Raw genomic sequence first — 111,503 nt, forward strand, 5'->3', positions numbered from 1 at the left:
ACCGCGCCCGCCAAGCCGCCTGCAACCAACGACAACGTCAACGTCCCAAGCACCAAGCCTGTACGTCGGTTACCGGGTGGACCCGTCACCCCGGCCTGAGGTGCCGCCGCCACCAGAGAGGGGGGAGCCAGTGGCGCGGCGGAGGCCGGGGTGACGGAGAAGGTGGGCGGAGCAGGTGCTGCGACAGGTGGCGGTGCCACCGGCGGAGGCCCGGGAATGTAGTCCGGGCCGCGGAAGGGCTTTCCTAGGTGTGGAGACATGTCGGGCTCCTACTACGGGAGGCGGGAGAACCAGAGGAGAGAGGCCAGTGCGGCCAGGAGCGCCGCGGCCAGGGCGATACCGGCGACGAGGTTGGTGATCTCGCGCGGTTCGGTGGTCCACCCGATCGAGGACTGCAGATCGGAGTAGACGTCTCGGAGTTGCTCGTCGGACTCGGCCGCGTAGGACGAGCCGTTGGTCGACTCGGCCAGCGTCTGCAGCGCCTGCGTGTCCGCCGGAACCGGAACCTCGCGTCCATCCAGGTTGACCGTGCCCTCCGGCGTACCGTAGGCGATCGTCGACACCGGAACACCAGCCTGTACGGCGGCCTGCGCGGCCTCGTCGATCGGGCTGCCCGAGGTGTTGCCACCGTCGGAGAGCAGCACGATCCGGCTCGGCGGCGGATCATCCGGGTCGATCGTCCGGATCGCTTGCAGGCTGGTCAGTACGGCGTCCCCGATCGCGGTGCTGTCCCGCAACTGCAGACCGTTGATCGCGTCGACCGTGGCCTGGTGGTTGGTGCTCGGAGCCGCCGCCACCGTCGCGGTCCGGGCGAACGCGACCAGGCCGACGTTGAACTTCTCCGGCAGGTTCTGCACGAACTCGATCGCCGCCTGCTTGGCGACCTCGAACCGGTTCGGCGCCACATCGGTCGCGGCCATCGAGTTCGACACGTCCATCGCGACCACGACCGTGGCTCGCTCCCGCGGAACGCGGATGTCGGCCACCGGCCGGGCGATCGCGATCGTCAACACTGTCAGGGCTGCGAGGAAGGCCGCGGCCGGCGCGTGCCGGCGCCAGCCGGGCCGATGGGGGGCGACCTTCTCCAGCATCGGCAGGGTCGCGAATCGGACGGCGTACTTGCTCCGTCGGCGCTGGGCGATCAGATATGCCGCGACCAGGGCCGCGACGAGCACCAGCAGCCAGAGCCACAGGGGTTGCTCGAATCTCATCGGACACCGGTCCTCGAAGTCGGGGACCGCCGGACGCTGGCCCGACGGCGGGAGGTGGCGAAGGCGGCGACGTCGCGGACCCAGTCGTTGTCGGTCCGCAACACCAGATGCGCGGCACCGGCACCACGGATCGCCTGAGTGGTCCGCTCCCGGTGCGCGGCCATCGCTTCGGCGTACCGGCGTCGTAGTCGCTTGCTGCTCGTCTGTACTTCGCGACGGCGACCGGTCTCGGGATCGACCAGCGTGAGCAGGCCGACCTCGGGCAGTTCGAGCTCCCGCGGATCGAGGACCTCGATCGCCAGCACCTCGTGCCGCGCGGAGAGCCGGCGCAACGCATCGGCCCAGCCGAGCGCGCCCTCACCGTCACCTGAACGCCCGGCGGCGGCTCGCCCGATGGATCCACCGGCGACGATTCTTGGCGTGAACGGATCGTCGTGGAAGTCGGAGACGACCACGCGGAGCCCCGGCCGCGGATGTTCGCGGTTCAGCCGCGAGATCGCGCGCGCAAGGTCGGTCGATGGGTACTCACCTGGCGTTGCCCTGGGCAACGAAAGCAGTGTGCGCAGGGACCGCCGAAGCTGGGCCGGACCACCGGCTGCGGGTACGCGTCGTACCTCGTCGCCGATCGCGATCCGGACACCGAGCCGGTTCCCGGGGCCGCTCGCCAGCAGGCCGAGCGCGCCGACGATCGCGATCGCCAGATCACGCTTCTCGCTGAGCGCGGTCCCGAAATCCATGCTGGCGGACGCATCCAGCAGCGCCCAGGTCTCCAGCTCCCGCTCGGCAAGCGGGGCCCGGACGTGCGGGTCGAGCGACCGCGCGGTCACGTTCCAGTCCATCCGGCGGACGTCGTCCTGACCGGCTTGGTACGGCCGCGCCTCGTTCGGCTCGCTGCCCGGACCACTGCGCAGCCCGGTGATGTCGCCGTGCAGAAACCCTTCCAGCTTCCGCTTCACCGTCAGCTCGAGCGCCCGCAACGCGCGTTCACGACCCGCAAGGAGATCCGGGCCCCTCATCAGGCGGCTTCTGAATCTGACGGTACGACGTGGGGCTGCTCGATGGTGTGCAGGATCCGCGCGACGATCGACCGCGGATCGACCCCGTCCGCGAGTGCGTCGAACGTGAGCACCAAGCGATGCGACATCACGTCGAGAGCGACGTCGTACACATCAGCCGGCAGTACGTAGTCCCGACCGCGCAGCAGCGCCAGCGCCCGACCTGCCGCGACCAGACCGAGGGTCGCCCGTGGGCTCGCCCCGAACTCCAGTACGCCGGCCAGATCCGCCAGCCCGTATTGCTGCGGAGCACGAGTCGCGTGCACCAGGCGGACGACGTACTCGGCCACGGCGTTGTGGACGAACACCTCTTCCGTTGCCTGCTGCAACTGATGGACCTGCTCCGGAGTCAGTACGGCGTTCGCGTGGGGGCGCCGGGCGCTCATCCGCTGCAGGATCGTCAGCTCCTCGATCGGGCTCGGGTAATCGACGGTGATCTTGAGCAGGAACCGGTCCCGCTGTGCCTCGGGAAGCGCGTAGACGCCATCGGACTCGATCGGGTTCTGGGTGGCGAGCACGAGGAACGGGTCGGGCAGCCGGTAGCTGGTGCCACCGATGCTGACCTGGTTCTCGGCCATCGCCTCCAGCAACGCCGACTGCACCTTGGCCGGGGCCCGGTTGATCTCGTCGGCGAGGACAAGGTTGGCGAAGATCGGTCCGAGCTCGGTGTCGAAGCCCTCGGTCGACGGTCGCCAGATCCGGGTACCCATGATGTCGCCGGGAACAAGGTCAGGGGTGAACTGAAGCCGGGCGAACCGACCACCGATCACTTCGGCCAGGGTTCGGACCGCGAGCGTCTTGGCGACTCCAGGCACACCCTCCAACAGACAGTGGCCTCGGGCAAGCAATCCGACCAGCATCCGCTCGACCAGCTGGTCCTGGCCGACGACGACCCGCTTCACCTCGAACAACGCGTGCTCAAGGGCGGCCGCCGTCACACCGGGACGCGCAACATGTGTCTCGGTCATGCGTCGCCGGCCGGGTTCTGCTCAGGCTGGGTCTGGCCCTTGCCGACATTCTCGTTCGGGCAGTCGCCGTGGTCCGCCGCACTCTGGTCATAGGTCACGTAGCCCTGCTCCGGCGCCGGGTCGTCGCCTCCCACCGCGTAGGCGACCCCACCGGTCCCCAGGGCCGCCACGGCAACCGCCGCACCGAGGACGAGCCGCTTGCCTGGGATGTTCATCGAGAAGCTCCTTCGGTTGGATTGCTCCCCACCTCATCAAGGGGGTGCGAAAACGACCGGAAAGGAGAACGAAAGCCGAGCGAAAGAGCTGACCGGCGGACTCGGCCAACACCGCTACCTTGGTCTGGTGCGACTACTGGTGGTGGAGGACGAGGAAGGCCTGGTCAGCGCGCTGCGCTCCGGACTCGGTCGGGCCGGTTATGCCGTGGACACGGCACTGACCGGGGCCGAGGCGGTGGAGAAGCTGGCGACCACGGCGTACGACCTGGCGATCCTGGACATCACACTGCCGGACACCAGCGGGCTCGACCTGTGCCGGGCGGTCCGCCGCGGTGAGATCGAGGTCGCCTCCGGACGGGAACTGCGGGTGCTGATGCTGACCGCGCGGGCCTCGCTGGCCGATCGGGTCCGCGGTCTGGACGAAGGCGCCGACGACTATTTAACGAAGCCGTTCGCGCTGGTCGAGCTGCTGGCCCGGATCCGCGCGCTGCTGCGCCGCGACGTAACGAACGGCAGCACCCAACTGCACGTCGGCGACCTCGTCCTCGATTCAGCCCGCCACCTGGCCACCCGGAACGGTCGCGAACTCGCGTTGACCCTCAAGGAGTTCGGCGTACTGCGGTATCTGATGTCGCGGCCCGGTCATGTCGTGTCGGCCGAGGAACTGCTCGAACATGTCTGGGACGAGAACGCGGACCCGTTCACCCAGAGCGTCCGGGTGACGGTCGGGACGTTGCGTCGCAAGCTCACCCAGGACGGGGAAGAAGCAGTGCTCGAGACAGTGATCGGCCGCGGCTACCGCCTCCGAGGTGACGACACATGAACCTCCCACCGTTCACCCAGACGATCCGCTTCCGGCTGACGCTGACCTACTCCGCCGTCCTGATCGCCCTGTCGGCGCTGATGCTGGCCGGGGTCTACTTCGCCCTTCGGGCCTACCTGAATCCGCAGCCGCTGAATCCGATCACAGTGAACAAGACCTACAAGGACCACGAAGGGCACTGGCAGATCAAGGACGGCTACCGGATCGAGGCCGCTGAGCTCTCCAGCGTGCAGTCCGCAGTCAACTACCAGACCCTCGAAACACTGCGGACGTATTCCGCGGCCGGCATGGGTGCGCTCTTCCTGGTGAGCCTCGGAACCGGCTGGTGGTTGTCGGGGCGCGCACTACGACCGGTACGGCGGATCACCGAGACCGCGCAGGAGATCTCCGCGACCGACCTCTCCCGGCGAATCGCTCTCGAAGGTCCACGCGATGAGCTGCGCAACCTTGGTGACACCGTGGACGACATGCTCGAGCGACTCGAGTCCGCGTTCGTCGCACAACGCCAACTGGTCGACGACGCTTCCCACGAACTGCGCAATCCGCTCGCGGTCATCCAGGCGAACGTCGACGCCGTACTGGCGCATGACGACACTCCGTCCGAGGAACGCGCGCAGGCGACCGCGATGGTGAGCCGCGCGATCCAGCGGATGACCCGGCTGGTCGAGGATCTGCTCGCTTCGGCCCGGCGGTCGTCACCTGCGTTCGTGGACGCCGACGTCGACCTCGCGACGATCGCGAGCGAGGCGGCCGAGGAGTACGACCTGCTCACCGCGGATCGCGAACTCCACGTCGTACGACGTCTGTCGCCCGGACCGATCGCCGCCGGCGACGCGACCGCGTTGCGCCGCGCGGTCGACAACCTGCTCTCGAACGCGGTCCGGCTCGCCCGTGGCGGCAGTCAGCTCATCCTGGCCGTCGGCAGTCAGAACGGCTGGGCGTGGATCGCCGTCCGTGACGAAGGCCCTGGCATCTCCGCCGACGACGCCGACCGCGTTTTCGATCGCTTCTACCGGGCCGGCCGCCCGCAACCGCCGGCCACCGTTCCCTCCACGGGCCAACGCCGCGCGGGCCTCGGTCTCGCGATCGTCCGCCAGATCGCCGAGTCCCACAGCGGCACCGTCGCCCTGCACTCCGAGCTGGGCGTCGGCAGCACCTTCATCATCTGGCTCCCCGACCGCTCCCTCACCGACGATGTCCGCCGTACCCCCACCCCTCCCACGGAGGATCCGCTCGGCCCGAGGGTCTGACGTTTCGGCTGGAGTCGAAGGGGTTCTCCACCTGTAGGACACTGCGGCACCGTCAACACATGCGCAAAGTGCTTGCGGGGTTGGTCGTGATTTTCCTGGCTGTGTGCCTGCCGATGCCGGCCCAGGCTGTGCCGATCGGTGGCGGGACGCCGATGGCAGCCGGCTACGCCTTCTATCCAAGGGTGATCCGGCTCGAGCATCAGGCGCAGGGCAACGGGACGCTGGTCGCTGCCCTGGTCACGAACAACGGCAAGGACTGGGTCGGCGCGATCCACCACAGCACCGACAACGGGCTGACCTTCACCAAGCTGGGCGAGGCCAACGATCCGGACAACAAGTACGGCATGTGCTGCCATACGCTCTACGAACTGCCGCAGGCCGTCGGCGCGATGCCTGCCGGAACCCTGCTGTGGGCGGCGTCGATGGGCGCTGACGCCGGAGCCGGTCGGCGGATGAGCGAACACGTGTGGAAGTCGGCGGACCAAGGCCGGACGTGGACGTTCCTGGCCGAGGTGGACAAGTCGCCGAGCGCGGCCGGCACTTGGGAGCCCGAGTTCACGGTCGCGACCGATGGGCGGCTGGTGATGTTCTACTCCGACGAGACCGACGGCCTACACAGCCAGAAGCTGGTCGAGCATGCGTCGGCCGACGGCGTGACGTGGACGGGACCGCGGGACGTGGTGGCGTTGGCCGATACGACGGCCCGGCCGGGGATGGCCGTCGTACGGAAGGTTCCGGACGGTAGTTATCTGATGAGCTACGAGATCTGCGGTGGCTCGCACGTCTGCGAGGCCTACGTCCGCTGGTCGACCGACGGGTGGAACTGGGGTACGGCGACCGATGCCGGTACCCGGGTGCGGACGGCGGACGGGCGATACCCAGCCAGTACGCCGACGATCACGGTGAGCGGGAATACCGTCGTACTGAACTCGATGCGGGTCCGGAACGCCGACGGGAGCTTCGCGGCCGGCGACGGGAAGATGTTCTTCGGGAACGCGGCGAGCGGGCACGGGGACTGGTTCGAGGTGACCGCGCCGGTGCAGATTCCGGATCCGGGGAACGGGGTTTGTCCGACCTGGAGTAATCCGCTGCTCGGCTCGGCGGACGGGAAGTCCGTGTTCCAGATCGCGACCGACTATGACGCGGGTGGGACGTGTCGCGCCTGGCCGGGTGCGGGAGCCGCCGTACCGGTGGGGAGTCGGTCAGCGGTCGAGGCAGGGCAGGTCTTCCTGACGCAGTACCAGCAGCATCTCTTCGCGACGAGCTCGACCGGCACGTTGCGGCACTGGTTCTGGGACAGCCGCGACGGGATGCACAACGACAGCTGGGGTACGGCGGTCGCCGGGCAACCGGTCTCCCTCCTGTACGGCGCGCAGCAGCACGTGTTCTGGCGATCGACGAGTGGTGCATTGGAGCACTCGTTCTGGGACCCGGCGAGCGGCAGCTACCACGACACCTGGGGAACCGGATTGGCCGGCGACCCGGCCGCACTGGTGAACGGGAACGCTCAACACACCTGGGCAGTCGATGTCTCCGGCAACCTTCAGCACTGGTGGTGGGCACCCGGACAAGCCGTCCAGCGCAACACCTGGGGCGACGGGCTCGCCGGACGGCCGAGTGCGCTCCTGGTTGCAGATGCCGAGCATGTCGTCGTACGAACCACTGATGGTCGCATCCGGCACATCTGGTGGACGGGACCCCAGGGATTCCGGAGCGAGACGATCGGCAGCGACGTCACCGGGGACCCGGTCACCGCGCAGATCGGCGACGCCCAGCACATCTGGGCAACCACCTCGAACGGCGACCTCCGGCACTGGTGGTGGAACGCCCGCGAAGGCTGGCGAACCGACGTCTGGTCCACAGGCGGCGCAGTCGGCCGTCCCGCCTTCCTCCAAGTCGGCGACGCCCAGCACCTCTGGCACCGCACCACAGCAGGAGAGTTGGTCCACGTCTCCTGGTCCCCCAGCACCGGCCTCGTCCGCGAAACCATCGGCACCGGCATCACCGGTGACCCGACCGCCACATCCGTAGGCTCCTCCCAACACGTCTGGTCCCTGGACGCCACCAACGCCGCCCAGCACTGGTGGACCGAAGGAACCACCCTCCGCCACGACACCTGGAGCTAGTCGATACGGGTCAGCTCCCGTTGTACGGCGCGGACAGTAGGGGGCGGGTGTTGGTGAGGACCTGGGCGTAGTTGGCGCGGATCTGGTCGGCGTCGAGGGTGATCGCCGGTTCGGGCTTGCCGAGGGGGACCGGCCAAGTGGGCAGGGTGCCGGTGAGCGCCCAGGCGGCTTGCCGGGCAGCACCGAGGGCGACGTACTCGGCTGGTTCGGGGAGGACGACCTCAGCACCGAGCAGAGCCGGAGCAAGAGCCTGTACGGCGCGGGAGCGGGCGCCGCCGCCGAGCAGGAGCAGGCGGTTGACGGGGATGCCTTGCGCGCGGAGGGCGTCGACCGCGTCGGCCAGGCCGCAGAGCAGGCCCTCGACCGCGGCGCGAGCCATGGTGGCCGGCTGCATCGTGGCGCGGGTGAGGCCGTAGACGAGGCCGGTGGAGTGCGGGAGGTCGGGCGTGCGCTCGCCGTCGAGGAAGGGCAGGAGGACGAGCCCTTGGCTGCCGGGTGACGAGAGGACGGCTTCGTCGAACTCGGGCAGCGTCATGCCGAGCAACTGCGCGGTCGCCGACATCACGCGGGCCGCGTTCAGCGTGCAGACGAGCGGCAGGTATTCACCGGTCGCGTCGGCGAACCCGGCGACGAAGCCACTCGAGTCCGCGGTCGAGTGCGCGGACCGGGCGAACGCCGTACCGCTGGTTCCGAGCGAGATCGCGACATCGCCGACCTGCAGGTCGAGACCGAGTGCGGCCGCAGCGTTGTCCCCGGTCCCTGCGGCCAGGGCGGCGCCGGACGCCGTACGGCCGACGATCTCCGCCGGACCGGCGACGCGGGGAAGCCTGAGCGAGCGCCCGAAGGCACGCTCCACCAGATCCTCGCGGTAGCTGTTCGTGGCAGGCGACCACCAGCCGGTCCCGGACGCGTCGCCACGATCCGTGGTGATCCCGTCGATGCCACTGCGATCAGCGGCCAGCTGATGAGTCATCCAGTCGTGTGGCAGTACGACGGCCGCGGCCCGCGCGACCGCGTCCCGGCGTACCGGGTCGGTGGCGGCGGTGTCGCGGATCCAGCGCAGCTTGGTGACGGTGAAGGACGGCACCGGCATCGAGCCGACCGCCTCGGCCCACGCCTCCGGGCCACCGAGCTCCGCGATCAGTTCAGCGGTCGCATCCGCGGAGCTGGTGTCGTTCCACAACACGGCCGGGTGGACGACCTCGCCGGCCTCGTCGAGAAGGACCATGCCGTGCTGCTGCCCACCGATGGCGATCGCCTCGACCCCATCGAGCAGGCCGTCCGACGCGATCTCCCACGCCTTCCACCACTCCTGTGGGTCGACCTGCGTCCCGTCCGGATGCGGCGCCCGGCCCTCCCGCAGTACCGCGCCGGTCTCGGCATCGCACACGACCACCTTGGTCGCCTGGGTGGAACAGTCCACCCCGGCCACCAGTCTCGGCTCAGGCATTCGGGCTCCTTCTCGCGAACGGACGGGCGGACCGCCCCCACTCATCAACCTCCGCCGAGCCACCGCACCCACGCTCAGCTGAGACGGCTGCGGGGTCCTCGGGACGACTTGGTGAGTGTTGGCGGTCCGGGTCTCACCCTAAAGCGACTCGACCGTTCGCCGCGCGCCGATCTCGTGGAGCGACTGCAACGCCGCCTGGTACTGCGCGACGAAGCGGTCGTCCGACGCGAGGTCCCCGAACAGATCCGGGTCCGAGATGAACACGAGCGAGTCCTCGCGGTTGTGTTGCGCCCGCTCGACGAGCTTGTCGCGCAGCCGGTCAACCACCTCGATCGGCTCACCCTGCTCATCCACGCCCTCGGCGTACCGGGCCCACGACGCGACGACGAGCGCGGACCGCTTGATCTCGCGGCCGGCCGCGAGCTGCTCCCGGATCACCGGGACCAGCCACTTCGGGATCCGGTCCGAGCTCTCCGCGCACAACCGCGCGAGCGTGTCCTTGACCTCCGGGTTGGCGAACCGCTCGATCAGCTGATGGCGGTACCGATCCAGGTCGACCCCAGGCACCGGCGGCAGCGTCGGCGTCCCTTCCTCGGTCATGTAGCCGAGCAGGAAGTCGATGAACAGCTTGTCCTGGCAGACCTCGTGCGCATACCGGTAGCCGGACAGATACCCGAGGTAGCACAGTGCCTGGTGAGACGCGTTCAGCAGCCGCAGCTTCATCAACTCGTACGGCTCGACGTCGTCGACGATCTGAACGCCGACCTCCTCGTACGCCGGTCGCTCACCCCCGAAGTCGTCCTCGAGCACCCACTGGGTGAACGGCTCGCACACCACCGGCCAGCCGTCCTCGATCCCGAACCGCTCGGACAACGCCGAACGGTCCGCATCGGTGGTCACCGGCGTGATCCGGTCCACCATGCAGTTCGGGAACCGGACCTCGTTCTCCAGGTGATCCGCGAGCTCGGGATCCTTCAACCGCGCGAAGGCGGCGAGCATCTTGCGAGCCACCTGCCCGTTCCCCGGGATGTTGTCGCACGACATCACCGTGAACGGCGGCACCCCGGCCGCCCGTCGCCGGGCCAGCGCCTCGACCACGAACCCGAACGCGCTCCCCGGCGTCGCACCCGGTTCGAGGTCGGCGGCCAGCCCGGCGTCGGACGTGTCCAGCTCCCCCGTCACCTGGTTCACGTGGTACCCGCCCTCGGTGATCGTCAGCGAGACGATCCGCGTGGACGGATCCACGAGCCGATCCAGTACGGCGTCGGCGTCGTCCGGCGCGAACAGGTAGTCCACGATCGACCCGATCACGCGCGGCTCGAGCGTCCCGTCCGGGTGTTTGATCACCAGGGTGTACAGGTGATCCTGCGCGGACAGGACGTCGTACATGCGCTTGTCCTGGGGCAGCACGCCGACGCCGACGATGCCCCAGTCGAGCGCCTTGCCGTCGTTCATCAACGCGTCGAGGTACATCGCCTGGTGGGCCCGGTGGAACCCGCCGACCCCGAAGTGCACGATGCCCGGGCTGACCGTCGTACGGTCATAAGCCGGTACGGCGATCTCCTTGCCGAGCGCACCCACTGCGGCCGTGTTCAGCTGGGTCACTTGACCGCCCCCAGCGACAGACCCTGGACGAGCTTGTCCTGGGCCGCGAAGCCGGCGATCAACACGGGCAGCGAGACCACGATCGACGCGGCACACACCTTGGCGAGGAACAATCCTTGGCTGGTCACGAACCCAGTCAAGAACACCGGCGCCGTCTGCGCCACCGTACCGGTCAGCACCCGGGCGAAGAGCAGCTCGTTCCAGCTGAAGATGAAGCAGATCAGCGCCGCCGAGGCGATCCCCGGGGTCACGACCGGCGCGACCACGGACCGGAGCGTCCTGGTCAGCGACGCGCCGTCGACCGAGGCCGCCTCGAGGATCTCCACCGGTACCTCGGACAGGAAGCTGCGCAGCATCCAGACCGCGATCGGCAGGTTCATCGAGGTGTAGAGAATGATCAACAGCCAGATGTTGTCCAGGAACCCCACCGACTGCGCGAACAGATAGATCGGCAGCAGACCGGCCACCACCGGCAGCATCTTCGTGGACAGGAAGAAGAACAGGACATCGGTCCACTTGCGAACCGGCCGGATCGACAGCGCGTACGCGGCCGGGAACGCCAGCAGGAGCACGAGCAGCGTGGACAGCACACTCGCCGTCAACGAGTTCGCCAGCGACGGCCAGGGTCCGGTGTCGAAGAACGCCTTGTAACCGCCGAGGCTCAACGGAGCCGCGATGTCCGGCGGGTTCTTGGCCGCGTCCTCCTCGGAGTGGAACGAGGTCAGCAGCATCCACAGCACCGGCATCACGAACAGCAGGCCGACGACCCACGCGAGCCCACTGAGGACGAACCCACCGCCCCGGTTCTTCTTGCCGGTAACGATCGTCACGCCGCCACTCATCGGCCCGTCTCCTCTCGGAACAGTGTCGACACCGACCGCAGGGCGAACGTCGCGATCGCGATCGTGCCGATCACCACGATGACGCCGGCCGCGGAGGCGCGTCCGTAGTCGTGAGCGGTGTAGAAGGTCTGGTAGATCGTGTACGGCAGGTTCGCCGTACCGAGGCCGCCCGACGTGATCGTGAAGACCGCGTCGAAGTTCTGCACCACGTAGATCGAGCCGAGCAGCGCGGACAGCTCCAGGTACTGCCGCAGGTGCGGCAGCGTCATGTAGCGGAAGATCTCCCACTGGTTCGCGCCGTCGATCCCGGCCGCCTCGATCACGTCCAGCGGCCGGCTCTGCAGCCCGGCCAGCAGGATCAGCATCATGAACGGCGTCCACTGCCAGACCAGCGCGAAGATGATCGACCACAACGGCTGGTTGCTGATCCAGTCCGGCTGCGGCGCGTTGTCCCCGAAGATCCCCTTCAGCAAACCGTTGAAGAGCCCGTACGACGGGTTGTACAGCGCGTGCTTCCAGAGCAGCGCGGCCGCCACCGGTACGACGAGGAACGGCGTGATCATCATCGTCCGGACCGCACCGCGACCGCGGAACTTCCGGTCGAGCAGCAGCGCGATCCCGAGCCCCAGCAGCAGGCTGATCAGTACGACGCCCGCCGTGAGCAGGATCGTCACCCAGATCGCGTGCCGGGTGTTCGCGTCGGTGAGCACCCGGCGGAAGTTGTCGATCCCGGCGAACCCGCGCTCGTCGGGGTAGTAGGCGTTCCAGTCCATGAAGGAGGTGATCAGCGTGACCACGAACGGCAACTGGGTGACGACGATCATGAAGATCAGTGCCGGCATCAACGGCGCCCGCCGGGCCCAGTCGCCGGTCTGACGCATCAAACTGCCCTTGGGTACGGCGGAGTGCTTCGACTCCGGCCGCGTCTTCGTGTCAGCAGACATAGCTCACTCCCCTCACTTCGCCGCGCGCGAGCGATACCGCTCGGCGACGTCGTCGGCGAGCACTTGCCCGCGTTTCAGCGCTTCGTCCACACTCATCCGCCCGGCGATCGCCGAGCTCACGTCCTGGCTGACCTGGGTGCCGAGATCCGGGAACTCCGGGATGTCGACGAACTGGATCCCGAGGGCCGGCCGCGGCTGCGTGCCCGGGTTCTTCGGGTCGGCGGTCTCGATCGCCGCCTTGGTCGGGGCCGCGAAGGCCTCGGCCTCCTTCAGGTACGCCGGGTTCTCGTACGTCGAGGCGCGCTTACCGGCCGGGACCCGGGACCACCCGAGCTTGTCGCCGACGAGCTGCTCGTACTCCTTGCTGGACGCCCACGAGATGAACTTCCACGCGTTGTCCTGCTTCTTGCTGGCCTGCTGGATGCTCCACGACCACGCGTACAGCCAGCCGGAACTGTCGGTCTCCTTGACCGGGGCCGGGGCGTAGCCGATCTTCCCCTTCACCGGTGAGTTCGGCGCCTCGAGCGATCCGGCGGCCGAGGTCGCGTCGTACCACATCGCGACGTTGCCCTGGATCAGGTTGTTCAGGCACTCGGTGAAGCCGGCCTGCGGTGCGCCCGCCTCGCCGTGGCTGCGGACCAGGTCGACGTAGAACTTGGTCGCCGCGGTGAACTGCGGCGAGTTCACCTGCGCCTGCCAGTCCTGCGTGAACCAGGTGCCACCGAAGGTGTTCACGACCGTGGTGAGCGGGGCGAAGATCTGGCCCCAGCCGGGCTGGCCACGCAGGCAGATCCCGCGCATGTTGGCCTGCGCCTTGTCGACCTTGGCGGCGATGTCCGCGACCTCGTCCCAGGTCGGCTTGGCGGGCATCGTGACGCCCTTCGCCGCCAGCACGTCCTTGCGGTACATCAGGAACGACGACTCGCCGTAGAAGGGTTCGCCGTACACCTTGCCGTCCTCACCGGACAGCGACTGCGTCATCGGCTTCAGGATGTCGTCCTGGTCGAACTTCGGGTCCGCCGCGATGTGGTCCGACAGCGGGGCGATCCACTTGCTCTTCGCATAGATCGGGATCTCGAAGTTGCTCAGGGTCGCGACGTCGTACTGACCGGCCTGGCTGGAGAACTCCTGGCTGATCTTGTCCCGGACGTCGTTCTCCGGCAGCACCGTGAAGTTCACGTGGATGCCGGTCTCTTTGGTGAAGTTGTCCGCGGTCAGCTGCTGCAGGTCGACCATCTGCGGGTTGTTCACCATCAGCACGTTGATGCTGTCCGCGCCGCCACCGCCGGCGCCACCACCCCAGCCGGCACAACCGCTGACCGCACTCACCACAAGTGCGACACCGATCGCCCCGACGCGTTTGCGCTGTCCCAGCACAAGCCACTCCTTCGCTGGTCTGCTCATTTGAGCACGCCTCTGCTCACTGCCCCGAGTGAATCGGAACGGGGGTTGACCTGTCAAGAGTCTGTGCAACACTGGTGCACAGCTTCGCTCATATGAGCGGCTTGTCTCGGGAGGTGTGATGGAGCCCATCGCGGGGGGACCGGCCCAGCTGGTGCTGACGGCGTCGATCGCGCGCCGGTACTACGTCGACGGCCGGTCCAAGGTGGAGATCGCCGACGAGTTCCGGCTCAGCCGGTTCAAGGTCGCGCGGCTGCTCGACCAGGCCCGCAGCAGCGGTCTGGTGCGGATCGAGATCAGCCACCCGGGCAACGTCGATCTCGACCTGTCCGCCCGCCTCCAGGAGGCCTTCGGGCTGCGCCGCGCGATCGTCGTGGACACCCCCGAGGACGATCCGGCCGCGTTGCGTCTCCAGCTGGGCAAGGCCGCTGCGGAACTGCTCACCGAGATCGTCACGGCGGACGACGTACTGGGGCTTGCGTGGGCGCGCGCCGTCACGGCGATGACGGATCAGCTCACCTCACTCGCCCCGGTCCCCGTCGTACAGCTGACTGGTGCGTTGACGCGTCCTGATGTCGAGGCGAACTCGGTGGAACTGGTGCGGCACACCGCGCGGTTGTCCGGAGGACCGGCGTACCTGTTCTATGCCCCGCTGGTGGTTCCGGACGCGACCACGGCGCGCGCCTTGCGGCAGCAGCCCGAGGTCGCCGAGGCGATCGGGCACTTCGACGCGGTCACCAAAGCCGTTGTGGGGTTGGGTTCCTGGGCTCCCGGCCAGTCCACCCTGTACGACGCGATGGACGAGAACGCCTGTGAGCAACTGCAGAAGCGCGGTGTGGTGGCGGACATCTCCGGGGTGTTCGTCGACGCGAAGGGTGTGCCCGTCCAGAGCAAGGTGACCGACCGGGTGATCGCGATCAACGCCGAGCAGATGAACGCGATCGACGAGGTGATCGCGATTCCGTACGGTCTGGGCAAGGTCGAGGCGGTGCGCGCCGCGGTCCGCAGCGGCCTGGTGAACGGCATCGTCACCCACAGTCCACTGGCCCGGGCTTTGCTGGACGCAGCAGACTGACCACAATGAGCGAGGTGGAAACTCCTCTGCTCGGCGGAACGGCCAACCGCGGGCTCGTCGTACGGGTTCGAGACACGGTACGACGGCCGCTGCGCGCGAGCAGTCCCGCTGTTCACGCCGTACTGCGGTATCTCGCGGAGGTGGGGTTCGAGGGCGCACCGCGGTTCCTGGATGTCGATGCGCAGGGGCGTGAGGTGCTGACCTACCTACCGGGCGAGACGGTCACTCCGCCGTACCCGGCCTGGGCGATGACGGACTCCGCGCTGGACAGCGTGGCCGTGCTGCTGCGGGAGTACCACGCGGCGATCGCCGGGTTTCCGGCCGCGGACTTCGAATGGGCCGAGGCGGTGCCGGCGGCGTACGTGGACGGAACGGTCAGCCACAACGACCCGAACCTGGACAACATCGTGTTCCGGGACGGCGTCGCGGTCGCCCTGATCGACTTCGATCTGGCCGGACCAGGGTCGGCCTTGTGGGACGTGGCCGCGGCCATCCGGCTGTGGGCGCCCTTACGGCCGGAGGGCGACATTCACGACGTACGGCGGGGTCACGTGCTCAGTCGGCTGCGTCGCTTCGCGGACACCTACGGACTGGACGAGGCTGATCGCCGGCGGCTCGTCGCGGCAACGGCCGACAATCACGTCTGGTGTATGGACTACGTCCGCCGCGGCTCCGAGACCGGGCATCCCTGGTTCCACCAACGCTGGACCACCGGCGAAGCCGCTCTGACCGCACGCACCGACGCATGGTTCACTCGCCAGGCCCAGGCACTACAGGACGCTCTCCTGCGCTAGACGCTTTCAGCTGCCGCACACCTGGTTATCGGTGGGTGGGCTCGGGCGTTACCGGGCGGTGGCGGAGAATGGGGCGGGTGAGTGCGCGTGTGGTGTTGCTGGCCGGGCCGTCGGGGGCCGGGAAGTCGCGGTTGGCGGAGCTGACCGGGCTACCCGTCGTACGCCTGGACGACTTCTACCGTGACGGTGACGACGAGGCGATGCCCCGGTCGCCGCTCGGCATCGTCGACTGGGACGACCCCGCCTCGTGGGACGGCGACCGGGCCGTCGCCGCTCTCGAGCAGCTCTGCAAGGCCGGTCAGGCGGATCTGCCGATCTACGAGATCTCCGCCGACGGGACCGTCGGTCACCGTGAGTTCAGCACCCAGGGCTCGCCGTTGATCATTGCCGAGGGCATCTTTGCCGACCAGATCACCAGTGCCCTGAAGGATCGCGGCCTGCTGGCCGCCGCCATCTGCGTCCGGCATCACCGTGTGGTCACGTTCGTCCGCCGCTTCCAGCGCGACCTTCGCGAGCACCGCAAACCCCCGTTCACGCTGCTCCGCCGCGGCCTCCTGCTCCTGCGCGACGACCCGCAGGTCGTCCGCCGCTGCGTCGAAGCAGGCTGCGAACCCATGATTCCCAAGGCGGCGCGCCGACGGATCGCTGCTCTGTTGGCCGAATCACAGACATAGTTCGGTCTTTGTTCACTTGCGCCTGCTCGGATGGGCCTTGTGAACCGCTCGGCTCCTGGTATGGCCGCCGTCGTGACCGCCCTGCTGCTCGGTATGACCGCCTGTGGCAGTGACGCGGGCGCCGCGGTGCGCCCTGCCGACGCGCCCGCTCCCAGCACAGCTGTCGACCAGACCGCCAAGAGCGCCCTGGCCGGCTTGATCGTCCTCCCGACCGGTTTCGTCCCCGACCCGCAGAACACAACGGGCCCCTTCAGCTCCGAGACCTACCTCGAGAACTACTCCGCCGCACCCGCGCTGGACCGAGCCCTCCTCCTCAACGCCGGCTTCGCCGAGGGCTACCGTGCCACCCGGCTGAGCCCCGACAAGAAGAAGCGCTACGTCGTCCAGCTCTTCAAGGCGGAATCCCCAGCCAAGGCAAAGATCCTGCAAGCAGGCTTCTGGCGCCAGGAGACTCGCAACCACCCGTTCCGCGCCCCCGGCGCGCTCAGCAACGCTCACGCCGCCTACGACTCCAGCACCGAGAAGAACGAGGCCATCGCCGAGGCCAGCGTGGTGGCCGGCTCCCTGGTAGCCCTCCTGACCGTGCGCCAATCGGCCCCGCTCGGTACCACGATCCACCCGGACACCGCCCTGATCACCACCCTGGCCGCGCAGCAAAAGGCCCGCCTCACCAGCAAGTCCAGCTAGCCGTAGTCGCGTCTGAGCTACCTGGAGTGGGGCTCTCGGGGTAGTTCTTCCAGGCGATGCGGTCCGTAGCGTCGGAGTGGTGAAGCGGATTGGGGTTCTGAGCGGGGCTATTGGATGGTTCGTCGGTGTGGTGCAGTTCTTCCTGGTGATGGTGCTGGTGCAGCTCGCCTGGACGACGCCGTACAGCTGGACGAACAACAACATCAGCGATCTCGGTAACGAACTGTGCGGCACGTTCAGCGGTCGTTACGTCTGCTCGCCGCTGCACACCCTCATGAACGTCTCGTTCACGACCGGCGGCGTACTGATTATCCTCGGCACGGTCCTCACTCACGCCGCCTGGCCGCACACCCTGCCTGCCCGCGTGATCAGATCATTGCTGGTGGCAACAGGTGCCGGCTGGATGGTGGCCGGGCTGTTCCCCGCCGACGTCAACGAGAACCTGCATGTCGTCGGCGGTGCCTTCGCCATCTTCACCTGCGGCAACCTGGCCCTGCTCATGACGGCGTTCCTCACCACTGGCCCGCTGAGCAAGCTCCGCCGGTGGGGCTTCGCATTCGGCGTACTCGGTATCGCCGCGATGCTGCTGCACTTCAGCGGCACCGGCCTGGGCCTTGGCGTCGGCGGGATGGAGCGCGTGACCGCCTACGGCGTGCCGATCTGGCTCGCCGTAGCCGGTTTCCGCCTGTTCCTAACCGATCCGGTCGATCACCAGCGGCCCAGCCTCGTACGACGCTGAGACCTCGACCGCGTCGGCCAACGACTCCAACGCACGCTCAAAGCGGCTCGAGTCATCAGCGTGCAACGTCAGCAACGGCTGCCCCGCTGTGACCGTGTCACCCGGCTTCGCGTGCATGACCACACCGGCAACCGCCGACACCGGGTCCTCCTTGCGCGCCCGCCCGGCCCCGAGACGCCAGGCCGCCACGCCGACCGCCAGCGCGTCCAGCTTGGACAGCACCCCAGAAGCAGGAGCCGGTACGACGTGCTGCTCCGGAGCGACCGGCAGTACGGCGTCCGGGTCACCACCCTGAGCCGAGATCATCGCGCGCCACGCGTCCATCGCCGTACCGTCACGGAGTTTTTCCGCCGGGTCGACATCGGTCACGCCGGCAGCCGCGAGCATCTCCACCGCGAGCGCGATCGTCAGCTCGACGACATCCGCAGGTCCACCACCCGCCAGCACCTCGACGGATTCGCGAACCTCCAAAGCGTTTCCGGCGGTCAGTCCGAGCGGCACCGACATCTCGGTGAGCAGGGCAACGGTCTTCACGCCGGCATCGGTGCCGAGAGCAACCATCGTCTCGGCCAGCTCGCGCGCATCGGCCAGGTCCTTCATGAACGCACCGGAGCCGACCTTCACGTCCAGCACCAGCGCGCCGGTACCCTCCGCGATCTTCTTGCTCATGATCGAGCTGGCGATCAGCGGAATCGCCTCGACGGTGCCGGTGACGTCGCGCAGCGCGTACAGCTTCTTGTCGGCCGGCGCGAGCCCGTCACCAGCCGCACAGATGACCGCCCCGACGTCCTCGAGCTGCCGCATCATCTCGTCGTTCGACAGCGCCGCCCGCCAGCCCGGGATCGACTCGAGCTTGTCCAGCGTGCCGCCGGTGTGGCCGAGGCCGCGACCGGACAGCTGCGGTACGGCGACGCCGCAGGCCGCGACCAGAGGCGCCAACGGCAGCGTGATCTTGTCACCGACTCCGCCGGTGGAGTGCTTGTCGGCGGTCGGGCGGGACAGCTTCGCGAAGTCCATCCGCTCGCCCGAGGCGATCATCGCCGCGGTCCAACGGGCGATCTCGCGGCGGTTCATCCCGTTCAGGAGAATTGCCATCGCCAGCGACGACATCTGCTCGTCGGCGACGTCACCGCGCGTGTAGGCGTCGATCACCCAGTCGATCTGCCCATCGCTCAGCTCACCGCGATCCCGCTTGGTACGGATCACGTCGACCGCGTCGAAGCTCACTTCTCCTCCAGAAACTCGGGCCCGAAGGCCTCGGGCAACAACTCACGCAACGGCCGGCTCCCGGTCGCCGTCTCGATCTGCAGGTCCGGCCCACCGTGCTCGTGCAGCAACTGCCGGCACCGCCCGCACGGCGTCAGCAACGCCTCGTGCTGATCCACACACGTGAACGCGACCAGGCGCCCACCTCCGGTCCGGTGCAGCTCCGAAACCAGCCCGCACTCGGCGCACAAGGACAACCCGTACGACGCGTTCTCCACGTTGCACCCGGCAACCACCCGGCCGTCCTCCACCAGCCCCGCCGCCCCCACGGCGTACCCGGAGTACGGCGCATAAGCCCGCCGCATAGCCTCCACCGCGGCCTCCCGCAGTACCTTCCAATCCACATCCACCACCCCAGCATCCCATTTGGTGGGTGAACCCACCCAGCAGGAGGTTCCCGTACCGAAATCCCGTGGGGGAACCTCCCGTTTAGTGGGTGAACCCACCAAGTGCGAGGTTCCCGTACCGAAATCCCGTAGGGGAACCTCCCGTTTAGTGGGTGAACCCACCAAGTGCGAGGTTCCCGTACCGAAATCCCGTGGGGGAACCTCCCGTTTAGTGGGTGAACCCACCAAACGGGGTTACTCGGTGACGTAGGGTTCGCCGTCGGCCTTGGGGGCTCGGACTCGGCCTACGAGGCCGGCTACGGCGATGATGGTGGCCAGGTAGGGAGCCATCAGCAGGAGCTCGCCGGGGATCGGGGTCTGGATGATCTGGAGCTGGGACTGCAATTGGGTGGCGAAGCCGAAGAACAGGGCCGCGACCATCGCGCCGATCGGGTGCCAGCGGCCCATGATCAGGGCGGCCAGCGCGATGAAGCCGTTCCCCGCGGTCATCTCCTTCGCGAAGGAACCGGCGTACCCGACGGTGAAGAACGCGCCACCGAGCCCAGCCAGAACGCCGGCCCACAGTACGGCGGAGTACCGCACTCGCTTGACCCGGATACCGACGGTGTCGGCGGCCTTCGGGTGCTCGCCGACCGCGCGGACCCGGAGGCCCCACCGGGTCTGGAAGAGCACGAACGTGACGACCGCGACCGCGATGTAGGTCAGGTAGACCAGCACGGTCTGGTTGAACAGGATCGGCCCGATGAACGGGATGTCACCCAGTCCGGGGATCTTCACCGCCGACAGCACGTCCGGCGTGTTCAGGTGCGCCGCGTCCTCCTGCAGGAACTGGTCGAACAGGAAGCCCGTCACACCGGTCGCGAACACGACCAGGACGACGCCGAGCACCACCTGGTTCACCAGGTACTTGATCGAGAACACCGCGAGCAGAACAGCCATCAGTACGCCGGACACCGCTGCCGCGATCAACGCCGCGACCGGGCTTCCCGTCGTACTGGCGACCACCGCCGCCGTGAACGCGCCGACCAGGAACTGGCCCTCGATCGCGATGTTGATGACACCGGCCCGCTCACACAGCACGCCGGCCAGCGCGCCGAGGATCAGCGGAGTGGCGAAGTTCAGCGTGCCCTGGAACTGGTTGGCCAGCGGGAAGGTCTTGCCCGCCGCGGCCCAGCACAGGAAGGCCCCGATGAAGCTGACACCCAGTACGACGGCCAGCCAGCCGGACCACTTCTGCGGGACCCGGCGCAGTACGTAGGCGACCGCGGCGAGGACGCCGAGGGCACCGAGCAGCAGCGCGACCGGCTTGGCGGGCAGACCGAGCAGGTTGCCGGTCAGATCGCCGGAGACCAGCTGGAACGTCGCCTTGCCGCTCTTGGTGAAGATCGCCAGACCGAGACCGATCAGCGCGAAGACCAGCATCAGACCGCCGACGCGCAACCGGCGAACGCGGTCCGCGGGTGCTTCGATCGCCACCGGAGCGGCGGCCGGCACAGTGTCCTGAACCGTCGAGGAGCTCATCCGTTCCAACCCTTCGCGAGGATGGTCCCGGATCCGCGGTCCTTCGGCAGGAACCGGAAGACCGAGCGGACCAGCGCGGGAGCCGCCACGAACAGCACGATCGTTGCCTGCAGCACCGTTGTCAGTGTCAGCGGGGTCTGCGTGATCAGCTGCATCTGCAGACCGCCCGCGTTCAGTGCGCCGAAGAGCAGACCGGCCAGCACGGTGCCGAGCGGCGTACCGCGGCCGAGCAGCGCGACGGTGATCGCGTCGAACCCGACCGAGGCGGCCACGCCGTCGGTCAGCGGCAGGTCGGTACCGAGGACCTGCTGGGTGCCGGCGAGACCGGCGAGTGCACCGGCGACGACCATCGCGATCACGTAGGCCCGGCCGACCGACATACCGGCCGTCTTCGAGGCGTCCGCGTTCGCACCGACCGCGCGCAGCTCGAAGCCGATCGTCGACTTGTTCAGCAGCCACCAGACGAAGACCGCGGCGACCAGTGCCAGCAGGAAGCCGAGATGCAGCCGGGTGTCACCGAACTGCGGGTACTGCGCGTTGGCGTCGACGACCGGTGAGATCGGGTCGGCCCGGCCGGGACGCTGGAAGGTCGTTGTCGTCAACAACCATTGCAGCAGGTAGATCGCGACATAGTTCAGCATGATCGTGACGATCACTTCGTGAGCGCCGGTGCGAGCCTTCAGCAGGCCGACCACACCGCCCCAGATGGCGCCGCCGATCAGGCCGGCGACGATCGCGACGATCAGGTGCAGGACCGGCGGCAGGTGCCACGCGAAACCGACGTACCCGGCGAGGACCGCGCCCATGATCAGCTGGCCCTGGGCGCCGATGTTGAACAGTCCGGTCCGGAACGCGAGCGAGACCGCGAGACCGCCGCAGATCAGCGGGGTGGCCTGGGTCAGCGACTCGCTGATCGGGTCGATCCCGCCGATCGCGCCGACCGCGAGCGCCTTGTAGGCCTCGCCGACCGCCGAGAGCGCCGCGGAGATCGTGTCCATCGGCGCCGCGCCGAAGTACCCGACCGCTGTCTTCACGTCGTCGTCGCCGACGATGATCAGGATCGCGCCGACCAGCAGCGCCAGCACGATCGCGCTCAGCGAGACGAGGCCCTGGATCGCCCACGACGGCAGCCCGGACCGCTCCGGCGCCTGGGCCGGCCGCTGCACTGGGGCCGGGGCTGTTTCTGTGCTCATCTAGATGGTTCCCAACGTGGTCGGGTGCTCGATCGCGACGTCGTGCGCCTCGGACTTGGAGGCACCGGCCATCATCAGGCCGAGCTCGTCGCGTGGGGTGTCGGCCGGTACGACGCCGACCACCTTGCCGCGGTACATCACCGCGACCCGATCGGCCAGGGCCGCGATCTCGTCCAGCTCGGTGGAGACGATCAGGACCGCCGTACCCTGGTCACGCTCTTGCACGATCCGGTGGTGCAGGAACTCGATCGAGCCGACGTCCACGCCGCGGGTCGGCTGCGAGGCGACCAGCAGCTTCAGCGGCCGGGACAGCTCGCGAGCCAGCACGACCTTCTGCTGGTTGCCGCCGGACAGCGACGACACGGTCAGGCCGATGCCCTGGGTGCGGATGTCGAACTCGTCCACCCGGGCGCGCGCGTTCTCGTCGATCGCGTCGGTGTTCAGCGCGAGCCCGTTGCCGAACGGCGCGTTGCGGAACAGGTCGAGGACCAGGTTCTCGGCGACCGTGAACGAGCCGACGAAACCGTCATGCCCACGGTCCTCCGGGACGTACCCGATGCCGGCGTCGAGGCGGTGCCGGGTCGACTTGCCGGTCAGCTCCTGACCGTCCAGCGTGATGCTGCCGGCGGCGATCGGAGTGAGGCCCAGCAGCGCCTCGGCGAGCTCGGTCTGACCGTTGCCCTGGACACCCGCCACCGCGAGGATCTCGCCGGCCCGGACCTCCAGGTCGATGTTGTCGACGGCGGTGAAGCCACGCTCGTCGATCACGGTCAGACCGCTGACCCGCAGTACGGCGTCCTTCGGCTGCGCCGGCTCCTTGTCGACCACCAGGTCGACCGCACGGCCGACCATCAGCTCGGCCAGCTCCTCCTCGGTCGCGGAGGGCTCGGCCTGGCCAACCACCTTGCCGCGGCGGATCACGGTGATCTTGTCCGCGATCGCCTTGACCTCTTTGAGCTTGTGGGTGATGAAGACGATCGAGGTGCCGTTCTCCTTGAGCTGGCGCATCACCGCGATCAGCTCGTCGATCTCGGCCGGCGTCAGCACCGCGGTCGGCTCGTCCAGGATCAGCACCTTGGCGTCGTTCGTCAGCGCCTTGATGATCTCGACCCGCTGCTGGACACCGACCGGGATGTCCTCGACCAGCGCCTCGGGGTCGACCTCGAACCCGTACCGCTCGGAGAGCTCGGTGACGAGCCGGTTCGCCTTCTTGCGATCCAGTACGCCGCCGGCGTGGGTGTTCTCCCGGCCGAGCATGATGTTCTCGGCGACGGTGAAGACCGGGACCAGCATGAAGTGCTGGTGCACCATGCCGATGCCGTGGTTGATCGCGTCGCTCGGCGAGGTGATCTTGACCTTGTCGCCGTCGATCACGATCTCGCCGGAGTCGGGCTGCAGCAGCCCGTAGAGCATGTTCATCAACGTGCTCTTGCCGGCCCCGTTCTCACCGAGCAGACAGTGGATCTCGCCCGGTTCGATGACCAGGTCGATGTGATCGTTGGCGACCAGCGAGCCGAAGCTCTTCGTCAGGCCGGACAGCTCGAGATGCATGCAGCCCCTCTTCTCAGACCGAGAGCCAGGAAGGCTCGACCTGGTCGGTCTGCCTTCCTGGCTCGCACCGTACTACGGAGGAGATCAGGACGCCTGCGGCTGCGCCTTGGACGTGATGGTGATCTTGCCGCCGATGATGTCGGTCTTGATCTGGTCCAGCTCGGTCTTCAGCTCGGCCGGGACCTTGCTGTCGAACTCGTGGAACGGAGCCAGCCCGGTGCCGCCGTTCTCCAGCGTGCCGATGAACTGCTTGTTGTCGAACTTGTTGTCGACGACCGAGGTGACCGCGTCCTGAACGGCGACGTCCATACCCTTCTTGACGCTGCTGATCAGGACCGAGCAGTACTCGGCGGCGGACTCACAGCCGTCGGTGTCGACCCAGATCGCGTTGACCTTGCCGTTGCTGGCCTTGGCGGCCTGCAGACCACCCAGACCCGACGGGCCGGCCACCGGGAAGATGATGTCCGCGCCCTGGGTGATCAGGTTCTGGGCGTTGTTCTGGCCCTTGGCCTTGTCCTCGAAGTCACCGGTGAACAGGCCCTCCTGCTTGGCCTCGTCCCAGCCGAGCAGGGTGACGTTCTTCGACTTCTGCTTGTTGTAGTACGCCACGCCTTCGGCGAACCCGTCCATGAAGATCGTCACCGGCGGGATCTTGAGGCCGCCGAAGGTCCCGACCTTGCCGGACTTCGACATCGCGGCGGCCAGGTAGCCGGCCTGGAACGATGCCTGCGCGGTGTTGAAGCTGAGCGGCTTCACGTTGGCGATCGGCTTCGCCGGAGCGGAGTCGACGATCGCGAACTTGATGCCGGCGTTCGCGTTCGCGGCCTTGTCGGTGGCGTCCTCGAGCTTGAAGCCGACGGCCACGATCACGTTGCACTTGGCCGCGACCATCGCGGTCATGTTGGTCGGGTAGTCGTTGTCCGACTTCGACTCGGCCTTGACCTCGGTCAGGCCCTTGGCCTTCACCGCGTCCTGCAGACCCTTGTACGACGTCTGGTTGAACGACTTGTCGTCGAAACCACCGGAGTCGGAGACCATGCAGGCCTTGAACGCCTTGTTGTCCGAGCCTCCGCTCGTCCCGCTGTCCGTCGGCTTGCTACCACAAGCGGCAACGGCGAGCGTCAGCACGCCCACGATCGCGGTTCCCCGCACGAACTTCTTCACCGGACGTCTCCTTCGTCGTACCAGACTGTTGGCCCGCACGCCTGCCCCTGCGTGCCATCCGCAGACTATAGGGGCGGCCAGTGTTAGTTAGAACGCCAAGTTGACCTCGATACCGGAAAGTGACCGGCACTTTCGTCACATTTCCGCAACTCCTGCGGTGCGATCACCGAGCGCCCGGCGGCGGTCACGCTGCGCACGCTCCGTGGTTGCGCTCACCGTGTGTCGCGCTAACAGTGGGTGAACGATTCAGGGCTCATGTCACAATCGCGGGCATGAGTCATCAGTTGCTGGTCGCCGACGTCCTCGCGCGGGTCGAGGAGGTGCGCGAGACCACGCTCGACCTGCGGCGTGATCTGCACGCCCACCCCGAACTCGGCTGGCACGAGGTCTGGACCACCGAGGTCCTGGAGCGGATCCTGAAGGACGCCGGCCTCTCGCCGCGCGTGCTGCCGACCGGTACCGGGCTCATCTGCGACATCGGCTCCGGTGACTCGTGCGTCGCGCTGCGCGCCGACATCGACGCGCTGCCGGTACCGGACGGCGTCGAGGCGCCGTGGCGGTCGACGATCGACGGCGTGGCCCACGCCTGCGGTCACGACATCCACACGTCCGGCTTGGTCGGCGCCGCGCTGGTGCTGGCCGGCATGGCTCGCGACGGACAGCTCGATCGGCGAGTCCGGCTGATCTTCCAGCCGGCCGAAGAGGTGATGCCCGGTGGCGCGCTGGGGGTCATCGCGGCGGGCGGACTGGACGGCGTACGGCGGATCTATGGCGTGCACTGCGATCCGCGCCTGCAGGTTGGTCAGGTCGGCCTGCGTGTCGGCGCGCTGACCGCGGCAGCCGACCGCATCCTCGTCCGGTTGAGCGGACCCGGCGGTCACACCTCCCGCCCGCACCTCACCGGCGACCTCGTCTACGCGCTGGCCTCGTTGGTAACCGAACTCCCGGCCGCCTTGTCGCGCCGTGTCGACCCTCGCGCCGGCATGTCGCTCGTCTGGGGCCGCATCACCTCCGGCTCCGCCGCCAACGCCATCCCCTCCCGAGGCGAGGCCGAAGGCACCCTCCGCTGCCTCGACGTCAACGCCTGGCGCCAGGCCGCCGACCTCATCCCCAAGCTCGCCAACCAGTTGGTCGCCCCGTACGGCGTCCAGGTCGACACCGAGGTCACCCACGGCGTCCCGCCCGTCATGAACGACCCCACCGCCATCGACGTCTTCCGCTCCGCCGCCCAGCAAACCCTCGGCGCCGGCGCCATCGCCCCCACCGACCAGTCCCTCGGCGGCGAAGACTTCGCCTGGTACCTCGAGCACGTCCCCGGCGCCATGGCCCGCCTAGGCGTCCGCCCGCCCACCCTCGACACCACCGGCGACCTCCACACCCCCACCTTCGACCCGTCGGAAGAGTCCATCTCCCTAGCCACCACCCTCCTCACCTCAGCCGCCCTCCTCGACTAAAACGACACCGCTCCGCGGCGACTGCCCCTTGCCACTCCGGCGGAGCTCGCACCGCGGTTCCGCGCGAGTCGACGAGCGCTAAGCCCATGCTCATCGCAACTGCATGTCCGGCCGGAGCGCGTCTCGCACCAGCGGAGGAAGATGGCGGCATGGGTGCGAAGCGCGAGTTGTCGGTGACGGTCGACCGGGCTCTGGTCGAGGCTGCCCGCGCCGCCGTGGCTGCTGGACGGGCGGCGAGCGTGAGCGCGTGGGTCAACGCGGCTCCCCGTCGCGAGTTGGGGCGGACGCCAGACACTCACTAAGTCGCGGTCGCCCGCCGGCGCCACGCCTGGCTCGGCTCATCAGGAAGGCGCGTGCGGCACTTGGTGAGTGGCTCAGGTCCGCCGCCGCTCCACCAACCCCAGCCCGGCACCACGCAGCGCTCCCGCCGGAGGCGCAAAAGAGCCGACGCCGGAGCGGTGTCCTTAAAAGGTGTCGGCGGGGACGTAGACGCCCCAGACCTCGCGGAGGGTGTTGCAGACTTCGCCGACGGTGGCTCGGGCTTTGAGGGCCCGCTTCATGGGGTAGAGGCAGTTGTCGGTGCCTTCGGCGGCCTTCTTCAGTTCGGCCAGGGCTTCGTCGACCTCGGCCTGGTCGCGTTCGGCGCGCAGGGTGGCCAGGCGGGCTACCTGCTGGGCTTCGATGGCGGGGTCGACGCGGAGGGGCTCGTAGGGCTCCTCCTCGCTGATCCTGAACTTGTTCATCCCGACCACGACGCGTTCGGCCGAGTCGATCTCGAGCGAGATCTGGTACGCCGACTGCTCGATCTCCTGCTTCTGGAAGCCCTTCTCGATCGCGGCGACCGCACCGCCGTACTCCTCGACCTGCTTCATCAACTCGACGGCCTCGGCCTCGACCTCGTCGGTCAGGGCCTCGACGACATACGAGCCGGCAAACGGATCCACCGTCGCGGTGATGTCCGTTTCGTACGCCAGCACCTGCTGCGTGCGCAGCGCCAGCCGCGCAGCCTTCTCGGTCGGTAGGGCGATCGCCTCGTCGTACGAGTTGGTGTGCAGCGACTGCGTCCCACCCAGTACGGCGGCCAACCCCTGCACGGCGACCCGTACCAGGTTGATCTCGGGCTGCTGGGCGGTCAGCTGCACGCCGGCGGTCTGCGTGTGGAAGCGCAACATCTGCGACTTCGGGTTCTTGGCGCCGAACTCGTCCCGCATCACCCGCGCCCAGATCCGGCGCGCGGCACGGAACTTCGCGACCTCTTCGAGCAGCGTCGTCCGCGCCACGAAGAAGAACGACAACCGTGGTGCGAACTCGTCGACGTCCAGCCCGGACGCGACCGCGGCCCGCACGTACTCGATCCCGTCCGCGAGCGTGAACCCGATCTCCTGCGCGGGCGTCGCGCCCGCCTCGGCCATGTGGTAGCCGGAGATCGAGATCGTGTTCCAGCGCGGCAGTTCCGCCTTGCAGTACGCGAAGATGTCGCTGATCAGCCGCAGCGACTCCTTCGGCGGGTAGATGTAGGTCCCCCGCGCGATGTACTCCTTCAGTACGTCGTTCTGGATCGTCCCCGTGAGCTGCTCACCGGAGACCCCTTGCTCCTCGGCGACGAGTTGGTACAGCAGCAACAGCACCGAGCCCGGCGCGTTGATCGTCATCGAGGTGGACACCTGGTCCAGCGGGATCCGGTCGAACAGGATCCGCATGTCGTCGATCGAGTCGATCGCCACCCCGACCTTGCCGACCTCGCCGGACGCGATCGCGGCGTCGGAGTCGTACCCCATCTGCGTCGGCAGGTCGAAGGCCACCGACAGCCCCATGGTCCCCGCGTCGATCAGCTGGTGGTACCGCTGGTTCGACTCCGCGGCCGTCCCGAACCCGGCGTACTGACGCATCGTCCACGGCCGCTGGGTGTACATGGTCGGGTAGACACCCCGGGTGTACGGGAACTTCCCCGGCTCCCCCAGTTTCGCCGCGGGATCGAACCCGTCCAGCGTGCCCGCGTCGTACACCGGCGCGAACTCGAACCCGGACTCACTGCGATGACTCATCTCCCCACCGTAGGCGCAACCACCCCTCCACTGGTATGCACCACCCCCGTGAGATCGGGCACGCAGCCCGGTTGCGGGGGCGGGGCCCACGCAGCGGTCGCCGGGCACCGCCTGCTGACCAGGGATGCCACCCGCTACGGCACGTACGTTCCCCTCGTCACCTCGAACAGCTGATGCCTTCAGAGCACCAGGAAGCCGAGCTTGGCCGCCACTTCTGCCTGAGCCGAGTCGCGGCTGGCGAATCCGCAGGACTCCGGCGACGCCAGCGGCAACGCGGCCAGCTCGGCCACCGCCAGGTGCAACGCATCCAATGACCTGATCGCGTACTCGCGAACGATCTCGGTCGCCCGCGCCTCGACCGCCACCGCGTCCGGGCGGAGCAGAGTAACCGGGCCATCAACCGCCGTGTCCGCCTCGAACGCCGCCAGGAGGTCATCCAGGTTCGCACGACCACCACGGGCGGCACGCGTCAGAGCGCTGGTGACCTCGACCAGCGTCCAGGTAGACGTCACCAACGCATCCTCGCCGACCAACAGATCGTTTGCGGCCGCGTGCCCGTCTTCGTCCGGCAGGTAAGCGCGTACCAGCACGGACGAGTCGACATAGATGATCATTCAGCGGCCGTCTTCCATGATTTCGTCGACAACCTGTCCCAAACCGCGCGCCGAATCGAGTGCTGCTCGCCGTTCAGCCGGAGACAGCAGCCGGCGCGGCGCGTGCGGTTCCGCCAGCACCCCCAACTGATGGGCCTTGGCTCGCAGCCGTCGTCGTAACGAGGCAGCGTCTTCCTCGATCACGTGGTCGAGTAGTTCAGTCGCCAGCGCATTGACCGACTGCCCCTGTTCCTGGGCGCGAGCCGTCAACCTGGCATGCAGGTCGTCAGGTACACGAAGTAGCAGCTGTCTCATGGGTGCATGATATCAATCCAACTCGAATCGTGCTATCACCTGTTGTTGTCCCCGCCCGTTCGCGTTCTGGCAGCGACATGACGCCAGCATGTCACCGGGCAGACATCAAGCGTCCTTGAACGCGTCGACAGGGAATCCACAACGTGTCACGGACACGTCGCCGAGGGTTCATGCGCGGTGGGGAACCTCCGAAGTGTGCGAATCGTGATGGTTGCCGAGACCTTCCTGCCGCAGATCAATGGCGTGGCGAACACGGCTCGCCATGTCGCCGACCGGCTCCGGGCCCGCGGGCACGAGCTGCTCATCATCGCGCCCGGACCGGGCCCCGACAGTTACGGCGACGTGCAGGTGATCCGGGCGCGGAGCTTCCGGACACCGGGGTACAAGGAGTTCCCGGTCGGGCTGCCGGACCCCTCGATCGAGCGGGCGATGGCCGAGTTCAAGCCCGATCTGGTGCACCTGGCCTCGCCGTTCATCATCGGCGCCTACGGGCTGCGGGCGGCGCGCCGGCTCGGGCTGCCGACGGTCGCGATCTTCCAGACCGATATCGCCGGTTTCGCCCGGCAGTACCCCTGGTTCGCCGCCGCGGACCGCGGGATCTGGCGCTGGGTACGGCGGACGCACTCGCGCGCCGACCGCACCTTGGCCCCGTCGACCGCGTCGGTGGAGGCGCTCGTGCAGGGTGGCGTCCCGCGGGTCTACCACTGGGGCCGCGGCGTGAACCTCGACCTGTTCGACCCGCAGCACCGGGACGAGAGCTGGCGCCGGGAGATCTCCCCGGACGGCAAGCCGATCGTCGGGTACGTCGGCCGGCTGGCCGCGGAGAAGAAGGTGCGGCGGCTGGCCGAGCTGACCGATCTGGACTGCCGGATCGTGATCGTCGGCGACGGTCCGGACCGCGCCTCACTGGAGCACGCGTTGCCGCAGGCAACTTTCCTCGGGATGCGCCGGGGCGCCGACCTGGCCTCGATCTTCGCCGGGCTGGACGTCTTCGTGCACACCGGTGAACACGAGACCTTCTGCCAGACCATCCAAGAGGCGCAGGCCTCCGGGGTCGCCACCGTCGGCCCGGCCGCCGGCGGTCCGCTGGACCTGATCCACCCCGGCGTCAACGGCCTGCTCTTCGAACCGGGCGAGGCCGGTTCACTGCGCACCGCCGTCAAAACCCTGCTCGACCACCCCGAGGCCCGCGGCCGGATGGCCGCCAGCGGCCTCCAGCGAGTCCAGTCCCGCACCTGGCCGGCGGTGGTCGACGACCTGGTCGACCGGCACTACGCCCAGGTCCTCCGCGACGCCGCCGCCGTCCGGCGGGTCGCGTGAGTAGCCTGCGGATCGCGCAGCTCGCGAATTTCGTCGGTCCGACCTCGGGCGGGATGCGGACCGCGATCGAGCACATCGGTCGCGGGTACGTCGATGCCGGCGCGGACCGGATCGTCATCACGCCAGGCGAGCGGGACGAGATCGTCGAGACCGAGTTCGGCACGGTGGTCCGGGTGAAGGCGCCCAAGGTGAGTGGCGGCTACCGGCTGATCACCACGCCGTGGAACGTGATCGACGTACTGAAGAAGTTCCAGCCGACCACGGTCGAGATCTCCGACAAGTCGACGCTGCTCCCGGTGGCACGCTGGGCGCGCAAGAACGACATCGGCACCGTCCTGTTCAGCCACGAGCGCCTGGACGCCATGCTGGCGCTCGGTGCTGCGCGACCCGGCCAGCTCGGCGGGCACGACGTACTGCGTCCCGGCCGGATGCTGGGCGAGGTCACCACCTACACGAGTCGCTGGACCGGCGAGAGCGTCCAGCGGCGAGCAGAGGGCGTGAAGGCCAGCCAGCTGCATGTGGTCGCCACAGTGGCCGCGCTCTACAAGATCCTCAGCCGCACGTACGACGCGGTCGTGGTGACGTCCCGGTACGCCGCAGCCGAGTTCGACGATGTGACCACGCCGCTGGTCCGGATCCCGCTCGGTGTCGACCTGGAGACCTTCCACCCGTCACTCGGCCAGCCGGCAGATGACGGCGTACTGAAGCTCGTACATGCCGGCAGGCTGTCCCGCGAGAAGAGCCCGCACCTCGCGGTCGCCACTGCGGCTGAGCTGCACCGGCGCGGTGTGAAGCTGCAGATGGATGTGTACGGCACCGGCCCACATCTCGACGAACTGCTCGAGATCGCGGGCTCGGCGCCGATCACCTTCCACGGGTACGTCGACGGTCGCCACAAGCTGGCCACCCATCTGGCCGAGGCGGACATCGCCCTGTCGGTCTGCCCAGGCGAGACGTTCGGCCTCGCTGTACTGGAGGCTCTCGCGGCCGGTACGCCGGTCGTCACCGCGAACACCGGTGGCGCCCGCGAGCTGGTCGACGAGACCTGCGGCCGCTGGGGCCAGGCCAACCCGTCCGCCCTGGCCGACGCCGTGCTCCAGCTGGCGCAGGTCCCCGGCCGCCGAGCCGCAGCCCGTCGCCGGGCCGAGCTCTACGACTGGGACACCTGCATCCGCCACATGCTCGCCCTCCACACCCGCCTCGCCCAGTCCCGCATCGCCGCCTGAGCCATCAGGTGAGGTGGTCGTACTCTCCGCTGGTCCAGGCCATGTGTCGGTCAGCAGAACGCCGTACGACGGCCTTGGCGTCGACCGGGATGACCGAGCCGAAGTTGTTGTAGAGCCGGTCGAACTCGTACGGGTCCAACGCCTTCGCCACCCGGTCGACGACCGCACCCGACAGCGGGATGCGGTTCGGGTAGCTGCGCATGAAGCTCACCGAGGTGCGGTCCGGGTTCGCGAAGATGGTGTCTCCGGAGAGCACGACTCCCTTGCCCTCGGCACCATCTGCCCAGTGCACGACCGCGCTCCCGGGGAAATGACCGCCTGGCTGGATGATGGTTACTCCGGGCAACGGCTTCAGTACGCCGGTCCAGGGCGTGATGGCCGCATCCTGCCGGGCCACCCAATGGGCGTCCGGTTCGGAGACGTAGACCGGCACGTTCCCCAGCCGGTGGCTCCACTCGACCTGGACGCCGTACATATGGGGGTGGCTGGCAACGATCCCGACCACGTCGCCGAGCTCCCGGATCCGCCGTACGGCGTCGTCATCCACATAGCCGATCGGGTCCCACAGCAGGTTGCCCTCGGCAGTTGTCACCAGCATCGACTGCTGCCCGATCCCCACCGGCGGCTTGGACGTCACGCCGTACAGGCCCGGCTCGACCTCCTCGACGGCTACCGACGTGCCCGCCGCGGACAGCTCGTCCAGCGTGGTCCAGTGCTGACCGTCGGCCGGTACCCACTGCCGCTCGTCGGCGCAGATCGCACAGACCTCGACCTGCTCGGAGTGCTCGACCGCACAGGTCGCACAGATCCAGAAACTCACCGTAATCTCCCCTCAATTGGTGCTCAGACTCTCGGCCTTCAAGCCCGGTTGAAGTCAAGGACACGACGGGGTCAGCCGTCGAGGGCCACTCGTGACCCAGGTCGCAGGGCCATTGCAGGGGACCCTCCGACACGCGCGAGAGCGATGTCACACCTGTCAGGACAAAAGCGCCAACCCAGCGGGACTACCATCGAACCCGGCCGGGTTTCCACCGGCCGAGCCGATCGCGGCAGCCGCACCGGCTCTCTTTTCCGAGATCCGATCGGAGGATCGGTTTGCCCAGCAAACCAGCCGGCACGCTCTACCGTGGCCGGGAGGGCATGTGGTCATGGGTCGCGCACCGGATCACCGGCGTGGGAATCTTCTTCTTCCTGCTCGTGCATGTGCTCGACACAGCGCTGGTCCGGGTGTCGCCGGAGGCCTACAACGAGGTCATCGGCACCTACAAGAACCCGATCGTCGGCCTGATGGAGGTCGGCCTGGTCGGGGCCATCCTGTTCCACGCGTTCAACGGCATCCGGCTGATCCTGGTCGACTTCTGGGCCAAGGGCCCGCGGAACCAGCGCAAGCTGATGATCGGCGTCGGCGTGATCTGGGTCGTCCTGTTCGTGCCGTTCGTGATCCGGCACCTGACGCACGTCTTCGGAGGCTGAGATGAGCGACCTGTCATCCTCCAACTTGGCGACTCCGCGCTCCAGCACCCGAGCACGCTCCCTCAAGGGCGGCGGCCGGAACCGGTCGGGCCAGACCAACTTCGAGCTGTACAGCTGGCTGTTCATGCGGCTGTCCGGGCTCGCGCTGGTGGTCCTGGTGCTCGGTCACCTGTTCGTGAACCTGATGCTCGGCGGCGGGATCACCGCGCTCGACTTCGGCTTCGTGGCCGGTAAGTGGGCCAACCCGCTGTGGCAGGTCTGGGACCTGCTGATGCTGTGGCTGGCGATGCTGCACGGCAGCAACGGGATGCGCACGATCATCAACGACTACGCGGAGAAGGACCAGACGCGGTTCTGGCTGAAGGCCCTGCTGATCACCGCGGCGATCGTGATCGTCGTCCTCGGCACGCTGGTCATCTTCACCTTCGATCCCTGCCTGGACCCCAGCTCCACGCTGTCGGTCTGCAAGTAAGGAACCTCAAGATATGCAGCGGCATCAGTACGACGTAGTCATCGTTGGCGCGGGTGGGGCCGGCATGCGCGCCGCCCTCGAGTCGAGCAAGCGGACCCGGACCGCGGTGCTCACCAAGCTCTACCCGACCCGGTCGCACACCGGCGCGGCTCAGGGCGGCATGTGCGCCGCGCTGGCCAACGTCGAGGAGGACAACTGGGAGTGGCACACCTTCGACACGGTCAAGGGCGGTGACTTCCTGGTCGACCAGGACGCGGCCGAGGTGATGTGCCGCGAGGCCGTCGACGCGGTCCTCGACCTGGAGAAGATGGGGCTGCCGTTCAACCGGACCGCCGAGGGCAAGATCGACCAGCGGTTCTTCGGTGGTCACACCCGCAACCACGGTGAGGCCGTCGTACGGCGTTCTTGTTTCGCCGCGGACCGGACCGGCCACATGATCCTGCAGACCCTGTATCAGCAGTGCATCAAGCAGAACGTCGAGTTCTTCAACGAGTTCTACGTTCTCGACCTGCTGATGGTCGGCGGCCGGGCGACCGGTGTCGTCGCCTACGAGCTGGCCACCGGTGAGCTGCACATCTTCAGCGCCAAGTCGATCGTGTTCGCCTCGGGCGGCTTCGGCAAGGTCTTCCGGACCACGTCGAACGCCCACACGCTCACCGGCGACGGCATGGGCATCGTGTGGCGCAAGGGCCTGCCGCTGGAGGACATGGAGTTCTTCCAGTTCCACCCGACCGGTCTGGCCGGTCTCGGCGTGCTGCTGTCGGAGGCCGCTCGTGGTGAGGGCGGCATCCTGCGCAACTCGGACAACGAACGCTTCATGGAGCGCTACGCGCCGACCGTGAAGGACCTCGCGCCGCGCGACATGGTGGCGCGCGCGATGGCGAACGAGGTCCGCGAGGGTCGTGGCTGTGGCCCGGACAAGGCCTACGTGATGCTCGACCTCACGCACCTCGAGCCCGCGCACATCGACGCCAAGCTGCCGGACATCACCGAGTTCGCCCGTACCTACCTGGGCGTCGAGCCTTACACCGAGCAGATCCCGGTCTTCCCGACCGCGCACTACGCGATGGGCGGCATCCCGACCAACATCAAGGGCGAGGCGCTGGCCAACAACGACGACGTGATCCCCGGCCTGTACGCCGCGGGTGAGGTCGCCTGCGTCTCGGTCCACGGCGCCAACCGTTTGGGCACGAACTCGCTGCTCGACATCAACGTCTTCGGCCGGCGGGCCGGCATCGCCGCCGCCGAGTACGCCGCGACCGCCGAGTTCGAGGAGCTGCCGGCCGCGCCGGAGACCTTCGTGGTCGACCTGATCGAGGGCATGCGGAACGCTGAGGGCACCGAGCGGGTGGCCGCGATCCGGGCCGACCTGCAGGCAACCATGGACCTGAACGCGCAGGTGTACCGGACCGAGGGTTCGCTGAAGCAGGCGCTGGTCGACATCGAGTCGCTCAAGGAACGCTTCGCCCAGGTTTCCGTCCAGGACAAGGGCAAGCGGTTCAACACCGACCTGCTCGAGGCGGTCGAGCTCGGCTTCCTGATCGACCTGGCCGAGGTGCTGGTCGTCTCCGCCCTTGCCCGCAAGGAGTCCCGCGGCGGTCACTTCCGCGAGGACTACGACAAGCGGGACGACGTGAACTTCATGCGGCACACGATGGCCTACCGCGACATCGATGCCGAAGGCAACGTAAATATCCGGTTGGACTACAAGCCGGTGATCCAGACCCGCTACAAGCCGATGGAGCGGAAGTACTGATGGACGTCAAGGTCAAGATCCTCCGGTACAACCCTGAGGTCGTCGACGAGGCGGAGTGGAAGACGTACTCCGTCACCCTGCAGCCGACCGACCGGGTCCTGGACGCACTGCACAAGATCAAGTGGGAGCAGGACGGCACGCTGACGTTCCGCCGGTCCTGCGCGCACGGCGTCTGCGGTTCGGACGCGATGCGGATCAACGGCCGCAACCGGCTGGCCTGCAAGACGCTGATCAAGGACCTGAACCCGGAGAAGGAGATCACCGTCGAGCCCATCAAGGGCCTGCCGGTGCTCAAGGACCTGGTCGTCGACATGGAGCCGTTCTTCGACGCCTACCGCTCGGTGATGCCGTTCCTGGTCACCAGCGGCCACGAGCCGACCCGCGAGCGGATCCAGTCCCAGGCCGACCGGGACCGCTTCGACGACACCACCAAGTGCATCCTCTGCGCCGCCTGTACGACGTCCTGCCCGGTCTTCTGGTCCGACGGCCAGTACTTCGGCCCGCAGGCCATCGTCGGCGCCCACCGGTTCATCTTCGACAGCCGTGACGAGGGCACCGAACAGCGCCTGGAGATCTTGAACGACAAGGAAGGCGTGTGGCGCTGCCGCACCACCTTCAACTGCACCGACGCCTGCCCCCGCGGCATCGAGGTCACCAAGGCCATCCAAGAGGTCAAGCGAGCCCTGATCTTCCGCCGCGTCTGACCTCGTCTAAGCGAGCTGGTGGGCCCAGGCGAGCTGGAGCAGAGCCGCACCGGCAGCCTGCATCGGTTGGTGGTGGACGAAGTCGTCCACCACCTCGGCCGTAAAGGGTTGGGGTTCCAGGACCCGACCCTCCTCGTTGGTCTCCACCAGCCCACCGAACAGTTCGTCGAAGACGAGTGCGTCGATCGACAGCACCGTGAGCAGGTCGGTCGCGAAGGTCAGCGGGTCGACACCCAGTCCCACGCAGTACGCCCGCACCTCCCCGGCTTCCAGTCCGGCCGCGAGACGTGCGGCGAACGGCCAATCGTCGTACCGGATCGGGGCGTCTCCGTACTCCTCGGATTCGCCGAGGAGCTCCTCGGAGAGTTCGCGGACAACGTTTCGCCAGAGTGAGAAATCGTGCTGCTCGTCCGTGCTCGGCTGGAAGATGCCGACGGGGACGACTTGGTAGAGCCCGCCGGCGTGGCCGACCTTGGCCGGATCACGCCAGTGCAGGAAGAACGTCGGCTCCCGATCGGCGCGGATGGTGAGCGTGCTGATCGCGACATTGGTCGGCCGTCGCGTCACATCCCACGGGTCGCCGATGGCCGTTCTGAGGCGTCCGCGCTGCGCTGCGTACTCGTGGGCGGCGGCCTCACCCGTGTTGATGCTGTCGAAGTAGGTGCCGCGGCCAAAGCGCAGTACCGGATCCGGCCCGGCCAGGTCCGCGAACGTCAGCCGGTACGTCGGCCGATCCTCGAAGACGGCAGGAGGCGCCAGCCCCTTGATCGCCTCCGCATAAGACCCGAACTCCGTCGGCAGCGACTCCCTCGCGAAAGGTTCATGCCCCGTCACCCCGGTGAAGACCGCGCGCGGATCGAACTCAAGCCGAAGGGACGTCAGAGGTATGGGCTCCGCCGGAATCCACGACGCCGGCGCCAGCAGCGGCGTCCCCGCCACGCGACGCTCCGCCGGATAATCACCAGCCGCCACGACGGCCAACTGATACCGGTTCCCCACCAGACGACGCCGTACGTCGAGCCACTCATCAGCCACAAGCATTGAGCCTAGCCAGCCGACGATGTGAGCTGGATCACACTGAGCAACCAACGGCGCCCGCTCGGGAGTCGTGCTGGCAGAGGCTCGGTACCGACTGGGGAGGGGTGGTGGGCGGTGGACGACGTGCGTGAGCTGTACGACGGCTGCTACCGCCGGCTGGTGGCCCAGCTCTTCGTCGTCTGTGGGAACCTCGCCGAGGCCGAGGACGCCGTCCAGGAGGCGTTCATCCGGGCGCTCGAGAAGCCGCGCCGGTTCAGCGCGATCGAGAACCCCGAGGGCTGGCTGCGTACGGTCGCCCTGAACATCGTCCGCAGTCGCTTCCGTCGCGCCGCCACCTTCCAGCGGCTGATGCGCCGTACCGGTCCCACCGCGGACTCGGTCCCCGGTCTCTCACCTGACCACGTGGCGCTGGTCGACGCTCTTCGCCGGCTGCCCTGGGAGCAGCGCGAAGTCATCACGTTGCACCACATCGTCGATCTGCCGGTCCGCGAGGTCGCCGCGCAGCTCGGCGTACCCGAAGGAACCGTCAAGGCCCGCCTCGCCCGCGGCCGCACCCGCCTCGGCCCGCTGGTGCGCGATTTCGTCGAGGAGGTCGACCATGTCTGAGCTGAAGGAACTCGCTTGGGCGGTGCACGACTCCGTCCACGCCCCCGCCTTCCCAAGCCTCACCTACCGGGTACGACGTCGCCGCCGGCGGCGCGTGGCCCTGATGGTCGCGACGGCCGCCGTACTGGCGCTGGTGATCGGGCTGCCGATCAGTCGGCTCGAGAACACTCAGGTCGCCGCGCAATCGTCGTACGTGCCAGGTGACGGTGTCTCGTACTCTCCCGGCTCCGACGCCGTGGGCGAGAGCCTCGTCGCCGATCCCGAGTCCGAGCTCAGCTCTGTCGCGGTGATCGACCCGGACCGCTGGATGTCCGCTTGGTCCAGGTGTCTGCCGTCCTGCAGCTACAGCGCGGTCGTGAAGTGGGACGGGGTCAAGGTGGCGATGCCGGCGCGGTCGATGCCGTACCAGATCCTGCGCCGGGGCGACGAACTCATCCTGCTCGCCCCTCCCGACCGGGGAACCTCCGACGACGCCAGTTGGTCCGACAGCTTCCTGGTTCGCCTCACACCGAACGGACCGGTCCGTACCGCCCTGCGCTACGCCCGGCCGTCCAGGACCTTCGCCCCGAAGTCCGAAGTACTGGTCCCCTCCCTGACACCAGGCAACATCGACGCGGTGAACGTCGAGAAGTCCACCCTGCGGCGGGTTCAGCCACCGGGCATCCAGTTCCCGGTCTCGCCGGTCCGCGACGACGCCGGTCGCTGGTGGATGCTCGACACCACCGACGGCAGCCGGATCCTGCGGACCGAGGACGGCAAGAACTGGCAGCCGACCACACTCGACGAGAGCTCCGGGCCCGCCTTCCTCGCCGTCAGCCGGGACGGCCGGACCATCCTGGCCGGCGCACGACTCAGCGGTTTCCAGCGGGTCACCGCCCTGAAGATGTCGACGAACGGCGGCGCAGACTGGCACCCGATTCCGGTGTCCCAGAAACTCTCCGCGGACTGGCCGGTAGCGTTCAACGACGGCACAGCCTTGCTGATTCAGACCGGCGGCGCGCGGGAGAACCAATATCTGCTCCGCGTCCACGACGGGCAGATCGCACCGGTCCCGGCCGACAAGAGCTGGACCTCCAGCACGTCCTCAGCCCCGCGCTCCGAGCTGCGCGGCGACGAAAACCTCATCTCCGGCATCGTCGAACTCTGGTCTGACCCGGCGGAAGCCCACCCTCGCTTTCCTTGGGCTGTGCTCGTCAGCACCGACCAGGGCACGACTTGGAGTTCCTTTGTACCGCGTTAGCTCGACCGGCTTGCGTGCCTGGGACTGGTGAAGGGCTCAGGTCAGCAGGTGGGTTAGTTGCATGGTGAGGTAGAAGGACTGCAGTAGTGCGGTGGCGGGTGGGCTGGTGAGCTCGGTGGGGTAGGCGGTGAAGCCGATTGCGCGGAGTGCTTGGTGGCGGCGGGTGAGCTCGGCGGTGAAGGCGCCGGCGGAGTGGGCGCCGGTGCCGCGCTCGGCTTGGCGGATGAGCCAGTGGCGGAGGTCGAGGAGTGGGCGCGGTGGTGGCGCGGCTGCGACGGCGGGGGCCGCGGTGGTTGGGGGTGGGCGGAGGGGTTGGGATGGACCGAAGTGGAGGTTGTCGGTTGCGTCGCCTGGTGGCGCGGTGGGGTCGATCAGGCTGAGGGGTTCGGCGGTTGGGCCTTCAGGGGTTCGGGTCAGCCGCGCGATGACGAAGGTGCCGGGCGCGGGCGGGGCGAGGGATTCGATCCGGGCGACGGCCTGCCTGCTCTCGTTCGAATAGGGCATGTGAAGCGGCAGGACTCGGCCGCCGGTGTCGGTGACCGGCCACTCGAGGCGTTGCTGGGCTTCGTTGAACTGCGCAGCGCCGAAGCTGGCCGGGGCCAGCACGATCCACGGCCGCGCCGGGCCATCTTGGCTGAGGAGACTGGCTGGTTGCGGTGTTTCGAGGCTGGACCAACTCGTCAGAGCCGGAAGCGCCGCGGCCAACTCGGCGCCGGACAGGTCCTCGGACATCGCGTGGGTACTGTCGACTCCGGACAGTCGGCCGTTCGCGGTGATGCGGGCGTTCGTCAGACGGACTCGCGCACCGGTCGCCTCGGCTGGGCTGCCGAGCCCGCTCCACGGCCCAGGCATGCTGTACCGGCCGCGCGGATCGAACGACACCCCAGCCGGCCGGCTATCCGTCCACGTCACAAACTCCCGCGCGTCCACTGACCACAGCACCACGGTCAGTCCGGCGTACCCAGATGCCGTCCGCCAAGGAACCGCGCCGACCCCGATCAGCTCCTGCCGCCCAGCCAGATCGAACCGGCCTCGCGCGCTGCCGACCAAACGAGGTACGTCGCCGACCGACGCCAGCGCGGTCACCAACCCGTACGTCGTCGCGAGCTGCTCGAGCAGCCGCTCCTCATCCGCCTGCGCCGACCGCGCCAACGCCCAGCCGATCTGACCAGTTGCCCCACGCAACATTCCGGCCAGCCGGTAGTACTCCGCGCCTTGTGCTGAGACCGTCAAGGTCTCATACCGCTGCCGCAGCGACTCCGACAGATGAGCCACCCCAAGCCCGACCGTGTCCCCCACCAGTTGCTCAACAGCCGCCCGTACGGCGGTTCGTCGACCGACGGCACCCGAATTGGGTACGTCGGGCGCGCGGCGTCGTACCGGCTCGAGCTCGACACCGTTCGCGCGTTGGTAAGCGAGCACGACGGCGACCTGGTAGCGGTCCGCGTTCGGCAGCTTGACGTCTGGAACCAGCCCGGCAATCCCACCACCCATCGAATGGAAGCTCACGCGCGGAGTCGTCAGCGACAGCACGAGATGCTGCCCGCTCTCGGCCCGGAAGCCGTCGAGGTTCTCGACGTACTCGCGGGCCCACCGGTAGACAGCCGCGCCGGCAAAGGCCCTCAGGTCTTCGGGGGTCAGGGGTAGCAGGTCGGCCCCGACTGTCACCTCCTCCGCGGTGGCCGACGCGCCTAGCCAGAGACCGGCAGCGATGATGTGCTGGCAGACCGTCCCGCTCGGGCAGGTGCAGGTTGCCGTGGCTGGTCCCGCCGCGGCGAAGCCAACCATCTCTGCGCCGAGCGCAATCGTCACCACTTCGGGGCCCTCGGCAACTATCGCGGGAGTGACTCGCTCCAGGTCCTTCCGCGCTCGGCGCAACAGACCGCGCGACGACAACGCCGACCACGCGTCATCGTCGTACCGGCTCAGCACTGTAACCACCTCGGGCAGCACGGTCATCCGGTCACCTCGACCAGCCAGGAAGCCAGCTGCCCAGGCGTTAGCGCCGCGATCTCCATGCCCTCGTCGGCCAACCGCCCGGCCATGGCTTTGTCGTACGCCGGTGCCGCCTCCCCGTCGAGCGCGGCCAGCCCAAGCAGCTTCACCCGGGATGCGGCCAGCTCGCGCACGGCGCGGATCAGGTCGGACGGCGGTCCGCCTTCACAGAAGTCGGTCACCAGGACCAGGACCGTACGCAACGGGTTCTCGACGAGCTGCGCGCAGTAGCGGACGGCTTTGGCGATGTTCGTGCCGCCGCCCAACTGCACCCGCATCAGGATGTCGACCGGATCGTCGGCGTGCTCGGACAGATCGACCACCGACGTGTCGAACAAGACCAGCCGGATCCGGAACGCCGGCAGCCCGGACAGGATGCCAGCCATCACCGCGCTGTGGATGACGGAGTCGACCATGCTCCCGGACTGGTCGACGCAGACGATGATGTCCCACGGCAGCCGGCGGGCGTTGCGCTGGAAGAACAGGACCTCGGCGAGCACGAGCCGTTGTCCTTCCGGATCGTAGTTCCGCAGGTTGCGCCGGATCGTCCCACGCGGATCGAAGTTGGCCGCGATCGCGAGCGGCGAGTGCCGGTGCTGGTTCAGCCGGCCGGCCATCGCGGCGCTCACCTCCATCTCCAACCGGCGGCGCAGCTCGTCGATCACCTGCTGGATGATCCGGCGCGCCACGGCGAGGGTCGCCTCGCCCATGTGGCCTTTCAGAGCGAGCAGGGTCTTCAGCAGGCCGATGTCGGGTTCGAGGCGGTCGAGCAGCTCGGGATCGGTGACAAGCTCAGTCAGCCCGTACCGGTCGAGGGCGTGCCGCTCGACGATCTCGACAGTCTCGCGCGGGAACAGCTCGCGCACCTCGGACAGCCAGGTGACCAATGCCGGTGCCGACGGGCCACTCCCGCCCGGCCCGACTCCCGCCGTACCGCCTCCTGCTCCGCCGCCTCCACCAGCGTCCGCCTCATCGTCACCGGTGCCTTGACCGCTCCCACCGGGCTCGCGGACACCGCGGCCGCCGTACTCGCGGCCGTACAGATAGTCGAGCGCTGCCTCCATCCGCGCCTGCTCGCTCCCCGCTGGGGCTTCACCCAGTTGAGCCTTCGCGTAGCGCCCAAGCACCAATCGCCACCGCTCCAGCTCGGCGCTCACGACGCACCACCGCCCCACGCCGCCAGACCGTCTTGAGCAAGCAGCGCCAACGCCTGCTCGGAAACCGCCAGATGCCGGTCGACCTCGTCAGCCGTCGCACCACCTGTCGTCAGCGGGCCGAACTCCTTCAGCCCCTTCATCGTCGCCACGACCTTCGCCACTCGATCCGTCTCGACCGGCGTCAGGTCTGCGAACGCCAACCGCAGCTCGGGCAGATGCCGGACGAAGGTCGCCCGGTCCCATTCGGTCAACCGCCGATCAAGCTCGGCCAGCAGCCGCTCCTCCTGCCAGGCCGCCTCCCGCGCAGTCAGCAGTACACCGGCCAGGAACGCGACCCCATCCTCCGCAGGCATCCCGCCAGCCAGGTGACCGGTCACTCGCCCGACCACCTCGTCGGTTCCGGATCTCCCCGCGGAGTAGGCGATCCCGGTCGCGGCCCCACGCACGAACACCACGCCGTGCCCGTTCGCGACGTGGTCGATCAGCTCCCAGTACAGCTCGACGTCGAGCCCATGACCGGTCGCCGAAACCAGCAAATCCCGCAGGCGGACCAGCGCCTCCGCGGTCGGCTTCGCCTCGCCGTTGAGCTGACGCCCGAGGTACAAAGCTCGCTCGTACGTCGTCTGCATCAGCGCGAGCAGTTCGTCGCCGAGCGAGCGTGCCTCCAGCGGCTCAAGCGCCTCCCAGAGCAACGCCAACTGCGTCACCGCCGTGGCCACGTCGGCGAACGAGACGTCGGCGCCGACCCGATCCCTCACTAGCTCCAGAGTCTCGCCGACCTGCTCATGGAGACCGAGCACGCAGGCCTGGATCAGCAGCCCGGCCGCCTGCGGCGCGCCCAGGTTCGTCGTACGGCGGGCTGCCAGCAACTCGGCGAATCGAGTCGCCACCGCGGTCGACACGGTCGATCCGTAGCCGGAGGCTTCGATCAAGGCGCCCTCGACCACCGGCGACCACGCGTAGTCCCACTTCTCATGCAGGCGGGCGAGCCCGGAGCCTTGCACAAAGTTTGGCCCTGCGGTCCGGATCGCCACGGAGGCACCGAGCAGCGTCAGTCCATGCAGCAGGCGTGAGGTCTCGCGATGAGGCGCACTGCGGTAGAGATCGAGTGAGACGCTCTGCCGACCGGGCTCGTCGATGCGCAGCCGCTGACCGCGGAGCCGGCGCCGAGCGTCCTCGACCAGCGGCGTCAGACCGGACCCGGGCGGCAGCTCACCCATCGCGTCACCAGTGAGCGTCAACCGGCAGGCGGCCTTGACCAGGATGCCTTCGACGTCGATGTCGCCTTTGACGAAACAGCTCTGCACCGCGTCCAGCAGATCACTGCGCAATGGGGCCGGCCGTTCCCGCAGGGTCGCGAGCTGCACAGCTTGTTCGAACGCCGCCACGACCGAGGGCAGCGGCAACGGAAGCCGGTGGCGGTCGCGCAACTCGGAACTGATGTCCAGCAATGCGGTCAGCGTCGCGGCGGTGCGGGGATGTTGCCCGGTCGGCGGATCGATCAAGTTCTGCCAGAGACGTTGATGCCACGCGGGTGACGTCATCCCGGCGCCGTATCCGTTCAGCCGCTCCAGGCGTTCGAACGTATAGCGAATCAGCGCCGAATCCCCAGTCACACCGTCCACGTCGATCACCGGTCGCTGCACGGCACCGGCGAGCAGCTCCGGCAGAACCACGCCGTGGAAACCGCCGACCACCGCGAGCACCGGCCCGTCAGAAGGCCCGCGGGCCAACAGTGCCTCGCGAATCTGCCACGCCATCTCGGCTTCCCGCAGCGTCGTCCCGTCCGCCGCGAGCTCCGCTTCGGTCCGGTCCGCGCGCGCCAGCAGGCAGTACGCCGCCATCCGCGCTACCTGCTCGGCCGGATCCGTCGTACCGGCATCGGACTCGAAGAGCAGCTCCCACAAGTCCTCGTCATCCGCGCAACCAAGCCGTTCGGCCAGCAGCTCCAAGCTTTGGCTGTGCCGGAAATGCCGCTCGTCGAGCAGCGATATGCCTTCTGGCCCCGACGTGCCCTCCTCCACCACCTGTTGCTCGGACAGATCGAGGTCGATGAACCGGCTCGGAATCCCCGCGGCCGCTGCCTCGCGCAACGCCACGAGCTCCGGCGAGTAGTCACAGAACGGGAAGTACGCCGCCCACCGGTCAGATCCGCGCGAGGCATAGCTGTAGACCGCCAGCGGCATCCGCGCCTTCTCATGCGTCAGCAGTGGGATCAACGGCGTGAACGCGCGCGGACCCTCCACCAGCACGGCGCTTGGCCGCCGCTCACGCATCAGCCGACGGACGAGCAACGCGCAGGCAGGACTGTGATGCCGCACCGGTACGACGATGAGGTCGTCGCGCATCAAGGTCGCGGCGAGCGCACGCACCTCCTCGGTGGTCAACGCTGGGCTGGGCATCCTGCTGTCCTCAGCGTTCGAGCTCGTGCCGGGTCGTGTGGAACTGACGCCAGTGCGCACTCGACTGCGCTCGCTGCTTCACCACGATGTCGAAGTAGTGCCGCAGCTTCTTGCCGTCGTCGGGGTTGTCCTTCAGCACCGTACCGATCAGCTGTCGGGCAATGTGCTCGCCGCCGATCTCGCCGGTGCCGAAGTACTGCGCGTCCAGGCCGGCCGCGTACCCGACCGCGACCGCCTCGGCGGACGACAGCACCGCACTCGGCCGCTCGATCACAGTCCCCTCGGTGGTGACGCCGTCCCGCAGATCGTGGAACGCTGTGACCAGCAACGTCACCACGTCATCGGTCAGCCGGGCCTCGACGTCCGATTGCTCCAGCAGGGCCGCGGTCTGCTGCTTGATCAGCGCCTCCTCGAGCCGTCGGTCGGTGATCGGCCGGACGGTCTCGAAGTTGAACCGCCGCTTCAGCGCACTCGACATCTCGTGCACCCCGCGGTCGCGCAGGTTGGCTGTCGCGAGCACGTTGAACCCGCGCTCGGCGAAGACGGTCGACTCGGCACCGGTCAGCTCCGGAACGTGGATCACCTTGTCCGACAGCAAGCCGATCAGCACGTCCTGGATCTCCGGCTGGACCCGCGTCACCTCCTCGAACCGGCACACCTTGCCCAGCTCGACGGCCTGATACATCGGGCCCTTCACGAGCGCGCGTTGGGTCGGCCCCTCGGCCAGCAGCAGTGCGTAGTTCCACGAGTAGGTGATCTGGTCCTCGGTGGTCCCGGAGGTGCCCTGGACTGTGCAGGTCGAGTCACCCCCGATCGCGGCCGCGAAGAGTTCGGACAGCATCGACTTCGCCGTACCGGGTTCGCCCACGAGCAGCAGCCCGCGGTTGCTCATCAGCGTGACCACACAGCGATCCACGAGCGCATCGTCACCGTAGAACTTCTGCCGGACGTCCAACGTGGAGTCGCCGAGCACGAACCGCCGCACCGCGCGCGGTGACAGCTGCCAGCCGGACGGCCGCGGCCCATCGTCCGCCGCGGCGAGCCTGGCGAGCTCGCCGGCGTACACGACCTCGGCGGGTTCGCGCAGAATCGTTGCCTTGTGCATCAGTACTCCGACTTCTTTTCCCAGTCCGGATCGAACCCGGTCCCGTCCGACGCCATCAGCCGGAGATCGTTGTACGCCTCGGACAACAGCACCGCCGGTACGTCGCCCAACCGCAGCAGCACGCCACCGCCGTACTGGTCCGGGGTGGCTCGGACGATCCGTAGGCCGCGCAGGGCGACCGTGCGGTTCTCCTCGGGCAGAACGTTGCCGGTGAAGTCGACGACGATCGTCAGCCCCAGCGACGAGAACCGCTTCTCGTACTCGTAGAACCAGCCTGCGTCCTGCGGCGTCCCTCGCAGATACCCCAGCTTCGTGGTTCTGCCGCGCAGCGCCAACGACTCGACCAGATGCCCCTCGAAGTCGCCGAGGTACGTGCTGTCCGCGCGTTCGGGTGGCAGCCGGAAGATCCCCTTCCCGAACTGCTGGAACAGCGGAACCACCTCGTAGTCGGCAAAGTGCGCCTGCCAAGCCTGTACGACGTCCTCCGTCAGCAGGGTGTCGTGAGCCAGCCGGACAACCTCATCGCCTGCCAGCTCGACCGGCTCATCGTCGGCATCGGTCAACGTGCCGTCCTCGAGGGGACGGAACACCACCTTGCCGTCAGCGATCCACGCCAGCCGCTGAACCAGCCGACGCATGATCGGGTGACCGTTCAGATAGCGCTGCCAGTCCTCCGCGGGCCATGTCCGCTCTGTGCAGAGTGCCTCGTACAGCCGGCTCGACTGCAGCTCCACCACCGACTTCAGCTCGCGTTTGGCCGCCGTCAGTGACTTCTTCGCCGCCTTGACCGCGTCTGCGTCATCCGACTGACGCGCGGCCGGCAACGCCTTGATCGTCTTGCCTTCCGGCGAGACCAACCTGATCGTCAGATCCGCCTGCAGCTCGGCGGTGAACACCCGGTCGCCGTACGAGAGTTCGATCCGGCCGTCCTCGTCGAACCCGGCCACCGGGACGCTCCGGTCCGCCAACTCGTCGACGGTCCACCCGTTCCGCTCCGCCAGCGCCGCTGCCTGCCGATTCGCCTCGTCCTGAAAGCTCTTCGTCCGGAACCGCGATCCAACCGACAGCATCAACTGGATCGCACTCGGATGGTCGATCCACGCCAGCATCCCGATCAGCGCCTTGCCCTGCGAGGACCGAGTCCCGAACCACTGCTTCAGATACCGCCCCACCGGCGCGGCCGCTCCCGCCCCGGCACACGCGGCCACCACCGCGAGTAGCCCCTTCGACGATGCGGCGGACCCCGCAAGCTGCGTGCTGGTCGAGGGCAACAGCCGCCCGGCAATATCCGCCTGGTTCAGCCCGAACAACGGGTCATGGTTGTAGCTCTGCGGGTAGAGCGTGTGCCACCTGTGCAGCTGCGTCGCCTCTTGCTCGGCTCGCTGCAAGGCCTCCTCTGCCGACACCACGGCAACGTCCTGAGCCAGCCACGCCTCCAGCAGGTACTGCCCGAACGCCTCTCGCTCAGCCGGCACGAAAAGCCCGCAGTACTTACGGAGCAACACATTCGGCTCCGACGACTTCGCCCGCACCGCCTGCGCAGCAAGCCACTGCAACACCGGCCGCGGCACCTCGGCACCGCTGTCTGTCCAGTGCACGACCGGCACGGTCTCCCAGTTCAACCAGGCAAGGTCCTTCGGCAACCCCTTGGCCAGTCCCACCTCGGCCTGCCGAGCCAGACCGTCCCGATCGAGATACTCCTCGATCGGCTGCCCCAGCGATTCCAGCGTGTCGATGAGCGTGCCCTTGACAAGCTCGTTCTTCTCCTTCGCCACCGCGACTTCCAACGCCGGCACCGCCCCCTGGTACCCCAGCCGCTGCAACCACTGCGCAGCCACGATCCTGGTGTCGGCCTTGCCACTCTTCAGAGCACCGATCACCAACTCCTCGAAGCCAGCGGTCTTCTCCAGCACGCTCTGCGCCCAAGGCCGCTGCGCCTTCCGCGATCCGACGGCCAGCTCGAGCAGCGCGTCGACCGCCGGCTTCGGCAGCACCGGAATAGTGGCCAGCAGGTCGAACGGGGTGACGTTCTCGGCTCGTTCGGCCAACTCGAGGAGTTTGGGCAGGACCGCCAGCGCGAACGGAGCGACGGCCTCCTCGGGCCAGCCGTGACCGAGCCGGATTGGCGAGTAGTACGTGAGATTGCTCTTGAGCACCAGACCGCGCCCATCGGCACCGACCGCATCCAGCAGGCTGGCGATCTCCAGCAGGGTCGGTCGGCCGTCCGCCAGGAAGAACCGGCTGTAGTGGTTCACGAGACCGTTCGAGAGCCATCCGTGATAGGTGTCCTGAAGCAGGCCGGTCGCCGCATAGATCACGGTCACCACGACCGGACCGAGCTCTGCAGCCCGCGGACCGATGACCTGGTCCGCCCAGCTCCAAGGCCTCATCTGGGTATCCGGACCGCGCCGGAAGTGACCGGTTTCGAGAGCGTCGAGGACGCGACGCAGCTCGTCGTCGGTCGGCGGCCGGTCCTGGCCTCGAGGCTGCTGATAGCGGGGCGGGACCGCGAACAGCTCGGTCAGCCGCGCCCGCAGCTCAGGCGTCACCCGCACCCGAAGGTCAGCCGGCACCACCTCCGCCACCACTCGCTCCTCCGGCGGCGACCACGCGGCAGCCAGCTCTCGAACCTTCTCGGCCCGGTCGGCGGCGGCACAGCCGAGCGCCCACTGTTGCACTTCAGCGTCTTCTGTTGCCAAGAGCAACTTCAGAGCCTGCAGCCGCTGATCCGGCTTCCCCTGCTCGGCCACGACCCGCAGCCCTTCAGTCACGCCCTCGACACTCAGCAACGGCTTGGCCCGATCACGGACGGCCGCGCTCGTGGACGCCGCCGCGATGGCGATCTCCGACGCGAAGCCGGCCAGCGTCTCGGATGACAACGGTTCCGCGGGACGCAGCATCTGCAACAGCGACTGCTGCCCAGCGATCTTGTCGAGCTCGATGCCCGCGCGCAGCACCGCTGTGTGCCGCCGGACGGCCTCGTCATAGCCGGCCATGGATCGCACGGCGACAACGCGCTCGTCGGTCGGGTAGTAGTCCGCGGATACGACCGGGATCCGGAACGCGGCCACCAACACTGCCGCCGGATCGAGTCCCTGCGCAGCCAGCAGTCGTTCGAGCCACGGATGATCCAGCCCCGCGAGCACGATCTCGGGTGTTCCGTACCGATGGGACATCAGATGCCCGAGGTGCAGCACCAGTGCCTCCGGCCAGATCGGCCGACCCACGAGATCGCTGGGCACGTAGTCCGGTGTGCCGTTGAGCGCTGCGGTCAGCAGTTGCGCCCAGCGCAGCGTTACCTCGTCAGGCATCTCCGGCAGCTGGGCGACGAACTGCTCAAGCGCCCGCTGCGCATCCGAATCGCCGTGGTGGTAACGAAGCAGCGCGAGGTGCGAGGCTGCGTGGTAGGACGCTACGTCGTGGAGGACGGACTGTGGACTGCCGGTCAGCACGTAGTCGACGAGCGCTTGGTGCAGCCGGGTGTCGCCGGCCGCGACGGGTTCCATTGCTTTGTAGAGCGGTGTCATGGTGATCTCCCCCAGGTCCTTCAGTGGCCGGTCTTTTGTTGCCAGTCAGGGTCGTAGCCGGTTCCGTCGGCGGCTAGGCGGCGGAGGTCGTTGTAGGCCTCAGCCAGGAGGACTGGTGGTACGTCGCCTAGACGGAGTGCGGCGGCGCGGTGGCCGGTTGAGCGGATGGTCAGTTCGGTGAGGGCCACGGTGTTGTTCTCTTCCGGCAGGGCGTTGCCCGTGAAGGCGAGCTCTACGGTGAGGCCGATGGAGAGCAGCCGCTTTTCGTAGGAGTAGAACCAGCCGCCGTCACCGGTTTCGCCGCGGGTGTAGCCGAGTTTGGCGGCGCGGCCGCGGAGAGCGAACGCCTCCACGAGGTGGCCTTCGAAGTCCCGGAGTGCCTTGTCCCCGGCGCGTTCGACGGGCAGCGTGAAGCTGCCGCGGCCGAACTGAAGGAAGAGCGGCACGATCTCGTAGTCAGCGAAATGCCGTTGCCAACTGCTCACCACGTCCTCGGGCAGGAGCGTTTCGTGGGCGAGGGTGATGACGGCGTCGGGCGCGGGCTTGATCGGCTCGTCGTCGACGTTGGTCAGCGAACCATCGTCGAGCGGGCGGAACACGGTCTCGCCGTCCGCCACCCACGCCAGGCGCTGCACGGGGCGGCGGAGGATCGGGTGTCCGTGGAGGTACTGCTGCCAGTCGGCGGCCGTCCACGTCCGCCCGGTGCACAAGGACTCGTACAGCCGGTCGGTTTGCGCCTTCACGATCGACTTCAGCTCACGCTTCGAGGCCGAGAAGGCCTTTTTCGCATCCTGCGCCGCGGCTTCGTCATCGGACTGCCGAGGAGCTGGAAGCGCCTTGATTCGCTTGCCGTCCGGGTCGGCGAGCCCAACGGTCAGATCGCTCTGCAGCTCCGCCATGAACGACCGGCTGCCGAAGGACAGCTTGAGCCGGCCGTCCTCGTCGAAGCCCGCATACGGCACGGTCCGGTCGGCCAGCTCGTCGAGCGTCCAACCCTTCCGCTCCGCCAACGCGGCAGCCTGCTGAACCGCCTCCTCCTGGATCCCCTTGGTCCGGAACCGGGAAGCAACCGACAGCAGCACCTGCGTCGCGGCCGGGTGATCGGTCCAGGCCAGCATCGCCACCAACGCCTTGCATTGCGCCGCGCGCATCCCGTACCACTCCTTCAGGTACGGCGCCGTGATCGCCGCGGCCGCCTCCCCGCCACAAGCGGCCACCACCGCCAGCAGTCCCTTCGAGGCGGTCGCCGAACCGACGGGCCGCCGGGCGAAGGTCGGCAGCAAACGATCGGCCATCTCCTGCTGAGACAGACCGGCCAGTCCAAGACCGGAGATGTCGAGCGGCGGGCTGGTCGCGTGGGTCTGCGGTGCGGAGTTGAAGTAGCGATACCACCAGACGGCGTCCTGCGCAGCCAGCTGCTGAGCCTCTTCATGGCTGATCGGCATCGTGTCCTGGGTGATCCAGGCAGTCAGCAGATATCGGCCGAGCTCGTGGCCTTCGCTCGGCACGATCAGACCGGCGTACATGCGCAGGAGTGCACCGGGCTCGGGTGATTTCGCCTTCACTGCCTGGTTGATCAGCCATTGCAGGACAGGCAGCGGTACGGCGTCGCCGGTGTCGGCCCAGTGGACGGTGGGCAGCGAGTCCCACATCAACCACTGGATGTCCTTGTGAATGCCCTTGGCCAGCGCCGTGTTCGCCTCGGCCAGCAACGCCTCCCGGTCGACATACTTCTCCACCGGTTGCCCTGCGGCCTGCAGCGCATCGAGCAGCGCGGCCTTGGCCAGCTCGTTCTTCTCCTTGGCCAGCGCGGTCTCCAGCGCCGGTACGGCGGCGGCGCAGCCGATCCGGCTGAGCCACTGTGCGGCGACCACTCGCACCCCGGCCTTGCCATCCGTCAGCGCGGCAATGATGCGCTTCTCGATCCCGTCGACCTTCGCCAGCACCTCCTGCGCCTCGCGCCGGTGAAGCTTCTGCTCCCGCAATGCCAGGTCGGCCAGGGCATCGACCGCCTCGATCGGCAGCTCGGACACCGTCGAGAGCCCATGGAAGAGGGCGTCCTCGTTCACCCAGCGCTCCGGAGTGGACAACAGCTTCAGGTACTGCGGCATCGCATGCCGCACAAAGGGCGCGATCGCCTCGTCTGGCCAGAACGCCCGCAGGCCTTGCCAGTCGCGGCGATCCCATTTGGCGAGCAGCGTGCGACCGTCCATGCCCACTGCGTCGACGAGGCGCGCGATCTCCAGGGGCTCGGGTCGTCCCGTCTTCTCATAGCACTCCGCATAGACGTGCAGGGCCGCCCCGGACAGTTCTTCGGTCCAGCTGAGCAGCCGGGTTTTCGCGAGCAGCACCGTCGCCACCACCGGCCCGATCGCCGCGACATGCTTGGCGAGCACCTGATCGGCCCAGAACGGCATCAGCTGGCCGTCTTTGCTCTCCATCTCGAAGATCTGACCGGTCTCCAGAACCTTGAGCACCGATTCCAGATCGTCCGTCCCGAGGACCTCGCGCACCCGATTGCCGCGCCAGTCCAGCAGTTGGTCGCCCTCCAGGCAGAGCACTTGCAGGCGCTCCCGCAACTCCGGTGTCATCGGGACGCGGAGGTCGATCGGCGCCAGCTCCTCGAGCGCAACCTGGTCCTCAGGCGCACGGTCGGCCCAATCGGCGACCAGCCTGCGCACGGTGGGGGCGCGGTCGGCCGCCGCGCGGTCGCGAGCCCAGGCGCGCTGCTCCGGATCGTTGGTTGCCCAGAGCACCTTGAGGATCTGGGCACGGTCGGCCGGTTTGCCGGAGTCGACCAGAAGGCGGAGCTCGTCGACGACTCCTTCGGCGGTGATCAGTGGCTCGGCGGCCTTCCGCACGGCCGCGTTCGGCGAGGACACGATGCGGGCGATCTCCGGCGCGAACGGGCGACGCGCCGCTGCCGACAGCGGCAGCAGATGGTGGAGCATGGCCTGCTGGCCGGCGATCTGGTCCAGGTCGACCGCCGCCTTGATCGCGTCGACGTGCCGGACGACCGCAGCGTCGTACCCGGGGATTCTGCGGATGAGCGAGCCACGGATGCCTTGGAAGGACTGGACCAACGGCGTGCTCGGGTCGAGCAGCCAGCGCTGCAGCAGGAACTCGAGCTGCTCATGGTCCAGGCACGACGGCGGAACCGCTTCGTCGGCCGGGCAGAGGTTGTCCAGCTGCATCAGGAGCGCGTCGATGCTGTAGCTCGCGTCGAGCTGCGGCTGGCGGCACCACTGAGCGCCGGTCGACAGGACGGCACCGAGCAGCGCTGTCCAACGGTTCAGCACGTCGAAGGGCACCGCACCCAGGCCGCCGACGAATTCGGCCAACGGCTTCAGATGCGGCATCAGGCTCGCCGGAAAGAACATGAGTCCGAACTGCCTGAGCGCGTCGAACCCACCCATCGGCATCTCCGCCGGGTCCGTTCCGGTCAGCACATACTCAGCCAGACCGGGCCAGATCTCGGCGTCGCCTTCCGTTGCCAGCAAGCCGAAAGCCTGCCGGAGCGCCTGCTCCAGCTCCCCCGGAACAGTCGTTGTCGCGGCCATCCCCACCACCCCCAGATCGTCGAGACCCGAAGCTATCCAAGGCCTCCGACAATTCTTGACATCAGACCCGAGCATGGCGGATTCGGGGGTCACGCATACTGGCGGGATGGACTGGGCGAGAGAGACGCACGCACGGCTGATCGCGGCGGCGTACACGGTGGGGTTCGGTGCGTGGCTGATCGGTGTGCTGGTGATCCTGTACGGCCAGTTCAGCAACGGTGCGATCGGGTTGATGGTGGTGGGCATTGTGTTCTTCGCGATCGGCCAGGGGCTGGTGTCGATCGTCGCGTTCCGGCTGCGCAAGAACTTCCCGACCAGCCGGGCCACCAGCTCGTACTCGCAGGCCTGGCAGCGGTTGAGCTTGGGGCTTGAGCTTCCGCCTGCGGTGCGTCTGCTTCTTGGCCGCTAACAGTACGGCGGGTTGGAGGTGACCGCGGTGGCGACGCGGAGGAAGAGGTTGAAGAGGCGGTAGAGCTGGACCATGTCGGCCGTCACCGTCACCGTGCGGTCGTCGCGGCGGGTGACGCCGGGGATTGCACAAAGATGCGACGCGACCGAGGCGGACTGCCAGCGGACACTCAGAACCCGGGAGGCCTGCTGCGGGCTGACAGCCGGTGGCGAGCCCAACGCTGACGTGACGCCGGATTCGATGGCGGCGCGGGCTTCCGCGACCGGGACGAGCTGGGCGGCAAAACGGTCCTTGGCGTATTTCACCGGAACCGTATGGATGCGGTTGTTCCAGGCCGTGGCCTCGGCGCAGGCCGCGTCATCGCCGGTGAGCAGGACCAGCGGGACGCCGTACGCCGATGCTGTCGCCTCGAAGAGGCCTATTTCGCCGGTCACCTGGTCGTCGAGCCAGATGTCCTCGATCTCGTGGCCCATGAAGCTGTGGCTGAGGACGCCAAGGATGCCGGCGCGGGCGTGGAATCCGACGCACAGAACCGCGTCGTACGACGGGTCCAGTCCTTCGATCATGCCCATCGGCTTCGGACGGCCCTTGATCAGGACCGCGCGGGGATCGAGGAGATCCGGCAGCAGATTGCGCATCGGGCCGTGGGCGTCGTTGACCAGGACCGACGTGGCGCCGGCGGCGTACGCGCCACGGATCGCCGCGTTCACGTCCTCGGTCATCATCACCCGGCCGCGCTCGTAGTCACGGCCAGGCGGCTGGACGTCCTCGGCATCGACCAGACCGGTGATGCCCTCCATGTCCGCGCTGACGTAGACCTTCACGACGACGAGACCTTGGCCGCCTTGTAGGCCTTGACTCCCCAGGTACCGAGCACGGCCGCGATCACCAGGTTCACGATGATCAGGATCGTGTGGGCCACGTAGTACCCGGTGGGGCGGTCCTCGGTGTCGACGAGCGCCTTGATGAAGCGCAGGTAGGTCACGACGTTCCAGACCGCGATGCCGAGCAGGACCAGAGCATGCTTGCGTTCGAGTTTCACCCCGCCATTGTGCCCGGAGGGGTCACGAGCCCGGGCGGTCCACCATGCGGAGCAGCTGGGTGCGATTCGCCACTCCGAACCGGCGGTAGAGCCGGGTCAGCTGGGATTCGACCGCCTTGACCGACAGGTACAGCGCGGCGGCGATCTCGCGGTTGGTGGAGCCGTCGCGGACCATCGCAACGATCTGCTGCTCGTTGTCGGTCAGCTCGGACGGCTGGCGGCTCCGGCTGGGGACGTCCAGGCGGGCCAGCTCGGTCTCGGCCACTTCACGCCAGGCCGGAGCGCCGTACGTCTCGAACTGCTCGATCGCGTCCAGGAACGCCGTCCGAGCCACCGAACGTCGGCGGGCCTGCCGCGCGACCCGGCCTCGGGTCAGCTCGCAGCGAGCCAGGTCGAGCGGGTAGACACGGTCACCCGCGCCACCGATGGTCTTCTCCAGCAGCTCGAGGGCTGCGGCCGGATCGCCCTGCTTGGCGATCAGCAAGGCTTCGGACCGGGCCAGACCGATCAGCACAACCGGCCGGTCCAGCGTCTCGGCGCGCGCCCGGATGTCGGCGATCAACGCGGCGGCGTCATCCAACCGCCCGGCGGCGACAAGCGCCTCGGCATAGTCCGCGTGCCACGGGATGATCACCGGGTCGAACGGCATCGCAGCCTCACCGGACTCCGCGATCGCGTCGAAAGCCTCGACAGCACGCTGCGGGTCACCCGTCAGCACACCGACGATCCCCTGTACGGCGAGGGCCGGGCCGGTCCACTCGTCGTTGCCGACCAGGCGGACTCCCTCGAGCGCCGCATCCGCGAGCTGGCGGGCCATCACCGCCGTACCGCCGGCCCACTCGGCGCGGCTGGCGATGACGAGTCCGACCTCGGCTTCTTCGCCGATGTCCTGCATCAACTGGTAGCACTCGTGGCCGGCGCTCAGAGCATCTGCACCACGACCGCTGCGCTCGTAGATCGCGGTCGCGGAGATCAGCACCGAGGCCAGCCAGCGCATCGCGCCGCCGTCCCGGACCTCCTCGACGAGCGCACTGATCGCAGTGATCGCCTCATCGGTCCGGCCGCGGAACAGCTCGCGCATCGCCGCCATCTGGCGAGCGTTCACGACTGCCTTGGTCAGCGGCAGATCGCGCGCCAGCTCCGCCGCCTGGGACAGCAACGAGTCTGCGCTCTGGCCGGCATCACGTGACATCAGCACTGAGCTGGTCGCACTCAGCGCGTCAACCAGCGCCTCGGTGTCACCGGACGACCGGGCCAGCTGCTCCGCCACGCGGGCGTGCTCCTGTGCCTCGTCGAGACTGCGATCGAAGTACGCACTGTTACTGAGGCCGATCCGCACCCGCGCCTCGAGCCGGTCGTCGCCGCGAGCAGCTTCGAAGGCATCGGCCAGCAGACCGACCCGGCACTCCCGGTCCGGCCACGCAGCGTCGACCTGCAACAGCAGCGCCGGCACCTTGGTCTCCGGCAGCGTCGCAGCCTGTACGGCGAGGCGCGCCATGTCGGCCGACTCCGCCAGGTGACCGGCGGCAGCCGCATCGTCAGAGGCTCTAGTCAGGCGGCGAGCCCGTTCGTCGGGCAGGCTGCTGGGCGTCCGCTCGGCGGCCAGGCGCCAGAGGGTCGCGGCCGCTCCGGGCGCACCGCGGCCGGCAGCCACGGCAGCTGCCTCCTCGATGGCGGCCGCGAGGTCGGCGTCCGCCTCCTGAGTGGCCAGCGCACGATGCGTCGCATTCTCGACCGGTTCGTCGACGACCGCGGCGAGCTGAGCGTGCGCCTGCCTGCGAGCGGCGGACGTCGCCTCGGCGTACACATACTCGCTCAGGAGCGGGTGAGCGAACCGCAGTCGCTCCGACGCGATGTCGATCAGGCCCAGCGCCTCCGCCTCGGCCAGCTCGGCCTCGATCCGGCGACTGAGGGACTGCGCGAGCTGAGTAGTCGTAGGCCGCGGCGACGACGCCGCATGCAGGAGCAGCTCGTGCGCACCGGGACTCAGGTCGGACAGGCGGTCACCGAGCAGTGTCTTGAGTCGGCTCGATACCGGCAGCGGGTCATTGGGTGACACGCCCTGCGGGTGCCGCAGCACGGCCCGGCCAAGCTCCAGCGCCATGAACGGGTTACCCGCGCTCGCGGTGAAGATGCGCCGCGCCGTACGAACCGGGAGCGGGCTGGACAGCCGCTGACGCAACAGACCCAGTACGTCGGGCTCGGTCAGCGGAGGTACTTCCAGTTGCAGCACCGGCTCCGGGCAAGCCTCAGCCATCACCGGGAGATCACCGTCGGCCACCTGCTCGGTAGCCAGCATGTGTACGCCGTCCGAGAGCCGTCGGGCACAGAACGTGAGCACCTCGAGGCTGGACGGGTCCACCCATTGGATGTCGTCGACCACGAGCAGGACCGGACCATTCGCCGCCAGGCGACGTAGTACATGCAGTACGGCGAGGCGAACCGCCAGCTCGTCGCGGACGGTGTCCGGGGCGCTTGCCTTGAGCAGAGCCACCTCAAGCGGCTGCCGGAGGTGGTCCGGCAGCACCTGCCAGGCCAGCTCGAGCTGGTTCGAGAGGAGATCGAGGAGCGTGACGTAGGGCAGTCCGGCTTCGCTCTGTGACGGAGCGGCGCTCAGAACGCGGCAGCCGGCTTTGGTCCGGTCCGCGACCAGAGCTCGGCCCATGGCTGACTTGCCGATGCCGGTCGGGCCATAGAGCAGCACACTGCCGCTGGTCTCGAGCTGCTTCTTCGCACGCTCGACCAGACTGCTCCGCCCAACCAGCTCGTCGTCAGTCACGCAACTCCTCGAAGGTTTACCTGCGTCGATTAAAACAGGCAACGACCACCCGACACGGCGCGTGTCACATGAGGAAACCGTCTCGACACCATCCTGTCACCCGAACCTGCGGCGTCAGAGCGGTCAGCACGGCACGATCGTGCCGGGGCACCAGATGGCGCCCCGGCGGCAACTTAAACGTTCAGTCCCTTCGTAAAGGGAAAGCGCTCACAGGATGTCGAGGTCGCGCTCGATGGCGGCCAGCTCGGCCTCGGAGCCCTGGACCTTGGGGCCGGTGAACCAGCGGCGGGCCGAGGCGAACCAGTAGGTGGTCGCGAAGCCGAGCACGACGAGCACCGCGATCGGGGTGTAGTTGAAGCTGCCGGCGGTGACCGGACTGACCGTGGGCAGCATGAACAGGATCGTGATGAAGACCACCCAGACGATCGCGACGATGCCGATCGGCCGACTCCACCGGCCCAGCGTCCAGGGTCCTGGCTGGAAGTTGCTGCCCTGGATCAGCCGGAGCAACGTCGGCAGCACGTAGGCGATGTAGAGGCCGATCACCGCGATCGACGTGACCGCGGTGTACGCGGTGGTGTTCCACAGGTACGGCAGGCCGAGGACGAACGCGCCGCCGGCGGCCAGCCAGATCGCGTTGGTGGGTGTGCGGGTCTTCGGGTTGATCTTGTGCCACAGCGACGACCCGGGCAGCGCGTTGTCGCGGGAGAAGGCGTAGATCATCCGCGAGTTGGCCGTCACCGACGACATCCCGCAGAACAGCTGCGCGCCGATCACCACGAGCAGCAGGATCTTGCCGAGGGTCGCCCCGGCAGCGTCCAGGAAGATCTGCGCGGGTGGTACGCCGGTAGCGCTCTTGAGGGTGCCGTCGTAGTTCTGGATCGCGAACGTGAGGCCGATCAGCAGCACCCAACCGGCTCCGAGCGAGACGAGGATCGACATCACGATGCCGCGTGGGCCCGAGCGAGCCGCGTCGTGCGTCTCCTCGGTCATGTGCGCGGAGGCGTCGTACCCGGTGAAGGTGTACTGCGCGAGCAGCAGGCCGAGCAGGCCGACGTAGAAGGTGGAGCCCCAGCCGGTGTTGTTGACGAAGTGGCCGAAGACGAAGCCGGCCGACTGGTGCTTGTCCGGGATGAGCACGAGCGCGCCGACAATGAACAGCACGCCGACGATGTGCCACCAGACGCTGATGTCGTTCAGCCGGGCGACCAGCTTGACGCCGGATGAGTTCAGCAGCCCGTGCACCAGCAGGATGAGCCCGAACAGCAGGATCGTGTGGCCGGGTGAGGCGCTGAAGCCGAACTGCAGATCGAGGAAGGCGTTCAGGAACGACGCGGCGCCGAAGTCGATACCGGCCGTGACCGCGACCTGACCGAGGAAGTTGAACCAGCCGGTGAACCAGGCCCAGGCCGGTCCGTTCGACGGGGCGAGTTTGGCGGCCCAGTAGTACAGACCGCCCGCGGTCGGGTAGCTCGAGCAGACCTCCGCCATCGCCAGACCGACGAACAACGTCATCAGGCCGACGAACGGCCAGCCCCAGACGATCATCACCGGACCGCCGGTGTTCATCCCGAACCCGTAGAGCGTCAGGCAGCCGGACAGGATCGAGATGATCGTGAACGACACGGCGAAGTTCGAGAACCCGGACATCGTCCGCGACAGTTCCTGGGCGTACCCGAGCTGATGCAGGCGTTGCTCGTCATCGGTCATCGGGGTCTTGTCTTGGCTCACTGGGTCCTCCTCGGCGACGCGGCGGGGAACTGCACGAGAGGCGCCCTCAATGGTCTAGCGGGAGACCATTGGTGTCAATGGATCACGCGAGGAAGCCGCGCAACAGCACCGCCGTACCGGAGAGGTGTTCCCGCATGGCGGCACGGGCGGCGGGTGCGTCGCCGGCCAGGATCGCGTCGACGATCACCTGGTGCTGCTCGTTGGAGTGCTCGAGATTTCGTTCCAGCAAAGGGATTGCGTCGAGCAGCTCGTTCAACCGCATCCGTACGTCGGCGGTGGCTGAGGTCAGCGACGCCGAGCCGGTGACCTCCGCGATCGCGAGATGGAGACGGGAGTCGAACCGTCGGTAGTCAGTCAGCTTCGCGGCCTTGGAGTCGGCCAGGCACTGCCGGAGATGCCCCTCCTCGGCCGCGCTGAGAACGCGGTTGGCGGCGACTTCGGCCGCGCCGGTCTCCAAGGCGACCCGCAGGACCAGGGCGTCGTCGAGTCCCTCACCCAGCTCGCGGGCGATCCGTTTGGCCGGTGTACGACGGGGTTTCGGCAACTGCTCGTTGACGAACGTCCCGCCGTACCGGCCGCGGCGGGACTCGACGTACCCGGCCTCGGTGAGCGCGTGGATCGCCTCCCGCAGGGTGACCCGGCTGACGTTCAGGCGGGTCGCGAGATCCCGCTCGGCCGGCAACCGGTCACCCGGCCTGACCACGCCCAGCTTGATTGCCTGCAGCAACCGCTCGACCGTCTCCTCGAACGGGTTGCCGGTCCGGACCGGCCGGAACACGGCATCATCTGCGGGCGTCACCATGAGCTGAGCTTAGAGCGGGGTCACGTAGGCGCCGGAGATGCCGCCGTCGACGAGGAACGTGTTGGCGGTGATGAACGACGAATCGTCGCTGGCCAGGAACGCGACCGCGGCGGCGATCTCCTCCGGCTCACCGAAGCGGCCCATCGGTACGTGCACCAGCCGGCGCTCGGCCCGCTCCGGGTCCTTCGCGAACAGCTCGGTCAGCAACGGCGTGTTCACCGGCCCCGGGCAGAGCGCGTTGACCCGGATCCCCTGCCGGGCGAACTCGACACCCAGTTCGCGGCTCATCGCAAGCACGCCGCCCTTGGAGGCGGAGTACGAGATCTGCGAGGTGGCCGCGCCCATCACGGCGACGAAGGACGCGGTGTTGATGATGGAACCCTTGCCCTGGCGCTGCATGTACGGGATCGCCGCCTTGCAGCACAGGTACACCGAGGTCAGGTTGACCTCCTGGACCCGGCGCCAGGCCTCGAGTCCGGTGTCCAGGATCGAGTTGTCGTCCGGCGGCGAGATGCCCGCGTTGTTGAACGCGATGTCGACGCTGCCATAGGTGTCGAAGGCCTGCTGGAACAGGTTGTCGACCGCGGCCGCGTCGGTGACATCGGTGGCGACGAACAGCCCGCCGACCTCGTCCGCCGCGGCCTTCCCGGCGGCCGGGTCGACATCGCCGATCACGACCTTGGCGCCTTCCGCGGCGAACCGGCGTACCGTCGCCAGACCGATCCCGCTCGCACCGCCGGTCACCACCGCGACGCGCCCCTCGAGGCGGCTCGCCTTGACGTCAGTCATTCAGTCCTCCGTGCTGATGAAGATGTTCTTGGTTTCGGTGAACGCGGCCAGCGCGTCCGGACCGAGCTCGCGGCCGAGCCCGGACTGCTTGTAACCGCCGAACGGCGTCGAGTACCGCACGGACGAGTTCGAGTTGACCGAGAGGTTGCCGGCCTCGACACCGCGGCTGACCCTGATCGCGCGACCGATGTCGCGGGTCCAGATCGACCCGGACAGGCCGTACTCGGAGTCGTTGGCGAGCCGCAGCGCGTCGGTCTCGTCCTCGAACGGGATCACGCTGACGACCGGCCCGAAGATCTCGTCCGGTACGACGTAATCAAGCACCGTCGGCGGGAACCAGAACCCAGGGCCGCTCGGCGCAGCCCCTTGGAACAAGGGATTCTCGACGTACGACGTCACGCGGTCGCGCTGCTGCTGGGAGATGAGCGGGCCCATCTCGGTCGCGGGGTCCGTCGGATCGCCGACCTTGAAGTTCTTCACGGCCGGTTCGAGGAGTTCCAGGAAGCGGTCGTGAACGCTGCGCTCGACCAGGATCCGCGAGCGCGCACAGCAGTCCTGGCCGGCATTGTCGAAGACCCCGTACGGCGCCTGGGCCGCGGCCTTCTCGAGGTCCGCATCGGCGAAGACGACGTTGGCGGACTTGCCACCGAGCTCGAGCGTCACCCGCTTCACCTGGTCCGCGCAGCCGGCCATGATCTGCTTCCCGACGGTGGTGGAGCCGGTGAAGACGACCTTCCGTACGGCGGGGTTGGTGACGAACCGTTGGCCGACGACCTTGCCCTCACCCGGGATGACCTCGAGGACGCCGGGCGGTAGACCGGCTTCGAGGGCCAGCTCGCCGAGGCGGATCGCGGTCAGCGGGGTGAGCTCGGCCGGCTTGAGGACGACAGTGTTGCCGGCGGCAATCGCTGGGGCGAAACCCCAGCCTGCAATAGGCATCGGGAAGTTCCACGGGACGATGATGCCGACGACACCGAGCGGTTCCTGGAAGGTGATGTCGATGCCCCCGGCAACGGGAATCTGCTGGCCGAGCAGGCGTTCCGGAGCAGCCGAGTAGTAGGTGAGGACATCGCGGACGTTGCCGGCTTCCCAGCGAGCGTTGCCGATGGTGTGGCCGGCGTTCTCAACCTCCAACGCAGCAAGGTATTCCAGGTCGGCATCGACCGCGGCCGCGAAGTTGCGCAGCAACCGACCCCGGTCGGCCGGGGTGACGTTTCGCCAGGTCTCAAAGGCTTTGGCCGCTCTGGCGATCGCCGCATCGGCCTGCTCCTCGGTGGCGAGCTCGATCGGGCGGATGACCTTCTCGGTCGCCGGATTGATCACGTCGTACGTCATGACTGCTGTCTCCTGGATGCGTCGATCAGCGCGGTGAACAAGCGCAGATCCTCGGGGTTCTCCTCCGGGTGCCACTGCACGCCGAGCGCGAACGCATGCCCGTCGACCTCGGCCGCCTCGACGGTTCCGTCACCGGCGCGCGCGGTCACGGTCAGCGCGGGAGCGATGGCGTCGAGCGCCTGGTGGTGGTAGCAGTGCACGCTGCTGCGATCCCCCAGGAGCCGTTCCGTCAGGCTTCCTGGTTCGACCTTGACCTCGGTGCGGCCGAAGACCGCGGGTGACGGGCGGTGCTCGTCGCTCGTGATCAGGTCGGGGAGGTGCTGGTGGAGCGTGCCGCCGAGCGCGACGTTGAGCACCTGCAGACCACGGCAGATCGCGAGAAGCGGCAGGTCGGCCTCAAGCGCCGCCCGAATCAGCACCACCTCGTGTGCATCGCGGCCCGGCCGCGTGTCGACGGTCTCCGGATGCGGAGCCGCGTCGTACGTCGCGGGATCGACGTCGCAGCCGCCCGCGATCACCAGCCCGTCGAGAATGTCGAGCACCGACGGATCGGTGCCGACGGGTGGCAGCAGGATCGGTACGCCGCCGGCCTTGGCGACTGCGTCGAGGTAGACGCGCGGCAGGAGTGCAGCCTCGCGCTGCCACACACCCCACACGGTGGGTTCGAGATAGGTGGTGATCCCGATCCGCGGCCGTCGGTGGTCAGAGGCGTTCGAAACCACGGATCCGCTCCCAGTCGGTGACAGCAGCGTCGTACGCGTCGAGCTCTACGCGGGCCGCGTTTGTGTAGTGATCGACCATCTCGTCGCCGAACGCCTCGCGGGCGATGACCGAGCCGGTGAACAACGCGGCAGCCTCGCGCAGTGTCGTCGGGACGTGGTCCTTGTCCGACTCGTAGGCGTTGCCCTCCAGCAGGGGCTCGAGCTCCAACTCGTTCTCGATGCCGTGCAGGCCGGCGGCGATGATCGCGGCGACGGCGAGGTACGGGTTCACGTCACCGCCGGGGAGGCGGTTCTCGACCCGGAGCGATTCACCGTGGCCGACCACGCGCAGCGAGCAGGTGCGGTTGTCGAGACCCCACGCGACCGCGGTCGGCGCGAAGCTGCCGGCCACGAATCGCTTGTAGGAGTTGATGTTCGGCGCGAGCAGGTAGGTGAACTCCGACAGGCACGCGAGCTGGCCGGCGATGAACCGCTCCATCACCTCGGAGAATCCATACTGTTTGTCGCCCGCGAGCACGGCGGCTCCATCGGCGGAGCGGAAGCTCAGATGGATGTGACACGAGTTGCCCTCGCGCTCGTCGTACTTGGCCATGAACGTCAGGCTCTTGCCGTGCTGGGCGGCGATCTCCTTCGCCCCGGTCTTGTAGATCGAGTGGTTGTCGCACGTCTTGAGCGCCTCGTCGTACCGGAACGCGATCTCGTGCTGGCCGAGATTGCACTCGCCCTTGGCCGACTCGACGTACAGGCCGGCGCCGGTCATGCCGTTGCGGATCGCTCTGAGCAGCGGCTCGACCCGGGAGGTGCCGAGGAGGGAGTAGTCGACGTTGTACTGGTTGCCCGGGGTGAGATCCTGGTAGCGCTTGTCCCACGCGGTCTCGAAGGTGTCGTCGAAGACGATGAACTCCAGCTCGGTCCCGACGTACGCCTGCATCCCCCGCGCCGCCAGCCGCTCCAACTGCTTGCGGAGGACCTGCCGCGGTGAGGCGACGACCGGCGTACCGTCCAGCCACTCCACGTCGCACAGCACCATCGCGGTCCCCTCCAACCACGGGACCAGCCTGAGCGTGTCAAGATCCGGGGCCATCACCAGGTCGCCGTACCCGCGCTCCCAGGAGGACATCGCGTAGCCGTCGACTGTGTTCATGTCGACGTCGACCGCGAGCAGGTAGTTGCAACCCTCGGTCCCGTGCCGGAGGACCTCCTCCACGAAGTACCGGGCACCACACCGCTTCCCCTGCAGCCGGCCCTGCATGTCGGTGATCGCCACCAGCACGGTATCCACCTGGCCGCTCGCCACCAGATCCCGAAGCTCCTGCACACCCAGCTGACCGGTCACGGCGGCTCCTCAGTCCAATGGTCTACCGACGGTCCATTGACTCAAGTGCCGGAGCAGATGTCAATGCAGGGTGGCCGTGATCAGGTCGACGCCGAGATCAAACCTCACACCGTCCGGATTCGTCAGCCCGGCGTCGTCGTACCAGCTCTGGTCCGCCTCCGGGTGCGGGCCGACCACGCCCACCCGGCCCTCGCCGTACGGCGCCGTGAGCGCCGCGACCGTGCCGTTGTCGTACCGCGCGATGACGGTTGCCTCCGGTTTGAGGTCGGTGAAGGCGGTGCCGTCCTGGAAGAACACGTGGCGTGGCTTGTCGCGCCACGTCAGCGCGATCACCGTGTCCGCCTCACCCTTCACCGTCGCGCCGGGCGTGTCGATGTAGCCGTCAGTCGTCGCCGGTACCAGGTCGAACCCTTCGGATCCGGCCAGATAAGCACCCATACAAATCCCCAGGAACCGACCGCCACCCCGCACCCAGTCCCGTACGGCGTCCGCCGTGTCCCGGATGTCGTCCCACGCACCCGCGATGTCCTGCCCACCGCCCGGCTGCACGTAAAGCGCAGCCCCCGCCAAAACCTCCGGCGTGACCTTCACCTTCTCGCCAGGCCCGACGTACACGATCTTCACCGTCTGGTCCCACGTCCGCACCAGCGCAGCCGCCGCCTCCGACAACTCAGGCCCCGAAGCCACCCCGCGATAAACCAGCACCCGCCGCCGCGGCTCCCGCCACCCACACCCCGCCGCCACCGCCGCAACAGCAGCCGCCACCGAAAACCGCCGCCGAGTCATCACCCGTCCAACCTAGTAAACGGAACAAGGTCCGCCCCAGCTGCCGTCCACCGCTCCCGTACGACGGCCTCCGGGCGGCCGGCCTCCGCCTGCAACACGATGTGAAACGGCACGGCAGGGACAGCCCCTCGGCCCATTGCCACGGCGTAACCCTCGGCAGCACTACCGAACGACCGGAGCAGGATCTCAATCTGCTCGGCCGACTCATCGAGCAGGACCTCGGCCGCGTCGTACATCAGCAGCGCGATCCCTGATGTCTGCGTCAGCCAGGTATCCATGTCCCCCAGACACTCCCTGAAGGCATCCCAGTTCTTCCCGCAGTACCAAGGAAACTGACACGCCGCCGCGAACTCGTCCCACAACCTGTCCGCCGTGCGCATCTTCTTCCCGCGCATTCCCCGAGCAGCCCACCCAGCCGCTTCCCAATCCCACAGCAGGTCATTGGCCGTGTCTTTGTCCGCAACCAACAAGCTCAGGTCTTTCATGGCTTCCGCTGCCAGATTGCCAGGTCGCCGCCGGGGAGGGAGACGACGCGCATACCGTCGGGGCCGGCGTAGCTCCAGGCTTCGTAGTCGTCGGGCTCGACCTGGAGGCGGCTCTGGTCGTCGAACTCGATCTGCAGGCCGCCGGCCGCTTCCGCGCTGACGACCGTACGGCGCAGCAGCTGCAGCAGCACGCCCATTCCAACCGGCTCGCTGTCCGGGTCGACCTGGTGGGGCCAGCCGTTGGAGTCCCAGTAGGTCATGGGGCCCTCGATGCGGATCAGGTGCGCCTCGTCGCACCGCAGGCTGAACGCGTGGTCGACCAGGCACTGCTCGACCACTCGCCCGCCCATAGGCAACTCCCAGCGATCGCCTCGCTCGACCAGTCGCCCCTCGGTCATCTGGGCCACGGCAGACAGAAACTCGGTTGGCGGCCGGTATTCGTGGGCCTCGATGTAATGCAGGATCAGCGTCGGGGCCGCGTAGACCACCCCATCCGGGCCAGTGATGTGCACCTCCGCATGTCCGAGCAGGAGCGAGCCCTCGGGCCCCGGGAACTCGATCGGCGACTCCGCATCGCAGAACTCACACTCGTGCCAGCCGCGGTACACGTTCCGCTCGTCCACCGCCAGCCGCGCCAACCCCGCGACAACCGTAGGTGCCACCGGCCCGGTAGGAAACTCGCGCCCACGCCCCAACCACCCGACGTTCACCATCGGCCGGTCAGACTCGCCGTACTCGTAAGGCGACAGGTCGCGGTAGTAGGTCACCCGCCGATCGTAGATCCGCCGTACCAACGGACGGGTAGTCGTCGACCCAACCACGACCGCCACGGCGTCCGACCGTGCCCCAGATGCCACTCGGCAGGGACCACTACCCGTCCTTCGGCACATGTCGGAGGCCGTGGGTGGTGAGAAAGGTGAGGAGGTCGGGTGCCTGGGGTTCGAGGCGGCGGCGGTGCGGAGGATGGCGGCTCGGTGGTGCCGTGACACTGAGCGGTCAGGGAATCGCTTTGCGTGGGGCGGGGTGATGCGGAAAATCGGGGGATTCGGCCGCACCGCCCAGCGGCCCGCCTCTGGAGGACGCTTTATGCGATCTTTCGTCACTCGTCCCCGCGCTCTGGCCGTGTTGCTGGCCGGTGGGGCGCTTGCTTTCAGTCCGCTTGGTGGTACGGCGACGGCGCAGCTGCCGGTCGAGCACACCGCCGACCCGTGTTTGACGCCGGCCGAGGGGCCGGTTGCTCGTGGTGGGTTCGGGAAGGACCACCGGGATCTGTCGGCGCAGGAGCAGCAGTCGATCGAGGCCAAGACGGCGGCGATCCTGAAGGCCAAGGCGGCGCGCGGGTTGGCGCCGAAGGCCGGGAAGCTGGCGGCGGCGACGGTGCCCGTCTACTTCCACGTGATGCGGAGCAGCAGCGGTGCTGGTGATGTCACGGCGACGCAGATCAACCAGCAGATCGCCGAGCTGAACCAGAACTTCGCCGGTGGGGAGTCGAGCCAGGCGGCGAACACCGGATTCACGTTCACGCTGGCCGGAACTGACCGGTTCAACAACGACACGTGGCACACCGACGGCCAGAGCACGACGTACCGGGCGCAGACCCGCAAGGGTGGCAAGAACGCGCTGAACATCTGGCTGCTCGACTTCAGCTACCTGGGGATCGCGACGTTCCCGTGGGACTACGCGTCCAACCCGAGCATCGACGGGATCCGGGTGCAGTACTCCTCGCTGCCGGGTGGTTCGGCGACGAACTACAACCTCGGCAAGACCGCGACCCACGAGGCCGGGCACTGGTTCGGGCTCTACCACACGTTCCAGGGTGGCTGCACGAGCACGAACGACTCGGTCAGCGACACCCCCGCGCAGAGCAGCTCGTCGAGCGGCTGCCCGACCGGCCGGGACTCCTGCTCACTGCCGGGTGTGGACCCGATCCACAACTACATGGACTATTCCTACGACACCTGCTACAACCAGTTCACCCCGGGTCAGAGCACCCGGATCAGCAACATGTGGACGGCGTACCGGGCCTGACCGGAACAGGCAGCCGGATAGCGGTTTGCCCTTTCGGGCGTCTAGGCTGCCGCCGATGCGTTTGCTTCTGACGGCCTGCGCGACCACCGCACTGGTGGTCGCGCAGCCGCTGACGGCGACCGCCGCCGAGCAAGGACCGGTCGGGGGCGCGCTGATGACGGCAAAGCCGACGGTAGTCGCCACGGGGGCGACGCCGCCGGCGGTCCAGGCGTCCTCGTACGTCGTCGCCGACCTCGAGACCGGTGAGGTCCTGGCCGCGAAGGCGCCGCACGCGAAGCTGCGGCCGGCCAGCACGCTCAAGACGCTGACCGCGCTCGTGCTGCTCCCCCGGCTGAAGAAGTCCGACCAGGTGATCGGGACCGACGGCGACGCCCAGATCATCGGCAGCAAGGTCGGTGTGTCCCCCGGACTCAAATACACGGTCAACCTGCTGTTCGAAGGCATGTTCCTGGCCTCGGGGAACGACGCCGTGCACGCGCTCTGCATGCATGACGAGGGCGGCGTCGACGCGACCATCCAGCGGATGAACGCGAAGGCCAAGGAGATCGGTGCGCTCGACACGCACGTCACGGACCCGACCGGCCTCGACGCGGACGGGCAGTTCTCCAGCGCCTACGACCTGGCGTTGTTCGCCCAGTCCGGACTCGCGCGACCCGACTTCGCGAAGTACGCGTCGACGAAGTTCACGAACTTCCCGATGACCTCCAAGGGCACCTATCAGGTGGCGAACCAGAACAAACTGCTCTTCAAGTACGACGGAGCGCTGGGCGTGAAGACCGGCTACACCACGCTCGCCCGGAACACGTTCATCGGAGCGGCCAGGCGGAACGGCCACACCCTGGTCGTGACAATGATGAACGCCCCGCACGGCATCACCGAGGACGCCAGCAATCTGCTCACCTGGTCGTTCAAGAACTACGACAGGCTCAGCCCGGTCGGCACGCTGGTCAAGCCGGCCGAACCGCCGAAGGAAGCCAGCGGTCCGTCGGACGGTAAGCCGCAGGCCGCCGGTGCGCTCCCACCCGCCCGCCGTACGGCGGCACCGGAGCTCCACACGGTCAACTCGCTCTTCGTGAGCACCCCGGTCTGGTTCTGGGCCGCACCCCCGGTCCTCCTCCTCGGCCTGTTCCTCCGCCGCCCCCGCCGACGCCGCCACTAACGTCCGAAAAACCGGAGAGCCCGTCTCCGGTCCTTCGGACGTTGTGGGTTAGCGGCGGGTGGAGCGGACTGCCCTGGCCAGCTGTACGGCGATGGTGGTGGCGGCGACTCCCAGTACGGCGCCGGCGGTGACGGCTACTGTGTCGGCCTTCTTCTGCGGGATGGGGACGACCTTGTAACGCTTACCGGGCGGGCCGAGCAGGAGTGGTTCCTCAACGGACATACCGGCCGGGAGCGGTGCCTCTGCGATGCGGAGGCGGGCGGTGTCGTCAGCCTCGCGAGCCATCGCGTCCAGGGTGGCTTCCTTGGTCCAGGCGGCGATCAGCATGATGACCCGCGTCATCAGATAGATCCAGACCAGCAAGGCGAGCGGAAGGGCCAGAGCGCCGTACGCCGCGTTGGAGCCGAGCACGTGGGTCACGTACACGTTGCCGAGCTTCTGGGCCAGGTAGAACACGATGCCACCGGCAACGGCCGCGATCAGCATCACCTTGCGGGGCAGGATGATCCGGGGCAATGCGGTCTGCAGGTAGAGGAAGAGCAGCGCACCGGCCGCGATCCCGAGCACCAGGCTGATCAGGTCCAGACCCCAGTTCGCCAGCCAGGTGCCGTCCAGGTCGGCCGCGGCGACGATCCGCTTCGACATGCCGGTGAGGATCGAGGACGCACCGGTGCCGACGGCACCGATCACGCCGAGGCCGATCAGCGCGCCGAGGTCGGCGAGCTTGAGCTGGATCGCGTTCCCGGGCTGGTCGTCGAGCTCGTGCATGGACCGGATCGAGGCGCGCAGCGAGTCGATCCAGCCGAGCCCGGTGAACAGCAGCGAGATGCCGGAGATCAGCCCGATCGTGCCCGCGTTGGCGATCAGCGCGTCGATGTCGATCTTGTCGCCGACGCCCGGGAGGTTCTTCTTCAGGCCCTCCTTGAGCGCCTTCACCGCGGGATGACCGAGCAGCGGGCCGGTGACGGCGGCGGCCAGCACGATCAGCGGGAACAGCGACAGGAACCCGAAGAAACTCGTTGCCCCGGCCAACCGGTTGCCCCGGCGGTCGCCGTACCGTTTCCACGCCCGCCAGAGCTGGGTGCGTGCGAACCGCACCCAGACCGCCTTGATGTTCATGAAGCTCCCGTACCCAAAAGTATTCAGCCCCAGAGGAAGGAGTCTCAGCCTGCCAGGGGGAACGAGCGCTGCGGCCGCCACACGCCGTCCGCGCCGTGTTCGTAGCGGTCGAACGCCGTCACGTCGAAGGCGCAGTCGTACTCCGACAACGTGTCGTACGCGCGGTCGAGCGCGTCCTTGTCGAGGTCGTGGGCGACCGTGACGTGCGGGTGGTACGGGAAGCGCAGATCCACCGCCAGCGGTCCCGACCGGACCTGCGACTGCAGCACCTCGCACGACGAGATGCCCTCGGCCAGCGGCACGAACACCACCGGCGAGATCGGCCGGAAGGTCGCCGTACCGCGGAGCCGGATCCGGAAGCTCGGGAACCGCGCGGCCACCGCGAGCAGGTGCTCGTCGATCGCCGCCAGGGCGTCGTCGTCGATCTCGGTCGGCGGCAGCAGCGTCACGTGGGTCGGGATCGAGGCGGCCATCGGGTCGCCGAACTCGGCCCGGTGCTTCTGCAGCTCCGAGCCGAAGGGTTCCGCGATCGGGATCGCGACCCCGATGGTCGCCACTAGCGAACCGCCGCAGGAACGAAACCGAGCTTGTCGTAGACGCGGGTCAGCGTCCGCGAGGTGACCTCCCGGGCGCGCTCGGCGCCGGCGGCCAGGATCGCGTCCAGCTGGGCCTTGTCGTCGAGGTAGGCCAGCGTCTGCTCGCGGAACGGCGTGACGAACTCGACCACGACGTCGGCCAGGTCCTTCTTGAAGTCGCCGTACCCGCGACCGGCGTACTCGTCCTCGAGCTCGCTGATCTTCTTGCCGGTCAGCGCCGAGTAGATGGTCAGCAGGTTGGCGACGCCGGCCTTGTTCTCCGGGTCGAAGATCACGTCACGGCCGGAGTCGGTGACCGCGGAGCGGATCTTCTTCGCGCTCACCTTCGGGTCGTCGAGCAGGTCGATGATGCCGGCCGGCGAGGACGACGACTTGCTCATCTTCGCGGTCGGGTCCTGCAGGTCGGAGATCTTCGCGGTCTCCTTGACGATGTACGGCTCCGGCAGCCGGAAGGTCTTGCCGAACCGGTGGTTGAAGCGCCCGGCGAGGTCGCGGGTGAGCTCCAGGTGCTGGCGTTGGTCCTCGCCGACCGGGACGCGGTCGGCCTGGTAGATCAGGATGTCCGCGGCCTGCAGGATCGGGTAGGTGAACAGGCCGACCGTCGCGCGGTCGGCGCCGCCCTTGGCGGACTTGTCCTTGAACTGCGTCATCCGGCTCGCCTCACCGAACCCGGTGATGCACCCCAGCACCCAGCCCAGCTGCGCGTGCTCGGGCACGTGCGACTGGACGAACAGCGTCGACCGCTCCGGGTCGATGCCTGCCGCCAGCAACTGCGCGACCGAACGCCGGGTCCGCTCCCGCAGCGCCTTCGGCTCGTATTCCACCGTGATCGCGTGCAGATCGACCACGCAGTAGAACGCCTCGTGGTCGTCCTGCAGCGCCACCCACTGCCGCACCGCCCCGAGGTAGTTGCCGAAGTGGAAGGAGTCCGCCGTCGGCTGGATCCCGGACAGCACCCGGGGGCGCCGCTCGGTTCCGGCTGCGGAGGGGTCAGGCGCAGCGAGGGACATACCCCCGATTCTGCCAGCGTCCCGGTCCTCGTTCACACCGGGTCACCCTCGGGGGTCATAACTCCGACATGATGTTTGATCAGGCGTTCGTCGCCGGGTTGCCGTCGACGGCGGCGGCGAGCCTGGGGACGAGCTGCTCGAGGACGATCGGCAGGCTCAGCACCGAGACGAAGCTGGTCGCGCCGTACAGCTCGTCGTCGTAGTTCTCCTCGATGAAGATCTCGCGCGCCTCGGCGCGGGCCTTGAGGTTCTTCAGCAGCGGATCGGCCTTCAGCTTGGCGGTGCCGTCCTTGGGCGGGAACCAGACCACGACCTGCTGGTCCAGCAGCGAGATCTTCTCGGCGCTGATGTTGGCGCCGAACTTGTCACCGATCACCTTGCCCACCTCGGGCGGCATGACGAACCCGAGGTTCGTGAGCACCTTCTCGCGGGGGTCCTGCGGGCCGTAGACGAAGTAGCCCTCGTACGGCGACGCCATCAGCGCGGTCTTGTCCTTGAACTCGGGGTGTGCGGCGCGCGCCGCCTCGAACTGCTTCTCGACGCCGGCGACGAGCTCCTCGGCGGCCTTCGGCTTGCCGACCGCCTGCCCGACCGTCTTCGTGACGGTCTGCCAGGTGACGCTGTAGTCCGCGCTGCCGTCGGCCGGCTGCGCCACGGTCGGAGCGATCGCGGTGAGCTTCTTGTAGTCGTCGGCCGTGATCCCGGCGTACAGGCCGATGATCAGATCCGGCGCGAGCGCCGCGACCTTCTCGAACTGGATGCCGTCCTTGTCGCTCAGCACCGTCGGCAACGCGCCGCTGCCGAGCTTCGCCTTCGCCCACGGGAACAGCGCTCCCGGCTTGTCGCCGAACCACTCGGTGGTTCCGACCGGTACGACGCCCAACGCGAGCAGCGCGTCCTGCTCGACCAGGCCAACCGCGACGACGCGCTTCGGCGCCTCCTTGATGACCGCCTCGCCCCACTTGTTCTTGATGGTGACGGGGAACGCGCCGGACTCCGCCGAGCCCTGGGACTGCCCAGCAGCCGGGGCATCCTTGGTGTCGGCGCCACAGGCGGACAAGGCAAGCAGGGGGACGACGAGGAGCACGAGTGAACGCAGCAGCATCCGGGACCTCACAGGGGTGAAGAGTTTAGGTTGCCCTAACCTAACCTACTCACGCACGGTGATATTTGGTGACTGCCTTGTCCTTCTTCAGCTCATCGGCCGTCGCCTGGATCCGGCCGGTCCAGTCGCTCACCGGTACGCCGCCGGCCAGGAACTCGGCCGTCGCCTCCGCCGCGGTGGTCGCGAACGCGGGATACCAACTGTCGAAGTACCACGTGATCGCCTGATCGCCCGCTGCGCCGAGCAGATCACGAGCCGAGCGCAACGCCGTACCGACCTCGAGGCCGTCGGCCGCACCGCGCACGATCGTGAGTTGGTTGGCCTCCGTGGTGACCTGCGCGGCGACATCCGTCGACAACGCCGCCCGGAGGAACTCCAGCCCACCAGCCTTGTTCTTGCCCTTCTCCGCCACCAGGTACGGCGAGGTCGCCGCCACATGCAGTCCGCGCGGCAATGCGGCCGAACCGTCCAGCGCCGGTACGCCGAACATGGTCAGCGCGAAGGTCTTCGGGATGAAAGTCCCTCCTTGATATCCCAGCATCTCGTTCTCGAGCCAGTTGCCGCACGGCAGCATCCCGGCTTTGCTTGCCAGGAAGCGCTTCTGGGCAGCGATGTGGTCGTACTTCGCGCTGCCGGGCGCGATCAGCCCGCGCTTGACCAGCTCACCGATCGCCGAGATCGCCCGGACCAGACTACTGTCCCGCCAGGCATCGTCCTCGAGATTGTCGATCCGTTTCACCACGTCGTGCCCGCCGGTCTTCGCGGCCAGCGTGAGGATCAGTTCGAGCAGGTAGTACGGATGCGTGCCGGGGTGCACCAACGCGCCCAGCCCGGCCCCCTTCATTTCGGTGCCGAGGGCAACCAACTCCGGCCAGGTCCGCGGCACATCCCAACCATGCCGCTGGAACAGCGTCGCCGAATACCACAGCCCGTAAACGGTCGCGACGTAGTTGATCGTCCGCTGCGTTCCGTCGTACCGGCCGAAGTCCAGCATCCCGGGCAGGATCGCGTCGGCGACCTTCGCCTTCGGGTTGTCCCACGCCGGCCCGTCCAGCACCGCCCGCAGATCCGCGACCTGCCCCTGTGCCACCAGCCGCCCGACGTCCAGCGTCTTGTCGCCCACATTCAGTACGACGTCCGGCGGCCCACCGGCCTGGAACCGCGGCAGCACCTTGTCCCGCAACTGCGCCACCACCGCCGACGACACCGTCGCCCCCGGATACTTCTTCCGGTACGCCGCCGCCGCGAACCCGCCGTACTCGGCACCGGCCACCACCTCAAGCGGCAAAGCCCCCGGGCTGGCAGTAGTAGGAGCGCTCACCGGCGTACCCGTCGAGCATCCGCTCAGTACGGCGCCGGCGAGCGCTCCCTGAAGAACAGTCCGCCGTTTCAACACGTCGGTAGGTTAGTACTACTTCACGCCGCCCTGGGTGACGGAGACCTGTAGTTGGCGCTGGAAGATGATGTAGACGACCAGAACCGGCGCCACCGTGATGATCACGGCCGCGAACAGGGCACCGAAGTCGACCGCGTAGCCGGCCTGTGACGCGAACGAGGCCATGCCCTGGGAGAGCACGTAGTTGTTCGAGTCGGTGTTCAGGGCGACCGGGAGCAGGAACTGGTTCCACAGGCCCAGGAAGTTGAAGATGGCGACCGAGGCCATGCCCGGGCGCGCCATCGGCAGCATCACCGAGAAGAACGTGCGCCACTCGCCGGCGCCGTCGATCTGCGCCGCCTCGTAGATCTCACCCGGCAGCGCCTTGAAGAAGCTGTGCAGGAAGAACACGGTGAACGGCAGCGCGAACGCGACGTAGGTGATGATCAACCCGGGCAGGGTGTTGAGCAGCGACAGGTTCTTCAGGACGAAGAACAGCGGCACGATCGCCAGGAAGACCGGGAAGGTCAGACCGGCCAGCATGGAGTAGTAGATCAGCCGGTTGCCGGGGAACGTGAACCTGGCCAGCACGTAGGCGCACATGGCGCCCAGGACCATGACCAGCACCAGTGCGGTACCGACGACGATCACCGTGTTGAAGAAGTAGCGGCCGATCCCGGCCGTCGTCCAGGCGTTGGAGTAGTTCTCGAAGTGCAGCTTGGACGGCAGCGCCAGCGGGTTGCCCAGCACCTCCTGCGTCGACTTGAACGAGGACAGCAGCGTCCAGACCAGCGGCAGGATCACCAGCAGCGACCAGAGGATCAGCGCGACGTGGGCGGTCGTCGCCACCCCGCGGCCTTCCTTGGGCCGCCGGGAGGGGACCCGGGCCACGACGTCGGCCCGTTCGGCGGTGGTTGTCGTCATGGTCGTACCTTTACTTTCCGCTGGTCACGGCCGCCGGTCAGGGAGTTCACCGTGAAGACCACGAGCGCGAACAGCATCGTCACCGCGGCCAGGACCACGCCCATCGCCGTCGAGTAACCGAACTGTCCCTTGCTGAAGGCGGTGGTGAACAGCTGCTGGGGCATGACCAGGGTCGAGTTCTGCGGCCCACCGCCGGGGTTCAGCGCCTGCATGTAGACGAAGGCGTCGAGGGCGGCGATGCCGAGGTAGACGTACGCCGTCTGCACGTTGTCGCGGATCAGCGGCACGGTCAGCGAGATCGCGGTCCGGAACCGGCCGGCCCCGTCGATCCGGGCCGCCTCGAACACCTCGGGGTCGATGCCCCGGATGGCGGCGATGAACAGCACCATGTAGAAACCGACGGCACCCCAGATCATCACGAACATCGAGGCCGGCATCGCGGTCCGGGCGTCGCCGAGCCAGGCGTAGTTCTCGAACCCGTGCAGCCCGATCTTCGACAGTAGCGCGTCCAGGATGCCCGAGCTGGGCGTGAACACCTGGGCCCAGATCAGACCGATCACGATCGCCGGGATCACGTACGGGAAGAACGAGATGATCCGGTAGAAGCCCGCGTTCCGCAGCCCGCGGACGTTGCCGGTCCCCGAGCCGCCGATCGTGACCAGCGTCGCCAGGGTCAGCGACAGCACGATCGTCACGATCGGTACGACGATCGCCAGCAGCACGTTGTTGCGGACGGCCTTGAGGAAGATGTCGTCGTGGAACAGCTTCACGTAGTTGTCGAAGCCGACGAAGTTCATCCCCGAGGAGAAGCCGGACCAGTCGGTCAGCGAGTACCACAGGGCCTGCACGAACGGCGAGACCACGAAGATCACGAAGACCGCCAGCGGCAGGCCGAGGAACACGACCATGAAGCTGACGCGGTCGAAGGTCAACGGCCGGCGACGCCGGGGGACGGACCTGTTCGGTCCGCCTCCCGGCACGGCCTCTTGCGTCATGGTCACTTGGTGACCGGGATCTTCTTGACGGAGCTGTCGTTACGCACCTTGTCGGTGATCTGCTGCAGGCCCTTGGTCAGGCCGGCGGCGTCGGTCTGGCCGGACAGGAACGAGTTCCAGACCACGAGCTGGTCGGTGTTCATGCCGTACAGGCCGAAGACCTGGTAGTCGAAGATGTTGGTGCCGGCGGCATCCAGCATCGCGGACTGCGACTGCAGCGCGGTCGAACCGAAACCGTCGGCGGGCACCAGGCCCTTGACGATCGTCGGCGCCAGCCGCGTCTTGGCGAAGTTGGTCGCCGCCTCCTTGGACAGCATGGCCCGCAGGAGCTCCTTGCCACCGGCAACGTTCTTGCCCTTGGCCGGGATGATGAACGGCTCGCCGGCCGCGCTGCGCAGCGACTCGTAGGGCAGCTTCGGGCTCTCGGTGAGCGTCGGCTCCGGGATGCCCTTCATGTTGAAGTCCGCCTTGGTGGCCTTCTTCATCTCGTTCTCGATCCACGAGCCCGAGGGGTAGAGGATGGCCTGCTGGTCGTTGCTCCACTTGGCCTGCGCGGCGGTGAACTGGGTACCGGCGCCGCCCGGGACGAAGTAGCCGTTCTTGACCATCGTCTCCAGGGCCTTGAAGATCCCCTGGAACTGCGGCATCGACCAGCAGTTCTCCTTGAGGTTCTCCAGCGCCAGCCGGACGTCGTCGCCACCCTCCTTGATGGCGCCGTCGACGGCCATCGTGTGGTAGTAGGTGGCGGCTTCCTTGCCCCAGACGAACAGGTACTTGCCCTTGGCCTTGGCCTTGGCGCCCAGGTCGAGCAGGGCGTCGTAGGTCTTCGGCGGCTCCCAGCCGTTCTCCTTGAACAGGCTGTCGGAGTACCACAGGCCGTAGAGGGTGAGCACGTAGTTCATCGCGACGAACTTGCCGTCGAAGGTGCCGGGGATCTTGGCACCCGGGTACAGGGTGTCGGCGATCTTGGTGCCCTCGTAGTTGTTGGCCTCGAAGACGTCGTCCAGCGGTGCGAGCTGGTCCAGGATCGTGTTGAAGCCGATCTGGTTCGCGCCGGAGTTGTCGATCAGGTCCGGCGGGTTGCCACCGACGAAGCGCGGCTGCAGCTGCTGGGCGATCTGGGTCGACGGGGCGACCTTGAACGACGAGCCGGCCCACTTCTTCTGCGCGATGTCGGCCGCGAACTGCACGTAGTCGTAGCCGTAGCCACCGTTGAAGATGATGGCCTCGACGGTGGCCTTGTCGGCCAGGCCGAACGGGTTGTCGGCCGACTTGTCGGCGCCACCACCGCTGGTGCCGCTGTTGTCATCGCCACCACCGGCGGCACACGCGGCCAGCAGCGTGCTGCCGCCAGTGGCCAGCAGGGTGCCGACCGCCGCGCGCTGCAGGAACAGCCGCCGCGACAGGGGGTTGGGAGTGGTCATGGGTCCCGCCTTCCGAGAGTGTTTCAGGCAGTACGCCGGATCCGGCCGGCGTACTGTGCTTCGAGGGCGTTGTTGTGCTCGTCGCCGCCCGGGATATTTGCCGACAGGTAGACCGGAGGGGTCTGACCTGCCTCGGTGAGCCGGCGCAGAGTTTCTGCGACCAGCATCTGCGCAATCAGCGCCGCCGTGATGGAAGACACGGCACAGACCTTGCCACCCCCGGGCAGGTCCAGCACGGAGTCGCCGTACGGAGCATGGTTGTCCAGGACGACGTCCGCGAAGTCGATGAGTTTCTTGCCGGACGGGTGCCGCGAGTCCACCCCGGCGGTGTGCTGCAGCGAGGTGATCGCGATCAGCGGGTGACCGTGCTCCTTGACCACGCTGGCGAGCTCGACGATCGAGCCGTTCACGCCGGAGTTGGAGGCGATCACGAACAGGTCGCCCTCGCGGGCGGCGGAGAGTTCGTAGAGCTTGCGGCTGTACGACGGGTCGCGCTCCAGCTCGGCGCTGCGCAGCAGCTCGGCCGGTTCGCCGCCGAGCAGGACGAGGTCCCGCAGCGCGATCCGGTTGGAGGCGATCAGCCCGCCGGCCCGGCCCGCGATCTCCATCGCGAGGGCCTCGGAGTGACCGGACCCGAAGGCCTGGATGACGCCGTTGGCCCGCAGCGAGGTGGCGAACAGATCGGCCGCCTGCTGGATCGGGCCGTCGATCTGCGCGGTCACGGCGGCGAGGATCGGGGTCAGGGCGTGAACAAAGTTCTGCGCGCTGACGCCGGTGTTCTCCCCGGACCCGGCCTGGTCACTGCTGGCCATGTTCGGCCCCACCCCTCGGTTCTCTCTGTGCCGCGACACGCTGTGATGCTCTTTTCATGCCGACAACTGCGCAAGTTTGCGGTTTGCTGGACAGAACTTTTCTCAAGTGGCAGCTAAAGTCAAGGCGCATCCCGCTACGACCCCCAGATCGGGACCGTTGTGTGACCTTGTCCATAGGTGTTCATTGCGATCCCTTTCGAGCAGTTTGGAGCATTGCGTATGTCGGTAGAACGCCCGCTGCCGGAACCTGCGGACTCAGTGGTCTTGATGCCAGCCCCGACCCTGGTCCTGGGTGGTGACCTCGGCGGTACCTCCACCCGGATCGTGATCGCCGACTCTGAGGGCAACGTAGTCGGCCGAGGGGCCGCTGCCGGCGGAAACCCGACCAGCCATCCGACAACCGCCGCGGCCAACTTCGGCCAGGCCCTTCACACCGCGCTGACCGGGGTCGACCCGGCCCGCGTCGAGGCCGCCGTGATCGGGGCGGCGGGCGGCTCGGCCCTCGCCATACCGGAGGTGAAGGCGCAGTTCGACGCGGCCTGGTCCGGTGCCGGGCTGTCGGTCGAGGCCGAGTTCATCGGCGATCTGGAGGTCGCTTTCGCCTCCGGTACGCCGGAACCGGACGGACATGTGCTGATTTCGGGCACGGGCAGCAACGCTGGGTTAGTACAGGACCACCGACTGGTCCGGACCGCCGGCGGCCACGGCTGGCTGCTCGGCGACGAGGGCTCCGGGTTCTGGCTCGGTCGCGAGGCCGTGCGCAGCGTGCTGCTCGCCTTCGACCTGGAGGAGCCGCTCGGCCTGCTCGGCGAATCCGTCCTGCAGTCCTTGCTCCCGGACCACGATCCAGGTGTTTTCGCGCAGCGTGACGGCTTCGAAATCGTGCGTAACGACGTGATCCGGGCGGTGAACAACCGCCCACCGGTCCTGATGGCCGAACTGGCCCGCACGGTGGTCGCGTCGTACGAACACGGTGACAAGACCGCCCAGGCCCTGGTGAAACGCGCAGCCGAATTGCTCATTGAGACGGTCGGCCGGATCAGGACAACGAAGGACACGACCCCGTTGATCCTCGCGGGCAGTGTTGCCGGTGAACAATCTCCGGTCGGACGCCTGTTGCGGGAGGCCTTTCACGAGCAGTTCGCCGGGGAGATCCGGACCGCCCGCGACGGTGTCAGCGGTGCCACCTGGCTCGCCCTCGGCGCCCTCGACCCGGCTCTGGCGACCCAGGAGAACCACACCCGACTGGTCAGTTAGGGACAGGCTGTCGAGCCGAAAGGGTCGGGTCCGACGTATCTCTCACCAGGGCAGGTTCCTCCTTCCTAGTGTGAAAGACATGTTCGAGACCGACGTACGGCTGGAGAGCGGGCGCGCGCTGCATGTGTACGACAGCGCGCCCTGTGACGATGCCCGGCTCGCGGTCGTGACCCTCGGCGTCCCGACGGACACCCTGTACGACGCCGGCGAGTGGCTGGGCATCCGCTGGATCTCCTGCGACCTGCCGTCGACGACCGCGGCCGACGTGACCGCGGTCGTCGATGCAGCCGGGGTCGCCACCTTCGCCGTGATGGGCCACGCCGAGGGCGGTGCGCTCGCGCTCCGTACGGCGGCCCTCCTGGGCGACCGTGTTGAAGCCGCCGTCACCTTCGGCAGCACACTCCCCGCGGACTTCATCCTGATCGCGATCCGGACCCCGGTCCTGCTCTGTCACGGCCTCGACGACCGCGTCGCCCCCGCTGACAACAGCCGCTGGCTCGCCAGCCGCATCGAACTGGCCACCCTCGACCTGCACCCCGGCGCCGACCACCTCTCGATCCTCGACCAGACCGAGCCCGCCCTCGAGTGGATCCGCGCCCACACCGGCTGACATTCCAAGCAATGGCTTGACATTAGATTCGGTGCGGCGCATATTCCAAGCATGTCTTTGGAGAAGCGGACGCGACTGCTGGACGACCCCTTGGCGATCCGGGCGATGGCCCATCCGGTGCGGCTGGATCTGCAGAACCTGTTGGGGCGCGAAGGGCCGATGACCGCGGCCGATGCGGCGCGGCAGTTGGGGATCAGTCAGGCGCTCGCCTCGCATCACCTGCGGCAGCTGGCCAAGTACGACTTCGTCGAGCCGGCGCCGGGCAAGGACAACCGGGAGCGGCCTTGGCGGTTGGTGTCGACGTCGACCTCGTGGCGGGATGCGACTCGGACTCCCGAGGGGACGGCAGCGGCCGACGTACTGGAGCAGTTGCTGGCCGAGCGGGCTTTGGAGTCGCTCGCGGAGTGGCAGCAGCGGCGGCCACACGAGGAACCGATCTGGCGTGATCACGCGGGGATCGGCCGCAGCGGGATCTACCTGACCGGCGACGAACTGGCTGAACTGATGAAACAGATCAACAGCCTGGTCGAGCGGTACGTCGAGGAGCGTCCGATCGACGACCAGTCGACCCGCCCCGAGGGCAGCCGGTACGTCTCCATCACCCAGATCGTCACCGTGCAATGAGGAACCTGTGGGGCGTCCTCGCGCGGCAACGCGACTACCGGCTGGTGCTCAGTGCCGGTCTGATCTCCCTCACCGGCGACTGGCTGCTCCGCACCGGCCTCGCCTTCCAGATCTACGTACTGACCGGCTCGACGCTGGCCTCCGGCGGTCTGTTGCTGGCGTCGTTCGCCCCGACTGTCCTCCTCGGTTCACTGGCCGGCGTCTTCGTCGACCGTTGGGACCAGCGCAAGACGATGATCGTGACGAACGTGCTGAACGCGGCCGTTCTCCTTCCCCTGCTAGCGGTTCGCGGTACCGGGACGATCTGGATCGTGTACGGCGTCGTGCTGCTGCAGGCGTGTTTGCAACAGTTCTTCCAACCGGCCGAGCAGTCACTGATCCCGGTCCTGGTGCAGCCGAAGCAGCTCGTCACGGCGAACGCCTTGAACAGTCAGATCCGCGACCTCGCCCGACTGATCGGCGCCGCGATCGGTGGTGTGCTCACCGCGGCCGGTGGGCTGACGCTGCTGGCGATCGCCGATGCGGTGACGTTCCTGCTCGCGGTCGCACTGCTGTCCGCCGTACGTCATCGGACTTCGCGAATCCGCGAGGTGGTGGAAGCGGCCGGAGGTGCGATCCGGCGGCTGCGCGCCGAGTGGACCGAAGGGTTGAAGTTGTGCGTAGGTAGCCCGGGGATGCGGCTGCTTTTCGTGTACTGCTTGGTGACCGGGCTCGGCGAGGGCATCATGAGCACGCTCTTCGCGCCGTTCGTCGCCACCGAACTGGGCGGTGACGGCAAGGCCTACGGCCTGATCGTGTCGTCCCAGGCGATCGGCGGGATCGTCGGCGGCCTGGTCGCCGCCGCGATCGGATCCCGGTTGCCCGCGGCAACCATGTGGGGTGTCGGCGCCTTCTTCTTCGGTGTGATCGACCTGGCGATGTTCTGCTCACCGCTGGTCTCGGCCAGCCTGATCCCGGCGTTCGTCTGCATGATCCTGGTCGGCCTGCCCGGCGCGTTCTCGATCGCCGGGCTGATGACCACGCTGCAGGGGCTCACCACCGACGGCACCCGCGGCCGCATCTTCGGCGCCATCATGGCCGCCGAAGGTGGCACGGTCCTGATCGGCATCGCCGCCGCCGGCCTGCTCGGCGAGACGGTCGGCATCATCCCGATCCTGGTCTTCCAGGGTCTCGGGTACGTCGTCGGTGGTGTCGTGATCCTCAGTCGGCGACGACTGCTTGCGCCTCGTCAGGAGCCGACTGCCCCTCTGTCTGCGTGACCTGGTGCAGGCGGACCCGGGCGACCCGGCGGCCGTCCATCTCGGTCACCGTCAGCGTGTGATGGTCGACCTGGGCCGACTCACCGACCGCGGGGACCTTGCCGAGCTGGGCGGCGAGGAATCCGCCGACCGTCTCGTACGGACCGTCGGGCAGTTCGAGACCGGTCTCGTCCGCGAAGTCGTCCAGGTTCAGGAGGCCGTCGACCTCCATGTCGCCGCTGCGGAACCGCGTGGTCTCGGGTGATTCCTCGTCGTACTCGTCCTTGATGTCGCCGATCAGCTCCTCGACCAGGTCCTCGAGCGTGACGATGCCCGCCGTACCGCCGTACTCGTCGAGGACGATCGCGAGGTGCGTGCTGCGGCGGCGCATCTCGGTCAGCGTCGGCAGCAGCTTCGCCGTGTCGGGCAGCATCAGCACCTCGCGCGCCAGGTCGCCGACCCGGACCGAGCGCGAGGCGACGGCCGGGTCGAACAGGTCCCGGACGTGCACGAACCCGACGATGTCGTCGGCCGAACCGTTCATCACCGGGTAGCGCGAGTGCGGGCGCTCGGCGGCGAACTTCACTGCCTTGTACGCCGGCATCTCCGCGTCCACGAAGTCGACCTCGGTCCGGGGCAGCATCAGCTCGCGCAGCTGGCGGCTGCCGGCCTCGAACACGTCGTCGACGATCCGTCGCTCCTCCTCACCGAGCGACTCGTGCGCGGAGATCACGTCGCGCAGTTCCTCGTCGGACATCACCTCGCGGTTCGCGTTCGGGTCGCCGCCGAGCGCCCGGACCACCAGGTCCGTGGACTTCGACAGCAGCCAGATCACCGGGCGGGCGCCGGAGGCGATCCGGTCCACCAGCGGCGCGAGGCCGAGCGCGAACGTCTCCGCCCGCTGCAGCGCGAGCCGCTTGGCCGCGAGCTCGCCGAGCACGATCGACACGTAGGAGATCAGCACCGTGATGAGGACCAGCGCGACCGTGGCGGCGACGCCTTCGGGCAGACCGAGGTCCTGCAGGTGCGGAGCGAGGGCGTCAGCCAGCGTCGCGCCACCGAAGGCGGCGGACAGGAAGCCCATCAGGGTCACGCCGATCTGCACGGCGGACAGGAACCGGTTCGGGTTGGCGGCCACCCGGGCCACCGTCTCGCCGCGCTTGCCGCGGTGCGAGAGGGCCTTGACCTGGGACTCGCGGAGCGAGACCAGCGCCATCTCGGCGGCGGCGAACACCCCGCCGATCAGCACGAACACCAGGATCAGGACGATATTGAGAACTGTCTCGTTCATGAGTGCGGAGTCCTAAAGCCCTCTCGTCGACTGTCGAGAGGGCGGGCGTTGGGCGTCGTCGTCCATATCATCAGGGTAGCGGCGGACGGTCCTACGATGCATGTTCGACTTTGTTGGTTTACGATGATTAGCGTGAAGACCCCACGCGGTGTGCGCCGGACGGACGCTCGGCTGTCCGACGGGCGAGAGCTGATCTACTACGACCCGGCCGACGCGCCGGCCCGGGTTCCGCTCGAGGACACCCGCGGCCTGCCCGCGCCGCAGCCCCAGGTCGACCTGCGGACCGACCCGCTGACCGGTGACGTGATCACCTACGCGACGCACCGCAACACCCGGACCTACCTGCCGCCGGCCGACCAGTGCCCGCTCTGCGCGAGCAAGCCGGGCAACCCGACCGAGATCCCGGACCACGACTACAACGTGGCCGTGTTCGAGAACCGGTTCCCGTCCTTCGCCGGTCCCGGCCGGACCGAGGTGCTCTGCTTCACCAGCGATCACAACAGCTCGTTCACCCAGCTCTCCCAGGGCCAGGCCCGGCTGGTCGTCGACGCGTGGGCCGACCGGAACGCCGACCTGAGCGCCCGCGACGACATCGAGTACGTCTTCCCGTTCGAGAACCGCGGCCGCGAGATCGGTGTCACGCTCAGCCATCCGCACGGCCAGATCTACGGCTACCCGTTCATCCCGCCGCGGATGCGCACCCTGATGGCGCAGGCCCGCAAGCACCAGGAAGTTGCCGGCAGCAACCTGTTCGCCGACGTCCTGGCCGCGGAGCGCAAGGAGGGCACCCGGGTCGTCGCCGAGAACGGCAACTGGACCGCGTTCGTCCCCGAGGCCGCCCGCTGGCCGGTCGAGGTGCACCTCTACCCGCACCGCCAGGTGGCCGGCATCGACGACCTCTCGATCGGTGAGCGCGACGACTTCGCCCAGCTCTACCTCGACGTACTGAACCGTTTCGACAGCCTGTACGGCGATCCGCTCCCCTACATCGCCGCCTGGCACCAGGCGCCGGTCCGGATCGACCGCGAGCTCGGCTACCTTCACCTCGAGGTGCTGTCCATCCGCCGGGCCGCCGACAAGATCAAGTACCTGGCCGGTTCGGAGTCCGGGATGGGCGCCTTCATCAGCGACACCCGCCCGGAAGACGTGGCCGAGACCCTGCGGAAGGTGGCTCGCTCGTGAGCTTCGAAGACGTCTTCGGTACGGCGCCCGACGGTACCTGGCGCGCTCCCGGGCGAGTGAACCTGATCGGCGAGCACACCGACTACAACGACGGTGTCGTGCTCCCGATCGCATTGCCGAACCAGATCGTGGTGTCCGCCTCGGCGCGGGACGACGGCCGGATCGCGGTGTCCTCGGTCGGCCACAACGCGGTCATCGAGTTCGCGCTCGACGAGCTCGCGCCGAACTCGGTCGACGACTGGGCGGCGTACCCGGCCGGGGCCGCGTGGATCCTGCGCGAGTCCGGCTACCCGATCGGTGGCGCGAACCTGCTGTTCGACTCCGACCTCCCCTCCGGCGCCGGCCTGTCGTCGTCCGCGGCGCTGCTCTGCGCGACCTCGATCGCACTGCTCGGCCTGGTCGGTGTCGAGGTCGACCCAGCCGAGGTCGCCAAGCTCGCCCAGCGCGCCGAGAACCAGTACGTCGGTGCGCCGGTCGGCCTGATGGACCAGACCGCGTCGATGTGCTGCACAGCAGGTCACGCACTGGCCTTCGACATCCGCTCAGGTTCGCTGGACCAGATCCCGTTCGACCCGTCGGCCTCGGACCTCACGTTGCTGGTGGTCGATGTGAAGGCACCGCACCGGCACGCCGATGGCGAGTACGCGGCACGCCGGAAGAGCTGCGAGAGCGCGGCCGCGCAGCTCGGCGTACCGGCGTTGCGTTCTGTTGCTTTTGATTCTTTGGACGAGGCGTTGGCGCGGCTCGACTCCGAGGTGGATCGGCGCCGGGTTCGGCACGTGGTCACCGAGATCAAGCGGACCGAGGACGCGATCGCGCTTCTGAAGGCCGGTCGGCTGCGGGACGTCGGGGCATTGTTCACCGCCTCGCACGTGTCGCTGCGCGACGACTTCGAGGTGACCGTTCCGGAGCTCGACGTTGCCGTCGATGCGGCTTTGGAAGCCGGTGCTGCCGGTGCCCGGATGACGGGCGGTGGTTTTGGCGGCTGCATCATCGCGTTGACTGCAACGGATTCGGCCGATGCCGTGTTGGCCGCGATCGAGAAAGCCTTTGCGGAGAAGGGTTTCACGGCACCGACCGCAATCGCGGCGACACCCTCCGCAGGCGCTTCGCGAATCAACTGATTGACCTCTTGCCCGTTCGTGCAAGAGTGCTGTACCAGCTCTGGGCACACCTCACATCCCGGCGTACTTTCCCACTAAGGGGAAGGTACTTCTTGGGAAATGAGGGGGTAGGTGCAATGGTTCAGCCTTTGCCTGCCGGAAAACTCGCAGTAGGTACCGGTTGGCGGTATTCCAAGGGCGGCAAACACGCCGCCTTCGACTACCCGGTCAAGATCGGTACGCCGGTCTTCGCGGTCCAGGACGGCGTCGTACTGGACTGTCATGACGGAGTGTCCAACACACCGCAACCGGACGTCGTCGGCGCACCGTCGAACTGGGTGCTGCTCGGAATCACGCACGCCGGCCGCGACGCATCCGTGCTCTACCAGCACCTGTCGCCGAAGCTGCTGGTGAAGAAAGGCCAGAAGGTCAAGGCCGGCGACCAACTCGCGGAGTCCGGCTCGTCAGGTCACGCAACCGGCCCGCACCTGCACATGGCGGCGATGTGGGGCCACCGAACGGCCGCCACTCGCTACGACTATCTGGCGAACATCAGCGCCCGCGAGAAAGCGCCGAACGGAACAGCAGCGAACGACATCTGCATCTTCCCGCCGGACCAGGTCTGCGGGACCAAGAAGGTCGGCCTCGCGCCGGCGTTCTCGTCCGGCGAAGTCTTCCTGGACAAGCTGTCCTTCGGCGTCACGAACTCCGACAGCGTGAAGCGCCTGCAATTCGTGCTGAACAACGTCAAGCTCGTCCACGGCCGCGAACTGAAGCTGACCGGCAACTACGACATCGACACCAAGAACGAAGCCACCAAGTGGCAGATCCAGATCGATCACTGCGTACCGAACACCCGGGCCGCCGACGGCAACATCGGCCCCAAACAGGCGCAGAAACTCTTCGGCCCGAAATACACCCTGAAAGCCCACTCGTAGCCTCCACAGCAGCGGATTGGCGGGTGGGTATGGGCGATCGATAGGGTGCCGGTCACGAACCGCACCCTGTTCGATCGACGGGTCAGGAGAAACAAGTGGCGCAGATCGTCGCCGAGGTATCCAGGACGTTCAACGAATTCCTGCTGCTGCCGAATCGGACCCGCACCGATTGCTCACCGGCGACGGTCGACCTGCGCACGCCGCTGGTCCGGCACCGCGCGGGCGAAAGCTCGGCGTTGGAACTGCAGTCCCCGTTCACGTCCGCGATCATGCAGGCCGTCAGCACGCCCGAGCTCGCGATCGCGTTGGCGCGCAACGGCGGTCTGAGCTTCCTGCACCACAATCAGTCGATCGAGGACCAGACCGCGGCGATCCGCCAGGTCAAGAACTTCAAGGCCGGCTTCGTCACCAGCGACACGAACGTCCGCCCTGACGACACCCTGGGCCTCCTCGCCGACCTGATGCGCCATACCGGCCACAGCACCGCCGCAGTCACCGAAGACGGTACGGCGACCGGCCGCCTGCTCGGCCTGGTCACCTCCCGCGACTTCCACCCCGAACGCCACGACCTCGACGGACCGGTGAGCGGCCGGATGACCGCCATCGCCGACCTGCCTCATGGGCGGCCTGACATCACGCTCTCCGAGGCCAACGCGCGACTGTGGGACGACCGGCTCGACTGCCTCCCGGTCCTGAACGCCGATGGCCATCTGCAGCATCTGGTGTTCCGATCCGACTACACCGACAACAAGCGCTTCCCGAACCAGGTCGTCGACACCGCCAAGCGCCTCCGCGTGGGCGCAGGCATCAACACCCACGACTACCAAGAGCGTGTCCCGGCCCTGCTGGAGGCAGGCGCCGACGTGCTGTGCTTCGACTCCTCTGACGGGTACAGCGACTGGCAGGCCCAAGCACTGAGCTGGGTGAAGAAGCACTACCCGGAGATCCCGGTCGGCGGCGGCAACGTGGTCGACAGCGAGGCGTTCACCTTCCTCGCCGAGGCGGGAGCCGACTTCGTCAAGGTAGGCGTGGGCGGCGGCTCCATCTGCATCACCCGCGATCAGAAAGGCATCGGCCGCGGCCAGGCCAGCGCCGTACTGGATGTCGCCGCAGCCCGGGACGCCTACCGCGACCGCACCGGCGAGTACGTGCCGATCTGCTCCGACGGCGGCCTCGTCCACGACTACCACGTAGCCCTGGCCCTGGCGATGGGCGCCGACTTCGTCATGATGGGCCGCTACTTCGCCCGCTTCGACCAAGCAGCCGGCGCCAAGCTGCCCACCCGCGACGGCTTCGTCAAGGAGTACTGGGGCGAAGGCTCCAACCGCGCCCGCAACTGGCAACGCTACGGCCAAGGCACCCAAGGCCTCATCTTCGAAGAAGGCGTCGACGGCTACGTCCCCTACGCCGGCGACCTCAACGAAGGCCTCGCCCTCACCATCGCCAAACTCAAGACCACCATGGTCTCCTGCGGCTCCACCACTCTGTCGGAGTTCCAGTCCACCGCCCGCATCACCCTGGTCTCCGACCAAAGCTTCCAAGAAAGCCACGCCAACGTAACCCTCCGCGAAGCCCCACCAACCCTCACCTGATGGTCGGGGTCGGGTCCACGGACTGCTTGAGGATTCATAGGTCGACTTCGACGTCTTTGTGGGTGATCACTGCCGGCATATGGGCAGCTGGCATCCGCTGATCCCGCCCGCGACCGACGCCGTGTTGGCCGCGATCGAGAAAGCCTTTGCGGAGAGGGGCTTCACAGTACCCATCGCAATCGCGGCGACCCCCTCCGCGGGCGCTTCACGAATCAACTGATTGTCCTCTTGCTCGTTGGTGCACAGCCCGTCGGTATCGCTGCCGGTGCGGTGGTTGGGGGCGGCATTGGGTACGGGGCCGGTGAATGGATCGGCCGGACGGTAGGGACTTGGATAGCTCTCAGCAAGGTGGATGACAACTGATGAAACTGAAGCGATGGGAAGTCGCTCTTGCGGCTGTCCTGATGGTTTCGGGCCTGATCTGTGTGACCGTGTCCGTGGCTCGGGAAGATGAACTAGCGGGCGATACGAGTTTGTGGTTGACCGTGCTCGGCATGGCATTGATCTGCGTCCCGGTAGGGGTCTTCATCGGTCGGCTGTCGGGTCGGTTGGTCGTGTCGATCATGAAGAACCGACAAGATCATCAAGGCGACCAGCAAGAGCATTGAGCACCGTGGGCGCTCGGCATCTTCGCCGGGCGCCCACGGTGTAAGCCGGATGGCGCCATAGGGGACGACGAGCAAGGCGACTTGGTCTCGAGCGGCACGCGGACCCGGGCGCCTCCCCTGCCAGCGATGACCAGCCATGTACGACGGCCTTCGTCGTGGCTCGCACTCCGGCCACCCAATTCCGGTTCGGCAAGCCGCGTGCACGCGAAGCAGGAGCGGGCTTAGCGGCGGCGGTGGGAATGAACGGTTCGCCGGGACTGCTGTCGAAGGGAAGCGGCGGTAGCCGCGTGGAAGGGTGGGCGGGGCGAACGGGCGGAGCACGCGACGAAGGAGCGCGCGTGCCCGGAGCGGGGGGTCACCCCTCCCACCTCACCCCAGTCCGGACGGCCAGGCACACGCTACCTCCCACCCAAACCGAGTACAGCAAGCGGCGTGCACGCGACGCAGGAGCGGGCTAAGCAGCGGCGACAACCCATGCGCAGTCAGGCGGGACTGCTGTTAAAGAGGAAGCGGCGGCAGCCGCGCAAGAGGGCGGGCGGGGCGAACGGGCGAAGCACGCGACGCAGGAGCGCGCGTGCCCGGAGCGGCGGGGTGTTCAACCGCACCGAGCAGTTACGGGGTGATGATGAGTTCGCAGCCGGTGTCTCGCATGGCTTTGCGGGCGGCGGTGGAGAGGCCGTTGTCGGTGACTATGACGTCCAGGTCGGCCCAGGTGGCGAAGGTGCTGAGGCCTACGGTGCCCCACTTGGTGTGGTCGGCGACTACGACGACCTCGCGGCTGGCGGCGATGAAGGAGCGGTTGGTTTCGGCTTCCATCAGGTTGGGGGTGCTGAGGCCGTGTTCGGCGTCGACGCCGTGGGCGCCGAGGAACAGCAGGTCCAGGTGGAGGGAGCCGAGAGCAGCAGTGGCGATCGGGCCGACGAGGGCGTCGGATGGGGTGCGGATGCCGCCGATCAGGACGACGGTGCGGTCGGAGCGTGAGTTGCCGTGGAAGACGTCGGCGATCCGGGCCGAGTTCGTGACAACTGTCAAGTTCTCGACGCGCAGGAGCTGCCGCGCGAGCGCGTAGGTCGTCGTACCGGCGCCGATGCCGATCGCGCTGTCGGGCTGGACGCGGGCGGCGGCTTCGGCGGCGATGGCTTGTTTGGCGGCGGACTCTTGGGTGAGTTTGGCGTCGAAGCCTGGTTCGTGGGCGCTGCGGAGGCCGACGGAGGTCGCTCCACCGTGCACCTTGTGCAGCAGGCCGCTGGAGTCCAGGGCGTCCAGGTCGCGCCGGATCGTCATGTCCGACACGCCGAACCGGTCGACCAGCTCGGCCACGGTGATCGCGCCGCGACTGTTGACCTCGGCAACGATTGTGGCCTGTCGCTGCGCGGCCAGCTGCCCACCCCGGCCGCGTGGCGGCTCCGCTCCGGCTGCATTCACAGTGTCAGCCTAAACGGAGTTCGCCGCCCTGTCAGGAAATGCCGTTGCCGACGTGGTGACGGCTTGTCACTCTGGAGCATGCGATTCCCCGAGGATGTGCCGGAACTGACCGACGGTGTGGTGACGCTGCGCGCCCATACCCCCGCCGACGTCGACGCGGTGTACGAGATGTGCCAGGACCCGGCGATGCAGCGCTGGACCACCATTCCGGTGCCGTACACCCGGGAGGATGCGGTCTCCTTCGTCACCGAGATGGTCCCGGGCGAATGGCGCACCAAGGGGTACGGCGCCTGGGCGATCGAGGTGGACGGCCGGTTCGCCGGCTCGGTCAGCCTGCACGACGGTGAGGGCGGCGTCGGCGAGATCGGGTTCTCGGTCGCTCCGTGGGCGCGGGGCCGCGGGGTGATGACACGGGCCGCGAAGCTCGCCACGAAGTACACGTTCGACGAGCTCGACTGGCACCGGATGATCTGGCGCGCGTTCGTCGGCAACTGGGGTTCCCGTCGGGTCGCCTGGAAGGCCGGGTTCCGCGGCCTCGTCGTCGTACCGGGTGGTGGTCGTGCACGTGGCGTCCGGTACGACGAATGGGTGGCGACCGTGGGTCGCGACGAGGAGCTGGAGCCGCAGGGCAACTGGTGGACGGTTCCCGTGCTCGAAGGCTCCGGAATCCGGCTGCGGGGGTTCAAGCCGGAGGACGCCCAGAGGGTGCTGGAGGCATGCAACGACGAGCGAACGCAGCACTGGCTGGCCGGGCTGCCGTCGCCGTACGAGCTGCGCCACGCGGAAGGTTTCATCGAGAGCCGTCAGGACGCCCTCGCCTCAGGTGAAGGGGTGTCGTGGGTGATCGCCGATCCGGTCACCGACGAGCTGCTCGGCAACGTCAGCATCTTCGCGATGAACCAGCGGATGGATAAGGAACACGGTGAGATCGGGTACTGGATGCACCCGTCGGCGCGCGGCCGGAAGGTGATGACGAACGCGGTCCGACTGGTGATCGAGCACGCGTTCACGCCGATCGCCGACGGCGGTCTCGGGCGTCGCCGGCTGGTGCTGCTCGCCGCGGTGCCGAACACCGCGTCGGCGCATGTTGCCGAGGCCAACGGCTTCACGAAGGTCGGGATCGGGCGGGCCGCGGCACCCGCTCGTGAGGGGCGCTGGGACGACGACTACATCTTCGAGTTGCTTGCCACCGACCCCCGTCCGTGACCACATCGAGACGGCGAGTTGGTGACAGGCGACACCGTTCCCCTCGCCGTCTCGGCATTCGACTGGTTGAATCGACTGGTGAGAGATCGTGAGGAACTCGTCCGCCGCTGGCAGGCCGGGTGGTCCGTCTCGAGGGGCTGGACGACGGTTGAGGACGACCACGACGGGATACTGACCGTCCGCGCGGGTGAGGACAACCGCGCGATGGAGTACGTCGTCCTGGACGCGGACGACAAACCGGAGCGGGTCGAGCGGGCCGCCGAGCTGGCGCTGGCCGCCCCCGGAGGTCGCGGGGCGGGCTACATCACGCTGGCGACCGACGACAAGGAAGCCCGGGTCGAGCAGCTCGAGGATCTCGGCCTGGAGGTGCAGCGCGACCAGGACTGGCTGATGACGATCCAGTTGTCGGAGCAGCCCGCGCTGAAGCTGCACGAGCGCTACGCCCTGCACACCGAACTCGAGGACGACCTCATCATCACTCGTGCAACGTTGCACGGCGGGGTCGTGTCGAGCGGCCGGATGGCGGTCGTCGGGCCGGACGCGGTGGCGGACCGGATCGAAACCGACCCGGCGCACCGGCGGCGCGGCCTGGGCAGCGCGGTGATGGCCTCGCTGGTCGAGACGGCGGCGGCCCAGGGCGCCAAGCGCGGCATTCTGATCGCGTCGATCGACGGTCTCCGGCTGTACCGCAGCCTGGGCTGGAAGGTGGTGGCCGACGTGGTCACCGCGCGCTGCTGATTGTGAGAGATCTGTAAAGGCGGGATCCCGAAGGGAGTCAGCTCACCACCGGGTGGGCAAGGCTGCTCACCATGACGAACCCTGAACGGTCACCGCGCTCCCGTGTGGCCGGTCCGCTGCTCGCCGCTCTCACCGCTTTGGTCCTCCTGACGGGCATCGGGTGGTTCGTTCTGCGTGACCTCGGTGACCAGAAGGTGACCGGTCAGGAGGAGCCGCTGACGGCGATCCCGACACCGGCCGACGACGCGTCGATGGCCCCGACCGAGATCCGTCCGACGAGTCCGTCGGTGACACCACGCCGTACGACGCCTACTCCGACGCCGACCAAGGCCGTCACCAAGACGCCGACACCGACCCCGACCCGATCCAGTACGGCGCCGAGTCGCGAAGGCACCCGGAAGCCGACCGCCTCGCCGAGCCACAGCGCGACGCCGAGGGCCACGAAGCCGACGAAGACGACCACCACCACCGCCGCCTCGGGCAGTCCGGAGGCGCAGGTCCTCACACTGACCAACGCCGAGCGGAAGAAGGCCGGCTGTGGTGCGCTGCGGACGAACAGCGCACTGGCCAAGGCCGCCGAGGCGCATGCGTCCGACATGGTGAACAAGCACTACTTCGCGCACGACAGTCAGGACGGGCGGTCGCCGTTCGACCGGATGAAGGCGGCCGGCTTCAAGGGCGGCGCGATGGCCGAGAACATCGCTGTCGGTTACACCAGCCCGGCGGCGGTGGTGAAGGGCTGGATGAACAGCCCCGGTCACCGGGCCAACATCCTCAACTGCAGCTACACGATGCTCGGTGTCGGGTACGACTCCGGCCAGGTGAAACCCGAATGGGGCAAGGGTTCCTGGGTCCAGGATTTCGGTGGCTGAAGGCAATCGTCGGACTCGGTCGAGCCCAACCTTCAGAAAGCGTTAAGCCGAGTCGCGGAATTGTAACGGTGACCGGTCGTGTCGGTTAAGGTCGCTGTTCGGTGACCAGGGGGGACCTGGAAGGACCGCGGGGAGACACGTAGTACTCGGAACGACGCACACGAAGAGGATTCGCCCACTCATGACGGATGCGCCAACCCCCCGGCGGCACCGCGGTACCCGACGCGCCCAGAAGAACAAGCGTGGCCTGATCGGCCCGATCGCGAGCGCGTTGTCGGTCCTGGTCGCCATCGGCCCGGTGATCTATCTGATGTCACGGGACAACTCGACGGTCGACGACGCGACGAAGGTGCTGAACGTCTCCGAGGACACCCGGGACAACTCCGGTGGTTCCCTCGTCGACGGCGCCCACACCGGCCCGCTGAAGACCGTCACCCAGACCCTGCCGAACGGCAAGGTCACCACCGCCGTGATCGGCACCGGCGCGAACGGTACGTCGACGACCTCGACCCCCGGCACGCCCGGCGTCACCCCCAGCGGTTCGCCGACGAGTGCGCTGACCACCCCGACCGCGCCGACCACCGGTGTGACCACGGTGATCGTCACCCCGGGTGCGCCGCGGACGATCGAGGGCAGGCCGGGGAAGCCGAAGCCGAGCCGGCCGACGCAACCGACGCCGACCAAGACCGAGACGAGCGAGCCGCCGAGCAACACGCCGGAGCCGCCGCCGTCCGACGGTGGCGGGACCAACGCGCAGGAGCGTGAGGTCCTCGACCTCACCAACCAGGTCCGGCAGCAGAACGGCTGCGGCCCGCTGCGACTGAACAGCGCCCTCGTCGAGGCCGCCGGCCGGCACGCCTCCGACATGGTCCGCCGCAAGTACATGGACCACACCAACCCCGACGGCCAGGACCCGGGCGACCGCATGCGCGCCGCCGGGTACAACGGGAGCAGCTGGGGCGAAAACATCGCCGCCGGCTACTCGACCGCCCAGAAGGTGGTCAACGCCTGGATGAACAGCGACGGTCACCGCGCCAACATCCTCAACTGCAAGTACAACCTGATCGGCGTCGGCTACGACTCCGGGCAGGTGAGCTCCAACGTGGGTCACGGGAGCTGGGTCCAGGACTTCGGCCGCAGCTAGACCGTCGTACCGGGTTGTCATTGTGTCGACGACACCGACAGTGGCGCAGACGTTGTTCGAATGCCACAACGTCCGGCCGATTTCCGGCCGGTCACCGCGGGTAGATCCGTCCTTGTCGAAGTGTCCGGTCCGCTGGTCGGGGCCGGGCGAGACGGTTGATGAGGCACGTCTTGGGGGCGAGACAGTGAAGGGAACAACGACATAAATGTCGTCCGACTCCGGTAGTGGCCGGCACAAACCACGCAGGAAGGCGACCCGCGCCCGGGGCACCCGGCCGGCCGAGGAAACCGCCCCACCGCCCCCGCCCGAGCCACCCCGCTACGCGCCCCGCGACGGCGAGTCCCCCTTCTGGGCCAACGCCCAGCCGCGGACCGACAACCAGGCCTGGGCCGAGACCCAAGCCCGCCTCGAGGCCCGCAACCGGACCGACTCCACCCCGCAGTACGCACCCCGCCCGGCAGTCGACAGCACCGTGCCGCTCAGCACGAGCTCGTCCGGCGGGTGGGTCACCCAGACACCCGCACCAACTCCGACGCCAGCCCCGACCCGTCGATCCCGCCAATCGACGCCGGCCGAGGACCTCGCCGGACTAGGCGCCTGGGCCACCACTCCCCCAGAGCGCCCAGCCGAACGCCCGTCGGCCACCCCTGCGCCGGTCGAGCGCGCATCCGCGTCGGCGCCGGCCGAGACCGCCCGGTGGAAGCCGACCAAACCCGAGACCAGCCGGTACGACGCCAAGCCTGCCGAAACCAGTCGCCTCGACTCCACCCCGACCAGCCGGTACGACGCCAAGCCTGCCGAAACCAGTCGCCTCGACTCCACCCCGACCAGCCGACTCGACTCCACACCCACGGGCCGGTACGACGCTGCTCCGGCCGTGACCGATCGCGTCGAGTCCACACCGGTCACCCCCAACCCGTCGTACACGCAACCGCCGGTGAGCGCGGTCGCGGACCTGCGGACGGCGCGGGGCACGAGCGAGCTGTCAGGCCCACGAACCGCCGCGATCCGCGAGACCGCTGAGCGGGCGAGCCGCCCAGCCCGGCAGGCAGCGGACAGTACGGCGGTCGACGCCGACGGACGACCGCTCTCCCGAACCGCGAGAGGTGAAGGCCCCAAGCGCCGCCCCCTCGTCGCGATAGCAGCCGTGCTGCTCGTCATCACCCCGATCTCGTGGATCCTCCTCCACCAGCCGCAGAACGACGAGGCCGACGCCTCGATCCCGATCAGTCGCGACGACTCCTACGCAACGCCGACCACCAAGCCGGTCGACGCGCCCACGACTCCGCCGAAGTCCCCGAAGACCCCTCCGGTCAGCCCCACCGCCCCGCCGACAGGTACGCCGACAAGCTCCGTCACCCCTACAGCACCCCCCACCGGCGGCCCGACAGACACCCCCACCACCGCCCCCACCACCGGTACGTCGACCACCCCGTCGATCCCCAAGAACACCGACGAACCGCGCCCGACCACCACCCCAACCAACACCCCACCACCTCCGCCGCCCCCGCCCACGGATGACGGCAGCATGGAGAAGGACGAGCTGCAGCTGTTCAACAGCATCAACAGCGCCCGCGTGAACCACGGCTGCCAGCAACTCAAGCGCGACAGCAGTCTCACCCGCGACGCACGCTCTGATGCCAACGAGCGGGCCAGGAACGACACCGTCAACAAGGGCAACACCAGCTCGAGGGCCACCGCCGGCGGCGACGGCATGTCGGCGAGCAAGGCTTACGACGCGATGATGAAGAACAACCCCGACACCGTGCTCGACTGCAGCCTCACCACGATGGGTGTCGGGCGCGGCGACGCCGACTACAAGACCTGCACCCTGCTCCTGTTCTGCTCCACCCACAACCGCGTCGGCTGGGTAGCAACCTTCCGCTGACCACCAAATCTCCCGGTCGCGGGTGTTGGGGGGTGGTTGGTGGGACGATGGGGGGAGGCGACGGCGGGAGGGTGCATGTTCGGGGATCGTGAACGTGGGGACCTGGATCCGGAGCGGCCGGCGCATTTCGGGATTCCACCGGATGCGTTGGCGGACGAGCGGCCCGATCGGCGGCCTGAGGAGGCCAAGCGGATGGGGTTGAGCCGGCATACCGAGGAGGGGGCGGTGCTGTCGTTCGCGTCGGGGCTGGATCGGGAGAAGACCGGGCATCGGTTGATGGCCTGGATCCTGCTGGTGACGTTCGCGGCGCCGGCGATCTACGTGCTGTTCGCGCTGCTCTAGGCGAGGGCGAACTCCTGGCGGTGGCGTTGCGGCGTCGTGCCCAGGACGGCGTGGAAGTGGTGCCTCAACGCCGCGCTACTGCCGAAGCCGCTGGCGGTGGCGACTCGCTCGACCGGGTGGTCGGTGGTCTCCAGCAACAGGCGGGCGCGGTCGAGGCGTTGCTGCAGGAGCCACGCCTGGCCGGAGCTGCCCGTGCGCGCCCGGAACTGCCGCGTGAAGGTACGGCGTGACAGCGCGACCGCGGCCGCCCACTCATCCAGCGATACGGGCTGATCGAGCCGCGCCCGCGCCCACACCATCGCCTTCTCGATCACGTCGTCCCCCGGATCGGGCGGCACCGGCACCGGGATGTACTGCGCCTGCGACCCACTGCGATGCGGCGCGATCACGATGCTCCGGGCCAACTCCTCAGCCGCCTCCACGCCGTACTGCCGCCGTACCAGATGCAGGCAGCAGTCCAGGGAGGCCGCCGTACCGGCCGACGTCATCACGTCGCCCAGGTCCGACCACAGAACGTCGGCCCGTACGACGACGTCCGGCTGCTGTGATTGCAGCTCCGCGGCCCAGCGCCAGTGGGTGACCACCTCACGCCCCGAGGCGATCCCACTCGCGGCCACGAGGAACGAGCCGACGCACAGGCCGAGCACGACAGCACCACGTGCGTGCGCGGTCCGGATCGCGGTCAGCAGCGTCTCGGACGGTACCCGGAACGGCTCCCAGCTCGGCAGGATCACCACGTCGGCCGTGCCCATGATCGACAGGTCGTGCTCCACCGTGATCCCGAATCCGGCGTTGGTCCGGAGCGAACCCGGTTCCTCGGCGCACACGCGGACGTCGTACCGGCGCACCTCACCGCACGGGTCGCCGAGCACCAGCGACGGCACGGAGAGATGGAACGGGCTCATCCCGTCGAAGGCGAGGACGGCGACAGTGTGCATGGCCCGATCTTAAGCAACTATGGCTCCCGGGCCAATGGTCGAGTGGGCCGACCCGGCCGAGGATTGAGCCATGAAGATCACGCATATCGGTGGCCCGACCGCTCTGTTCACGTACGGCGGTCGCACGTTCCTGACCGATCCCGCGTTCGACCCGCCACGCGAGTACACGATGCCGGGCGGCCGGGTGATGACCAAGCTGACCGGCCCGGCGATCCCGGTGGCCGACCTCGGCCCGGTCGACGTCGTACTGCTGTCGCACGACGAGCACTACGACAACCTCGATGAGTCCGGCCGCGCACTGCTGCCGTCAGTCCCCACCATCCTGTCGACGCCCGGCGCCGCGACCAGGATCGCCGGAGTCCACGGTCTCGACGCCTGGGAGACGTACGACGTCGACGGCATCACGGTGACCGCCGTACCGGCTCTGCATGGCCCGGAAGGAGCGGACGCCGTACTGGGTGTCGTCACCGGCTTCGTCCTGCAGGGCGCGGACCTGCCGACTGTCTACGTCTCCGGCGACAACGCGTCGGTCGAGCTGGTCAAGCAGATCGCTGACCGGTTCGGTCCGTTCGAGGTCGCGATCCTGTTCGCCGGTGGCGCCCGAACCGTGCGGATGGATGGCGCCAACCTCACCCTGACCTCCGCCGAGGCCGTCGAGGCCGCTCACCTGCTCGCGCCGGCCACGATCATCCCCGTCCACACCGAGGGCTGGGCGCACTTCACCGAAGGCCCGGATCAGTTCGCGCGGACCTTCGCCGAAGCCGGCCTGACCGATCGGCTGCAGCTTCTGGAACACGGAGTAGCCGCCGAGGTTCGTTGAGCCCTTGACGAACACGGAGCGTGACTCCTAGGTTGAGGGCATCGGGCCGGGGGGAATCTGGCCCATTGCCCGCACCAACGCACACGTCAACGTCGAGTACATCAGCATCCGCAACAACACCACACGTCCGCTGAGCCTGAAGGGCTACCGGATCCGTGACGCGGCCAGCCACGTCTACTACTTCCCGCCGACCTTCACTCTGAAGGCGCGCAGCACCGTCCTGGTCCACACCGGCAAGGGCCGTAACAGCGCGAACCACCTGTACTGGGGTTCCGGCAACTACATCTGGAACAACGAGGGCGACACCGCACGGCTGCAGAACTCGCTGAACAAGGTCATCGACTTCTGCACCTACAAGGCCGTCGCCGGCCGGGCCGCGCTCGCCTGCTAACCGATCCCGTGCCCGCGCCAGAATGACGTCAGGTCAACGGAACTGGCGGCCTGCGCGGCGGCCCTGAAGTCGGCCGGGGTGGACACCCCGTGCCAATGGGCCTTCGCGTAGGACGCCAGCAGGCGCTCCATCGCCGGCGTACCAATGACGCGCTCCAACTCATGCAGCATGCACGAGCCGTAGACATAGACGAACGTCCCGTACGACGTCTGGTGCGCGCCCCAGTAACCCATGTCCCGGGTGATTGCCGCAGGCAACGTTCCGGGCCAGCAACCGACCTTGTCGTCCTTGCTGAAGACATCGGTCGCGTACGTCGCGAACGCCTCGTCCAGCCAGGGATCGGCATACTCGTTGTTGCCGACGATCCCGTACCACCACTGGTGCGCGACCTCGTGCACCACCGGACTCTGCGGCGAGATGAGCAGCACGAACCCCGGGTATTCCATCCCGCTGAAGGTCGTCCACCGGTCGTTCATGACCAGGTCGATCTCGTGGTCGGGATAGGCGCCGAAGCGGCGGCCGAACTCGTCGAGCGAGGCAGCGGCCTCGGCCTGCGCCGTGGCAACCGCCGCCGCGGTGACGGTCGGCGTCGCCCACGTCCGCACCGTCACCCCACCAGGCGACACGCTCTCCGAACTCCGAAAGGGTCCAGCCGCCCAGGCGAAATCCCTGACCTGCTTGGCGATCGCGACCCCGTCAGTCATCACACCGGTCGACGGTACGTCGATATTCCCGGTGTGCGTCAACCGTACGGCGAAGTCCGCGGCAACCGTGTAGAAGCTCTCCCCGAACCCCTGATCGGCCTCGAGATGCCATCCGGCCCCATCCCGCACAGCTAGCACCGGCAGCGCGTTCCCGAAGAAGCTGAACTCCCCCGAACGCCCGAACCGGTCCTCGCGATCCGGCGCAGTCAGCTTCACGTCAAAGCTGATCGACGTCCGCTTCGCCGGCTCGAGTGCCTTCGGCAACGAAAACTTGACCACCGTGCAGTCACGCATGGCCGTGCCACCGGTGACGACCACCGAGCCACACCCGCGCGAATTTCCCCACAGCCGCACGTAGACCTCGGGCAGTGACTGTGTCGACGTGTTCGTGAAGCTGATCCGCTCGTGCCCCGACCATGTCCGGCCGTCCGGCGTACCGGTCAATTGCACGTCGTACGACGGCACTCCCGGCGCCGGCGGTGTTGCCACCAGCAACGAGATAGGGGCTAGCAGCAACACCAGGAGCCGGGGCACAGCTCCGGACGTTACCCCTCGGGCTTGGCCGGATCGGTTCCGGCCGGGATCCATTCCTGTACCAAAATCTCATCACCGACAGCGATCGTCCCGCCGGTCAGTACGGCGCCCTTCATGCCGAAGCTGACACCACCGCCGTACGCCGGCTCCCGCCGATAGGACGCCAGCGTCCGGGTCGGTTCCGGCCCGGTCTTCCGGCCGGTCTCCTGCTCGACCGTCGGTACCGCGCAGCGGATCCCGCGGGCCGAGTACCCGATCTCGACCGCACCGATCGACATCCGCAGCACGCGGTCCTCGGTGTGTGGTTCCGGCCAGCCGGAGACGACGACGTTCGGCCGGAAGCGGTTCATCGGGATCGCCTCGGCACCGCGCTCGACCATCCGCTCGTTCAGCCCGTCGAGCGACGACAGCGACGTGATCATCAGCGCGTGCGCGTCACCGAACCCGGTCTCGCCGCGATGCACACCCCACCCCGGCCGCTCGTGCTCCGGCGTCACCCGGACCAGCCCCACCGGCCGCCCCAGTCGCTGCGAGAACCACTCGTCCGCCTCCGGATCCTGAGCCACCGCCTGCCCGAACCACGACTTGAACAGACTGACATCGCGCCGCTTCCCGTCGTACCGGATCGGTACGGCGAGGTCCGGGGCGCCCGGCGCGGAGAGCCGGAGGGCGTCGCCGGCCAGCTCGGCCCGGAGCGTCGCCATGGCCGGCAGCGTCCGCTGACTCTGAAAGGTCCCGTCGGTGTCGACCACCATGAAATTACGGTCGCCGAGCAGTCCGCGCGGCCCGAGCTCGGCCTGCTCGACCGGCACGGCCGACAGCCCTTTGACCGGGTAGTAGACGAGGGCGGCGACGCGTGCGGCAGACATGCCTCCCATCCTACGGCCTCATGCCACTTGAATTGTTCGTTCATGTTGACTTATGTTTGATCGCGAGGAGGTTGCCATGCAGCTCGAAGCGTTCGCCGGCGCCCTGCAGCGGGTTCGCCAGGATGCCGGTCTCAGCTATCGCGAACTCGCCGATCACGCCCACTACTCGCACGCACACCTGGTCCGCGCGACCAGCGGGAAGCAGCTGCCGAGCTGGCCGGTGACTGTCGCGTTCCTCACCGGCTGCGACGTACCGGCCGAGCTGCTGCCGATCTGGCGGCGGCACTGGGAGGCGGCCGCCCGCGACCCCCAGGACGTCAACGAGCTCCTGCGCGCGGCCGCGACCCCAGAGGACCTCGGCGCAGCGCTCACGGCGCTCACAGCGCCGCGATCACTCCGGTCGCTGGAACGCCTCACCGGCATCCCCCGAGCCACCCTGCAGAGCTGGCTGCGGGGTGGCCGGGTTCCGCGACCGGACCGGCTCGATCAGTTCATCCTGGCGCTCGGCGCGAGCCGCACCGAGCGCCTTGCCTTCAGTGACTGCGTCGACCGGCTCGCCGGCTGACCGCGATCAGCACCGTCCCGGCCGCGACCAGGATCAACGCCATCGCGGCCACCCAGAACCCGATCGGGCTCCCGGTCTCCGGCAACTCGCCACCAGGCTTGGCCGGCTTGGTCACCGTCGTCGTCACCGTGCTGCTGTTGTCCTTCGGATCCGGATCCGGCGTCACCGAGGTCGCGGTCGCCGTGTTGCTCACCGACGTAGTCGCGTACTTCGGATCCACCACGACATCGAGCACGATCACCGCAGTCTTGCCGGGATCGATCCGATCGATCGCACACGTCAGGAGCTGCCCGGTCGCCTTGCACCGCGCCGGCGTCGACCGCAACCTCAGCCCGCTCGCCAACTCATCAGTGACGGACACCTTGAGCGCTGCCGACGGGCCGTCGTTGTGTACCGCGATCCGGTACCGCAGTGACCCACCGGCAACCACGCTCGGGCTGGACGCCGTCTTGTAGACCGCAAGGTTCGCCGACCGCCCCGGCCGCCCACTGACCTTTGCCTCGTTGTTCGTGGTCACCGGGTCCGGCGTGGCCGACCCCACCCGCGCCACGTTCGCCAGCTCGCCACTGAACCCCGGTACGACGGTCGCCGTGATCGTGATGACGATCGTGGCCCCTTCCGCGAGGGACGCCGTACTGCATTGGACCGTCCCGGCCTCCGGAGCATCCGGCGCGCCCTGCGTTGCCGGCGGCAACAGGATGCACGGGCCCTTCGCCGAGACCTTGGTCAAACCTCGCGGTAGTTCATCGGTGATCACGACCTTCTGCGCATCGGACGGCCCGTTGTTCTTCACCGTCAGCGTGTAGGTCACCTGCTGCCCGGCGACCGGATTCGCCGGCGCCATCGTCTTGGTGATCGCCAGGTCCGCGAGTGCAGCGACCGGCGAGACACTCGTCCCGGTGTTGTTGTCCTTGTCCGGATCAGGCGTCGGCGAGGTCGCCGTCGCCGTGTTGGTCAGCGATGCACCGTCGTACCCGGCCACGAGCTTGACCTTGATCGAGAGAATCACCTGCCCGATCGGTACGTCGCCCAGTGCGCAGCGAACCGTGGACCCGTCCACCTGGCACGGCTTCGCGGCCGACACGATGGTCAGCCCGGCCGGGATCGTGTCGGTGACGACCACCGACCGCGCGACCGACGGGCCGGTGTTCGTGACCACGATCGCGTAGTCGAACGTGCTGCCCGGCGTGACGGTCCCCGGCTCGGACTGCTTGGTCACCTGGACATCCGCGCTGGTCCCGACCGGGATCGTGACGGTCGAACTGTTGTTGGTGTCATCGGGATCCGGTACCGGCGAAGTCACCGCCGCCGTGTTCACCAGCGTCGTACCGGTGTAGGCGGGGTCGAGGGCCGCGGTCACGGCGATCGTCACCGAGGCACCGGCGACGAGAGCGCCGAGCGCGCACTCGATCTTCGGCCCGGTGATCTTGCAGTCGGGCTCGACCTTGACCACGGTCAGCCCCGTCGGCAGCGTGTCGGTCAGGGCGACCGCGGTCGCGTCCGACGGCCCGCGGTTCACGACGGTGAGGCGATAGGTGACGCCGCCACCGGCGGTCGCCGACTTCTCGTCACTGGTCTTGATCACCTCGAGATCGGCCGCCTGGTTGACCTTGGTGGTGATCTTGCTCGTGTTGTCCGCCTCGTTCGGGTCCGGCGTCGTACTGGTGACCTCGGCCGCGTTGGTGATCGGAGCAGTCTGACCCGAGTCGACCTTGACCCGGATCTGTACGACGGCATCCGCGCCCGGCGCCATCGCGCCAAGCGTGCAGCTCACCGCAGTGGTGCAGTCGCCGTTCGCACTGGTTGCCTCCAGCACCGACACTCCGGCGGGGAGCGTGTCGGTCACTGTGACGGCCTGTGCGGTCGACGGGCCGGCGTTGTGCACGGTCAGCGTGTAGAGACCTTCGCCGCCGGCAACCAACGGTGACGGCGTCACCGACTTGGTGATCGACAGATCGGCCGAGGCCGTGACCGTGGTTTCGACCGTGTCGCGGTTGTTGCCGTCGTTCGGATCCGGCGTCTGGGAACTGACCGTCGCGGCGTTGGTCAGTTTGCCCGGGGCAACAGCTGGGTCCACCTTGACGGTCACGGTGATGACCACCGAAGCACCTGGCTTGAGGCGACCGGCCGGGCAGATGACCACTGGCTCGGCAACCGACGGGCCCTGCATGCAGTCGCCGACCGGGCTCGATCCGCGGACGTACGTCGTACCGGCGGGCAGAGTGTCGGTGACCACGGCACCGATCGCGTCGGACGGTCCGGCGTTGCGGACCGTCAGCGTGTAGATCAGTCCATTGCCTGCTACAACAGTTGCCGGAGCAGACTTGGTGATCGAGAGATCGGCCTGCGCCTGGACGGTCGTCGTACTGGTGGCCGTGTTGTCCGAGTCGGTCGGATCCTCCGGCGTCTTCGCGCCAGCTGAGGCCGTGTTCGTCAACGCCCCCGGCGCTGTCGCCGGAGCAACCGTGCCGGTGACGGTGACCACGAAGCTGTCCCTCGCCGCCAACGTCGCCAGCTCGCAGGTGACGCGCCCATCGCTGACCTGGCAAGTCGCCCCGCCGGGCGCCTCAGCACTCACGCCCGTCACCGCAGCCGGTACGTCGTCATCCAGGCTGATGCCTTGGGCATCGGAAGGGCCGGCATTCGCGACGGTCAGTTTGTAGGTGATCGCCTCACCTGCGACGACCGGGTCGGGGCTGACGGTCTTGGTCAGCGTGATGTTCGCCTGCGCGCCAGTGAGCAGCGTGTACGTCGCAGTGTTGTTGTCGGCAAAGGGATCCGGCGTCGGTGATGAGACCTTGGCCGTGTTGGCGAGTTCGTTCGGCGGAGTGCCGGACGGAACGTTCGCCACCACGGTCACGGTGATCTTGTCGCCCGGGGCAACTGTTCCGACTGCGCAGGTGACCGTGCCGTCGGCTTGATCACAAGAGCCCTGCGAGGTGGTTGCCGAGACATACTTCAAGGGCGCCGGAACCGGGTCGGTCACCGTGACCGACTGCGCGGCCGAGGGGCCGTTGTTGGTGACAGTCAGCGTGTAGGTGACGGGCCGACCGGCCTGGACCGGCGCGGGCTGGGCGGTCTTGGTGATGGCCAGATCGGCACTCGGCTTGAGGTCGTCGGACGTGCGGCCGGTGTTGTTCGACTTCTCCGGATCCGGCGTCGGCGAGGTCGCCGTGGCGCTGTTGATCAGCGTTCCGGTTGCGGTCGCCGCCACCTGCGCGGTCACCGTGATCGTTGCCGTCGAACCATTCCCCAGATCGCCGAGGGCGCAGCGGACCTGGCCGGAGGACACCGTGCAGGACCCTGCGGTCGAGTCGGCCGTCGCCTCGCTCAAGCCGGTTGGCAGATCATCGGTAACCTGAACGGTGTGGGCGTCGGACGGGCCGTCGTTGTGCACAGTGATTTGGTAGGTGACCGGCTTCCCCGGCACCACTGGCGAGGTCACCGTCTGCTTGCCGACCACCAGATCGGCCTTCGGATCACCAGGCGTGATGGTCGCCGAACCGGTGTTGTTGGAGGGATCAGGATCGGGCGTCGCGCTGGAGACCGCGCCGCTGTTGGCCAGCGGACCACCCTGGTACGACGAGTCGAGGGTGGCCGTCACCTCGATCGTCAACGTGGACTTGCTGGCCAGGGTGTCGACGAGACAGGTGATTTCTTGACCGGCCGCTGAACAACCAGCCGGAGCCGGCGCCTGGGCGTCGACGATCGTCAGACCGGCCGGGAGCGAGTCCGCGACGCGAACCTGCTGCGCCACCGACGGACCGTTGTTGGTGATCTTCAGCGTGTACTTGACCCGCTCACCCGGAGCGGGGTTGCTCGGGGCAACTGTCTTCAGCAGAGCGAGGTCCGCTGCACGCGTCACCGGCGTCGTCACCGAGGCCGTGTTGTTGGCGGGGTTCGGGTCGGAGGTCGACGTGGTCGCGGTGGCGACGTTCGTCAATCCTGTTGCGGTGCTGGCCGCTGGGACCTTGACCACGACCGTGATCGAGACACTCGACCCGGAGGGGATCTCGCCGAGCGCACACTCGACCTTGGTGTTGCATGTACCTTGCGCGGGCTTGACCGAGACCAGCTCAACGCCATCCGGCAAGGTGTCGACGACCGCGACATCCTTCGCCGTACTCGGACCGTTGTTCCGGGCAACGAGTGTGTAGGTCAGCTCGGCACCGGCCGCGACCTGGTCCGGCGTACCGGTCTTGGAGAGCTGCAGGTCGGCCGACTCGGCGACCGGCGTACGAACCTCGTCGGCCCGGTAGGTGTACGGCTTGTTCAGGGTCTCGGCCGTGTAGTCGAGGTAGCCGGTGTTCACCACGGTGGTCCCGGCCGAGGGTCCGTCGAGGGTGACGCGGAAGCGGACCGTCGCGCTCTCGTTGGTCCCGAGGCGGCCGCCAGTGGTCGCGTTCGCACCCGCGCCGACCCGGAAGCGGACGGTTCGCGAGGAGCCGTCGTACTCGGCCTGATCGTCGCCGGCCGGGTCTGTCTTGGTGGTGGTTCCGACCGCGAGCGAGCCCGGCACGTACGTCGTATTCGGCGGCAACGCGTCGCGAATCGTCGACTTGAGCGCGTCGTCGTCACCGGTGTTGCCGTAGCTGAGCGTGTACTCGAGGGTGTCGCCGACCTTCGCCGGGTCATTGCCGGCCAGGTTGCGAACCGTCTTGGTGCCCTTGATCTTCGGCGCGTAAAGGTCGATCTGGGTGGTGAGCGCGGCCGGATAGTAGAAGTCTCCGGTGCTGGCGAAGGTGAGCTCGGCGCTGGTCGCGCTGTTGGCGAGGATGCCGGCGCCGTCCACCACCTTCGCGTCCAGGCCGAGGTTGTTCACCGCGGACGGCGTACGGTCCTTGAGGTTCTTGCCGCCGTCGGTGACCCGGCTGCCGAAGAAGTTGGCCGACGGGTTCTGCACGTCCGCGAGCCGGGTGCCGTTCACGGCGAAGTAGTCGCCGCTGATCCCGGCGTCGCCTTCATAGGTGACGCTGCCGAAGCGCGCGTTCACCGCGCCGCTCGGGGGAGCCAGGAAGCCCGAGATGCTGGTCTTGATCACGTCGCCGGTGGTGACGCGCGCGTAGCCGTTGAAGACGGTCAGGTCGCGCAGCGGCTCACTCGAGTCCTCATAGGCGATCACCAGGCTCCACCCGGCGTACCGGTCGTTTCCGGTGCCGGCGGCAACATCCGCACCCCAGTACTCGCCGCCGCCGGCCTTCTGGACGACGTCGGTGACGTCGAGGTAGGACGAGTAGTCCTGGGTCGAGACGCTCAGGTAGTCGGTCCGGCCGGCGGTCAGCGTCTGGTACGACGTACCGCCCGGAACCTTGAGCTTGATCGTCTTGCCGTCACCACTGCTCGCCGTACCGCCGGTTCCGGCCGCGCGACTGGCTCCCCAGAACAGACCGGCGTACAGGACCTTCGCGCCGTCGGGCACGCTGACTGTTGCCGCCGACGACGAACTCGTCGCGGCATCGGAGTCCGCGTCGAGGAGACGCATCGCCCATTCGTTGTTCGAGGCCCCGGTATTCCCGCCGGCCAACGCGGCCTTGCAGGTCGGCGCCGAGGTGTCGCAGGTCTCCAGCGCATTGCCGGTGATCCGGATCGCGCCGTTCGTCTGCGCACCGAAAACCTTGCCGAAGGTGCGGATGGTCTCTGCCCGAGCCGTTGCCGTCGGCACCAGTCCGAGTCCGGCGACGAGCAGCAGCGAAATCCCCAGGCGTAGCCGACCCATCACAGATCCCCGTTCGTCGGTGGCGGGCGGACGCCGTCACCTACCTATCACAGTCCGTAGCATGTCAGCTACTCGCCGTGCGGGTGGTCAGGGACGAAATGTCCCCGGCGGCGCGGCCGGCGGGGTGAAGGCCTCGGCGTCGGTCAGGGCGGCTGCTCTCCCGGCGAGTTCGGCCAGCGGAGTCACGTCGTACGGCGGCTGCGCCTTCCGACCGGTCGCCGTCAGGTCCGGCACGGTGTTCGGGGAGGCGACCAGGATGACGTTCCCGAAGCCTTTGCCGCGGAGGATCTTGCGCTCGGCCAGCACGACGCCGTCGCCCAACGCCGCTCGCACGGTGGCCGCCGTACGACGAACGAAGGGCAGGCCGGCCGAGCCGTCGATCAGGTTCGCGATCAGCAGGCCGGTCGGCCGGAGGACGCGGGCGCAGTCGGCGAAGAACTCGGTGGTGACGAGGTTGGCCGGGACGGCTTCGCGCTCGAACGCGTCCAGGATCACGACGTCCATCGAGTCGTCGTACAGGTCCTTGATCCCGGCCCGGCCGGTGGCGCCGCGGACCTTGATCCCGGAGCGTTTCGGCAGCGGCAGGCTCTCCCGGACGAACTCGGTCAGATCCTCGTCGGGTTCGAGCACGATCTGCCGGGACCGCGGTCGCGTGGTCGCGACGTACCGCGGCAGGCTGAGCGCGGCACCCCCGATATGGGTCACTGCGATCGGCTGCCGGCGGGACGTCATCGCGTCGAGTACGTCGGCGATCCGCCGCATGTACTCGAAGGAGAGGTGGGTGGGATCCGCCAGATCGACCTGCGACTGCAGTGAGCCGTCGACGGCCAGCACGTACGTGCCGTCGGCCGCTGCCTCTACCGTCGCTGTCCCCGTGCCGACCTTGCGCTCCACCCACCCATCTTGTCAGTTACTTCGCCTCGGCCCGCTGAGCGACCGCGATGTCGGTGTTGTCGGTGAAGAGGCCGTCGATCCCGGTCGCCCGGTACGCCGCGATCTCACCGAACAGGTTGCCCGAGTCCGACGGGACGGCGTCGCTGTCGAAGTCGGCCGGCAGGAAGTTGTTCTCGACCCGGAAGGTGTACGGGTGCACGACCAGCCCGGCCCGGTGCGCGTCGGCGACCAGCGTGGTCTGCTTGCCGAGCTTGCCGTCGGCCGTGAACGGGATGATCTGCTCCTTGTACGGACCGACGCCGGCCGCGTACTTGGCGACCTCACGAAGCCCCTTCGCCGAAGTGATGTCGGCGTACGTGCGCTTGTCGCCGGAGACCGTGAAGTCGTACGGCCGGCCGACGGCGTCGGTCAGCTGGACCAACGGGACCCGGAGCTGCTTGTGCAGGGCGATCAGGTTCGAGACCTCGAAGGACTGCACGAACACCTTGGCGTCCGGACGGTTCAGGCCGTTGCGGTTCAGCGTCTTCACCAACTCGGGCTCGAGCGGAAGACCCTGGCTGCGGAAGTACGTCGGGTGCTTGGTCTCGGGGTAGATGCCGATCGGGCGGCCGAGCTCCTTGGACAGCCGCTTGGTCAGGTCGATGACCTCCTGGAAGGTCGGGATCTGGTAGCGGTCGTTGAACGCGGTGTTGTGCTGCCGGATCGCCGGGATGCGCTCCTCGGCGCGCAGCGTCTTCAGCTCCTTGAGGGTGAAGTCCTCGGTGAACCAACCGGTCAGCGAGACCCCGTCGAGCACCTTGGTCTTCTTGCGGTTCGCGAACTCGGGGTGCTTCGCGACATCCGTCGTACCGCCGATCTCCGGCTCGTGCCGGGTGACCAGGACGTGGTCCTTGGTGCTCACCAGGTCGGGCTCGACGTAGTCGGCGCCCATGCGGGCGGCCAGCTCGTACGACGCCAGCGTGTGCTCGGGCCGATACCCCGAGGCACCGCGGTGGCCGATGATGATGAACTTGTCGCGGTGCTGGTAGGCAGAGCCGGCGGCCTGAGCCTGGCCGCCGTTCTGCTGGGTGCTCTGCTGGACAACCTGCGGGGCCAGCAGCGTGGCACCGACCGCGAAGGCCGAGATGGCCGCGGGGAGGAACCGCTTCATGGGAATTGCTCCTTACCTGTCAGGGACTGTCGAGTACGGTGCGCCCCCTCTGCGTCCGGCAGATGACGGCCCGGTGAACGAACCTTCGGGGATGTGAGCAAGTCGGTGGTGACCCAGGGTTGGGCGCGCCTGCGGATGTTGCTAGCGTCCGAAGCACAAAGAATGCACAGATTGGAGCTGTCGTGAGCATTACACCGGTAAAGGTGGCCGTCACCGGAGCCGCCGGGAACATCGGCTACAGCCTGCTGTTCCGGATCGCGAGCGGTGCCCTGCTCGGCCCGGACACCCCGGTGGAGCTGCGGCTGCTCGAGATCACCCCGGCGCTGAAGGCGGTCGAGGGTGTCGTCATGGAGCTCGAGGACTCCGCCTTCCCGACGCTGGCCGGGGTCGAGATCGGCGACGACCCGAACGTCATCTTCGACGGCGCCAACGTCGCGCTGCTGGTCGGCGCCCGGCCGCGGACCAAGGGCATGGAGCGCGGTGACCTGCTCGAGGCCAACGGCGCGATCTTCACCGGCCAGGGCAAGGCGCTGAACGACCACGCCGCCGACGACATCCGGATCACCGTCACCGGCAACCCGGCCAACACCAACGCGCTGATCGCCCGCAGCAACGCGCCGGACATTCCCGCCGAGCGCTTCTCCGCGCTGACCCGGCTCGACCACAACCGCGCGCTCGCCCAGCTCGCGCGCAAGGCCGGCGTGCACGTCACCGAGCTGAAGAAGCTGACCATCTGGGGCAACCACTCGGCCACCCAGTACCCGGACATCTTCCACGCCGAGGTCGCCGGCAAGAACACCGCCGACTTCACCGGTGACACCGACTGGCTCGAGAACGACTTCATCCCGACCGTGCAGAAGCGCGGCGCCGCCATCATCGAGGCCCGCGGCGCGTCCTCGGCCGCCTCGGCCGCCGCCGCCACCATCGACCACACCCGCGACTGGCTGCGCGGCTCCGCCGACGGCGACTGGCTGTCCATGGCTGTCGTCTCCGACGGCTCCTACGGCGTTCCGGAGGGCCTGATCTCGTCCTTCCCGGTCACCACCAAGGACGGCAACTGGGAGATCGTCCAGGGCCTGGAGATCAACGACTTCTCCCGCGCCCGCATCGATGCCTCCACCGCCGAGCTCGCCGAAGAGCGCGACGCCGTCAAGGCCCTCAACCTGATCGGCTGAGACTGCTGTTCACAGGCCCTCGCTTCCGCTCGGGAGCGAGGGCCTTGTGCTACCTGCGGCGGGCGAGGTGAACAGTGACCTCGGCGTCGATCTCCACGGTTTCGGGCAGCACCTCGAGGACCAGGCGGAACACCTCGTCCCGGACGGCGGGCTCCAGCAGCACGTAGGCCGACACTGTCGAGAGATGCCCGATGTAGTCCTGAGCACTCAGCGTCAGCCGCCGCTCAACCACGGTCTGCCGCACGTCCGTGAACCACTCGGACTCCAGAAGCTCCGAGCCAGGCCACTCCATCGGACGCTCCGCAGGCGGCCTCGGGTCCGGCGACGGCACATCGTCGGTCTCCAAGTACGGCGCCCGCGCCACCCGCGCCGCCTCCCTGAGCTCCAGGTCGGCCAACTGGATCGGCGACGCGAACGAGGTGAACACCCCACCCGGCCGCACGAGAGCCGCCATCCGCTCCCACCGACCGTCCGGATTGGTCCAATGGAGCGCGGCCGCCGAGTACACCACGTCGTACGACGTATCGAGCGGCAGATCCTCGAACGCACCCTGTACGGCGGTCACAGTCGCCGGCAGGTGCTTCCGCAGTACGGCGAGCATCGCCGCGTCCGGCTCGGTCGCCGTGACCGCGATCCCTCCCCGGGCAAACACGCGCGTCGCCTTGCCGGTCCCAGCGCCGATCTCGAGAGCAGTCCGAATCGGCTCACCCGCGTATGCAGTCACCACTCCGAGCAATTCGTCGGGATACCCAGGGCGGAACTGTTCATACGTCTCCGCAACAGACCCAAAGCTCAACGCACGCTCAACCATGCCCAGCATCCTGACACCCTGCCCCGCCGTACCGCCTGCTATTTGTTTGGCTGGCGCAGGGCGGCGCCGTCGGGCTGCGGAAGTCCTAGCGATGATGCTGCCCACGACAGGTCGATCGCGATCATCCGGGTCATCACCGGGACCAGCCAGTGCGGCAGGGACTCATGGTGAACGCGATAGGCGAGCGTGGCCGCACCAGCGGCAGCCCAGGGTGCGCCGCCCGGCATGACGTCGTACGGAGGGGGCCCGCCCTCGAGGTAAAGGGTCGGGAGCAGGCCGGCCAGATCATGGCCGGCGCTGCCGCGCGAGGTGTGGCTCCAGTCGACGAAGACCACCCGCTCACCGTCGATGCAGATGTTGTCGCTGCGCAGATCCCCGTGCACCAGGCTCGTGCCGTCCTCGTCGCAGCGGGATTCGGCGGCGATGAGGTGCGGTGCCGCGTCGTCGAGCCACTTCTCCGAGCACAGCTGCAATTCGAGGAAGGCTGCTCGGTCCGGGCCGGAGAGCAGACCGGGCCAGCGAGCGTGCGTCGGCGGTGTGGGTGAGAAGACGTCCGGTGCCTCGGTCCGGGAGAGCTCGGCGACAGCGGTGAGCACGAGATCGATATCGCCGGGGCGCCAATTCACACCCTGATGGCTGGCCGGCCAGTGCGCCCGGCTGAGATCTTCAGTGATGAGAATCGGGCGGCCGGGCTCGTCGAGCCACGCGATGATCGCTGGCGCGAACCGCTCGGGAACGTGTTGCAGGAAAAGGTGTTCGGTACGGAGCCAGCGCTCAGTATCGTCATCCGTGGCGGCCTTGACGAAGACGCGCGTACCGTCGGCCAATCCGACCGAGTGCCGGCTCGCCCCCGACCAACCGGTGTCGGGAACGGCCCAAGTCGTGGTCAGCCGGCCCAGTGCCTGTTCCACCCGGTGTCGGAGCTCGGCATCGGGTTCGTCCGGCATCAGTTCCTCCCAGGGTCCGCACGTCTACGCCGTCGCAGCTTGCGATTCTGGCAGACAAGGCGTGCCTGCGAGCCCTTCCGCGTTTGGTCGGCCGCCCCTCCTTCAGGTGTGACCACCAAGGCCCACGAATCTGTCACCGATGTCTTGAGACATCACAGCTTCAGGCACTCTGTTTCAGGCACTCTGTTATGTCTCAGGACATCGGTGACAGTTCTGGTTCTAGAGATCGGTGACGGTTTCGGGGTTTTGGTGGTGACACTTCGGTGAGCCGGTGCCGCG

Annotated in this window: 97 protein-coding genes; 40 read left to right on the forward strand and 57 right to left on the reverse strand. The window is 68.0% G+C overall.

What is annotated here, in order from left to right; translation table 11 throughout:
• Nucleotides 1–272: 272 nt before the first annotated feature.
• From ACIA49_RS05680 to ACIA49_RS05695, 4 genes are read right to left on the reverse strand one after another with little or no spacing between them, the layout of a single operon-like run.
• Entirely contained in the window at nucleotides 273–1,211 is a 939-nt protein-coding gene (locus tag ACIA49_RS05680; RefSeq protein WP_396375928.1) for a VWA domain-containing protein, read from the reverse strand.
• A complete protein-coding gene (locus ACIA49_RS05685; protein ID WP_396375929.1) occupies nucleotides 1,208–2,227 on the reverse strand; it encodes a DUF58 domain-containing protein in 1,020 nt (339 codons plus the stop codon). The genes ACIA49_RS05680 and ACIA49_RS05685 overlap by 4 nt, the downstream gene beginning before the upstream one ends.
• A complete protein-coding gene (locus tag ACIA49_RS05690) occupies nucleotides 2,227–3,234 on the reverse strand; it encodes an AAA family ATPase (protein ID WP_396375930.1) in 1,008 nt (335 codons plus the stop codon). Before ACIA49_RS05690 ends, ACIA49_RS05685 begins: the two co-directional genes overlap by 1 nt.
• Complete coding sequence (locus ACIA49_RS05695) at nucleotides 3,231–3,449, reverse strand: hypothetical protein (protein WP_396375931.1); 219 nt, start codon at nucleotides 3,447–3,449, stop codon at nucleotides 3,231–3,233. Before ACIA49_RS05695 ends, ACIA49_RS05690 begins: the two co-directional genes overlap by 4 nt.
• 127 nt (nucleotides 3,450–3,576) lie before the next feature.
• On the opposite strand from ACIA49_RS05695, the gene ACIA49_RS05700 reads away from it, so the two are divergent.
• The 3 genes from ACIA49_RS05700 to ACIA49_RS05710 are packed head-to-tail and all read left to right on the forward strand — an operon-like array spanning nucleotide 3,577 to nucleotide 7,648.
• Nucleotides 3,577–4,272: a response regulator transcription factor gene (locus tag ACIA49_RS05700; protein ID WP_396375932.1), complete on the forward strand. Its 696-nt coding sequence runs from the start codon at nucleotides 3,577–3,579 to the stop codon at nucleotides 4,270–4,272.
• Nucleotides 4,269–5,522, forward strand: a complete 1,254-nt coding sequence (locus tag ACIA49_RS05705; RefSeq protein WP_396375933.1) for a sensor histidine kinase — start codon at nucleotides 4,269–4,271, stop codon at nucleotides 5,520–5,522. The genes ACIA49_RS05700 and ACIA49_RS05705 overlap by 4 nt, the downstream gene beginning before the upstream one ends.
• Nucleotides 5,523–5,581: 59 nt before the next feature.
• Complete coding sequence (locus ACIA49_RS05710) at nucleotides 5,582–7,648, forward strand: hypothetical protein (protein WP_396375934.1); 2,067 nt, start codon at nucleotides 5,582–5,584, stop codon at nucleotides 7,646–7,648.
• 10 nt (nucleotides 7,649–7,658) lie between these two features.
• Here the strand turns inward: ACIA49_RS05710 and ACIA49_RS05715 are convergent, their stop codons facing one another.
• From ACIA49_RS05715 to ACIA49_RS05735, 5 genes are all read right to left on the reverse strand, one after another.
• Nucleotides 7,659–9,098, reverse strand: a complete 1,440-nt coding sequence (locus ACIA49_RS05715; protein WP_396375935.1) for an FGGY family carbohydrate kinase — start codon at nucleotides 9,096–9,098, stop codon at nucleotides 7,659–7,661.
• A 138-nt stretch (nucleotides 9,099–9,236) separates the two neighbouring features.
• Nucleotides 9,237–10,703, reverse strand: coding sequence for a mannitol dehydrogenase family protein (locus ACIA49_RS05720; protein WP_396375936.1), 1,467 nt, complete (start codon nucleotides 10,701–10,703; stop codon nucleotides 9,237–9,239).
• A complete protein-coding gene (locus ACIA49_RS05725; protein ID WP_396375938.1) occupies nucleotides 10,700–11,545 on the reverse strand; it encodes a carbohydrate ABC transporter permease in 846 nt (281 codons plus the stop codon). Before ACIA49_RS05725 ends, ACIA49_RS05720 begins: the two co-directional genes overlap by 4 nt.
• Nucleotides 11,542–12,489, reverse strand: coding sequence for a carbohydrate ABC transporter permease (locus ACIA49_RS05730; protein ID WP_396375939.1), 948 nt, complete (start codon nucleotides 12,487–12,489; stop codon nucleotides 11,542–11,544). The genes ACIA49_RS05725 and ACIA49_RS05730 overlap by 4 nt, the downstream gene beginning before the upstream one ends.
• Before the next feature lie 12 nt (nucleotides 12,490–12,501).
• On the reverse strand, nucleotides 12,502–13,893 hold the full coding sequence (locus ACIA49_RS05735; RefSeq protein WP_396375940.1) for an ABC transporter substrate-binding protein: 1,392 nt from the start codon (nucleotides 13,891–13,893) through the stop codon (nucleotides 12,502–12,504).
• Between the two features lie 118 nt (nucleotides 13,894–14,011).
• On the opposite strand from ACIA49_RS05735, the gene ACIA49_RS05740 reads away from it, so the two are divergent.
• From ACIA49_RS05740 to ACIA49_RS05760, 5 genes are all read left to right on the forward strand, one after another.
• Nucleotides 14,012–14,965, forward strand: coding sequence for a sugar-binding transcriptional regulator (locus ACIA49_RS05740; protein WP_396375942.1), 954 nt, complete (start codon nucleotides 14,012–14,014; stop codon nucleotides 14,963–14,965).
• A gap of 5 nt (nucleotides 14,966–14,970) precedes the next feature.
• Nucleotides 14,971–15,759 carry a phosphotransferase gene (locus ACIA49_RS05745; protein ID WP_396375943.1) on the forward strand — a complete coding sequence of 263 codons (789 nt, stop codon included), beginning with the start codon at nucleotides 14,971–14,973 and terminating at the stop codon, nucleotides 15,757–15,759.
• Nucleotides 15,760–15,836: 77 nt separating this feature from the next.
• Nucleotides 15,837–16,433, forward strand: coding sequence for a uridine kinase (locus tag ACIA49_RS05750; RefSeq protein WP_396375944.1), 597 nt, complete (start codon nucleotides 15,837–15,839; stop codon nucleotides 16,431–16,433).
• 60 nt (nucleotides 16,434–16,493) lie between these two features.
• A complete protein-coding gene (locus ACIA49_RS05755; protein ID WP_396375945.1) occupies nucleotides 16,494–17,120 on the forward strand; it encodes a hypothetical protein in 627 nt (208 codons plus the stop codon).
• 79 nt (nucleotides 17,121–17,199) lie between these two features.
• Nucleotides 17,200–17,859: a DUF998 domain-containing protein gene (locus tag ACIA49_RS05760; RefSeq protein ID WP_396375946.1), complete on the forward strand. Its 660-nt coding sequence runs from the start codon at nucleotides 17,200–17,202 to the stop codon at nucleotides 17,857–17,859.
• Here the strand turns inward: ACIA49_RS05760 and ACIA49_RS05765 are convergent.
• The 6 genes from ACIA49_RS05765 to ACIA49_RS05790 form a co-directional block, all read right to left on the reverse strand.
• On the reverse strand, nucleotides 17,812–19,086 hold the full coding sequence (locus tag ACIA49_RS05765; RefSeq protein ID WP_396375947.1) for a thymidine phosphorylase: 1,275 nt from the start codon (nucleotides 19,084–19,086) through the stop codon (nucleotides 17,812–17,814). The two genes, ACIA49_RS05760 and ACIA49_RS05765, sit on opposite strands and share 48 nt — an antisense overlap.
• Nucleotides 19,083–19,475, reverse strand: a complete 393-nt coding sequence (locus ACIA49_RS05770) for a cytidine deaminase (RefSeq protein WP_396375948.1) — start codon at nucleotides 19,473–19,475, stop codon at nucleotides 19,083–19,085. Before ACIA49_RS05770 ends, ACIA49_RS05765 begins: the two co-directional genes overlap by 4 nt.
• Nucleotides 19,476–19,706: 231 nt before the next feature.
• Nucleotides 19,707–20,993: an ABC transporter permease gene (locus ACIA49_RS05775; protein WP_396375949.1), complete on the reverse strand. Its 1,287-nt coding sequence runs from the start codon at nucleotides 20,991–20,993 to the stop codon at nucleotides 19,707–19,709.
• A complete protein-coding gene (locus tag ACIA49_RS05780; protein ID WP_396375950.1) occupies nucleotides 20,990–22,186 on the reverse strand; it encodes an ABC transporter permease in 1,197 nt (398 codons plus the stop codon). The genes ACIA49_RS05775 and ACIA49_RS05780 overlap by 4 nt, the downstream gene beginning before the upstream one ends.
• Nucleotides 22,187–23,737, reverse strand: coding sequence for an ABC transporter ATP-binding protein (locus tag ACIA49_RS05785; protein WP_396375951.1), 1,551 nt, complete (start codon nucleotides 23,735–23,737; stop codon nucleotides 22,187–22,189). It abuts the gene before it with no gap.
• A gap of 84 nt (nucleotides 23,738–23,821) precedes the next feature.
• Complete coding sequence (locus ACIA49_RS05790; RefSeq protein WP_396375952.1) at nucleotides 23,822–24,901, reverse strand: BMP family protein; 1,080 nt, start codon at nucleotides 24,899–24,901, stop codon at nucleotides 23,822–23,824.
• A gap of 272 nt (nucleotides 24,902–25,173) precedes the next feature.
• Between ACIA49_RS05790 and ACIA49_RS05795 the strand changes: the two genes are divergently transcribed.
• Both ACIA49_RS05795 and ACIA49_RS05800 read left to right on the forward strand, forming a co-directional pair.
• Nucleotides 25,174–26,355 carry an amidohydrolase gene (locus tag ACIA49_RS05795; protein ID WP_396375953.1) on the forward strand — a complete coding sequence of 394 codons (1,182 nt, stop codon included), beginning with the start codon at nucleotides 25,174–25,176 and terminating at the stop codon, nucleotides 26,353–26,355.
• 149 nt (nucleotides 26,356–26,504) lie between these two features.
• Nucleotides 26,505–26,657, forward strand: a complete 153-nt coding sequence (locus ACIA49_RS05800; protein WP_396375954.1) for a hypothetical protein — start codon at nucleotides 26,505–26,507, stop codon at nucleotides 26,655–26,657.
• A gap of 162 nt (nucleotides 26,658–26,819) precedes the next feature.
• Here the strand turns inward: ACIA49_RS05800 and ACIA49_RS05805 are convergent, their stop codons facing one another.
• From ACIA49_RS05805 to ACIA49_RS05815, 3 genes are all read right to left on the reverse strand, one after another.
• Nucleotides 26,820–28,400 (reverse strand): methylmalonyl-CoA mutase, encoded by a 1,581-nt coding sequence (locus ACIA49_RS05805; protein WP_396375955.1) that lies wholly within the window; start codon nucleotides 28,398–28,400, stop codon nucleotides 26,820–26,822.
• 179 nt (nucleotides 28,401–28,579) lie between these two features.
• Nucleotides 28,580–29,014, reverse strand: coding sequence for a type II toxin-antitoxin system VapC family toxin (locus tag ACIA49_RS05810; protein ID WP_396375956.1), 435 nt, complete (start codon nucleotides 29,012–29,014; stop codon nucleotides 28,580–28,582).
• Nucleotides 29,015–29,308, reverse strand: coding sequence for a toxin-antitoxin system HicB family antitoxin (locus ACIA49_RS05815; protein ID WP_396375957.1), 294 nt, complete (start codon nucleotides 29,306–29,308; stop codon nucleotides 29,015–29,017).
• 195 nt (nucleotides 29,309–29,503) lie between these two features.
• Here ACIA49_RS05815 and ACIA49_RS05820 point away from each other — a divergent pair, with 195 nt between their 5' ends.
• The gene (locus ACIA49_RS05820) at nucleotides 29,504–30,628 is read left to right on the forward strand and encodes a glycosyltransferase family 4 protein (RefSeq protein WP_391543639.1); all 1,125 of its coding nucleotides are present in this window, start codon (nucleotides 29,504–29,506) and stop codon (nucleotides 30,626–30,628) included.
• Nucleotides 30,625–31,854, forward strand: a complete 1,230-nt coding sequence (locus tag ACIA49_RS05825) for a glycosyltransferase (protein WP_396375958.1) — start codon at nucleotides 30,625–30,627, stop codon at nucleotides 31,852–31,854. Before ACIA49_RS05820 ends, ACIA49_RS05825 begins: the two co-directional genes overlap by 4 nt.
• Before the next feature lie 4 nt (nucleotides 31,855–31,858).
• On the opposite strand, the gene ACIA49_RS05830 is transcribed toward ACIA49_RS05825, so the two are convergent.
• Nucleotides 31,859–32,674 carry an MBL fold metallo-hydrolase gene (locus ACIA49_RS05830; protein WP_396375959.1) on the reverse strand — a complete coding sequence of 272 codons (816 nt, stop codon included), beginning with the start codon at nucleotides 32,672–32,674 and terminating at the stop codon, nucleotides 31,859–31,861.
• A 320-nt stretch (nucleotides 32,675–32,994) separates the two neighbouring features.
• Here ACIA49_RS05830 and sdhC point away from each other — a divergent pair, with 320 nt between their 5' ends.
• Genes sdhC through ACIA49_RS05850 form a run of 4 tightly spaced genes read left to right on the forward strand, consistent with a single transcriptional unit; the run spans nucleotide 32,995 to nucleotide 36,259 of the window.
• Nucleotides 32,995–33,327 (forward strand): succinate dehydrogenase, cytochrome b556 subunit, encoded by a 333-nt coding sequence (sdhC, locus tag ACIA49_RS05835; protein ID WP_380106187.1) that lies wholly within the window; start codon nucleotides 32,995–32,997, stop codon nucleotides 33,325–33,327.
• 1 nt (nucleotide 33,328) lies between these two features.
• The gene (locus ACIA49_RS05840) at nucleotides 33,329–33,799 is read left to right on the forward strand and encodes a succinate dehydrogenase hydrophobic membrane anchor subunit (RefSeq protein WP_396375960.1); all 471 of its coding nucleotides are present in this window, start codon (nucleotides 33,329–33,331) and stop codon (nucleotides 33,797–33,799) included.
• Between the two features lie 13 nt (nucleotides 33,800–33,812).
• Nucleotides 33,813–35,555, forward strand: coding sequence for a succinate dehydrogenase flavoprotein subunit (gene sdhA, locus ACIA49_RS05845; protein WP_396375961.1), 1,743 nt, complete (start codon nucleotides 33,813–33,815; stop codon nucleotides 35,553–35,555).
• Nucleotides 35,555–36,259 (forward strand): succinate dehydrogenase iron-sulfur subunit, encoded by a 705-nt coding sequence (locus ACIA49_RS05850; protein ID WP_391543633.1) that lies wholly within the window; start codon nucleotides 35,555–35,557, stop codon nucleotides 36,257–36,259. The genes sdhA and ACIA49_RS05850 overlap by 1 nt, the downstream gene beginning before the upstream one ends.
• 6 nt (nucleotides 36,260–36,265) lie before the next feature.
• On the opposite strand, the gene ACIA49_RS05855 is transcribed toward ACIA49_RS05850, so the two are convergent.
• Entirely contained in the window at nucleotides 36,266–37,294 is a 1,029-nt protein-coding gene (locus tag ACIA49_RS05855; RefSeq protein WP_396375962.1) for a hypothetical protein, read from the reverse strand.
• 117 nt (nucleotides 37,295–37,411) lie between these two features.
• Here ACIA49_RS05855 and ACIA49_RS05860 point away from each other — a divergent pair, with 117 nt between their 5' ends.
• Nucleotides 37,412–37,903: an RNA polymerase sigma factor gene (locus ACIA49_RS05860; RefSeq protein ID WP_396375963.1), complete on the forward strand. Its 492-nt coding sequence runs from the start codon at nucleotides 37,412–37,414 to the stop codon at nucleotides 37,901–37,903.
• Nucleotides 37,896–39,143 carry a WD40/YVTN/BNR-like repeat-containing protein gene (locus ACIA49_RS05865; RefSeq protein WP_396375964.1) on the forward strand — a complete coding sequence of 416 codons (1,248 nt, stop codon included), beginning with the start codon at nucleotides 37,896–37,898 and terminating at the stop codon, nucleotides 39,141–39,143. The genes ACIA49_RS05860 and ACIA49_RS05865 overlap by 8 nt, the downstream gene beginning before the upstream one ends.
• A 36-nt stretch (nucleotides 39,144–39,179) precedes the next feature.
• Here ACIA49_RS05865 and ACIA49_RS05870 read toward each other — a convergent pair whose 3' ends face one another.
• The 6 genes from ACIA49_RS05870 to ACIA49_RS05895 are packed head-to-tail and all read right to left on the reverse strand — an operon-like array spanning nucleotide 39,180 to nucleotide 52,889.
• On the reverse strand, nucleotides 39,180–41,102 hold the full coding sequence (locus ACIA49_RS05870; protein ID WP_396375965.1) for an SWIM zinc finger family protein: 1,923 nt from the start codon (nucleotides 41,100–41,102) through the stop codon (nucleotides 39,180–39,182).
• Complete coding sequence (locus ACIA49_RS05875) at nucleotides 41,099–42,295, reverse strand: VWA domain-containing protein (protein ID WP_396375966.1); 1,197 nt, start codon at nucleotides 42,293–42,295, stop codon at nucleotides 41,099–41,101. The genes ACIA49_RS05870 and ACIA49_RS05875 overlap by 4 nt, the downstream gene beginning before the upstream one ends.
• Nucleotides 42,292–44,697: a DUF5682 family protein gene (locus tag ACIA49_RS05880; RefSeq protein WP_396375967.1), complete on the reverse strand. Its 2,406-nt coding sequence runs from the start codon at nucleotides 44,695–44,697 to the stop codon at nucleotides 42,292–42,294. Before ACIA49_RS05880 ends, ACIA49_RS05875 begins: the two co-directional genes overlap by 4 nt.
• Before the next feature lie 10 nt (nucleotides 44,698–44,707).
• Complete coding sequence (locus ACIA49_RS05885) at nucleotides 44,708–45,802, reverse strand: AAA family ATPase (protein WP_396375968.1); 1,095 nt, start codon at nucleotides 45,800–45,802, stop codon at nucleotides 44,708–44,710.
• Nucleotides 45,802–49,329 carry a DUF4132 domain-containing protein gene (locus ACIA49_RS05890; protein WP_396375969.1) on the reverse strand — a complete coding sequence of 1,176 codons (3,528 nt, stop codon included), beginning with the start codon at nucleotides 49,327–49,329 and terminating at the stop codon, nucleotides 45,802–45,804. The genes ACIA49_RS05885 and ACIA49_RS05890 overlap by 1 nt, the downstream gene beginning before the upstream one ends.
• A gap of 20 nt (nucleotides 49,330–49,349) precedes the next feature.
• Complete coding sequence (locus ACIA49_RS05895) at nucleotides 49,350–52,889, reverse strand: DUF4132 domain-containing protein (protein WP_396375970.1); 3,540 nt, start codon at nucleotides 52,887–52,889, stop codon at nucleotides 49,350–49,352.
• 106 nt (nucleotides 52,890–52,995) lie between these two features.
• On the opposite strand from ACIA49_RS05895, the gene ACIA49_RS05900 reads away from it, so the two are divergent.
• Nucleotides 52,996–53,298 carry a hypothetical protein gene (locus ACIA49_RS05900; protein ID WP_396375971.1) on the forward strand — a complete coding sequence of 101 codons (303 nt, stop codon included), beginning with the start codon at nucleotides 52,996–52,998 and terminating at the stop codon, nucleotides 53,296–53,298.
• Here the strand turns inward: ACIA49_RS05900 and ACIA49_RS05905 are convergent.
• From ACIA49_RS05905 to ACIA49_RS05960, 12 genes are all read right to left on the reverse strand, one after another.
• The gene (locus ACIA49_RS05905; RefSeq protein WP_396375972.1) at nucleotides 53,295–54,122 is read right to left on the reverse strand and encodes a M55 family metallopeptidase; all 828 of its coding nucleotides are present in this window, start codon (nucleotides 54,120–54,122) and stop codon (nucleotides 53,295–53,297) included. The genes ACIA49_RS05900 and ACIA49_RS05905 overlap by 4 nt on opposite strands.
• Complete coding sequence (locus tag ACIA49_RS05910; RefSeq protein ID WP_396375973.1) at nucleotides 54,119–54,340, reverse strand: SCO4848 family membrane protein; 222 nt, start codon at nucleotides 54,338–54,340, stop codon at nucleotides 54,119–54,121. Before ACIA49_RS05910 ends, ACIA49_RS05905 begins: the two co-directional genes overlap by 4 nt.
• A 22-nt stretch (nucleotides 54,341–54,362) precedes the next feature.
• The gene (locus ACIA49_RS05915; protein WP_396375974.1) at nucleotides 54,363–57,119 is read right to left on the reverse strand and encodes an AAA family ATPase; all 2,757 of its coding nucleotides are present in this window, start codon (nucleotides 57,117–57,119) and stop codon (nucleotides 54,363–54,365) included.
• 207 nt (nucleotides 57,120–57,326) lie between these two features.
• Nucleotides 57,327–58,850, reverse strand: a complete 1,524-nt coding sequence (locus tag ACIA49_RS05920) for an amino acid permease (protein ID WP_396375975.1) — start codon at nucleotides 58,848–58,850, stop codon at nucleotides 57,327–57,329.
• A gap of 82 nt (nucleotides 58,851–58,932) precedes the next feature.
• Nucleotides 58,933–59,652 carry a FadR/GntR family transcriptional regulator gene (locus tag ACIA49_RS05925; RefSeq protein WP_396375976.1) on the reverse strand — a complete coding sequence of 240 codons (720 nt, stop codon included), beginning with the start codon at nucleotides 59,650–59,652 and terminating at the stop codon, nucleotides 58,933–58,935.
• Nucleotides 59,653–59,661: 9 nt separating this feature from the next.
• On the reverse strand, nucleotides 59,662–60,441 hold the full coding sequence (locus tag ACIA49_RS05930) for a 3-oxoacyl-ACP reductase (RefSeq protein ID WP_391543610.1): 780 nt from the start codon (nucleotides 60,439–60,441) through the stop codon (nucleotides 59,662–59,664).
• A complete protein-coding gene (locus ACIA49_RS05935; RefSeq protein ID WP_396375977.1) occupies nucleotides 60,442–61,776 on the reverse strand; it encodes an aldehyde dehydrogenase family protein in 1,335 nt (444 codons plus the stop codon).
• Entirely contained in the window at nucleotides 61,773–62,498 is a 726-nt protein-coding gene (locus ACIA49_RS05940) for a gamma-glutamyl-gamma-aminobutyrate hydrolase family protein (RefSeq protein ID WP_396375978.1), read from the reverse strand. The genes ACIA49_RS05935 and ACIA49_RS05940 overlap by 4 nt, the downstream gene beginning before the upstream one ends.
• Nucleotides 62,479–63,834 (reverse strand): glutamine synthetase family protein, encoded by a 1,356-nt coding sequence (locus ACIA49_RS05945; protein ID WP_396375979.1) that lies wholly within the window; start codon nucleotides 63,832–63,834, stop codon nucleotides 62,479–62,481. The genes ACIA49_RS05940 and ACIA49_RS05945 overlap by 20 nt, the downstream gene beginning before the upstream one ends.
• 60 nt (nucleotides 63,835–63,894) lie before the next feature.
• On the reverse strand, nucleotides 63,895–64,620 hold the full coding sequence (locus tag ACIA49_RS05950; RefSeq protein ID WP_396376038.1) for a BPL-N domain-containing protein: 726 nt from the start codon (nucleotides 64,618–64,620) through the stop codon (nucleotides 63,895–63,897).
• Nucleotides 64,620–65,105: a barstar family protein gene (locus ACIA49_RS05955; protein WP_396375980.1), complete on the reverse strand. Its 486-nt coding sequence runs from the start codon at nucleotides 65,103–65,105 to the stop codon at nucleotides 64,620–64,622. The genes ACIA49_RS05950 and ACIA49_RS05955 overlap by 1 nt, the downstream gene beginning before the upstream one ends.
• Complete coding sequence (locus tag ACIA49_RS05960; RefSeq protein ID WP_396375981.1) at nucleotides 65,102–65,872, reverse strand: DUF6188 family protein; 771 nt, start codon at nucleotides 65,870–65,872, stop codon at nucleotides 65,102–65,104. Before ACIA49_RS05960 ends, ACIA49_RS05955 begins: the two co-directional genes overlap by 4 nt.
• A 319-nt stretch (nucleotides 65,873–66,191) precedes the next feature.
• On the opposite strand from ACIA49_RS05960, the gene ACIA49_RS05965 reads away from it, so the two are divergent.
• Together ACIA49_RS05965 and ACIA49_RS05970 are read left to right on the forward strand one after the other, a co-directional pair.
• Nucleotides 66,192–67,133, forward strand: coding sequence for a zinc metalloprotease (locus ACIA49_RS05965; RefSeq protein ID WP_396375982.1), 942 nt, complete (start codon nucleotides 66,192–66,194; stop codon nucleotides 67,131–67,133).
• A gap of 55 nt (nucleotides 67,134–67,188) precedes the next feature.
• Nucleotides 67,189–68,292 carry a D-alanyl-D-alanine carboxypeptidase family protein gene (locus ACIA49_RS05970; RefSeq protein ID WP_396375983.1) on the forward strand — a complete coding sequence of 368 codons (1,104 nt, stop codon included), beginning with the start codon at nucleotides 67,189–67,191 and terminating at the stop codon, nucleotides 68,290–68,292.
• A 48-nt stretch (nucleotides 68,293–68,340) separates the two neighbouring features.
• Here the strand turns inward: ACIA49_RS05970 and ACIA49_RS05975 are convergent, their stop codons facing one another.
• From ACIA49_RS05975 to ACIA49_RS06015, 9 genes are all read right to left on the reverse strand, one after another.
• Nucleotides 68,341–69,411, reverse strand: coding sequence for a YihY/virulence factor BrkB family protein (locus ACIA49_RS05975; RefSeq protein WP_396375984.1), 1,071 nt, complete (start codon nucleotides 69,409–69,411; stop codon nucleotides 68,341–68,343).
• A gap of 44 nt (nucleotides 69,412–69,455) precedes the next feature.
• Entirely contained in the window at nucleotides 69,456–69,968 is a 513-nt protein-coding gene (locus ACIA49_RS05980; protein ID WP_391543602.1) for a 2'-5' RNA ligase family protein, read from the reverse strand.
• A complete protein-coding gene (gene trpS, locus ACIA49_RS05985) occupies nucleotides 69,968–71,017 on the reverse strand; it encodes a tryptophan--tRNA ligase (RefSeq protein ID WP_396375985.1) in 1,050 nt (349 codons plus the stop codon). The genes ACIA49_RS05980 and trpS overlap by 1 nt, the downstream gene beginning before the upstream one ends.
• Before the next feature lie 79 nt (nucleotides 71,018–71,096).
• Nucleotides 71,097–72,122, reverse strand: coding sequence for an iron-siderophore ABC transporter substrate-binding protein (locus ACIA49_RS05990; protein ID WP_396375986.1), 1,026 nt, complete (start codon nucleotides 72,120–72,122; stop codon nucleotides 71,097–71,099).
• A gap of 49 nt (nucleotides 72,123–72,171) precedes the next feature.
• Nucleotides 72,172–73,518 carry an N-acetylglucosamine/diacetylchitobiose ABC transporter substrate-binding protein gene (gene ngcE, locus ACIA49_RS05995; protein WP_396375987.1) on the reverse strand — a complete coding sequence of 449 codons (1,347 nt, stop codon included), beginning with the start codon at nucleotides 73,516–73,518 and terminating at the stop codon, nucleotides 72,172–72,174.
• 15 nt (nucleotides 73,519–73,533) lie between these two features.
• Nucleotides 73,534–74,421, reverse strand: coding sequence for a carbohydrate ABC transporter permease (locus tag ACIA49_RS06000; protein ID WP_396375988.1), 888 nt, complete (start codon nucleotides 74,419–74,421; stop codon nucleotides 73,534–73,536).
• Nucleotides 74,418–75,416 (reverse strand): carbohydrate ABC transporter permease, encoded by a 999-nt coding sequence (locus ACIA49_RS06005; protein ID WP_396375989.1) that lies wholly within the window; start codon nucleotides 75,414–75,416, stop codon nucleotides 74,418–74,420. Before ACIA49_RS06005 ends, ACIA49_RS06000 begins: the two co-directional genes overlap by 4 nt.
• 2 nt (nucleotides 75,417–75,418) lie before the next feature.
• Nucleotides 75,419–76,840, reverse strand: a complete 1,422-nt coding sequence (ngcE, locus tag ACIA49_RS06010; RefSeq protein ID WP_396375990.1) for an N-acetylglucosamine/diacetylchitobiose ABC transporter substrate-binding protein — start codon at nucleotides 76,838–76,840, stop codon at nucleotides 75,419–75,421.
• A gap of 23 nt (nucleotides 76,841–76,863) precedes the next feature.
• On the reverse strand, nucleotides 76,864–77,652 hold the full coding sequence (locus ACIA49_RS06015; protein WP_396375991.1) for a sugar isomerase domain-containing protein: 789 nt from the start codon (nucleotides 77,650–77,652) through the stop codon (nucleotides 76,864–76,866).
• A 267-nt stretch (nucleotides 77,653–77,919) separates the two neighbouring features.
• On the opposite strand from ACIA49_RS06015, the gene ACIA49_RS06020 reads away from it, so the two are divergent.
• From ACIA49_RS06020 to ACIA49_RS06035, 4 genes are all read left to right on the forward strand, one after another.
• Nucleotides 77,920–78,909 (forward strand): N-acetylglucosamine kinase, encoded by a 990-nt coding sequence (locus ACIA49_RS06020; RefSeq protein ID WP_396375992.1) that lies wholly within the window; start codon nucleotides 77,920–77,922, stop codon nucleotides 78,907–78,909.
• Between the two features lie 79 nt (nucleotides 78,910–78,988).
• Nucleotides 78,989–79,519 (forward strand): alpha/beta fold hydrolase, encoded by a 531-nt coding sequence (locus ACIA49_RS06025; RefSeq protein WP_396375993.1) that lies wholly within the window; start codon nucleotides 78,989–78,991, stop codon nucleotides 79,517–79,519.
• Between the two features lie 51 nt (nucleotides 79,520–79,570).
• Nucleotides 79,571–80,143 (forward strand): ArsR/SmtB family transcription factor, encoded by a 573-nt coding sequence (locus ACIA49_RS06030; protein ID WP_396375994.1) that lies wholly within the window; start codon nucleotides 79,571–79,573, stop codon nucleotides 80,141–80,143.
• Complete coding sequence (locus ACIA49_RS06035) at nucleotides 80,140–81,402, forward strand: MFS transporter (protein WP_396375995.1); 1,263 nt, start codon at nucleotides 80,140–80,142, stop codon at nucleotides 81,400–81,402. Before ACIA49_RS06030 ends, ACIA49_RS06035 begins: the two co-directional genes overlap by 4 nt.
• Here ACIA49_RS06035 and ACIA49_RS06040 read toward each other — a convergent pair.
• Entirely contained in the window at nucleotides 81,344–82,672 is a 1,329-nt protein-coding gene (locus ACIA49_RS06040) for a hemolysin family protein (protein WP_396375996.1), read from the reverse strand. The two genes, ACIA49_RS06035 and ACIA49_RS06040, sit on opposite strands and share 59 nt — an antisense overlap.
• 132 nt (nucleotides 82,673–82,804) lie before the next feature.
• Here ACIA49_RS06040 and galT point away from each other — a divergent pair, with 132 nt between their 5' ends.
• The 5 genes from galT (at nucleotide 82,805) to ACIA49_RS06065 (ending at nucleotide 88,095) form a co-directional block, all read left to right on the forward strand.
• Entirely contained in the window at nucleotides 82,805–83,854 is a 1,050-nt protein-coding gene (gene galT / locus ACIA49_RS06045) for a galactose-1-phosphate uridylyltransferase (protein ID WP_396375997.1), read from the forward strand.
• Nucleotides 83,851–84,978 (forward strand): galactokinase, encoded by a 1,128-nt coding sequence (galK, locus tag ACIA49_RS06050; protein WP_396375998.1) that lies wholly within the window; start codon nucleotides 83,851–83,853, stop codon nucleotides 84,976–84,978. Before galT ends, galK begins: the two co-directional genes overlap by 4 nt.
• 116 nt (nucleotides 84,979–85,094) lie before the next feature.
• Nucleotides 85,095–85,895 carry a M23 family metallopeptidase gene (locus ACIA49_RS06055; protein ID WP_396375999.1) on the forward strand — a complete coding sequence of 267 codons (801 nt, stop codon included), beginning with the start codon at nucleotides 85,095–85,097 and terminating at the stop codon, nucleotides 85,893–85,895.
• A 95-nt stretch (nucleotides 85,896–85,990) separates the two neighbouring features.
• Nucleotides 85,991–87,487, forward strand: a complete 1,497-nt coding sequence (locus tag ACIA49_RS06060) for an IMP dehydrogenase (RefSeq protein ID WP_396376000.1) — start codon at nucleotides 85,991–85,993, stop codon at nucleotides 87,485–87,487.
• A 362-nt stretch (nucleotides 87,488–87,849) separates the two neighbouring features.
• A complete protein-coding gene (locus tag ACIA49_RS06065) occupies nucleotides 87,850–88,095 on the forward strand; it encodes a hypothetical protein (RefSeq protein ID WP_396376001.1) in 246 nt (81 codons plus the stop codon).
• 612 nt (nucleotides 88,096–88,707) lie between these two features.
• On the opposite strand, the gene ACIA49_RS06070 is transcribed toward ACIA49_RS06065, so the two are convergent.
• On the reverse strand, nucleotides 88,708–89,520 hold the full coding sequence (locus ACIA49_RS06070; RefSeq protein ID WP_396376002.1) for a DeoR/GlpR family DNA-binding transcription regulator: 813 nt from the start codon (nucleotides 89,518–89,520) through the stop codon (nucleotides 88,708–88,710).
• A 78-nt stretch (nucleotides 89,521–89,598) separates the two neighbouring features.
• Here ACIA49_RS06070 and ACIA49_RS06075 point away from each other — a divergent pair, with 78 nt between their 5' ends.
• From ACIA49_RS06075 to ACIA49_RS06100, 6 genes are all read left to right on the forward strand, one after another.
• A complete protein-coding gene (locus tag ACIA49_RS06075) occupies nucleotides 89,599–90,726 on the forward strand; it encodes a GNAT family N-acetyltransferase (RefSeq protein WP_396376003.1) in 1,128 nt (375 codons plus the stop codon).
• A gap of 78 nt (nucleotides 90,727–90,804) precedes the next feature.
• The gene (locus ACIA49_RS06080; RefSeq protein WP_396376004.1) at nucleotides 90,805–91,464 is read left to right on the forward strand and encodes a GNAT family N-acetyltransferase; all 660 of its coding nucleotides are present in this window, start codon (nucleotides 90,805–90,807) and stop codon (nucleotides 91,462–91,464) included.
• Nucleotides 91,465–91,535: 71 nt separating this feature from the next.
• Entirely contained in the window at nucleotides 91,536–92,336 is an 801-nt protein-coding gene (locus ACIA49_RS06085) for a CAP domain-containing protein (RefSeq protein WP_396376005.1), read from the forward strand.
• A 181-nt stretch (nucleotides 92,337–92,517) separates the two neighbouring features.
• Complete coding sequence (locus ACIA49_RS06090; protein ID WP_396376006.1) at nucleotides 92,518–93,480, forward strand: CAP domain-containing protein; 963 nt, start codon at nucleotides 92,518–92,520, stop codon at nucleotides 93,478–93,480.
• Between the two features lie 205 nt (nucleotides 93,481–93,685).
• A complete protein-coding gene (locus ACIA49_RS06095; protein WP_396376007.1) occupies nucleotides 93,686–95,368 on the forward strand; it encodes a hypothetical protein in 1,683 nt (560 codons plus the stop codon).
• Nucleotides 95,369–95,443: 75 nt separating this feature from the next.
• Nucleotides 95,444–95,710, forward strand: a complete 267-nt coding sequence (locus ACIA49_RS06100) for a hypothetical protein (protein WP_391543575.1) — start codon at nucleotides 95,444–95,446, stop codon at nucleotides 95,708–95,710.
• Here the strand turns inward: ACIA49_RS06100 and ACIA49_RS06105 are convergent.
• A complete protein-coding gene (locus tag ACIA49_RS06105; RefSeq protein WP_396376008.1) occupies nucleotides 95,707–96,648 on the reverse strand; it encodes a GlxA family transcriptional regulator in 942 nt (313 codons plus the stop codon). The two genes, ACIA49_RS06100 and ACIA49_RS06105, sit on opposite strands and share 4 nt — an antisense overlap.
• 70 nt (nucleotides 96,649–96,718) lie before the next feature.
• Here ACIA49_RS06105 and ACIA49_RS06110 point away from each other — a divergent pair, with 70 nt between their 5' ends.
• Nucleotides 96,719–97,468, forward strand: a complete 750-nt coding sequence (locus tag ACIA49_RS06110) for an MBL fold metallo-hydrolase (RefSeq protein WP_396376009.1) — start codon at nucleotides 96,719–96,721, stop codon at nucleotides 97,466–97,468.
• Nucleotides 97,469–97,532: 64 nt separating this feature from the next.
• Nucleotides 97,533–97,859: a lamin tail domain-containing protein gene (locus ACIA49_RS06115; RefSeq protein ID WP_396376039.1), complete on the forward strand. Its 327-nt coding sequence runs from the start codon at nucleotides 97,533–97,535 to the stop codon at nucleotides 97,857–97,859.
• Here the strand turns inward: ACIA49_RS06115 and ACIA49_RS06120 are convergent.
• Entirely contained in the window at nucleotides 97,856–99,097 is a 1,242-nt protein-coding gene (locus ACIA49_RS06120) for a M1 family metallopeptidase (protein ID WP_396376010.1), read from the reverse strand. The genes ACIA49_RS06115 and ACIA49_RS06120 overlap by 4 nt on opposite strands.
• An 11-nt stretch (nucleotides 99,098–99,108) precedes the next feature.
• The gene (locus ACIA49_RS06125; protein WP_396376011.1) at nucleotides 99,109–99,966 is read right to left on the reverse strand and encodes an MOSC domain-containing protein; all 858 of its coding nucleotides are present in this window, start codon (nucleotides 99,964–99,966) and stop codon (nucleotides 99,109–99,111) included.
• Nucleotides 99,967–100,042: 76 nt separating this feature from the next.
• Here ACIA49_RS06125 and ACIA49_RS06130 point away from each other — a divergent pair, with 76 nt between their 5' ends.
• The gene (locus tag ACIA49_RS06130; RefSeq protein ID WP_396376012.1) at nucleotides 100,043–100,531 is read left to right on the forward strand and encodes a helix-turn-helix transcriptional regulator; all 489 of its coding nucleotides are present in this window, start codon (nucleotides 100,043–100,045) and stop codon (nucleotides 100,529–100,531) included.
• Here ACIA49_RS06130 and ACIA49_RS06135 read toward each other — a convergent pair.
• The 3 genes from ACIA49_RS06135 to ACIA49_RS06145 form a co-directional block, all read right to left on the reverse strand.
• Nucleotides 100,500–106,247 carry a hypothetical protein gene (locus ACIA49_RS06135; protein WP_396376013.1) on the reverse strand — a complete coding sequence of 1,916 codons (5,748 nt, stop codon included), beginning with the start codon at nucleotides 106,245–106,247 and terminating at the stop codon, nucleotides 100,500–100,502. The genes ACIA49_RS06130 and ACIA49_RS06135 overlap by 32 nt on opposite strands.
• Before the next feature lie 87 nt (nucleotides 106,248–106,334).
• Nucleotides 106,335–107,141: a spermidine synthase gene (locus ACIA49_RS06140; RefSeq protein WP_396376014.1), complete on the reverse strand. Its 807-nt coding sequence runs from the start codon at nucleotides 107,139–107,141 to the stop codon at nucleotides 106,335–106,337.
• A gap of 16 nt (nucleotides 107,142–107,157) precedes the next feature.
• The gene (locus ACIA49_RS06145; protein WP_396376015.1) at nucleotides 107,158–108,291 is read right to left on the reverse strand and encodes a glycerophosphodiester phosphodiesterase; all 1,134 of its coding nucleotides are present in this window, start codon (nucleotides 108,289–108,291) and stop codon (nucleotides 107,158–107,160) included.
• A gap of 182 nt (nucleotides 108,292–108,473) precedes the next feature.
• Here ACIA49_RS06145 and ACIA49_RS06150 point away from each other — a divergent pair, with 182 nt between their 5' ends.
• Nucleotides 108,474–109,466, forward strand: a complete 993-nt coding sequence (locus ACIA49_RS06150; protein WP_396376016.1) for a malate dehydrogenase — start codon at nucleotides 108,474–108,476, stop codon at nucleotides 109,464–109,466.
• A 49-nt stretch (nucleotides 109,467–109,515) separates the two neighbouring features.
• Here ACIA49_RS06150 and ACIA49_RS06155 read toward each other — a convergent pair whose 3' ends face one another.
• Together ACIA49_RS06155 and ACIA49_RS06160 are read right to left on the reverse strand one after the other, a co-directional pair.
• Nucleotides 109,516–110,286, reverse strand: a complete 771-nt coding sequence (locus tag ACIA49_RS06155) for a class I SAM-dependent methyltransferase (protein ID WP_396376017.1) — start codon at nucleotides 110,284–110,286, stop codon at nucleotides 109,516–109,518.
• A 29-nt stretch (nucleotides 110,287–110,315) separates the two neighbouring features.
• A complete protein-coding gene (locus ACIA49_RS06160; protein ID WP_396376018.1) occupies nucleotides 110,316–111,224 on the reverse strand; it encodes a phosphotransferase in 909 nt (302 codons plus the stop codon).
• Nucleotides 111,225–111,503 lie beyond the last annotated feature (279 nt).

This window comes from Kribbella sp. NPDC051587 (assembly GCF_044453945.1).
Classification (GTDB): domain Bacteria; phylum Actinomycetota; class Actinomycetes; order Propionibacteriales; family Kribbellaceae; genus Kribbella.

What these genes read in the sequence shown, in the direction of transcription:
- ACIA49_RS05695 (WP_396375931.1), bottom strand. Translation starts at nt 3,449, where the DNA reads ATGAACATCCCAGGCAAGCGGCTCGTCCTCGGTGCGGCGGTTGCCGTG.
- ACIA49_RS05885 (WP_396375968.1), bottom strand. Translation starts at nt 45,802, where the DNA reads ATGCACAAGGCAACGATTCTGCGCGAACCCGCCGAGGTCGTGTACGCC.
- ACIA49_RS05935 (WP_396375977.1), bottom strand. Translation starts at nt 61,776, where the DNA reads ATGACGTACGACGTGATCAATCCGGCGACCGAGAAGGTCATCCGCCCG.
- ACIA49_RS06095 (WP_396376007.1), top strand. Translation starts at nt 93,686, where the DNA reads ATGTCGTCCGACTCCGGTAGTGGCCGGCACAAACCACGCAGGAAGGCG.
- ACIA49_RS06025 (WP_396375993.1), top strand. Translation starts at nt 78,989, where the DNA reads ATGTTCGAGACCGACGTACGGCTGGAGAGCGGGCGCGCGCTGCATGTG.
- ACIA49_RS05900 (WP_396375971.1), top strand. Translation starts at nt 52,996, where the DNA reads ATGGACTGGGCGAGAGAGACGCACGCACGGCTGATCGCGGCGGCGTAC.
- ACIA49_RS06015 (WP_396375991.1), bottom strand. Translation starts at nt 77,652, where the DNA reads ATGGCCAGCAGTGACCAGGCCGGGTCCGGGGAGAACACCGGCGTCAGC.
- ACIA49_RS06040 (WP_396375996.1), bottom strand. Translation starts at nt 82,672, where the DNA reads ATGAACGAGACAGTTCTCAATATCGTCCTGATCCTGGTGTTCGTGCTG.
- ACIA49_RS05955 (WP_396375980.1), bottom strand. Translation starts at nt 65,105, where the DNA reads ATGAAAGACCTGAGCTTGTTGGTTGCGGACAAAGACACGGCCAATGAC.
- ACIA49_RS05810 (WP_396375956.1), bottom strand. Translation starts at nt 29,014, where the DNA reads ATGATCATCTATGTCGACTCGTCCGTGCTGGTACGCGCTTACCTGCCG.
- ACIA49_RS05930 (WP_391543610.1), bottom strand. Translation starts at nt 60,441, where the DNA reads ATGACTGACGTCAAGGCGAGCCGCCTCGAGGGGCGCGTCGCGGTGGTG.
- ngcE (WP_396375990.1), bottom strand. Translation starts at nt 76,840, where the DNA reads ATGACCACTCCCAACCCCCTGTCGCGGCGGCTGTTCCTGCAGCGCGCG.
- ACIA49_RS05990 (WP_396375986.1), bottom strand. Translation starts at nt 72,122, where the DNA reads ATGCTGCTGCGTTCACTCGTGCTCCTCGTCGTCCCCCTGCTTGCCTTG.
- ACIA49_RS06035 (WP_396375995.1), top strand. Translation starts at nt 80,140, where the DNA reads ATGAGGAACCTGTGGGGCGTCCTCGCGCGGCAACGCGACTACCGGCTG.
- ACIA49_RS05715 (WP_396375935.1), bottom strand. Translation starts at nt 9,098, where the DNA reads ATGCCTGAGCCGAGACTGGTGGCCGGGGTGGACTGTTCCACCCAGGCG.
- ACIA49_RS06130 (WP_396376012.1), top strand. Translation starts at nt 100,043, where the DNA reads ATGCAGCTCGAAGCGTTCGCCGGCGCCCTGCAGCGGGTTCGCCAGGAT.
- ACIA49_RS05780 (WP_396375950.1), bottom strand. Translation starts at nt 22,186, where the DNA reads ATGAGCACAGAAACAGCCCCGGCCCCAGTGCAGCGGCCGGCCCAGGCG.
- ACIA49_RS06100 (WP_391543575.1), top strand. Translation starts at nt 95,444, where the DNA reads ATGTTCGGGGATCGTGAACGTGGGGACCTGGATCCGGAGCGGCCGGCG.
- ACIA49_RS06085 (WP_396376005.1), top strand. Translation starts at nt 91,536, where the DNA reads ATGACGAACCCTGAACGGTCACCGCGCTCCCGTGTGGCCGGTCCGCTG.
- sdhC (WP_380106187.1), top strand. Translation starts at nt 32,995, where the DNA reads ATGTGGTCATGGGTCGCGCACCGGATCACCGGCGTGGGAATCTTCTTC.
- ACIA49_RS05975 (WP_396375984.1), bottom strand. Translation starts at nt 69,411, where the DNA reads ATGAACATCAAGGCGGTCTGGGTGCGGTTCGCACGCACCCAGCTCTGG.
- ACIA49_RS06075 (WP_396376003.1), top strand. Translation starts at nt 89,599, where the DNA reads ATGCGATTCCCCGAGGATGTGCCGGAACTGACCGACGGTGTGGTGACG.
- ACIA49_RS06135 (WP_396376013.1), bottom strand. Translation starts at nt 106,247, where the DNA reads ATGGGTCGGCTACGCCTGGGGATTTCGCTGCTGCTCGTCGCCGGACTC.
- ACIA49_RS05735 (WP_396375940.1), bottom strand. Translation starts at nt 13,893, where the DNA reads ATGAGCAGACCAGCGAAGGAGTGGCTTGTGCTGGGACAGCGCAAACGC.
- ACIA49_RS05925 (WP_396375976.1), bottom strand. Translation starts at nt 59,652, where the DNA reads ATGGTGACGCCCGCAGATGATGCCGTGTTCCGGCCGGTCCGGACCGGC.
- ACIA49_RS06110 (WP_396376009.1), top strand. Translation starts at nt 96,719, where the DNA reads ATGAAGATCACGCATATCGGTGGCCCGACCGCTCTGTTCACGTACGGC.
- sdhA (WP_396375961.1), top strand. Translation starts at nt 33,813, where the DNA reads ATGCAGCGGCATCAGTACGACGTAGTCATCGTTGGCGCGGGTGGGGCC.
- ACIA49_RS05840 (WP_396375960.1), top strand. Translation starts at nt 33,329, where the DNA reads ATGAGCGACCTGTCATCCTCCAACTTGGCGACTCCGCGCTCCAGCACC.
- trpS (WP_396375985.1), bottom strand. Translation starts at nt 71,017, where the DNA reads ATGTCCCTCGCTGCGCCTGACCCCTCCGCAGCCGGAACCGAGCGGCGC.
- ACIA49_RS06000 (WP_396375988.1), bottom strand. Translation starts at nt 74,421, where the DNA reads ATGACGACAACCACCGCCGAACGGGCCGACGTCGTGGCCCGGGTCCCC.
- ACIA49_RS06125 (WP_396376011.1), bottom strand. Translation starts at nt 99,966, where the DNA reads ATGTCTGCCGCACGCGTCGCCGCCCTCGTCTACTACCCGGTCAAAGGG.
- ACIA49_RS05740 (WP_396375942.1), top strand. Translation starts at nt 14,012, where the DNA reads ATGGAGCCCATCGCGGGGGGACCGGCCCAGCTGGTGCTGACGGCGTCG.
- ACIA49_RS06020 (WP_396375992.1), top strand. Translation starts at nt 77,920, where the DNA reads ATGCCAGCCCCGACCCTGGTCCTGGGTGGTGACCTCGGCGGTACCTCC.
- ACIA49_RS05755 (WP_396375945.1), top strand. Translation starts at nt 16,494, where the DNA reads ATGGCCGCCGTCGTGACCGCCCTGCTGCTCGGTATGACCGCCTGTGGC.
- ACIA49_RS05725 (WP_396375938.1), bottom strand. Translation starts at nt 11,545, where the DNA reads ATGAGTGGCGGCGTGACGATCGTTACCGGCAAGAAGAACCGGGGCGGT.
- ACIA49_RS05785 (WP_396375951.1), bottom strand. Translation starts at nt 23,737, where the DNA reads ATGCATCTCGAGCTGTCCGGCCTGACGAAGAGCTTCGGCTCGCTGGTC.
- ACIA49_RS05775 (WP_396375949.1), bottom strand. Translation starts at nt 20,993, where the DNA reads ATGAGCTCCTCGACGGTTCAGGACACTGTGCCGGCCGCCGCTCCGGTG.
- ACIA49_RS05865 (WP_396375964.1), top strand. Translation starts at nt 37,896, where the DNA reads ATGTCTGAGCTGAAGGAACTCGCTTGGGCGGTGCACGACTCCGTCCAC.
- ACIA49_RS06030 (WP_396375994.1), top strand. Translation starts at nt 79,571, where the DNA reads ATGTCTTTGGAGAAGCGGACGCGACTGCTGGACGACCCCTTGGCGATC.
- ACIA49_RS05895 (WP_396375970.1), bottom strand. Translation starts at nt 52,889, where the DNA reads ATGGCCGCGACAACGACTGTTCCGGGGGAGCTGGAGCAGGCGCTCCGG.
- ACIA49_RS06005 (WP_396375989.1), bottom strand. Translation starts at nt 75,416, where the DNA reads ATGACGCAAGAGGCCGTGCCGGGAGGCGGACCGAACAGGTCCGTCCCC.
- ACIA49_RS05710 (WP_396375934.1), top strand. Translation starts at nt 5,582, where the DNA reads ATGCGCAAAGTGCTTGCGGGGTTGGTCGTGATTTTCCTGGCTGTGTGC.
- ACIA49_RS05805 (WP_396375955.1), bottom strand. Translation starts at nt 28,400, where the DNA reads ATGAGTCATCGCAGTGAGTCCGGGTTCGAGTTCGCGCCGGTGTACGAC.
- ACIA49_RS05745 (WP_396375943.1), top strand. Translation starts at nt 14,971, where the DNA reads ATGAGCGAGGTGGAAACTCCTCTGCTCGGCGGAACGGCCAACCGCGGG.
- ACIA49_RS05890 (WP_396375969.1), bottom strand. Translation starts at nt 49,329, where the DNA reads ATGACACCGCTCTACAAAGCAATGGAACCCGTCGCGGCCGGCGACACC.
- ACIA49_RS06155 (WP_396376017.1), bottom strand. Translation starts at nt 110,286, where the DNA reads ATGCTGGGCATGGTTGAGCGTGCGTTGAGCTTTGGGTCTGTTGCGGAG.
- ACIA49_RS06160 (WP_396376018.1), bottom strand. Translation starts at nt 111,224, where the DNA reads ATGCCGGACGAACCCGATGCCGAGCTCCGACACCGGGTGGAACAGGCA.
- ACIA49_RS06145 (WP_396376015.1), bottom strand. Translation starts at nt 108,291, where the DNA reads ATGAAGCGGTTCCTCCCCGCGGCCATCTCGGCCTTCGCGGTCGGTGCC.
- ACIA49_RS05815 (WP_396375957.1), bottom strand. Translation starts at nt 29,308, where the DNA reads ATGAGACAGCTGCTACTTCGTGTACCTGACGACCTGCATGCCAGGTTG.
- ACIA49_RS06065 (WP_396376001.1), top strand. Translation starts at nt 87,850, where the DNA reads ATGAAACTGAAGCGATGGGAAGTCGCTCTTGCGGCTGTCCTGATGGTT.
- ACIA49_RS05800 (WP_396375954.1), top strand. Translation starts at nt 26,505, where the DNA reads ATGGGTGCGAAGCGCGAGTTGTCGGTGACGGTCGACCGGGCTCTGGTC.
- ACIA49_RS06055 (WP_396375999.1), top strand. Translation starts at nt 85,095, where the DNA reads ATGGTTCAGCCTTTGCCTGCCGGAAAACTCGCAGTAGGTACCGGTTGG.
- ACIA49_RS05970 (WP_396375983.1), top strand. Translation starts at nt 67,189, where the DNA reads ATGCGTTTGCTTCTGACGGCCTGCGCGACCACCGCACTGGTGGTCGCG.
- ACIA49_RS05705 (WP_396375933.1), top strand. Translation starts at nt 4,269, where the DNA reads ATGAACCTCCCACCGTTCACCCAGACGATCCGCTTCCGGCTGACGCTG.
- ACIA49_RS05950 (WP_396376038.1), bottom strand. Translation starts at nt 64,620, where the DNA reads ATGACTCGGCGGCGGTTTTCGGTGGCGGCTGCTGTTGCGGCGGTGGCG.
- ACIA49_RS06105 (WP_396376008.1), bottom strand. Translation starts at nt 96,648, where the DNA reads ATGCACACTGTCGCCGTCCTCGCCTTCGACGGGATGAGCCCGTTCCAT.
- ACIA49_RS05965 (WP_396375982.1), top strand. Translation starts at nt 66,192, where the DNA reads ATGCGATCTTTCGTCACTCGTCCCCGCGCTCTGGCCGTGTTGCTGGCC.
- ACIA49_RS05795 (WP_396375953.1), top strand. Translation starts at nt 25,174, where the DNA reads ATGAGTCATCAGTTGCTGGTCGCCGACGTCCTCGCGCGGGTCGAGGAG.
- ACIA49_RS05870 (WP_396375965.1), bottom strand. Translation starts at nt 41,102, where the DNA reads ATGACCGTGCTGCCCGAGGTGGTTACAGTGCTGAGCCGGTACGACGAT.
- ACIA49_RS05850 (WP_391543633.1), top strand. Translation starts at nt 35,555, where the DNA reads ATGGACGTCAAGGTCAAGATCCTCCGGTACAACCCTGAGGTCGTCGAC.
- ACIA49_RS05685 (WP_396375929.1), bottom strand. Translation starts at nt 2,227, where the DNA reads ATGAGGGGCCCGGATCTCCTTGCGGGTCGTGAACGCGCGTTGCGGGCG.
- ACIA49_RS05690 (WP_396375930.1), bottom strand. Translation starts at nt 3,234, where the DNA reads ATGACCGAGACACATGTTGCGCGTCCCGGTGTGACGGCGGCCGCCCTT.
- ACIA49_RS05730 (WP_396375939.1), bottom strand. Translation starts at nt 12,489, where the DNA reads ATGTCTGCTGACACGAAGACGCGGCCGGAGTCGAAGCACTCCGCCGTA.
- ACIA49_RS05680 (WP_396375928.1), bottom strand. Translation starts at nt 1,211, where the DNA reads ATGAGATTCGAGCAACCCCTGTGGCTCTGGCTGCTGGTGCTCGTCGCG.
- ACIA49_RS06090 (WP_396376006.1), top strand. Translation starts at nt 92,518, where the DNA reads ATGACGGATGCGCCAACCCCCCGGCGGCACCGCGGTACCCGACGCGCC.
- ACIA49_RS05880 (WP_396375967.1), bottom strand. Translation starts at nt 44,697, where the DNA reads ATGCCCAGCCCAGCGTTGACCACCGAGGAGGTGCGTGCGCTCGCCGCG.